Origin of the sequence: Salinisphaera sp. G21_0 (genome assembly GCF_017744115.1) — a bacterium.
Classification (GTDB): domain Bacteria; phylum Pseudomonadota; class Gammaproteobacteria; order Pseudomonadales; family Endozoicomonadaceae; genus Endozoicomonas.
This window is the reverse complement of sequence record NZ_JAGHQW010000007.1, coordinates 1-115,343: the sequence shown is the minus strand read 5'-3', so window position 1 is coordinate 115,343 and position 115,343 is coordinate 1. Positions and strand designations below refer to the sequence as shown.

Genomic DNA, 115,343 nt, shown 5'->3' with positions numbered 1-115,343 from the left:
CTGTGCCAGAACGTTCCAGCAGAATGGGAATTTTACTGAATACCGAAGGAGGAAATCCCCGTGAGGCAGGTGCTTCTCCCATGGCAAGTGCAACCTCACGATGCGCCTGGGCATACCGGGTTAATGAGTCCATCAGCAGTAAGACTGACTTGCCCTGATCCCTGAAATACTCTGCAATGCGATGACAATAGGAGGCTGCACGAATTCTTCTGACCGGAGATTCATCACCCGGTGCAGCGACGACAATGGTTCGGGCCATCCCCTCTGTTCCCAGAGTATTCTCAACAAACTCTTTCACTTCCCTGGAACGCTCACCAATAAGCCCAACCACCGTTACATCCGCCTGAGTATTCCTGGTCATCATGCCAAGTAATGTACTCTTACCGACACCGCTCCCCGCCAACAGGCCAACTCTCTGCCCCTGACCCAGGGTTAGCAGTCCATCAATAGCCCTGATCCCGACATACTGTGGAGTATCAACCGCTCTTCTGTGCATAGGGTTTATGGGATGAGGCAAAACCGGTATACGCTCGTTGACAACCAGTGGCTGGTTATCCAATGGTTGTCCCATAGCGTCTATTACACGGCCAATAAGTCCACTGTCTATCGGTACACTTTTATTGGTCGCTGCCGGAATAATCAGGTCGCCCGGAGCCAGGCCCTCCTGATGAGTAGACAGTGACATAAGAAAGGACTGTTTTTTATTAAACCCAACCACTTCTGCATCGAACTCCCCACCGGATCGTGAGCGAATGCGACACAACTGGCCAACTGGCAATTTGATACCCGTCGCCTCAAGCAGTAAGCCGTTAATCGATGCGACCCGGCCAGTCACTGTGGCCACGGGTACAGAACGTAAGCGATTGATCAGGGTATCACCCTCCATCGTCAGCCCCGTCATGAAGTGACCGCCTCCAGATTTGCCGGCAGGGATTCCCGAATTATATCCAGACATTGCATCAGCCTGCTCTCCAAACGGGCATCAGCCTCTCCATCACTGGCAACAATACGACAGTCTCCGGGAGTCAACTCCTGGCTTACTGATAGTTGCCATGGAATACCAAAATCAGGTTTCACTTCTCTGAGAAGCTCTGCATCCTGCTCACAAACATGAATCGAGTACTCATCACTTTCGGGTATAAGGTCCAGAGTCTGGCGAATAATCTCAACAATTTGGCCCTGTTGTGTACTGACTTCCGTACGAACCACCTGGCGGCATACCTCTTCCACAACCTGTCCAAGCCAGATCGACAGTTGTTCACGATTTTTCAGGTGTTCCGTCTGTAGTGATGCCAGTTCCTTATGAAGGCTCTCAAAAAAGGCTTTATGTTGTTCAGAAGCCTGCTGCACCTGACTGGCTACTTTGCCAGAGGCTTCCTCAAATCCCAGGCGCCTGCCTTCCTCATAGCCCCGTTGATAGCTTTGCTTCTCAATCTTTTGCATCTGCGCAGCATGGTTTTCTGCCCGCGCTTTTTCCACAGCATCAGAGCTTTGCCGGTTATTTGAATTCGGGACAGTGGGCTCTGGCTTGATGGAGTGAGTCTGGTAACTTTTTTCTTTAAATATGTCTGCTTCGTTTTCAGTGGATGCACCGCCAGTGCGCTCCTGAATAGACTCACGGTCATGCACGGGAAACTGAAACCGTTTATAGGCCGCTGTCTCAGGCTGCCAGATTCTGTTTCTGTTTTTCATGGTAGCCTCTTGGCAATTACTCGATCATCTCTTCATCATCATTGAAGCTCAGCTCAATCTCCCCACTGGCCGCCAGCTGCCGGGCGATGCGCAGAACATCATTCCTTGCACCCTGCACCTGGCTGGCACGGACAGAACCGAGGTTTTCAATATCTTCCAGAAGAAACTTTGCAGTACGTTTGGTCATGGTAGCCAGAATGGCATCCATCACCTCTTGAGCCACGCCTTTGAGCGCCAACGCCAGAATATCCTGACTGACTTCACTGATAATTCTGCGCAATACATCCTCATCCAGACGGACAATATGCTCAAAGACGAACATCTGTTGTTCAATTTTTTCCGCCAGCTTCTTATCCTGCTCTTTAAAGAAGCCCAGGACATTTTTAACGGTCGTTTCACCCATCCGATTCATAATATCGGCAACCTGCCTGAGACCACTGACCGTGGTGTTATGGCTGGTGCCCAGTCGGCCAATGTTGTCATCAAACATCCGGTTCAATTCTTGCAAAATGGAAGGATGGAGTTCTTCAAGTCTTGCAACCCTGGATAAGAGGTCTTGATGAGAGGCCACCGGCAATCGCTGCAATACTTCAGCGGCCTGCTCTGGTTCAAGGTAGGTCAGAACAACAGCCTGCAACTGAGGGTGTTCGCCCGCAATCAACTCGGTAATGGTTGCTGAGTCCATCAACTTCATGGTTTCCAGAGAGTTATCCTCATCACCAAAAATGGAGTCCATCACCCCCTTTGCTTCTTTATCTCCCAGGGCCAGCTTCAGTGTCTTATCCAGGTAACCCCGGGATGAACCGGTTAAACCGCTGTCATAACGATAGGTGTGAAAGAAAAGTTCCAGAACTTCCTGCACCTGGTCACGTTTCAGTGGTGCCATGGCGGCCATTGAGGCACTGATCTGGCGAACCTCTCTCTGGCTGAGATGCCCCATTACCTTGGCTGCACCTTTCTCACCCAGGCTCAGCAGTAAAATAGCAATATCCCTGGTCGTCGGCTGTCGTAAAGCCAGTGCGGTCGAATCAGTCATAGCTGCTCATCCATAATTTAATGACCTGGGCAACCCGTTCAGGCTGCTTGGTTGACAGTTTTCTCATATGAGTAATCTGAGTTTCAAAGTCTGCCAGTTCAGGAGGGAGCAAATTGAACGTTTCGTCAAACAGAATCCGACGCTCATTCTCTTCTCCTTCCTGACTGTCCAGTGCACCACCTTCAACCAGTGCCGGTAAAGACTCTTTGGGAGGCTCCAGATTAACGGTCACCTGTTTCATTAATGGACGGATAAGAAACATCAGCACCATGACCGCCAGTAATGTGCCGCTACCATATTTGACGTAGTACAACGCCTGAGGTTGCTGCCACCAGACAAGGGGCTCTGGAGCAACACTTGCTACAGGCACAAACGGTGCCGTGTGAATACTGATCTGATCGCCTCTTGCCTGATCCAGACCGGTGGCATCAATGATCAACTGACGGATACTGTCCAGTCTGGCCTGATCCCAACTCACCGTTCCCAGAGCCTGATCGGGCTTCTCATTAAAAACCACCGCTATACTGAGCTTTTCGATCCGTCCCTGCTGATTGGAAACCTGTCGTACCAACTTGTCGACCTCATAATTGCGCACAAACTCAGACTGGGTACTGGTTTCAGTATCATCCTCAGGGTCGGTCTCTTCCGGTGGCTGATTACTCAACGTACCGGGAATACCTCTTGCCTGACCACCAGTATTGATCCGCTCTTTACCCTGTTCACTGCGCAACACTGCGGTACCGGGGTCAAACTGTTCAACGGTCTGAATAACCTTTTCAAAGTCAACGCTAGCCGTTACCTGGGCCCGATAATTTCCCGGGCCTACCAGTGGTTCCAGCAAATGACTGATTCTTTCCTGGTAACGGGATTCCACCTGTTGCTTGAAATCAAACTGCCTTGAGACTTCTCCCAAAGCACTGTCATTAAGCAAAACCTCTGAAGAGAGCAACTTGCCACTCTGGTCAATGACCGACACATCCTCTCTATTCATATTGGCAACACTGGTAGCCACCAGGTTGATAATGCCTTCTACCTGTTCAGAGCTGAGCCGGTAGCCCGCATACAGGCTTACAAAAACAGATGCCGATGGTTTTTCCTGACGCCGGATAAAGCTGCTTCTCTTGGGAATGGCTAAGTGAATCCGTGCATTTTTGACCGGTTTCAGACTGATAATGGTTTGGGCAAGCTCGCCCTCCAGCCCCCTGAGGTATCGAACCCCCTCAACAAACTGGCTGGTGCCAAGTTCCTGTTGATTCAGCGAATCAAGCCCTTCAGGCGATCTTGCCTGAATGCCCGCGACAGAAAGCTTCATTCGGGCTTCACTGAGTCGGCCTGCATCAACCAATACCTGGCCAGACTCCGGGTGAAGCTTATATTCCATACCTTCACGGTCGAGGACTTCAACAATACTGGCAACATCGTATAATTCCTGATTACCGTATAGAGGCTGGTAATCCGCAGACTGAGACCAGAGCCAGAAAACCACCAGCAACGCTATACCTGCAGCCAGCATCACCATCATGATGGCCTGATAACCACGATTATCCTGAATAAATGATTGTGCTTTTTCCAGATATACCTGCCAGGATGCCTTGACCTGCTCTTCCTGACCAGAGGCCTCTGGAGAGCTATCAGCTACCGTCTCTGCCATGGCTTATTCTGCCTTTACCTAAAGATTAAATTTGCATACGCATGATTTCTTCATAGGCTGCTACTGCCTTGTTTCTGACTTGTAACAGTGCCTGAAAAGAGATACTGGCCTTTTGGGTAGAAATCATGGTGCCAAGAAGATCCTGAGACGCACCGGTATCCACCTCATGCATTTTCACAGAGGCGGACTGTTGCAGTTCATTGACTTTATCCATGGCGGTTTTCAATACCCGGGAGAAGTCCGGTAGCTCACTGCCAGAGGCATGCCCTGAAGGTAGCACTGACTGTGTGCGGTCAGTCAGCACAGGGCTGATAACATCAGAGGGTAATCCTTTGATATCCATGTGCATTCCCTTGCCCATTTTGCAATCACAGCTGGAACCAGGCTGAAAGAGCCCACATATAAACTACGATTCCAGAATATTTAGGATATCGACGGAGTATTGACAGAGTTTAGAAAGGTTGTAATCAGGATTTATCGCTTTAACCAAATCTCGACACGCCTGTTTTTACCACGACCAGCTTTTGTCCGGTTATCTGCCACAGGATATCGCTCGCCATGAAAGCGCATTAAGATCTTATCCCCGGGAACACCCATCTGTTTCAGGCTTGCGGCAACAGCCTCGCTTCTTTTTTTAGACAACGCCCGGTTAGCCAGTTCATGGCCATAAGAGTCAGTATGCGCATCAATGATTATTTGCTGAACAGACGGGTCGGCCATCACATATTCGGCAATATGACTGAGCAGTTCACGCTGTCCGGAATCCAGGCTCAGCTTCCCCGAGGAGTAGTAGAAGGTATTATGCTCAGCCTGGTCAAAGCTGAGCAAAAGTAAATCATCCATACAGCGATAAAACTGCTCAGCAACCTGCTGAACCTCCAGCGGAGTAACCTGAATAACAACATCTTTGCTGGCCTCTGTGGTAATCTGTAATTTCAGCTGTTTTCCCTGCTGGAAAGCTTTCATCAGGGCCAATGTATTGAGATGAATGCTAAGCGGGTCACCCTCATAAAGTCGGGTACGGGCAACTACCCGATCATCCGTTATCGCCTGCCAGGGTGACGATGCCAGTGAAACAGTGACTTGCCTGTCATTATCCGAGAATGGGTCAGGGACCATAGAAAGCGTTTCCCTGTCGCCTGCTTCAGCGGTCAAACTGACATCACCCAAACCGGGCACTTGGTTTTTCAGCAAACAGAAAAAGCGGTTACCGGAATGATGCCACCGGGCATCAGAAAGATCATGAGGGTACACATCATCCGCGAGAATAAAAAAAGCCTGAAAGAACAGGCTTAACACAATCCCATGTAAGATATGCTTCATTATTCAGCCATTGAATTCACAGTCAGGCCATTCTGATCATAAGTAGCGGCTGTCTGCCCGGAAAAAGTTAACTCAATGATTTTTCGCGTACTTGCCGACAACCTGGCCAGCAACCGCCCATTAGCACTGTTGATCTGCTGACAACGGTGCGCAGATCCCTCTAATTGGTACCAGTATTTATCCAGTGCCTGACCGTTGACGGTTAACGTATTGGATGATTGCCGATTCACCAGAGAGAAAAAGTGCGACATCCCCTGCTGATCGGGACTGAGTCCAAAAGGCTTGAGATAATGCTCCCGGAGAGCCCCGTTCATTTGGAGCATATTGAGGAGTTGAATCTGATTTTCCAGGGTGTGTTCAAGTGCCGCGATATTACGCTCCAGCATTTTCTGATGTACGGATTCCAGGACTCTTTCCAGCTTCCTGGACAGTGCCAGGGCATCCTGAATATTACCCAGCATTTTCTGACAAAGGTCTTCTAATCCACCATCAACACCTGATGGCTGGAGAGCTGAGGCACCACTCGCGTTTTTTGAATCAGTCGTCATTCTCTGAGTTGAGTTCATCAGAAAGTTCCAGAATTTTGTCAGCAAGCCGCTGATAATCAATGGGAAAGTTGCCCTTTTTAATCGACTCACGAACACTTTTGACTCTGGCTGCATTGACATCTTCCAGGTCAGCCAGTTGCTGAAAAAGTTCATCAATTTGCTGGGCCGAGGCGCTTACATTTAAATGGTCTTCGGCTACCCGGGGAGAACGGTCTACAGCGGCACTTTTTTCTACACGAACCTTTGAACTATTGACTGCTCCCGCCTTTTTTCCACCTGGGCCTTTTATGCTGGACATAACTACACTCTTCCGAAAACGTTCTGTACAAACATCGGCAAGAGTATTCAAAATCTTAAATTACCAGAGATTATGACCTCTGGATTAAATCCGGTTTACCGAAGGCTATCAGGTTAAGTAGTTGAATAGAGATAGCTGTCTGATACTGGCATAAACCTGCTGGCTGGCAGAAAGAATCAACTGCTGCTGATTTAACCGGGTCGTCGCTTCAACCATATCAATATCTTCAAGGTTTGATTTCAACTGTTCGGCAAAAAGGCGAATATCAGCGTGACTTTCTGAAATTCGATCCAACAGGTTCAGATCACTGCCGCTGCGGGTTTGTGCAGTGCCAATACGCTCCATGGTTGCATCAACCCGGGTAATGGTATCTGCAAGAACCGTTGATAGATTGACTGGATTATTCAGCTCAGACACTGCAGTCGTTAACGCATCAAAAATACTGTCCAGGGGAGGTGTAGCAGAGTTATCAAAGAATAGTTCGTTGCCGGGCTGGGTAATCTGAACCTGCGCAGAGCCACTGATGGCCACCTGACGGAACTGGTTGTTGCCGTTGTAGGCATAATCTCCAACGGATTGGACCACCGGTTGCTGGTTTGTGGTCGTACCAGAAAACAGATACTGACCATCTGCCGTCTGATAATTGGCAAGGCTAAGCAGCGATTCATTCAAAGAGCTTAACTCTGTTGCCAGTGACTTAAGGTCAGCACCGCTCTGTGTACCATTGGCAGCTTGTAACAGGAGATCCCTTGCTCTTAGCAGTAAATCATTCATGCTGCTGTAAAGCGCATCCTGCTGCTGCAGCCAGCCAGTAGCGGAGCTGATATTATTTTCAAACTGACCGATGGCTGTCAGTTCATTATTCAGTTGCAAGACCTTTACGGTATCAATGGCATCATCTGAAGGCTGAAGAATTCGTTTGCCTGTTGACAGCTGATCTGAAGTTTTTGCCAGGTCCGCCATAGTATGCTGCATGACCTGCAGCATCACTCTGTTATAGTTACCGGTACTTATCCTCATGGTTCCTTCTCCCTGGAACGGTTTTCTCCAGTCTGTGTTTTTAATAGTCAGAACATAGCCAGCAAAGCATCAAAGGTGGTGCGAGCCACCGAAATCACTCTGGCATTAGCGCTGTAAAGCTGCTGGAAGCGAAGAATACTGGCTGCTTCTTCATCCAGATTAACACCACTGTAGGTACTGACAGCCGCTTCCGCCTGACTTAACAGGGCCTGCCCACCATCAGCCTCTGTTTTCATTCGAGCGGTTTGCACAGCGATATCGCCCACAAATCCTGAATAGGCAGTCATCAATGTGCTCTGGCCATTATTGAGCACCCCTTTGGACTGAATGGCCACCAGTTCCAGCAGGTTACTGTTATCCCCCACGCCACTGCCAGGAGCAGAAAATGCCAGGGCAGCAGGGTCCGTCAGGGCAGTCTGGATCTCTCTGGCACCGAAGCGTACCGGTGATAAACGATAAAGCTGGTCTGTTGCGGTACCGTCCACACGGATTTCAACACCATCAAAAGCAATAATATCAGTGCCTGAGCCAGTCAAGACACCAGCAGCAACCTGAGCACCGTCAGACCTGCGCACCAGGTTGTAATTACCGGAATTATCTACCCGGAAATCATATTCACTGGCCTGTAACTGACTGGTATTAACAATCGTTAATGAAGAAACCGCGGTCGATGACATATCCAACGCCATCACAGCACCAACCGGTGTCGTCAGGTCATTGAATAATGCTGCTCCTGAATTGCCATTCAAGTCTTCTCCAACCTGTAACTGGTCATTAATTTCACTGGTAATCATGACTGCCAGACGTCCCAGCTCATTGCGGGCCTGAACAAGCTCTTCCGACTGGTAAGTCATCAGGCCTCCTATGACACCTCCGGGATCACCCGTAATCGGAATTTCAGAATTGCCGGTATTGAGCTGTAATTGAAATCCATTGGCTGCATCTACCTGACCATTGGCGCTAAGTGCATTGAATTGATTACCCAGAATAAGAGGCTGGCCAGATTTCATATACAGACTGTATGAGCCATCCGACTGCTCCAGTACATTAACCGATACCAACTCAGACAGGTCGCGAATGGCCTGGTCTCTCTGATCCAGTATTTCATTAGCAGGCTGGTTACCTGTGGACAAAGAACGCAGCTGATCATTAAATGCCGCAATGTTAGCCAGCAAACCATTGGCCTGATCCGCTGCCGCATTCAGTTGCTGGCCGACCATGGTCGCCTGCCCCTGTAACTGGGCATAAAGGGTGTTAAAGCGTTCAGCGAGCCCGACACTCTCGGCTATTACCACCTGTCGTGCACTTAAAGCATAAGGGTCAACAGAACTGCCATTCAGTGCTGAAAAAAATTGCTCAAAACCTTTCGATAACGACGTATTCTCATTGCCCAGCCATTGATCAAGATCGTTCAGGTACTGAGCATGGATATTACTTTCACTGGCAAGGGACTGACTCTCCCACATCTGGGCAGTCAGAAAACTGCTGGTGATACGATTAACGGCACTGGTACTCACTCCCGTACCCAGAGCGCCGGTTCCGGGGTATAACGTATAGGTAGGGCTGTATTGAACCGTCTGTCGGCTATATCCTTCAGTCTCGGCATTAGCGATATTATTACTGGCAACATTCAGTGCTTTCTGACTGGCCAGTAATCCTGAGGTCGCAATTTGAGTCAAACTCATGGTGGCTTCCGGAATTTTGTCTTCTGCTCTGGGAGGCTGTCGACCATTGAAAGCAGGGTCTTGAGTACCTTTACCTTCTCAAGGCTCTCAATCACCCAGCTGCCTGATCAAGGCCTGGGCAATACCAAGCCCGCCGCTTGCACTCAAATGTTCTGCTAACTGAGAATCAAACATGGAGTGGAAGAACTGAGTGTCTTTACTCATCATGGGCAGCTCACTGCCTGCCATCATGGCTTCATTCGCTTTACGCATACTTTTCAGCAATTCATTGACAAACAAGGATTCAAACGCCCTGGCTGCAGACTCGATATCCTCAACCTTTTCAGCTGGCGAATTGGCAGATACAGACATATCAAACGTTGGATTAATACCTGAGAGCATTTGAGTTCCTTCTCTAATATTGAAAACAGCCGGTAAGGCTTAAATCACCACCAACTCTGCTTCCAGAGCGCCCGCCGCCTTTAAAGCTTCCAGAATTGACATCAGATCTGTTGGTGTCGCGCCAACACCATTAATTGCCGATACCACTTCTGATAACGACACGCCTTCTGGTACGAGGTAGATTGCCGATGCTTCTTCCTCAAGAGAAACATCACTGTTTAGAATGACTTCGGTGGAACCACCATCAGCGAACGCTCCGGGCTGACTGGCGGTTGCCGTCTGCCTGACACGAACCACCAGATTGCCATGACTTACCGCAGCTGGTCGGACCCGAACGTTTTCACCCATCACCACGGTTCCTGTCCGTGAGTTAAACACGATCCGGGCGGCCGGGCTGGCAGACTCCACATTGATCTGTTCCAGCATGGACATAAAAGCAACTCGCTGGCTGCTGTCCACAGGGGCGGATACTTTTATCGATACGCCATTGGTGGCGGCAGCGACACCTGGCCCGAAAAAATTATTGATGGCTTTGACAATACGTCGTGCCGACGTGAATCCGGGCTCCTTCAGGTTAAGCACCAGATGCTTACCATAATTAAAGGGTGTCTGAACCGCTTTTTCGATTAATGCCCCTCCGGGGATACGTCCGGCATTGGTGCTGTTGATTTGAATTTTACTCCCTGCACCGGGATTATCTGCACGCCCTGACAAACCTTCGGCAGACACACCCCCGACAATCAGGCTGCCCTGGGCAATGGCATAAATCTGGTTATCAGCGCCTTTCAGCGGGGTAAATAGTAAGGTTCCCCCTCTGAGACTCTTGGCATCGCCAATGGATGAGACAGTCACATCCAGCTTCTGCCCCGGACGGGAAAAGGCTGGCAACGTTGCGTGCACCGTCACCGCAGCCACATTTTTTGAATTAACATCCACGGTAGAGATCGTCAGTCCAAACTCCCTGAGCATATTCACCAGGGATTGTTTGGTAAAAGCTGACTTATCCCCGGTGCCGTCAAGACCCACCACCAGGCCATAGCCGATCAGCTGATTACTCCGGACACCTTCAACATCAACCATATCCAGAAGCCGACGACCATGGGCTGATGGAGAAGTCCCCATAACCGTGATAGTCAGGCATAGAAAAAAGAAGACGCTGCTCAAATAGTAATGACGTTTGTTCCCTGTCATACCGCCTCCCTGAAATGGCAGCCCTTAAAACGGAAAGAAAGGACTGTTCAACATTTTTGTGAACCATCCTGGCTCATGGGCATTGGCATTATCGCCTAAAGCAATGTAGTCCACTCTGGCCTCCGCTATACGTTCAGAAGAGACTTTGTTGTCCGTGCTGATATCTTCCGGACGGACCAGTCCACTGATTCGTATCTGCTCCCGGCCTGAATTAATCGTCAGCCACTTATTTCCTTCGATACGCAAGGTGCCATTGTGCAGCACTTCAACCACTTTAACGGCCACACTGCCTTCCAGGCGGTTATTTCTACTGGAGCTCGTGGTACCACCATACTCTCTTGTTGGTTGAATATCCGAAGCCAATGACCAGCCACTGCCAAGAATGGAGGCACTGCTTCGTCCAAGCAATGTTGGGTCAGGAATGGAAATCGTCGTACTTTTATTGGTGCTGCTTCCGCCCCCCATACTGATATTGGTGGTTCCTTCCAGCTCAATAGTCAGAATATCACCAAGACGATAGGCTCTTCGGTCAGAAACCATAAGGCTGCTGTAACGGGCATTGAACAGGCTGCCAGTTGGAGGAATTTCAGGTTGAGGTACCGCTTCCCTGGTAGCCGTCGTGTTTTCCTTTGGAGTGTGCCTGCTTCCCGCCGTATTTTCCGGACTGATGGGTGGTTTTACAGGCTGAAGCTGGCAGCCAGCCAGAATCAGAGACAGTAACAGCAGCCACCCTTTCATATAAAGACTCCTTCCTCTATTTACAGCGCCTTGCAAGCCAGATCAGAGTGTCTGATTAACAAACTGCATCATTTCATCGGCCGCAGCGATGACTTTTGAGTTCATCTCATATGCCCGTTGCACTGAAATCATATTCACCAGCTCTTCTACGGTACTGACATTGGACGTTTCCAGGGTAAATTGCTTTAACAAACCCAGGCCTTCCTGGCCAGGCAGTGCCTCTATGGGGTCACCGCTGGCGGTAGTCTGCTGATAAAGGTTGCCACCCTGTGCCAGCAGCCCTGCCGGGTTAACAAAGTTAACCAACGTTATCTGGCCTACTTCCAGGGGATCTATCACGCCCTGTTGTTTCACCATCACAATGCCGTCATCACTGATGGTGATGCCAGTAGCATCGGCAGGAATGGTGATACCCGGCTCCAGGGGCAAGCCATTACCATTAACGATCTGACCATCGGCATCGATCTGAAACTGGCCATTCCTTGAGTAAACAGGAGTTCCATCCGGCTGCACAAATTGAAAGAAGCCATTGCCCACAATGGCCAGATCCAGCGCCTGGCTGGTTGTCTCATAATTGCCCGGGGTAAATACTTTCTGAGTTCCGGTCATTTTGACGCCAGTGCCAACCTGCAGACCGGAAGGTAACTCATTATCCTGATCATTCAGCGCTCCCGGCTGGCGCTGAATATGATAAAAAAGATCCTCAAAAGTCGCTCTGTCCCTTTTAAACCCGACAGTATTCACATTGGCCAGGTTATTGGAAATGATCGACATCTGCTTTTCCTGGGCTGCCAGCCCGGTTTTACTGACCCATAACGATGGATTCATTTCGGATCTCCCTATCCAGTCCTTTATGTATCAGACGACTATTGATCTCTAACCAAACGATCGCCTGAGGAGGCCATATCACCAGCAGCCTTCATGATTTTCATCTGCGCTTCAAACTGGCGGCTCAATGACAGAAACGACACCATTTCATTGAGCGCATTAACATTACTCGATTCCAGATAACCTGTTCTGAGGCGAACCTCGGGGTCGGCATCCAGTTCATCCCCCGCAGTGGCAACAAACAACCCATCGGCAGACTTTTGCAATTCGTCCGGCTCCGGGTTAACCAGCTTCAGCCGACCTACCTGAACCGGTTCATTGGCTTCTCCGGGCGGAATTATCGTTATTGTGCCGTCTATACCAATGTCGATAGATTGAAACTCCGGCAGCTGTATGGCACCCGCTTCACCCACCACCGGCAACCCTCCGGCAATGACCAGCTGTCCATCCGGAGTAACCTGAAGCTGCCCTGAACGGGTATAGGCCTCAGTACCTGCTGCGGTTTCGACACTTAGCCAGCCATCCCCGTTAATGGCGACATCCAGATTCCTGCCGGTGGTTTGCATAATGCCTGCATCAAAACTGCTGCCAAGACCACGGGCAACAGGCATTACCCGGCTACCAAGGCCATCGCCCTGAAGCTCAACAGCCAGACTGCTGACGAAGTCACGCCGGAAACCGGGTGTACTGCTATTGGCGAGATTATTGGCATGAACCTGCTGGGCCCGCATGGCCAGGTTTGCCCCGGCCGAGCTGATATAAAGCACCTTATCCATAGGTAATCAAGTGTCCGTCAGATGATATTCATCAAGGTCTGCGTCAGGTTATTGCTGGTTTCAATGGTTTTGGCATTGGCCTGATAATTACTCTGGGCTTCAATCAGTCTGACCAGCTGTGAAGATATATCCACATTGGACTGTTCCAATGCACCGGATTCCAGAGAGCCCATAATGCCTGAGCCCGGAGTTCCAACTAATGGATTACCGGATGCGAAGCTGGACTGCCATAAGCTGTCACCCATGGGAATAAGACCACTGTCGTTAGGAAAGTCAGCCAGTACAACCTGCCCCTGCGTCTGGGTCTGACCATTGGAGTACAACGCCTGTAAGATACCTTCCTGGGTAATCTGAATGCCGGTCAATGAACCGGGAGGAAAACCATTCTGTGCGACCTGGTTTACAGAAAAGTCCGCACCCAGCTGGGAAAATCTTGAAATATCAATATCCATGCTCATGGTACCAGCCCCGGCAAGACGAGAGTCTCCAGCGGCAATACCCAGCGTTATCGAGCCACCAGCAGGTGTTGCCAGACTGCCATCGCTGTTAAAGGAGATACTCTGACTGAGATCAGCCGTGGCAGCATTGTCAAAGTAGAGGTCTACCTGCCAGGTGTTATCTGCCGTTTTGGCAAAATAAAGACTGACGGTATGTGAAGCACCAAGACTGTCATTCACATCAAACGCCATGGTTGAGTTAAACGTACCGGGATCACTGGTATCAATCGTTCCGGTAAGCACTGATGCCCGGGCATCAAGGTTTGCTGAGCTACTCACCTGACTGGTTGCCTGGGCTGGCATGGTACTTTGGGCAATTCTTAAATCCGTCTGGGTTCCTGCCAGAATATTGCCTGAAGCATCAGCAGAATAACCTTGCAGGTTCATTCCCTGGTTATTGACCAGATAGTTATTGGCATCCAGTGAGAAATAACCCGCTCTCGAATAGGAAAGCTCCCCATTGTCGCTCACCATGAAAAAGCCCTGACCGTTAATAGCCATATCCAGGGCATTCTCGGTATAAGTAATACTTCCCTGGGCAAACTGTTGACTGATGTCTGCCACCTGAACACCCGCAACCTGACTGTTACCACCGGCTACCGAAGAAGCATAAACATCAGCGAACTCTGCCCTGGAGCTTTTAAATCCAACAGTATTGGTATTGGCAATATTATTGCTGACAACCTGAAGATCCTGCTGGGCAGCATTGAGTCCACTGAGCCCTATTTTAAAAGACATGTTTATCCTCCCTGATCGTTGTTTCCTGAAATGGTTTCAACATCTCCATTATTGCGCAGAGCTATTTATTCTGAGATGGCCTGAACCGATGACAGTGGATAGGTACCAAGGTTAGCCAGTTTCAAACTGGTTCCTGCGCCCGTGGTTTCAACACCGGATACGCGCCCACCCAGGGTAACTGCTGCTGCATAAGCCTCGCCACCACTGACCGCCGTGGCCGTTATGGTGTATTGTCCCGGGCTGATATCATCAAGAGTAAAATTAACTTTCCCACTGCCATGGGCTCCCAGAGACTGTGAGGCAACCTGCACACCATTGATATCATAGGCCCGGATCAATACATCATTGGCCGCTACCGGTATTTGCGCTTCACCCGTTACACTACCTGATTCGTCAAGCTCAACTCGATTGGTATTAACTTTTATATCTCTACCCACCAGCTGCGAGGCCCCTAACATTTGTGACTGCTGGAGTGAGCTGATAAGCCCATCAATACGATCATCAATGGAGTTGAGGCTCTCTACCGACGATATCTGGGAAAGCTGTGTCAGCATCTGGTTGGTGTCCAGGGGCGCTAAGGGATCCTGATTATTCAGCTGGGCTACAAAGAGCTCGATGAACTGATTCTGGTCCACCTGAAGGGAGCTTGAAGACGGTTGAACTGACGAACTGGAAGCATTATTTACCGGACTGATCCCTGTCACATATCACCTTTAGCGCTTATCCATGGGTTATCTGAATCATTCATTACTCAGCCAGTGACAGCAGCTTTTGCTGTAACTTTCTGGCACTGACCATCACTTCCATACTGCTCTGATAACTGCGTGTAGCTGATAACATATCTGCCATTTCCTGAATGACATTAATGTCCGGGTAATAGACATAGCCAGACTCATCCGCCAAAGGACTGCCCGGCTCATAACGGCGATTCTTATCACTGGGGGGCATTCTGAACACGTCGTCTATGGTAACCTGAGCAGACTCCCCACCACCCTGAAGCTGGTCATACACCGTAGAAAAAACAGGTCGCAATGGGCGGTATGCGGCTTCTGGAGAGCTGCCGGCACTGGACATATTGGCCAGATTACTGGCAATACTATTCAGCCTTACCGTTTGGGCATTAAGCGCTGAACCGGAAATTGCATAGAGATTATTCAATGACATATTACATACCTCCCCTGATCGCCAGCTCAAGCCCACTCAGTTTTTTTCTGACAAATGTCAGGCTGGTTTGAAAATCCAGGGAGTTACGGGCAAACGATGACTGCTCAACCCCAAGCTCAACGGTATTGCCATCACTGCTTTGCTGGTGAGGAATTCTATACATCAACGACTGGGTATCCGCCGTCAGTTTTAAGGCCCGTTGAGCGGCTTCCGCACCTTCTGGCTGATTCAATTGATGATTCAACACAGCAGAAAATTCGATATCCCGAGCCTTGAACCCCGGCGTATCGACATTGGCCAGATTACCGGCCAGTACCTCAGCCCTTAGTCCTCTGAATGCCAACGCCTGTGGATGAATACCCAACACTTTGTCAAAACTGATGGCCATATCAAGCCTGCCCTGTAAATTGTCCTGTAAATTGTTTCCTTGAGTACTGCACCAGTGCAAAATGAAATAATGATACCGAAGCACCAAACATATCAGGTTATCTGTAAAGCGCTGCGATACTTTATCAATTCCGCTTTTACTGTCGTGACAAGGCGACCTCTTTGCCATTTACATGTGCAGTAAATTCAGTCGGGGAAACCAGTATTTTTTCTTTCGGGCAGCCCTTTTATATAAATAACTGGTGATGCTTACACAATAGGAAACCGGGCGATGATACAGGGAGTATGCTAAAAATTCAGACAGGCATATAACGTGACAGAAAGGTATTACAATGATTGAACGACACAGAGCCTATGAATCAGTTATTGGCGCATTGGTCGCTGACGCCGCTGCCATGGGGTTTCACTGGTTGTACGATCAGGCCCTGATTGCAAAGTACGGAGGTGAAAGTCCCGAGTTTCATACGCCTGTCCGGGCAGAATACCAGGACAAGGGTTACTTTGCCCATGAAGGAAAACAGGCCGGTGAGTTTTCCCATTACGGCGCTCAGTTGCTGTCGATGCAGGATGCCATCATCGCCAATGGTCAATACTCGGAACAGAGCTACATAGAATCTTTCCAGAAATGGTTTGACTTTGGTGGTCAGTGGCAAGGTTATACGGATCATCCAACCAGGCAAACCCTGCTCAATCTCCATCAAAGAAAGAGCAATGATGAACCTCTTGCTGCCTGCGGTGCTGACGATACCCAGAATCCGGCATTATCAAAGCTACCACCTCTGATTGCTGTCCATGGCCAGGACCAGGACTTGATGGAAAAGGTAGAATCAGCAGTGCGTGTCACCAATAATAACGACAGTGCCGTTACCTTCGCCAAAGCTGTTACCATCATGATAAAAAGTGCTCATGAGGGCCTTTCACCTGAGCAGTGTGTGGAACAGGCAAAAGAAGTAAGCGAAGACATTACCAAGGCAATCAAAATCGCTGAATCAATGCTCAACCGCAGACCGAAAGAGGTTGCACAGGAAGTGGGAATGCACTGCAGTCTTGACGCCTCATTTATAGTGATTACCCATCTTCTGCTACAGGCCGAGAACTATGAAAAAACAGTGAGAGAAAATATTTACTGCGGAGGTGACAGTTGTGGCAGGGCTATTCCATTAGGTGCAATTTTGTCTGCATGTTTCTTCGGTTCTGATAAAGCCATGCCAACCTCCTGGATTGCACGAACCTCATTACCCGGTTCTGTGTTGCCCCCTGAATGGGAAGCCTTATAAGACAAACACTCAGAGTTATCCCATTATTTACCCCAAACAACTAAACTCAACTCGGGCAGCCTCCTATAAGCTGGCTCATCATTGACCTGGCTCAGAACCACTGCAAACTGCGGTCTTCTGGCTTTATAAGCCTCTTCTGCCGAAGCTGCCGGGGTGTCTGCATTGGCGAGGTTACTGGCGACGGTATTCAGCTTCAGGGTCTGGGCAGTCATTACCCGGAAATATCAAAGATGCGGTTTAGTGACACAGAAAAACCTGATAAGTAAATAATTGATGATACGCTGGCAGCAGTGGGTTCCACCACAACATCGGTTGGCGCACGGATGAATACTCTGGAAATGACACAAACGGCCAACGAAGAAACGGTTGCCATGACCACGGCGCTGAAAGGCTCACTGGAAGACCTGGACTTTGCCCGGGCAATCACCCAGCTGCCTCTGGCGCAGACGGCTTTGCAGGCCAGCCAGAAAAGTTATGGCAAGGTGAGTCAGCTGTCGTTGTTTAATTATATTTAATGGCTTCGGGCATGATGACATGGACGGTTGGAAAATAGCGGGTAAAGCGCCCTTTGTCGCGACTGATAAGGGGCCAGCTGCATACTGCGGCCTGGGCACCAATGTAGAAGTCCGGCAATACACCTTTTGTACCACCCCGTTTCTTGTATTGCACAAAAGCTTTGGCGGCCAGAAACAAGGTCTCATGGTTCAGTGATTGTTCGCTGATACTCAGGCTGCTCAATAGCTGCAGAACGACAGCGGGAGATTCCATTCCTGCACAGAGTTCAGAAAAAACAATGGGGTTTATCACTGGGCTATGAGTCTTCGAAAGGCGGCGGAACTGATCTTTAGACCAGTTATGCCAGCGACTTTCCCGATCCAGAATATCCAATATGACACAGGTGTCTATAAGCAGATTGGGCATCAGTGATCATCCCTCAGCAGTTTCATCAGCTCGTCAGCGCCCATGGTCAGACTGAAATCGTCGGCGGCTTTTTCTACCGGGTCGGAATACTCAACGTCAACTTTCTGAACCACGATTTCACCACGGTCATTCTCCAGAAAGCTGACCCGGTCACCGGGCTTAAGACCAAGGCTTTTGCGGATATTGGCGGGTATAGTGACCTGCCCCTGCGTGGTCAGTTTCATCATGGTATTTGATCGCTCTGAAATAACTTAATAAGTATTAAATTAATAGTTAATAATATATCGCTAAGTAAATTTTCACTTTCAGACATCAGCACTGGCACACCATTTCAATGAGCTTGATGTGAACAATCTCCGTTCACCCTGAGCATCCATCGGCTGCGCTCAGGACAAACGAAATTTGGGTACCATTGATAGAGGGAAACCATCAATTACATTGAAACCGTGTAATTGCAGGGTATTTGAATAATTCTTGCCCATCAGCTTAATGCCGTAATCACTCTCCGGCATTAAGCAGCCTGACCTGATAACCGGGAAATACCGAATCAGCCGACAACAGCTCCAACCCCTCGATTATTGCCTGGGCAATCAGCTGACGGGCCTGTTGGCCAAGCCGCACGTTATCATCCAGCCACCAGAGGAAAACATGGGTATCCAGTAACAGATGCCTGATGCTCATTCATCACCTTCAAACAGGTCGATAATATCGTCATCCGGTTGGTCAAAATCATCCGCTATCTCGATTTCTCCCTTGAATCGACCGGGTTGACGAGCTTTCTGCTCGCGATAGGGAATCAGCTCCAGATAAGGTTTGCCGGAACGGGAAATCACCACACGTTCACCGCGCCAGGCCAACTCACCCAGCTGCGACAGTCGGCTCTTGGCCTCATGCATATTGATAATGCGATCAGGGTTATGTTCCTTAGGAAAGGATTCAGGCATGTTGTTGTTCTCCGAGCCGTTTAGCTAAACTTGGCTAACCATTCCGAATCAGGCAAGTTCAGCAGCGGCCTTGTTCCCAGGCTCCTCGGCAGAACAAAGATAATAAAAAAATTTCAAAAAATAATGTAAGTAAATTTTATAAAAAACGACTTCTGTTGTGCAGGCAAGTGTTGATATCCATACCGTTCGCACTGAGCGGAGTCGAGGTGCGGTGCTCCCATCCTTCGACTCCGCTCAGGATGAACGGAGTTTGGGTGCCATTGATAGAGGAAACCCATCAATTGCATTGAAAGCGTGTACTGGTTATCAGTGCAAACAACACTTCTTGAATTTTTTGCCGCTACCACAGGGGCAGGGATCATTTCTGCCAACACCGGCAGGTGATGAAGTAAACGTCGATACTCGCTGAGACTGTTCACCCTGCTTTGGAGCCGTCTGATTGATCACCATATTCTCCAGGTTGGTTAACAGCTCGTTACCCTCTCCGGAATAGCAGCTCAACTGCCTTAATGCCGCCACAGCGTCCTCCAGATAGCAGTAGAATTCACCTTCCTGCTTCATCACCGACGTATTAATCACTTCCGGCGCAACACCGCAGCGTAATTTCAGTTCGTCCAGGGTGATGTAATAGGTATCCGCCCACTCTTTTTCGTAGAGGTCTTTTAGGGCCGCCATAAAAGACTCGGGCTGAGTGTTATAACAGGCCTGGACCCAGGCATTCCATACCTGATTCTTTTCCTGCTCAAGACCGTACTCATACAGCTGATGCAGATAGGTCGTCAACACCTGAAGCTCCAGGTCTCCCTGTTGATAACGAACCACCAGGGCTCCCAGTGCGGCATCCCGGACGTATTCATCAATGCTGCTGTTTTCAATAATGGACTGCAGGGGGCGAATATCGCCGGGACATACGGTGGCAAAAATCTGGCTCAGACGATCACAAACCACTTCGTCAAAGTCATCCCCAATCGCCACATTCTGTTCAGAACTCATGGAGCTGAACAGATCAACGACAATGGGCCACGCCGCTGGCTCACGAAACTGCGTTAACAGATAAAGGGCATGAAGTGCCAGACGGCTTTTTGCCGATGAGCTGCTGCGCTGGCCACGTATTTTCACCGCTTCCAGCGCCTGCAGGAGCATGGGAGTGATCTCCTGCCGATGTTCTGTGGCTTCTCTCAAGGCTGGAAGAGGCAACTCACTGGAAACCCGGGAGAGGCTTTGTTTCAGTCTGGAGAGATCCTCGGTAGAAAGGGGCATAACCAGTTAATCCAACGTATTAAAGAAATTGACCGCTAGGATAGACCTTCACGACATCAATATACAGCCTTTGAAAGCTTCACCCGGATATTCCTGACGGCTTCTTCCCATAAGCCTTATTTCTGATGGACTCTCCAGGTTTTTTAATGCTCCCAACATCATCCCAGCTGTCCGATAATTTCCACCTGAAGGTCATCAGGGATCTCCTGAAACGACAATATGGTTAATGACCTGTATTGCGCGATGCGGCTATACCGGGAAAGCAGAGGCCAGAGCTGGGGTGAGACCAGCAGTACGGGTTCCACCTGTTGTTTATGGGCCTGACTGACCAACTCTGGAATATTATTCTGCAATTGCATCGACAGGCCGGGCTCGATAACGAAAGACTCTTCTGAAAACTGCGGATCTCGTCTGGCCTGCTCTCTGGCCATCAACAACATTTTTTCCAGTTCATGCGACAGGGTAAATACCAAAAGCTGCTCCGGCAGTGACTGATGATTGATCAGTGGGTCGATAATCTGCCGTCGCAAGGTGATACGAACCAGACTCAGTAGCACCAGAATATCCTGCTGTGGCCCTGAAGAAGCAAGTAATGTGGCGGCAATGCGTGGGCTGTCAGCAATCGAAATATTATCAGCCAGCAGTCGCTTGAGAACTTGCATCAATGTGCCCGGAGGCAGTTTATCCGGAACCAGTTCGTCGCATAGCTTCGGTGAGATTTGTCGGAGATGGGTCAGCCAACCCTGAGTCTCTTCGAACCCGAAGAGATCGTCGATATGATTTTCGATCATCCTGCCGACATGGGTGGTAATCACGGTAGCACAATCAACCACGGTATAGCCGGCCTGCAATGATGCCTCCCGTTCAGTCTCTGGAATCCAGTAAGACGTCAACCCATAACAGGGGTCTTTGACCGGAGGTGCAAAAGACAGAGGCCGGGCATTCTCCAGGGCAATGGCCAGTAATTGATCCAGATGCAGTTTAAAATGGTCAACGGTAACGTTATGCAGCTGAATAGAATAACTGTCCGGGTCCAGATTCAGGTTATCGCGTATATGAATCATTGGTATCAGAAAGCCGTATTTTTCCGACAATTCCCTTCTCAGGTGCCTGATCTGACTCGCCAGCTCACCATTCGTTACGTGACTGGTTACATGGCTGATTCCATGATTCGCAGGGTTCTTACTCAGCAGTGATATCACACGATAGCCAATATTCAGGCCAATGGGGTCAACAACCGATATATCCTGCCATGTGAGTCGCTCCCTGGTTGCTACGCTGCTTTCATCGCCTTTGCCAGCCAGTGCATGCTTTCGTTCAGTCGTTCTTTCCATGGATATACGTCGATAGATAAACGACATCATCAGTAGGCCCGGGATCACAAAAGCCACATGGGGCATGCCCGGTACCAGACCAATCACAACCAGTACCGCAGCAGCGACCATCAACGCCCTGGGTTGTCCGATAATTTCCTGTCGAACCTGCTGGTTCATGTCCACAGCCCCGGATATACGGGTCACCATAATGGCGGCCGCGGTGGATAACAGCAGAGAAGGGATCTGGGCCACCAGCCCGTCACCAATAGTCATCAGCCCGTAAAGCTGAACGGCTTCGGTACCGCTCATGTCATATTGCCAGACGCCAATGCTCACACCGCCCAGAATATTGATGAGCAAAATCATCAACCCGGCAATGGCATCACCACGGACAAATTTGCTGGCACCATCCATAGCGCCGTAAAAATCCGCTTCACGGGTAATATCTTCCCGTTTCACCCTGGCCTCATTGTGGTCAATCACGCCGGAGTTCAGATCAGCATCAATGGCCATTTGTTTGCCTGGCATCGAATCGAGCACAAAACGGGCAGTCACTTCCGATATACGACTGCCACCTTTGGTAATAACCACAAAGTTGACGATCACCAGAATCAGGAAAACCAGTAAACCAACAAAATAATTACCGGCAATCACCACGCTGCCAAATGCCTCAATCACCTTACCTGCCGCATAGGGTCCGTTATGACCATTGATCAGCACCACCCTTGTTGAGGCAATATTCAGGGCCAGCCGCAGCAAAGTGGCGACCAGCAACAGTGTCGGGAACAGGGAAAAATCCAGGGGGCGGTTAATGTAAATGGTAAGAATCAGCAGAATCAACGACAGGGTAATATTAAAACTGAACAGGAAGTCCAGTAGAAATGGCGGAATAGGCAACATTAGCATGGCCAGAACCACCAGCAATAGCAGCGGTGTCGCCAATAAGGAAGCCTTTGAAGGGGTCGGCAGGAGCAAGCCGGTACTGCTCATTACGGATTTCCTGTGCCTGATGAATGCTGGTATTTTTCAGGTATCTGTATATTCGGTGAGCTGGGACAGAAGGTACTTTGGTGAGTGCGATAACGATCAAGTTGATAAAGGTAGACCATGATTTTTGCCACCGCCTGATACAAATCCGGGGCAATTTCCTGATCAATGTCAGTATGATAATACAGGGCCCTGGTCAGCATGGGCTGAATCAGTACCGGCTTGCCCGCCGAGCGCCCGATGCTGATAATCAGTTCTGCCATATGGTCAACCCCCCGGGCCACCAGTACCGGAGCCCGATAACTGTCCGGATGATATTTCAATACCACCGCAAAATGGCCCGGATTGGTCAGCACAAGATCTGCACCGGGGATAGCATCCAGCATTTTCCTGCGCGTCACTGCCGCCAGTTTTTGCCGTGCCTGTCGAATCCTCTGCCGGGTTTGTGGCGAGCCATCTTCGTTCTTCAGATTGTCTTTGACTTGTTGTCGTGTAAGAAGCTGTTGTTTCCGAAGGCGGTGTTTTTGCCACACAACATCACCAGCGGCAATGACCATAAGTACACAGGATAATCCCAGTCCGGTGGACAATAACAGCGTTAATGCCCGGGTTGCTGCCATCGGCACAGGGTAGGTGCGCAGTGCCATGATTTCTGGCAGTCGGTAGCGGATAATCAAAAAAAGCGCCACGGCCAATAACAGGGTTTTTAATGATGCCCGCACCACCTCAGCCAGCCCCTGAACAGAACAGATCCGCTTCAACCCTGCCACCGGATTTATCCGCCGGGCTTTTGCTGCCACGATGGTCAGACTGAAGATAAAGGGGCCGGAAATCAGGGCACCAGCGGTGACACTGAATACAATCACCAGAGACATGGTGATCATGACCGCCGGAAATACGGAAAATGCCGTCTGCAGACTGTCCATAATCGATGCCTGGGAGGCATCATTCAATGGTGCGTCAACCTGTGCCAGCATGGTTATAACGGTGTCAATCTGATCAAAATAACGGGAATTGCCAAGCAGTAAAAAAATGGCCAGAGACTGCATGGCAATCATCAGATCTCTTGACCGGGAGACCTGTCCCTCTTGCAGGGCTTTCTTTTTCTGCCGCTCGCTGGGTTGCTCCGTGGGCTCACTGCCCTGCTCTTGCTGTTCGGAATTCATCACTTAGCCGGACAGGAGCAACCCAAGAATCTTCAATGCATAGTGGCTGTGCTGTTCGACCACATAAGGCACCTGAAGTATATTAAGGCTCAACAATACGATTCCGGCCAGAACAATCATGGGGAAGCCAAGGGTTAACAGATTCATCTGTGGTGCTGATCGCGTGATGAAACCAAAGGTGAGATTGACAATCAGCAGACAGACAATAGCGGGCAGGGCTATAAGCAGCCCGGCCCCGAACATCCAGCCAGTCATGGTGATCAGGGCTGGTACTCTGTCGCTAATCATCAGAAAATGCCCGATGGGTAATGCATGAAAGCTGTTAATAACCACCATAAAGAACAGCAGGTGGCCATTGATCAGAACAAAAAGAAGCTGAGCCATAACCTGATAGATACGGGCAATCACGGTAACACTGATACCATTGGCAGGGTCGCTCAGTTCTGCAAATCCCAACGCCATCTGCAGGCCGGTTAAATGCCCTGCGAGGGTAAACACGCTGAAATAGATCAGTAATACCGCGCCAAATAACAGTCCGGTAATAAACTCAGAACAGGCTGCAAGGACAAGGCTCAGTGACAGGTCGGTAGTCATTGCAGATGACAGTTGCAACATGACGGCCACAGACAGTGCTAAAGCCAGCAGTAAGCGTGCTGAGAGAGGTAACCACTCCCGGGTCAGCGGACAGGTCATGACAAATCCGGAAATACGACAAAACACCAGTAAGTAAAGCACAATCTGATGTGACAGTTCAGAAAGTGCCATACCGCTCACTGACTATTCACGATGGCAACAAAAAACTCAGTAAAGATGGCACTTAACTCCTGAACCAGCCAATGCATTGACAGTGACAGCGTTAACAATGTGATAAGCAACCGGGGCAGAAAGCTCAGGGTTTGTTCAGTTACCTGAGTTGCCGCCTGGATAATGCTGATCAGCAGGCCCACCACAAGACCGGGAGCAATCAGCACCAGGGCCATCCAGGAAACACTCCGCAACGCATTGGCAAACATGTAGACCGCATCGTCAGGTGACATTTACTGTACCCCACGTCGTAAATAACGTTCTGACACTCCCCGCTACCCGAAATGCCGGAACCGTCCGTGCTATTGTGGGAAGCGAGCGGCAACCTTTTCCCAAACAGCCTCTCAGGTAGAAAAGCTCCTGATGGTGCCTGCCATAATAAGACCCCAGCCATCCACCAGAACGAACAGCAACAGTTTAAAGGGGAGAGAGATCAACATCGGCGAGAGCATAATCATGCCCAGTGCCATAAGAATACTGGCAACCAGCAGGTCAATAACCAGAAATGGCAGCAGGATCATCAGCCCCATCTGCAGGCTGGTTTTAATTTCACTGCTTAAAAAAGCCGGCATCAGTAAGGAAAACGGAATATTCTCGGGCACCACATCCGGTTTATCGCCACCGTCGTCGACAGGAGAAATTTCACCGGATAACACCAAAAATTGTTCCATATCCACCTTTCGGGTTTGCTTCAGCATAAACTGGTGCAGTGGCCGTCCTGCGACTTCTATCGCTTCTCTGAATGGCATTCGCTCTTCCAGGTAAGGTTCGACCGCCTGTTCCCGGATCTCGTTAAATACCGGTTTCATAATGAATACTGTCAGGATCAGTGCCGAGGCAATCAGCACCCGGGTAGGTGGTGTTTGCTGCAACCCAAGTGCCTGGCGAAGTATCGCCAGTACGATCAATACCCGGGTAAAGCTGGTGGTTACCATCAGCAGGCCGGGGAGAAAAGCCAGTACCGTCAATATTATAAAAATCTGCAGGTTAACCGTGTAATCCTGCTGATTATCACCGGAGGTGACGGATAACAACGGCAACTGAGGGGATGCCTCAGAAACTGTGGGTAAAATCAGCAGCAAGGCCGTAACGGGTATCCGCAAACCACGGACATAGACGGCAATACGCGAGACACCTGACAAGACATCAATATCAGAGGATTTCCAGAATGCGCAGGCCATAATAATCCCCTGTCCGAACCACTTCGCCACGGGCAAACAATACCCCATTTATCATGACATCCAGTGGGTCATGTTCCCGACGGTTCAGACAGACGACAGAACCTGTGTGCAGGTTAAGAACATCGGTAATGGCCATACGTTTGCTACCGACATTCAGGGTCATAGTAACTTCTAAAGCTCCGACAAGACCCAGGTTTGACGAAGTAAGCCCGGCCAGGGGCTCTTCATCAGGTTCCTTATACGAATCAGGCTCTGCATCGTCCGTTATCGCTGGTTCCAAACTATCATGTTCTACTGACCCTGACGTATTATGGTCTGCTTCATTATTATCAGGCTCTTCAGGAACGCCTGCTGATTTATCGTCCGTCATCCCATTTACGGGCTGTACATCAGAGCCCTTCAACACTGGTTGATCAGAAGAGTCATGCTGAACGTATTCCTTCGCAATATCCGATGCTTCCGGATTAATTAACGTTGCATGCTCTTCATCAGCTGAAGGCTCTTCATCAGCTGAAGGCTCTTCATCAGCTGAAGGCTCTTCATCAGCTGAAGGCTCATCATCAGCTGAAAGCTCATCATCAACTGTAAGCTCATCATCAACTGAAAGCTCATCATCAACTGATGGTCGTGAGTCGTTCACTGACTGTCCTCTCCTCTTAAACACTCATTGATTACCACAGTAAGAAGCCCTCCATGTTGCCCTGTCGTTCCTCGAAACAGGAGAGCATTCTCCACTCTCATATGTGATTTTCCGGGATGGGGTATCGATAGAACGTCACCAACGTTCAGATCACATAATTTGCTCATCGGCAAAGACAGTGGCTCAAGATCAACGGTAACATCGACCTCGATTTTGCCAAGAAACCTCAGGATGCGATCCCGGCATGGCTGCTTTGAACCTGTTTCGTCAACCATTACCTGCTCTACCATGGCACTGGTAAAAGCATTGACCGGGGTATAGAAGCAAACAGGGACTAACCATGGTGAGTCAGCGTATGCCGGGTCATGAAACTCAAGATCAAACTGATTCAGCAGACAGTCATCTGCGAATGAAGCAGGGGTTATCAGTGATCCCCCCATCCATTGGGCCAAAGAAGAGAAGCCAGTGTCTGATACTGGGCAATAGGGCGAACAAACCGCTGTCCTCCAAACCTCTGCCAGAGCACTGGCAACCTGATCCATCAGTTGTTTACCAATCCTTGTGAGCTTTCTTGTAACAGCAGGGGGAGAGCTGTCTGACGAAGAGTCATCTGGTGCTGAATCCTCAGCCCCGGCAACCAGGGAAGCCAGGCTGCCACCGAAACAGAGGACCGTGAGAAAGTCAGGTAGTCGCTGATCTAACAGTAAAAATCCAAAGCTGGGTTCACGGCAGATTTCCGAAGAAAAATGCTGATCGTCAAACGGGAGTTGAAAACGATAAAGAGTTTGTCTTGGCAGCTGCTGTAATTGGCTAATCGTCGTATAAATATCATCATTTAAATGACAACGGGCACCAATCATCGGGCTTTCAATAATCTTCTTCAAAGCCTTCAGTAACTTATCAGAAAATGACAGTGAAAGCGTCTCCAGCTTCTTTGTCATACGCAATACCGATGGGGACATCTGATGCAGATAACCACGCTGTATATGCCCTGAATCACTGCTGCCATCAGTCCTGCTATGTACCAAATTGTGATCCACAACACGACCCGGGGAACTAAACTCTGTAGAAGGCATTCGATACTTCCCATCAATAGCCTCCTGAAAAAGTAGTTCATACTGTTTTTTTTTCCATCCTGCCGGACAGAACCCTGTGCTAAGAATGTGCTATGAATGTGGTATGAAACAGATGAGTTTTTTACTGTCAGTTAGACTTACTAACTCTTTTATCTTCATGGCATTATTATCAATCCTGTGCCATTCGCCAGTCTCTGCCAGCCTCTATGATGTGGTTATGGATGATATTGACTGGCAACTGCATGAAAAAAAACACTTTGAATGTCGTTTATATCAGAAAGTACCATTATTTGGTGGCGTTTCTATTATCGCTGAAGCAGGACACCAACAGTCTATTGAATTAGAAACCTCGCTCTACCCGGCACGGCCGGAATCAGTACAGGTATGGATCATGCCCCAACCATGGGGGCACTATTCAAAAGATTCATTCGAAAGCGCATCAGAAATTTATCGACCGGGCCGACACGGCCAACAACTGCTGATCACTGATTATTTTTTGTCCGATAATTTTCAGGCGAAAGGTCTTCAGGTGGCACTGAAAATGCCGGTCAGCCAATTGCTTGACCGGCTTGATAGCCGCAGTTATTTGTCAGTTTATATTGTTAAAAAAATGTCACAAAACAGCAGTCCTGCCAGTAACACCATTGAAGTCAGAATTCCCACGGTGGGTATGTTGCCAGCGATGAAAAAAATGTCAGAGTGTATTGCCCGCTTACTGCCAAGAAACTTCCGACAGCTGCATCAATACAACCTTCATTATGCCCTGGGACAGTTTTTGTTAAATAACCATCAACGACAGTGGTTATTAGATACTGTGCGCTATGTAGCGGTGGATAAAAACATCAGCGAAATTACCATTGATGGTAATACTGATAATACGCCCTTCAGTGACAGCTATGAAACCATTGACCGGTTACAAAATCTGGAACTGTCAAAAAAGCGGGCTGATGCTGTGCGCAACCAGTTGGAACAATACCTGAAGGAAGCCAAAATTGGCCGACCTGTCAACGTCACTGCCCGTTATCATGGCGAACGTTACCCCGTGGCCAGTAATTCGACCGCTGCCGGACGATATAAAAACAGACGAGTTGAGGTTACATTGTTGCAGGATGCCAACAAGAGCCCAATGGAAGAGTCTGAAGACCCACATTAACTCACTGTCTCATAAATCATGGCAACTACCGGTAAACAATCTATCTTTAAAAGGATTCAAACACTATGTAAACCTTGAGTGTATTGAAGTAATAAGCGACTGCTTAAGTATGCGAGTAAATTACCAATGCCCATTCCAGCAATGATATTGCCTCCAGACAGTACATTCCAGGTGCAGTCACCATCGGAGTTCTTGCCAACCCCCATCAGTGGTAACGCTCATCAACCTGAGCCTTTTTCCCATGTTTTTACCACCCTGTTGAATCATACCAACAATACCCAGCTTCAGGCAGAACAGCACATGGCTGAACTGGAAGCGGGGCAGGATAATTTGATTGAAACGGTGATGTCGATTCAGAAAGCGAGTCAGACCATGAGTATGCTGATACAGGTCAGAAACCACATTGTTGAAGGGTATCATGAAACGTTTAACCAGCAGGTTTAGTTAAATCGTCGTCTGTTAATAGTAAATCAAGTCATCAGAACTGTTCGATTCCGTTTGATTTCACCTCCTCCCCTGAACCGGATAAGTAGCTGGCCATATGGAATCGAATATTTCTGGCTACTTGGGCTGGTACTATGCGAGGCACAACGGAGGGAGCATAGCCGTGGCTATGTGACCGGAGTTGTAACGAAGCAAAGTGCCAGCACAAGGAGTCAGAAATATACGATTTCATATGGTTAGCTACTTAGGTTGTCGTAAAAAACCAGGCCCGGGTCTGAATTGAATCACTGATGGACAAAAGGTGGGCAAAACGGTGGATAAAAGCACCTCCCTGCAATCGTCAGAGGTTATCAGTGCGACATCTAAAAAATACTGGCACCAGTTGCATGGCTGGTTTGCGGCAATATTGAAAGGAACGCCTGAAGGCTCCGGCACTAACCAGAGACTGCTGATACTGCTGGTGGTCAGTGCCTTGCTGATTGCCGTGCTGATTAATACGGCCCTCTGGTGGCATGACCGTGACTTCCGCTCGTTGTATGGTTATGGCGAAAACTACAATATGGCAGCAATCATCGACATTCTGGATAAACAGGGAATTGGCTACCGAATCAACCCGGACGATGGGCAGCTACTGGTTCACGCTAACCAGCTGTCAGAGGCGCGCATGGCTATGGCCGCCGGAGGAATTATCGCTCCTGGCGCAAAACCATGGATGCCAGAGGCATCAGCTATGGGCAGTAGTCGTTTTGTCGAGCAAATGCAGTTTCTGGGTTCGCTGGAAATGTCGTTATCCGAAACGATCAGTGGTATCAATGCGGTTCGCTATGCCCGCGTGCACTTATCAGTCCCTGAGCAGAGCGTCTTTTTCAGGAGCAGCCCGGCGGCCAAGGCGTCGGTGTATCTGGGACTCTACAGTGGCATGCGGCTTCAACCGGATCAGGTTGAAGGTATTATGCGCCTGGTGAGCGGCAGTATTGCCACACTTAATGAACAGGATGTCACGGTCGTTGATCAATATGGCAATCTGCTCAGCCAGGCGATTGCTACTGCGCTGATCACTGGCAGTGATGGCACAGGTCATGCCTATCTTAAGGCCAGAACCCGTATTGAAAGCCATCTGGAGCTGCAGTTATCGAAAATCCTTGATGCTGTGGTCGGCCCGGGTTACTACCGGGTCGATGTCGCCGCTGATCTGACATACGACAAAATAGAACAAAACTCTGAGCAGTTTGACCCAAACACCATGGTGTTACGCAGTGAATCGATCGAGTCTGGCAGGCCATTTTTGCTGGACAAACCAGCCACCATCGGGCAAGCACCTGCGGTTCCTGCTCTCGGGACACAAGCACCGGGATCCGGACAGGAAGAAGTCGGTAAACAGAAGGTGATTCGTAATTATGAGGTCAGCCGCCAGATCAGCAACGAAACCCGATATCCCGGCCAACTGAAGCGATTAACCATTGCCGTGGTCATTGACGATGGCAGGTTAAAACCCGAAACAACGGTTCCTGACAGTGAAGCAAGGCTAACGACACTGATCAAGCAAGCTTCAGGATTTGATGCATCCAGGGGAGATACCATGAGCCTCGCCATTCTCCCTTTTGCCAACGTCCCGCCGCCTCTGCCCACTACCGACCAGAAGAGCTTCCATCGCTGGCTTGACCTCGGTAACAAAGTTCTGCAATTGATATTATTGGTCGCACTCCTGCTGTTTATAGTCTTGGGCTGTCGAAGGCTCTTACGTGCTCACCGGTTGTCATCGCCCGGGTCGACAGACAGTGTCAGGGCCACCGTCTCCGGTATGGCGGATCAGCCCGGGTCATCAGTGGCCAATAACGAAATACCCGCTGACCGGCCTCCGGTCACTCTGGAGGAGCAGGTTGCCCGATACCGGGAGCTGGCTCAGGATGAGCCGGAAAAAGTCGCTGCCGTATTAAAAGAGTGGATCAAGAGGAATCACGTTAATGGCTGAGTCAAAAACAGAGCAGCCTGAGCGCTCACAGAACCTGACCGGTAGTTATGGCTCTGGGGAAGAGGCCGCCGTCTTTCTGTTATTACTGGGTGAACAGGCTGCTGCTAACGTGATAAAACATTTCACTCCAGGTGAAATAAGAGTTATCAGCCAGTATTCTGAAAAAATGCGGGTAAAGAATCGTGACCAGCTGATTACGATGTTGAATCAGTTTGAGCAGTCTTATGCCAATGTCAGCCTATTGTTAGGTGATTATCAGATCCAGATGCGGCAGGTCCTGCAAAAGGCATTGGGTAAAGAACAGGCTATCTGTCTGGTAAATCCTCCTGACAGCCACCGGGAGCCGCTGACCGGGCTGCAGTTAATGAAGCCGGAGCTTCTGGCTGCCATGATCAAAGATGAGCCGGAGCAGTTTCAGGCAGCCGTGCTGGCCTGCCTGCAGTCGGATCAGGCCTCGGATGTCATTAACCTGCTTCCCCCGGAACGAGTGCAGGGTATTCTGGAAAGGATTGCCCATATTAGCAGCTTGTCCCAGGCGTCTGTGCAGGCCATTGTCACCTTTCTGCAATCCTTTCTTAATGAACAGGCGATTGATCGCTTACTGTCCGTTAACGGTGAGCAGCAGGTCGCTAACATTCTGAATCTTTTTGACACTGAGTCAAGGGAACAGGTGCTTTTCAACCTGAAGCAATCTGACAGCGCCATGGCGTTGCGAATAGAAGAACAAATGCTGGTATTTGCCCAGGTCACTGATCTTTCAATGGAGAACATTGCCAGGCTGATTGCCAGGGTTGATCCAGCGGATTTAGCCATGGCGCTTAAAGGGGAAGCGGAGGAGGTTCGTCATCATATTTATCAGTCCATGAGTAAAAGAGCGGCTAACTACCTGCGGGAAGAAGTAGCGGTATTGGGTGCCGTTCCACAGAGTAAAGTCATAGAGGCGAGGCGTAGAGTGGTACAGGTGATGGATGATCTGTTGAAAAGCGGAGAGATTGAAATGCTCCGTGGCAATGAAGTAATGCTGGAGTAACCCGATGATAAAGACCACAGCATGCAGACAAAGCACTGAAATACAGAGTGCTGGCTGGAATAAAACCCGTGATGATGAGCCCACTCCATCGGACTCCGGGTGGACAGGAAAGGAACTCTCAGAACCTGAACAGCATTGCGTCCAACGCTATCAGTTCCCACCGTCAGGTTATCAACAGGACCAATGCACCGGGCAACAGACGCCTGCGCAACCACCGACCGGTATTAACTTTCAAATGCTGCGGGAGATTGTTCGAAGGGCCCGGCAACGGAACATTGACCATCGTCGTAAAGCAGAAGACATCGGGTATGCTGAAGGTCAGCAACGTGGCTTACAGGACGGCTATCAGGAAGGCTATCAGAATGGTTTTGAGGCTGGACACCAGGCTGGAATGCATGAATCACAGATGGAGCAGAAAGCCAGCGCGGAACAATGGCTGACTCTGATGAATAGCCTCTGGAATGAGTTGTACAACCTGCATCAATCAACCCTGCTGCATTTAGGCCAACCGCTGATCGGACTGATCAGCAAAGTGGTCAGGCAGGTAGTAAACCATGAACTGGCGACCTCGCGAGCGTCAATTCATCAACTGATTACCGACTCTATGTCCATGCTTCCGGACATTAAAGGAGGGCAACTGGTGATCAATCCTGTGGATCGCCCTCTGATAGACCCGATTATCAAACAGTTACCCGAGGGCTGGTCTATTCAGGAGGATGACGGTCTAACAGCAGGTGGCTGTCGTCTGGTTACCGATCTTGGCGATGTTGATGCCACGGTGGAAAGTCGTGTTATGGCTTGCATTGATACTGTGCATGAACAGTTATTAGTGGAAAGTTGATGCGATCGTGTCCCTGTTATCACTTCCCTCCCCTCCGGTTGACATAACCGACCATACCAGAACCAAACTCTGGGACCGGTTAATCCGACAATTGATGTCTGCCGGAGAACAGGTCACCATGCTGACGCCTCAGCGCTCGTCCGGTCAGCTGATCAAGGTATCCGGGCTTATCATGGAGGTAGCGGGCTGCAGAATGCAGACCGGTCAGCGGTGTCTCGTTCAGGGAAGTGGTGGTCTTACTGTAGAAGCAGAGGTTGTTGGCTTTGACAGAAATACGCTGCTGCTGATGCCGATTGAGTACCATGACGGGTTATCCCCCGGCGCGAGAGTAACCTCGATGGGGGATAACTCATCCATTCTGGTGGGTGATGCCTTGCTGGGACGGGTTATTGACGGTGCCGGCCGACCACTGGACAGCAAGCCAAAGCCTGCAGGTAGCGCTAATATCCGCCTTCACAGTCATCCTATTAATCCACTGCAACGATGCCCGGTTGCCACCCCATTAGACGTCGGTGTACGTTCTGTTAATGGATTACTGACCATTGGCAGAGGGCAACGTATTGGTCTGTTTGCCGGCAGCGGTTCAGGCAAAAGTACGCTGTTGGGTATGATTGCCAGAAATACCAGCGCTGATATTGTGGTACTGGCCATGATTGGTGAAAGGGGGCGGGAAGTTGGCGATTTTATCCGACAGAATATCAATAACCATTGTCTTCAGCGCTCAATTGTTGTTGCCGCCCCTGCCGATCATTCACCGGTCATGCGGCTGCGAGCTGCGCTGGTGGCACACCGTATTGCGGAGTACTATCGGGATACCGGACATCACACCCTGTTATTAATGGACTCCCTGACCCGCTATGCCCAGGCTCGCCGGGAAGTTGGTCTGGCTACCGGTGAACCACCCGCAGCCAGAGGATACCCGCCATCAGCATTTAATATGATTGCCCGGTTAGTTGAGAGGGCGGGTAATGGCTATGAATCCAGTGGTTCATTAACGGCCTTTTACACCGTTCTGACTGAAGGGGAACAGGATACGGACCCCATCAGTGAATCCGCCAGGGCAATTCTGGACGGCCATCTGGTACTCAGCCATGCATTGGCAATCTCCGGGCACTATCCAGCCATTGACGTGGTGACCTCCATTAGCCGGACGATGCCGCAATCCGTATCCGATGAACACCTCAAGATGTCGTTAACCTTCCGACGACTATTAGAAAAAGCCCGTGAAGGGAGTGAATTAAAATTACTGGGGGTCTATCAACCGGGTAATGACCCTGATATGGATATGGCCATGGCTGCTGAGCCGGGTATGCTGGGGTATTTGCAGCAAGGTATCGAACAGCGAGAGACGTTGGAAGACAGTGTTCAGCAGTTAAAAGCGTTAATTTCCGGACTTCGTCATGGCCATCAGCAAAAAACTGATTAACCGCCTGCTCCGTCTTGAAGAGCTGCAACATCAACAGCGACTGAGTGATCTCCGTCGCCAGCTCGAAGTACTGGAAAAGCATAATCGATTGATCGAAACGCTGGATACGGCAGGCAGTGAGACTGTGGCCGAAAATATTCAAACCGGGTCACACTTTACGGGCATACAAGTCATCAATCGGGCAATGTTTCACTGGCAACTGCTGAATAGCTGGCAGCTTTGCATTGAGGCACGTTCACAAAAGATCGACTTAATCAGGACTCAATCGAAAGAGATCACTGTGAAAATGCAGCGACTTGAACGATTGCGCCAGCGTTGCAAGTAATGATGCTCTCTTAGCTGACAGGCAGCTTCCGAAGCAGGCTTGAGTTGTTACTTTTTACCAAACTTCCCGTAGTGCCTCACCCAGCCGGGCGGGAAGTGTCAGAGTTTGCACAAAGCGTTACCACGGGACAGGTAGGTGACAGTCCCATTCTTACCGTAGGATAAGGGCGGTTCACGAAGCAACGCTATAAACGCATCGCAATAACTGGCGAGTCTTACCAGTGCCTGGCTATTGTTCTGTTGCAGCGCCTGGCAAGACTGGATCAACCGATCTATTGCAACCGCCTGAATATGATTATCACTGGTTATTTCATCCTGACGAGATGCCATCAGGATTGGTTTCAACTGCTGGCAAATCTCAGCACATTCGCCTGATAATTGCACCACTGACTCAATATTTTTTCTGGCTATTTCCTGCGCCTGAAGGCTCAATAACCTCTCCAGATTCTGCAATAACCGGTGCAGTTGCGAACTCTCTTTTTGTGCCTCGACACGCTCATCATCGGACATCATGACCGTCTCTCCCCTTCAACCGGGTGTACCTCACCTTCATTTATCACCCGGCATTTGACCAGTCTGCCATTTTCTTTCTGAACCAGAATAACATCGCCGACATGTCCACTTTCCATTGCGACACCGGTGGTACTTAATTCGATATTTTTTGATTGAACAACGATGGTTAAATGCTGCCCCCGACGGATAGCATTGGCCCTTTTTACCATATCGGTGGTAATCACAGTGCCGGCGCTAATCTTTCGGGTAGCGATGTATCCGGAAGGATTATCCTGAAATACATTCGGTTTCAGGGAACTCAAACGGACTTTTGATGTTTTCAGCCCCGGCTGTCCTGCCCCCGACAACACCCCGCCCCGGTTTATATCCCTGTCGGCAAGCAATACCGATACGTCAAAATCCACTCTGACCGCCAGCCGTTGTTTCCAGCGGTGATCCGGGAAGGTGCCGAGATGATCAGGACAGCTGATCAATAATGGCAGTTTACCGTTCTGAGCCATGGCAGAGAAGCGGATATGCGGTGTTACCGGACAGTCTGGCAATTGTTGCCAGCGTTCTTTATGCAGCAAAACCACCTGGGGATTACGGCCGTTAAAACGTTTAGCCAATAAGCGCGAATGCTCACAGAGTTGACTGATGACCTCCCCCTGAACCCTTTGATCAGTGCTCTTATCTGATTGATCTGACTGCGGGCTGGTATCCGTACATGACACTGTATGGGCGTTTACAATATCGGGAATATTGAGTAAGCACAGACACAGGGAAAACACAAAACGACGACTGATTGATAGTTTCCTGTCGAGAATAAAATATGTGACAAATAAATACATTTTTTACGACAACGTACTACTCTTTACACACGACTTAATATAGACGAATAGATAGCCTGTATGTTGATTTCATTTGAGTCGGCCATGGGTATACACCCAAGAGTTGCACAGCTCAGAAGCTCTCAGATTGCCATCCAGTCAGGCAATATTTTTAATATTGAAACACCACAATACCGGGCACTTGAGGCTAACCTGAACTTTTACCATTCGGCTTATGGTTTATCTCAGGATTTGTCGGTCTCAGACAAGCGGCATATCACCCCAAATCAACTGGCGGAAGTTGAGTTATCCATTGCCTTTAAAAATTCAGGCGGTATTGCCTCGGAAAACGGTAACGATGTATCTCTGGCACTGGAGCAGGCAAAACTTGCACAGTCGATGGCCGGGTACAATATCAGCATATCGTTAATCCGGGAGCGTCTGAGCATGCTTGATAAGGTGATCAGTGGCCGCTAGGAGGCTGACTGAGAATAGACTGCCCTACTGCGGTGGCAGCAAATTGGTCTAAAAAGTCGGAAATTTTTAGCAAATAGAACCACTATTCACTAAAAATTTCCGACTTTTTATCCTCAATTTTCTGCCATCCTCGCTACGGGCGCTATTCTCGGTCAGCCTCCTAGGAGGCTGACCGCATAGGTTGGACATTAAGCTTATCCCTCCATTTTCATTGGGGTTTCGGATGGAACCACGAAGGACACGAAGAGCACAAAGAAGAGCTATTCTTTTCCTTCGTGCTCTTCGTGTCCTTCGTGGTTCCATCTTTAACTTGCCGAAGAGTAGGCGCTTAATGTCTACCCTAAGAGGCTGCCCGGAAATAGACGTCATAAATTGTTAATTCGATGAAGTGAGTACCCCATGAGTCTGCAATTAGTTCAGGCCATGTCTGGCTACGCCATGGTCGCCCAGGCAACCCGTTTGACACTGGTGGCCGAGGCGCTCTCTTACAATGAGGTTGCAGCAGCTTCTGCTGCTGAGGTGCTGCGGCCGGGGCGGGCGTTACTTCAGGCCAGAACCGTAGATGCTGGCTCCGCTGCCAGAGAGAATATTCCGGCGTTTACCGTTGAAGTAGCGAGTATTATCAAAGATAACACACCTCCCCAGGTGCGCTATCAGCCGGGCCATCCTCTGGCTAATGCCAACGGTGAAGTGTTTTACCCGAATATCAGCACGATTGAAGAAATGGCGACCATGATTTCGGCAGCCCGGTCTTTTGATGCGGCTGTCTCGGTGTTCACCAGCGCCCGTCAAATGCAGGGCCAGGCACTGGAGCTGATCGGTGCCAGGTAAATCGATATGACAGGTGGGTATCACTATGATTTCATCCATTCAACACGAAGTGCCCTTCATCGGTGGTAGCGCTTCGTCGTTGGCTTCCCCCGACAGTTCCAGTGCCTTGAGTAAAAACTTTATGACGTTGTTGATTACTCAACTTAAGCACCAGAACCCCCTGGAACCGATGGAAAGCGGTGATCTGCTGAATCAGCTGGCGGCCATGACTTCCGTATCAGAGTTAAGAGATATCCACGCCGGTATCAGCCGGTTGAGCGATCAGTTTGCAACGGCCCAACTGTCCAGCGCTACAGCACTGCTGGGTCAGGAGGTCGCCATTGATGCCCGCCAGTTTTCATTCAATGGCGATGGGAATAAATTAACCCTGGCCTTTCCTTCGCCCGGTACAGGGCACTTGTTGCATTTTTTGCTAACCGATCAAAATGGCACCCTGGTAAAAGAAGCCCATTATCAGGGGCGTCATAATGAGTCACCGGGTACCTCCATAAAGAAAAGCCTGGACCAACTGTTTGGCTCGCTGCCTCATGGTCAGTACTGGCTGAAAAGCACCCTGGATGGTGATAGTGAAGTGGTTCCTGTGCAGCTGGTCAGTAAAGCAAACAGTATTGTTTTCAACAGCTCTGATCAGGCACCACAGATCAGGCTTGAGGCCATGGAGCCAGTGGCACTGTCCAGCATTCGCTCCGTGACCCGACCATAAGTTGACTGTTGTTGTCTAATCGGTGAGGTAAGCGTCTATGTCAATCAGTACCTCGGGCATGAATGCCGCCCAAAGTCAGCTGGAAATAGCCAGCCAGAACCTGACCAATGCGGAAACGAATGGTTATAAGTCGTTCCGGGCGATTCTTGGTGATGCCTATGCCCAGGCGGGAACTGCATCGGTGGATATGGCCGGGGTCACTCTGCTGGCAACCCGGCAGGAGTTTGCCCAGGGACAGTTGACGCAATCGGGCAACGCCTTTGACCTGGGCATTGATGGCAAGGGCTTTTTTGTCCTTGGCAATAATGGAGAGCAGCTCTTCAGCCGGGCAGGCCTGTTTACACAGGATAAGGAGAATTATCTGGTGAACCCCAGTGGTTACCGCCTCCGGGGCTTTGGTGTCAATAATCAGGGTGCGGTTGATACCTCAAAACTGGTTGACTTGCAGGTCAGTCAGGCTAACCGGCCTGGAAAAGCAACCACCAAAGCATCAGCTACCATTAACCTCAATGCCAGTGAACCGGTGATTAATCGTACGACGGTTGCCCTTAACCCGTCAGACCCAAGGACATTCAGCTGGTACGGAGCGTTGAATATTTTCGATAGCCTTGGCGAACAACATACGCTGGGTAGCTATTTCACCAAAACCGGGACCAGTCAGTGGCTGCTTGAATTTCAGGTGGATGGGCAGTCCCTCAAACAGACAGAAAACCTGACATTCAACAGCTCAGGCCTGTTGACGACACCCGCCGATGCGCAGTTTTCACTGACACCACCGGAGCTGCCCTCAGGTGCCGTTCTCCAGCCCCTGGCCATGGACTTTTCCGGCATCACCCAGTTTGCAATCGATTCGTCATTTCGCCCCAAGGTGGTTGACGGACAAATGGCGGGCAGCCTTAACCAGGTCAGTTTTGGCGACAACGGTTTTCTGCAGGGTAGCTACAGCAATGGTGAACAATACCTGCTCGGGCAGGTGGCACTGGCTACCTTTCCAAATGATAACGGGTTAGTGGTTAATGGGAATAATACCTGGATGTCGTCTATGGTATCCGGCACTCCGCTCTTTAGTCCATCGGGCCTTAATGGCGCGGGCCTTATCAGGGCTGGGTTTGTTGAACAGTCCAATGTGGATCTGGCCAGCGGGTTGTCGGATGTCATTCTCGCCCAGCGCAACTTTCAGGTAAGCGCCAAGGCTTTCCAGGCAGAAGATGTCCTGTCACAAACACTGATCAATCTAACCTGACGGGTACCTGGCCATGTTTTCCGGAATGCAGATGACCACCGCCAGTGCCGAACGGATCTGGCAAAGCCTGTCGGTATTCGCGGGTAATTTATCCGGTCAGTCGGTGCCCGGTTACCGGGGTGACTCGGTATTCACCCGGCAACTGGCCCGGACATACACGACTATAGACGAACAACAGGTTCCCGCATTTTCCCTTCAGGCAGCCACTGATTTTACCAGCGGCCTGGTGAAACCCACTGGACGCCAGTTGGATATAGCCATCGACGGTGCCGGATGGATAGTGGTGCAAGATGCCAGCGGACAGCCAGGGCTGACCCGAAACGGTTTGCTCAGTCTGGCCGCAACGGGTGAGGTGTTGACCGCCAATGGTGCCCGGGTCATGGGACAGGCGGGCCCGTTGACGATTCCTGCGTTCACTCAGCTGACCATTGGCCACGAGGGATCTGTCAGTATCATTCCGGCCGGTGCCTGGGAAGTTGAAGAGGTGGGGCTTATCCGCTTTGCCAACCCCCCGGTGACCAGCCTGATTCGCAGCCCTGACGGCCTGTTCAGGCTGGCAGATGGCAGTGTACCAGTTTCTGATCCGCAGGTTCGGATCATCAGCGGGGCGCTTGAAGAGAGTAATGTTGACCTGATGGCGGAGTACCTGAATGTGGTGGAAGCCGGAAAAACCATGGATCTCCATGTCCGTATGTTATCGGCCTTTGATCAGATGGCCGGACGAGGCAATGAATTGCTGAACCTGACCCGTCGCTAATGAGAGAATCCCTATGAACAGTCTGTGGATCAACCAGGGAGGCCTGACCCTGCAGGATGCGAGAATGATGGCCGCTTCCCAGAACCTCAGTAATATCAGCACCTATGGCTATAAAAAAGAACGGGTGGTGGCCGCGGATCAGTTTTATACCACCCTGAAACAGGCCGGAGCGATGGCCAACGGTGCGGATGAGCTGCCCAGTGGCCTGCAGGTCGGTACAGGTGCCAGAATCACCGCCACCCAGAAGATATTTACCAATGGCAATATCCAGAATACCGGTAATGCGCTGGATCTGGCCATTGTCGGTGATGGTTTTCTGCCAGTGCAATTACCTTCCGGAGAGATGGCCTATACCCGTAACGGGCAGCTGCAGCTCAATGCAGAAGGTGACATCGTGATGGCCACCGGTCAGCCTATAGAACCGGTGATCTCCATCCCGGTGGAAGCCCGGAACATCACGATTGGCCAGGATGGTACGGTATCCGTCGCCATGCCCGGCAGCCCGGAAGCCCAGATCCTGGGGCAGATTTCCCTGGTGAACTTCATGAATCCCATGGGGCTGCAGGCCATCGGCGATAACCTATATCTGGAAACCGCTGCCAGCGGTGCGCCTGTGGAGAGCGTTCCCGGCACTAATGGTCTGGGGGAAATCCGGCAGTTTTCCCTTGAAGCCTCCAACGTGGATGTGGTGGAAGAACTGGTCAACCTGATCATGATTCAGCGGGCTTATGAAATGCAGGCCAGGGCCATCGACGTTGCCAGTAATTCCCAGGAATATCTGGTGAAAAGCAGTTAACCGGAATTGCCCATGGGTAAAGCAGTCACATCAACGTTTTATTGGCCGGTCGCAGTGCTGGTCATCGGACTGCAGGGCTGTCAGGTGATATTGCCGCAGAACCAGCCCCTGAATGATGCCGCCGATGAAGACACTGAACCCGTGCTTAACCGTGCCCCGGAGGCTCCCCCGGCACCGGCACCGGGCAGTCTTTACACTTATGCCACCAGTATGCGCCTTTTTGATGATCTGAAAGCCTATCGTCCGGGCGATATTCTGACCGTCATCCTGAAGGAGATGACCATCTCCAGTAAAAAGGCCAATACCAGTCTGGGCAAAGAGGCCACTGCCAGCATAGCGCCCCCCACGGTGTTCGGGAAAAATTACCCGAAACTGGACATGCAACTCAACGGCAACCGTAATTTTGGCGGCAAAGCATCCACCTCCCAGCAAAACCATTTAACCGGCTCGGTGACCGTGGTCGTGCAAAAAGTGCTGCCCAGTGGTGCCCTTCTGGTCAAGGGCAGCAAAATGGTCCGGATTAATCAGGGTGATGAAATCATCTTTGTCAGTGGCGTGGTCCGTCCTGAAGACGTTTCCCAGGATAACCAGGTCTCCTCGCTGCGTCTGGCCCAGGCAAAAATCAGTTATACCGGCCGGGGCGACCTGACACAGGCCAACACCCAGGGTTGGTTCTCCCGTCTTCTGAACAGCAGCTGGTTTCCATTTTGAACAGGTTGGTCTGGCTGTTATTGATGACGCTTGTTTTTTCGCCGATCAGTCAGGCAGTGCGTCTGGTGGACCTGGTTGATATAGAAGGTGTGCGCAAAAACCAGCTGATCGGCTATGGTCTGGTGGTTGGTTTGCAGGGTACCGGCGACCAGACCCGTCAAACCATTTTCACCAGCCAGTCCATGGTCAACATGCTGCGCCAGTTTGGTATTCAGTTACCCCCGGGAAGTGATCCGCGGATGAAAAATGTCGCCGCCGTCAGTATCAGTGCCAACCTGCCCACCTTTGCCCGCCCGGGCACCACACTCGATGTGGTGGTTTCCTCGATTGGTGACGCCAAAAGTCTCCGTGGCGGTGTGCTTCTGGCGTCACCATTACGGGGTATTGATGGCCAGGTCTATGCCCTGGCCCAGGGTTCAGTGATTGTTGGCGGAGTGTCTGCCCAGGGCGCTACCGGCACCCAGGTCAGTATCAATACAACGACGGTCGGACGCATTCCGGGAGGTGCCACCATTGAACAGTCGATCATTCCTCCGGAGGTGACGTCAGATGTCGTACGATTGAATCTCAGGGAGCAGAATTACAGCCAGAGTCGTTTACTGGTCAAGGCTATCAATGATCACTTTGGCAGTCATATTGCCCGGGGAGTGGACGGCAGCCAGATTGAAGTCACGGTACCTGCGGGACAGAATAATCGGGTGACGTTTCTGTCCATGCTGGAAACTCTGGATATCCCACAGGGCGTTATGCCGGCTCGCGTCGTGATTAATGCCCGTACCGGCACTATCGTTATTGGTGCCGATGTTCGCATTCGCCCGGTTGCCGTGAGCAATGGTTCCACCACCGTAAAAGTCATGGAGCGTCCCAGCGTCATCCAGCCAAACCCGTTTACCCTTGGGACCCCGCAGGTTGAGGAACAAAGCACTGTCGACATTATACAAAAGACCGGTGGCATGTTTATTGTCCCGGCCTCCACCAGCCTGTCTGACATTGTTAATGTGGTGAACAGTGCCGGACTGACGCCCAGTGAACTGATCTCGATTCTCCAGGCTATCCATGAAGCTGGGGCGATGGAGGGTGAGCTGGTTATTATGTGAGGAACTGTCCTGAAATAACTTCCTCATTTCCGATCTTATCCAGTGAAGAAAAAATCTTGCCACGGAGACACGGAGGCACGGAGAAAAGAAAATTTTTTTCCCTCTGTGACTCCGTGCCTCCGTGGCGAAAAAGAGGAAGTTATTCAGGGACAATTCCCAATCGGAGATTTGCCATGGTTATCACGCCACTATCCCACCCCATCCCCCTTGAAGCGGGGGCCAGCAGGCAGGTCAACGGCAGCAACCGTGATTGCGAAGCATCATCCAATGACTTTATGCGGGTGTTGCTGGGGGAAGTGACCCGTCATCTGCAGAAAACCTCAGGAGTGTTCTCCGGCAAAGAGCACAACGGTACGGCATCGCTGTTTCAGAACGAACTTGCCGGAGCATTGCTGGCACAGTGTCTGGCGGACCGGCTGACGGAAAAACTGTCCGGTGACCAGCCATGACTGTCAACCATATCGGGCTTAGTGGGGTGAATGCGGCCGATATTCTGTTAAATAATACCGCCCATAACATTGCCAATGCAGAAACCCCCTGGTTTAGCCGACGGCTGCCCGTATTGATTGCCCAGCAGAGCCACTGGAGCGGTTTGCTGAACCAACTGGGTGGCGTCAGAGTGCTTTATCTGATGCAGGTATCGAACGACTATCTTAACGACCAGGTGTTTCGCGCCAGTGCCAGCCAGTCCATGGCAGACAGCTTTGCCATTCCCATGGTTCAGCTTGATCAATTACTCGGAGGGGAAGATACCGGGTTAACCAATGTGCTCAATGGCTTTATTGGCAACCTGCAGCGGCTGGAAACACGCCCGGAATCTATCCCCCTCAGGCAACAATGGCTGGGCAGTGCCAGACAGCTGGTGGACCGGTTTAATACTCTGGGTCAGCAGCTGCAGGTCATCTCGCAACAACAAATCAGCCAGATCAGCCATGTGATTACCGAAGCCAATCGGCTGGGTGCCGCCATTGCTGAGCTCAATAAACAGATTATCGAAATGTCCGGCCTGCACGGCAATAACGCCAATAATTCAAGCAGCGGTGGCAACTGTTCGGACCTTCTGGATCAGCGGGACAACCTGATTAACCAGCTATCGGCCCGGGTATCGGTGGAGGTTTATCGCAACAGCAATAACATCGTTAACCTGGTGATTCCATCCAGCCAGGGGGCTATTCCTCTGATCATTGGCCAACAGTATTTTGACCTCAGTATCAACCCGAAGGCTACTGACCCGATAGTACCTGATGTGATGGCCAACATCCCCGGAGTTGCTGTGCCGATAACACCGCAACAGGGCCAGTTGGCGGGGCTGCAAAAGCTCCAGCGGGATGGGCTGATGCCGGTCATCAATCAGCTGGGGCTGATGGCGGTGGTGCTGGCCTCGGAAGTGAACTCACAGCTGGAGCTGGGTGTTGATCTGGCCGGTGATAAAGGGACGCCGCTGTTTCAGGATGTCAATTCGACATCGGCAATGCAGCAGCGGGTCCTGGCGGAAACGGTTTCAGGAACGGAAGCATTGACCGTTGAAATCAGCAATCTGTCACAACTGACCCCATCGGAATACCAGCTGGTATTTACGGCCTATGACCAATGTCGTGTAATCAGACTGTCAGACGGGCAATCATTCAGTGGTAACCTGACGGCAGAGACTCCGTTTACCATTGACGGCCTTACTATTCATCTGACAGGCACACCCGCTATCAATGACCAGTTCCTGCTGACCCCCTGGCGCAATGAAGCCACAAAACTGAGCATTGCCCTTGATGCCCCTGAACAGCTGGCACTTTCGGCACAGGACTCAGGCCCCGGCGACAACCGGAATCTGCTGGCACTGCTTGACTGCTTAAAGGGTGGCTGTTTAAAGGGTGGATCTGCAAATTGCCCCGACGTGCTGCAATCGAATATTTTGCTTCAGTCGTCTGTTGCCAACCAGACAGCTTCTGCTACACGACAGCAGAAAACCTGTCAGAGTTTATATGAGGCTGCTGTTGCAGAAAGGGAGAATCTCAGTGGTGTAAATCTGGATGAAGAAGCGGCTAATCTGCTGCGCTTCCAGCAGTTCTACCAGGCCAATGCCCGGCTGTTACGGGCCAGTCAGATGATTATCGATGAATTGCTGGCAGCTTATCGGTGAGTCCAATGCGTGTAAGTACAGCACAACAGCAGGCCATGATTTTGCAGGATGTGCAGAACATCAGCCAGAACCAGCTGGAAGGCTGGAATCAGGTGGCCGCGGGCAAACAGATTACGCAACCAGCAGAGGCACCGGGCAACTGGACGCAACTGCAAGGTGTTAACAGAGAGATCAGCCAGACTGACCAATACCTGAATTCCATTGCTGCCCTGACGTCCCAGTTTCAAATGGAAGATACCCTGTTACAGAGGTACACAGGCTACCTGCAGGATATCCGTGCACTGGTGCTGCAGGCCAACAACCCCGGGCTGGCAGTGGTGGATCTGGCCACTCTCGGGCAGGAGGTGATGCAGTGGCGAAACGCCATCATCGGGCTGCTGAACAGTCGTGATGCCGAAGGTTACTACCTGTTTGCCGGTTCCCGGACCAGCACACCGCCGGTGACGGTTTCAACGGCCAGTGACGGCAATGAATCGTTTGTCTTTAATAACAATAACGACATACGGCAAATAACAGTCGCCTCCGATATAACAATGTCGTCTACGGACAGTGCTGAGTCTTTGTGCTTTACTGTGGACGACGGCGGATCAGGTTTTAATGTCATCCTGATGCTCAGTCAGATAGGGCAGACACTCCAGTCTCCGCCCGCCACTCTGTCAACGCTGCTCGCCGGTTACCTGACACAGCTTGACCAGGCACAAAGCCAGGCTGGCAGCGTCCATGCCGCCCTGGGCACCCGGATGAAAGCGCTGGAGGGTATCCGCAGTGATCACCAGGAGGCCAGGCTGTTCCTGCAGGAACAGGCGAGCCAGCTGGGTGACTTGGATTATGTCAGTGCAATCAGTCATCTGAATCGGCAGAAACTACAGTATGAGGCTGCTCTCAAAGGTCTCTCTAAAGTAGAAAATCTGTCGTTATTTCGTTATCTCTAGGAGGCTGTTATGGCCATCAGTATCAACACCAACATTCCTGCACAGCAAGCGCAGTTAAGCCTGGAGCGGGCCCAGAACGGTCTTGATACGTCGATGCAAAGGCTCTCAACCGGTTATCGTATCAACAGTGCTGCTGACGATGCCGCCGGTTTGCAGATCAGTAACCGGATGAGTTCACAGATTAATGGTTTGGGCGTGGCGGTGCGTAACGCCAATGACGGCATCTCCATCGCCCAGACGGCGGAAGGGGCCATGAGTGAAACCACGGCCCTGCTGCAGCGGATGCGGGATCTGGCAGTCCAGTCAGCCAGTGACAGCAACAATAGCGAGGACCGGGTTGCCCTGAACGAAGAGCTGGTGCAGCTGGTGGCGGAACTGAACCGGATCGCCGAGTCCACCACCTTCGCCGGGCAGAAGTTGCTGGATGGCTCGTTTATCAACAAGAACATTCAGGTGGGTGCCTACGCCAATGAGACTATTACCGTCTCCGTCAGTAGTGTCAGCGGCAACGACCTTGGTATCAAAGGGACGGAGCTGACCTTTACGGGCCTGGCCCTGCCCGGTGCAGCCGCCATTGATGAACAGAAACTGACGGTCGGGGTTAATGACAATGACATCATTATTCCCATAGTCAGCTCGGATTCAGCCAGCTCCATTGTCAGTAAGGTCGCGGGTGCGGTATCGGATTTGAACGGGGTGGCCAAGACATCAGCACAATTGACTATAGGAGGCAACGCCCCGGTGGTAGACGACACTATTACCCTGACTGTGAATGGCAAAACAGTCAGTCATAAATGTTCAACAGTTACACCGAGTGACGCCGCCACAGCCCTGGCAGCGGCGCTGAATTCGCCAACGCTCAAGGCAACAGCAAAGGGTCCTGTAATAACACTGGAAGATACCAGTGGCCAGAATATGATCTTGTCTGGGACTTCTACAACAAGTGGCCTAAGTGTCAACGTTCTGCCAGTGAATTATGCTGGTACCGCGGGCAGCGGAACTGCAAAGGACGTCGTGGCAAAGTCCGAGACCATCGTGGGTGATATCAAGTGGATTGGCATGGATGAAAGCGCCACCTATACCATGAACAGCGACGGCAATTTATTGGCCAAGCCCAACGAAGCCATCACAGGCACACCGGGAAATTCGATCAATATGCCGGTAAACTCCATCAACATCACCACTTATGATGGTGCCCAGCAAGCCATCGGTATTATTGACCAGGCAATAGCCGGAGTGGATGCCGACCGGGGAATGCTGGGTGCCATCCAGAATCGCTTTCAGCACACCATATATAACCTGCAGAACGTTCGGGAGAATATGATGGGCTCCCGCAGCCGGATTAAAGATACTGACTATGCCAGCGAAATGTCCCAACTGACCCGGGACCAGGTGCTGAAACAGGCCAGTATCTCCAGCCTGAACCGGGCCAACGTCATGCAGCAGGATGTCCTGGCTCTGTTGAACAGCTGATAGGGCATTGATTGCATGAACCCCCTATCGCCGCTGCCGGGCAGTGTGGATATGGCCACGGTGGTGGATGCCGTGGTCAACGCCGAAATGGCTCCCTCGGAAAATGCCCTGAAACGGCGGGAAGAGCAGCTGTCCCGGGAGCAGGATTTGATGGTATCGGTCTATCAGGCGGTCCACGGCCTGCAGCACGCTGCCCGGGCACTGGTGCAGGAGGCCAGCATCAACACCAGCCACAGTAATGGCAACGGTAATGGCAATGGCCACGGCCTGGGCCGCTGGGTCGCGGTTTCCAGCGAGCCCGACCGGGTCGGCGTCAGCGTCCGGGGGCGGCCCGATCCCGGCAGTTATCAGCTGTCGGTGCATCAGCTGGCCTCCCCGCAAATTATGGTCAGTCCGCCGTTTGCCAAAGAGACCGTCTTTAACGATGCCGGTACCCTGAACCTTGCCCTGAATGGCGGGCAATGGAAGGTCAATATTGCCGCCAACAGTACCCTGACGACCATTGCCCGATCCATTCAACTGGCCACCCGGGGGAAAGTCCGGGCAACGGCCATCAACGGCAAGGAGGGGCAACAACTGCTGCTCACCGGCGCAGAAAAAGGCGCGGACCTGCGGATGACCCTCAGTGGCACCGGGGCCGGGGCCTGGCTGGCGGGGATCATGACGGAACAGGTGGCCCCGGCAGATGCTCTGGTCAGTATCAACGGCGTCACCCTTTATCTGCCCGGCAACGTCAACCAGCCGGTCATTAACGGGCTGAACCTGACCCTGAAACAGGCCGATCCTGACCGGCAGTTATACATTGAGGTCAGTCAGGATGTCGAGGCACTGGTCAGCGCCATGTCGGATTTTGTCAATCACTGCAACAGCCTGCTGAAAACCAGTGACCCCAGGGACAGCCGGGGCCAGCAGATCGATGCGGGGGCTCCCGCCTCCCTGAGGAGTATCAGCAGTCAGTTGCGTAAACTGGTCAACGCCACACCTGCCGAGACCGAGTTAAATAGTTCAGAGCAGATCACCAGCTTACTGGATCTTGGAGTCAGCACTGAGCGCAGCGGTTTATGGTCTCTGGATGAATCCTGGTTCCGTCACCAGCTCAATGCCATGCCCTACCAGGTCCTGCAGTTTCTGTCTGACCGGGAAAAGCCGGTGCTGGCCCTGGCCCGGAAAATGGACACGCTGCTATCGGGCAATGGCCCTTTACTATCGAGGATCAGTTATTTGTCCCACGATTTGCAACGACTGGCGTCAGATCAGTATGCAATGGATACAAGACGGCAGTTACTTCATCAGCGCACCAATCAGCAGTTCCTGAATATGGAACAGACGGTACAGCGTATGAACCGGAACCGGGATTATGTTGACAATATGTAACCTGCGTTCACCACCGGCAACAAGGGGCGTTTATGAAGTCTCCAGCCACTGAGTACACCCGGCATCAGTACGGGCATTTAGCCCGGAAGAAGAATATTTTCCAGCAGACCGCCCTGCTGTACCAGTTATTCCTGAATGATCTGGACCTCTGCCACGGCCATATCAACAGTGGTGACAGTGCCGCACGGGGAGAGCGGATTCATCACGCCCTCTCGATTTTGATGGTATTAAGAAACCAGGCCCTTGCCATGGTCGACAATCAGCAGGATCAAACCCCGTCGGCCAATGCGCTTCCGGCCCGGCTACTTGAATTATATGACCACTGCCTTGCATGTCTGACAGCCGTGATCGCTGACAATGATATTGCTCCACTGAATACTGCCTGGTCTATGATCGACACCGTCAAAGGTGCCTGGGATGAGCTGGCTATACAGCAGGAGCAGACAAATGGCAGTGAAGGGTAATCATTACCCGAACAGCCATAAGACAATTCAGTGCCCAAAACCATGAATATTGCATGAAAGAGCCCGCATTTTCATCGTAAACAGTGAGCTACCTCTTATGAATATCGAGACAGTTGGCACAGAGACTGGCAGTGATCCAGTCTCGTCTATCCGGAAAGATATAACCGGGCGGCCATCGATACAGAACGAGACGGTACAAAACGGAGTTCCCTGGGAAGGTGGGTTTCAGGCAATCCTGCAGCAGATAATCGCACCGATAAATTCTGTCAGCACTTCGGGTCCGCCTTTAGATGCTGGTTTATCATCGTCCATCAATACAACGACTTTCGTTGATTTTGCGGAACATCAGGACATATATGCAATGGAGTGGGCCATGTCCACAGATGCAGGAGTCCCGGTGGTTCACCCGCACCCCGGATTAAATGTCAGTTTGCCAATCGCTCCACCTGATCAGGAGGTTGTCCAGAACCCTCCACACAGTCGTGTTGCCGTGACCACCCCGCCTGAACCTTTCCTTCTGCTGCAGGCGACGGCTGATCAACTGACGTCAGTCCCGGCGGAGATGCAACCGGTTAAGCCTGACCATCGTGGGGAAGAGGTTCCCCCTCCCGGTCAGGCTACGTTATCAGACCTTGAGCAAACCATTGAGACCGGGTCACTTCGGCAGTCCGCACCGTTTTCAATGCACTCCATGCCAAAGCGGATATTGTCGAATCAGGAGACTTTAGCCCCGGAGCCGCCCGTCAATCAGGAAAGTCAGATAATGGCACAACCAGCAACAGACGACGTATCGGGTACACCACTCAAAGGATTGGAATCTGTCACCGTTCACAAATCATCGTCCGGAACTCAACCCAATGAGTTGACGGTAACAGCACCAATGAAAAGCTGTCTGATACTTGGTGGGGACCGTCATGCCCGGGCCGTTGCCGAGTTGCCCGGACTGGGTGCGGTACAGGTGGTGATGACCCGAAATAACAGCGAGGTCACAGTCAGTCTGCAAGCCAGCAAACAGTCACTGCCAACCCTTGATGGCTGTTCCTCTACGTTGCGCCAGCTGGTCAGCGACAGCATTCAGCAGATACCCTCGCCCGGTAATCCAGTGAGTAAAGACGAGTCTGGTTCTTCAGTAACGGGTGACGGACTGAAAATAGCACTCTCATTAACCACAACACCTGACCCTTCCGGGTCAGGCAGGGGAAGGCAGCATATGCTGGCAGGAACGTCAGATTTTTCCGGTACAGGCGTAGATAATGTGGTGTTAGCGCCCGAGACCGAATACCGGTCACCCATGGCGCTTTCACGGTACTGCGGTATGGCTCTTATTGATCTGCATATTTAGCCATTGTTTAACCGTTCTTACCTATGAATATGAAAACTGACGACGATAACCGTACCAACATTGCCTGTGCTCAGTGGCCAGAAGTGCTGCGTGGCCAAGTTAATCTCATCGCTCTTGCCCTGACGGGAGTGGTCACGCTTGCTATTGTCGGTGGTGCCGCGTTCTGGTTTTTTTTCAGCGAGGATGACAACTTACCACCGCCAGTACCCACCGCTGATTTGCCGGTATCCGCACAATATCTGTCGTTTAAAGATATGGTTGTCAACCTGGTTAATGATGAGACCTATGATCTCCATTACATGCAGTTGTCCGTTTCTGTCATGACCCGAAAAAGGAAATGCTTTGAACAAATGAAAAATAATCAGCCAGTCATTCTCAATGCCCTGCAAGAACAGCTGTCATCCTGGACATTCCAGGATGTAATGATCCCGGAACAACGCGAGTTATTACGGAAAAAGCTTCTGAACGCGGTTCATCTCAGGACAGGGCTATCGCTTATTAAGGGGGTTGAGGACGTTTTCATCACGAATATGGTGATTCAGTAATCACACAAACCAGCTCTATTGGAGGCTTTTCGAGAATAGACTACCATCCTCGCCCGGACGGGCTCTATTCTCAGGCTGCCTGTTACCGCTTAATGTCAATGTGCCGGGTTTTGCATGCTATTTAGAATCGCTGGCTTTGCCATCTTAATTCTGAGTGTTTTTGGCGGGTTTGTTCTGGCCGGAGGCAAGTTGCTGGCACTGTGGCAACCACCTGAGATCCTTATTATCCTCGGTGCTGCTATCGGGGCTTTTGTGATTGCCAACCCGGTCAATGTTCAGAGAATGACCCTCACTCACCTGAAATACGTGCTGTTCAAAAATAAAGAGTTCGACAAAACCTTCTTTATGGATTTGCTGGCCCTGATGTTCCGCTTGATTGAAACCCGACAGCGAAAGGGCGTGAAGGCCATTGAAGACGATATTGAAACGCCGGAAAGCAGTGAGCTGTTTCAGAGTTATCAGCGCATCATATCCCATCCACGACTGCTCTATTTTATCACCGATAATTTACGGATTACCGGTATGGGCAGTATGCCCGGACACGCCTTTGAAGGTTTGATGGAAAGCGAGATAGAAACCCTTGAAGAGGATCTGAAACGCCCGGCAAAAGCACTGAACAGTATTGCTGATGCCTGCCCCGGCTTTGGTATTGTGGCCGCGGTGATGGGCATCGTGGTGACTATGGGGGCAATGGATGGGCCGATAGAGCTGATCGGGGTCAAGGTAGCAGCGGCACTGGTGGGTACCTTTCTGGGGATATTGCTGTGCTACGGTATTTTTGGCCCCCTGGCGGCAGCGCTGGAAAGTACCGAGCAGAGTGAAATGCTGGCGTTTGAATGTGTCAAAATGACGCTGCTTGCCAGCCACTCAGGGCTGGCACCGATTACCGCCGTGGATTCAGGGCGGCGGCTGCTTTATAAAGAGTTACGCCCTACATTCCCGGAGTTGGAGGATATGCTGCAATCCCTGAGGGCTACCCATTAATGGCCAGGGCTCCAGATAGCGATCAGCCGATTGTTGTCCGTCGGGGGCGCGGTTCCAACGGCCATGAGCACCATGGCGGCAGCTGGAAAGTGGCTTTTGCCGATTTTGCCATGGCCATGATGGCCCTGTTCCTGGTGCTCTGGCTGGTAGCCGCCACTACACCCGTGCAAAAGGAAGCCATTGCCACCTATTTTTCCAATCCGGGGATTTTCAATCGTGTGAGCAGTAACACGCCGGTTGAGATGAAGGGAGATAACTCAATATTACGGGGATTGCCAGTACAGATACGGCCTACGCCCTCCGGTATGACGGGTATGGAGATTGCCGGTCAGAACTCCGCCAATACCGACAGGCTTGCGGCCATTGTGCTCGGATTATCCAAACTGCCGACAGAACAGGCCAATACAGCAAAAGACATTCAGCTGCGGGTCTGGCCCAGGATGATTCTTATGACACTGGCTCAGGCCAGAATCGGTCCCATGTTCCCACAGGGAAGCAGGTACATGGTGCCATTTTATGAAGATTTTCTTATTGCCCTGGCACCGGTTCTGGCAAAACTGCCCTTTAAAATCATTATTACCGGACACTCCGATGGTGTCATTGGTTCTGACCTTGACAATACCCCGGAACCCAACCGGAAAAACTGGGAGCTTTCCGGACAACGGGCCGAAACGGTCAGGAAAGTCATTGTTTTCAGCGGAGTGCCGGAAGATCAGATACTGTTAGTAGCAGCCATGGGGGCTAACCAGCCTATTCCTGGGCTGGATCCGGAGTCAGGATTAAACCGCCGGGTCGACTTTATGCTGGTTCCCCAACAAGATGCCAGATCGTTGAGTCAGCAGTTCCAGCACAAACGGCATACAGAAAAAGCCCCCCCACCGGTGCCTTCATCGGACATGGATAAAGCCATTCAGCAGGCCCGGGATAATCGCTATCCGCAACCTTCAAAGTGAACGACTTTCAACGTTTCCAGCGCCTGCAGGAGCATAAGCGTTCAGAGCGCCATCCGCATTATCCCCAGATGACTTAACAGGACTTTATCCTGATAATCGGCCCATGAATGATACTTTTATTGTCCCCTGCTGCAACGAGCCATTGTCGGAGCTTTACCGCGATGAGTGCATTGTTGTGGTGAATAAACCGGCAGGCCTGCTCAGTGTTCCCGGCAAGCCACCCAATCATAACGACAGTGCACTGTCACGGCTGCAGACCATCAACCCTCAAACCCGTGTCGTCCATCGGCTGGATATGTCCACCTCCGGCCTGATGGTCTTCGGACTGGATGCCGACAGCCATCGTGCCTTAAGCCGTCAGTTTCAGGACCGTACCGTTGCCAAGGAATATATTGCCGAAGTGTGGGGAAAACTTGCCCAGCCGGAAGGAAAAATAGAACTGCCTCTGCGCTGTGACTGGCCAAACCGGCCAAGACAGATGGTTGACCATGAACTGGGCAAACCATCACTGACCCACTTTCAAGTGATTGACAATCAGAGACCGGCATTTGACCGGGTACTGCTCAAGCCAGTGACCGGTCGCTCCCATCAGTTAAGAGTTCACCTGGCGGAACTTGGACACCCCATTCTGGGCTGTGAATTCTATGCCCACCCGGATGCACAACAGGCCAGCCAACGCCTGAACCTGCATGCAACAAGGCTGGGCTTTACTCACCCGGTAACAGGGGAGCCAATGGTGTTTGAGTCGGAAGCGCCTTTCTCGGTTTAAGCCAGCTGTTCAGGGTTTTTTCCATTGAGGGTGTTTCTTTACTCGCTGGCCCATGACGTATCGGCCATACGCGGGTCGTCGATCCGCTGGCCGAAGCAGTTGTAACGTTGCTCCTGTACCTGACGGAACATGAATGGCTCGAACAACATGCGGTATATTTTGCTGGCGGTGCCACCATTGATGGTTTTTCTCGGGCGACTTTCGATCAGTTTTTCCGCTTCCAGTTTTTTCAGGCCGAGATTGACTGTGGCAGGATTGATTCCCAATGTTTTAGCCAGCTTCAATTGACTAGGCCAACACTCCCCTTCACTGTTGGCGTAGCTGGCCAGCACGATCAATAAGAGTTTTTGTGTCGTGCTCAGATTTTCCATGCCGTTAAAATTCAGTTCCACCTTAATCAATTTTACCGCTCCAATTGTGTAGGCGAACGAAATCATTGCTATACTGCTCCACGAGCGTCAGCTCATTGTTTGAAGTGAAACCCGGTTAGGAGTGCCACCTCCGTTCGAGCCGGGTTTTTTCTTGCCTGAAAAACATAGTCGAGGGTTTTGGGATAGCAAGAAAAACAGGTATTTTTTTGAGCAACACCCTGTATTGTGTCAGCAGTGTTAGCCCTATTGTCTGAGCCAAGACAAACAAGATCAGTTAACAATATAAATAAACAAGTGTGTCATGCTGCGGGGCGGCCATCCGCTTGCAAGCGTTTTTTTTTAAACTACCCTGTGTGCCAGACCCGACATCCCGGAGGCTTGTCATGTTGAACAAAAAAAGCTACGAACTGTTGGTGGATATCGGCGCTGACATAGATCGCAGCAAGCCCCCTCCGACTCCGCTCAGGGTGAGCGGAGAGTGCGCATCAAATGTCGGAATTATTTAATTACTCAATTCCCTGACTGCGCAGGTAATCATCATAAGTACCGTGGAAGTCGACAATACCGGTATCCTTGATTTCGATGATCCGGGTGGCCAGGGATGAGACGAACTGACGGTCATGGGAGACAAAAATCAGGGTGCCTTTGTAGTTTTCCAGCGCCAGGTTCAGTGACTCGATGGATTCCATATCCATGTGGTTGGTTGGCTCATCCATCAGCAGAATATTGGGGCGTTGCTGGATCAGCTTGCCAAACAGCATACGACCCTGCTCACCACCGGAAATAACCCGTACGGATTTTTTCAGGTCGCTCTGAGAGAACAGCATCCGGCCCAGCACGCCACGAATCACCTGTTCATCGTCGCCTTCATTCATCCACTGGCTCATCCAGTCGAACAGGTTCATATCCATATCAAAGTCAGCACTGTGATTCTGGGCGTAGTAACCGATATTGGCATTTTCGGACCACTGGATAACACCGGTACGCGGTGCCATCTTACCTGCCAGGGTATGCAGCAGTGTGGTTTTACCAACACCGTTCTGGCCAATGATGGCGATACGCTCACCCACTTCAACCATCAGGTTGACTTTGCTGAACAGATCTTCGTCATAGCCCTGGCTGAGCTTTTCCACCACCAGCGCATTACGGAACAGCTTCTTCTCCTGCTCAAAGCGGATAAACGGATTCTGGCGGCTGGAAGGTTTGATTTCTGTCAGTTGAATCTTATCGATCTGTTTGGCCCTGGAAGTCGCCTGTCGTGCTTTGGACGCGTTGGCAGAGAAGCGGCTGACAAAGGACTGTAACTCGGCAATCTGGGCTTTTTTGCGGGCATTATCGGCCTGCAGGCGCTCCCGGGCAGCGGTAGCTGCGGTCATATACTCATCGTAATTACCGGGCATCAATTGCAGCTTGCCGTAATCCAGGTCCGCCATGTGGGTACAGACACTGTTCAGGAAGTGACGGTCGTGGGAAATGATGATCATGGTGCAGTCACGCTGCTTGAGGATCTCTTCCAGCCAGCGGATCGCATTAATATCCAGGTTGTTGGTAGGTTCGTCCAACAGCATGATTTCCGGGTCGGCAAACAGTACCTGGGCCAGCAGCACACGCAGCTTCCAGCCTGGGGCAACGGCACTCATCAGCCCATAATGCTGTTCAATGGGAATACCCAGCCCCAGCAGCAGTTCTCCCGCACGGGCTTCTGCGGAGTAGCCATCCATCTCACCAAACTGAACTTCAAGATCGGCAACCCGCATACCTTCTTCTTCCGTCATTTCAGCTTTGGCATAAATAGCATCCCGTTCGGCTTTTACTTTCCAGAGCTCGGCATGCCCCATAATCACCGTATCGATCACCGTGTAGTTTTCATAGGCAAATTGATCCTGACTCAGTTTAGCCATACGTTCATGGGGGTCTTTGCTGACAGTGCCGGACGTTGGCTCCAACTCTCCGCCCAGGATCTTCATGAACGTCGATTTACCACAACCGTTGGCACCAATGAGTCCATAACGGTTACCTTCGCCAAACTTGACGGATATATCCTCAAACAGGGGCTTGTCACCGAACTGCATGGTGATGTTGGCTGTTGAAATCAAATTTATTGTCCTGCTCTATTTAATTAATGATAAAAAGCGTCGCAGACTACAGTGACTATTCCCTTGAGCCAATAGGTAGTTTACAAATTCTGCGGTTGTCATTTTCAGTAATACTCCGGGCCACAAACGAAAATAAATTCAAGCCTCCGGTATTTCCACAGGGAAATATCGGCCAGACCTTCGCGAATATCAAGCCAGTGATGCCACGGCCCTGTATTTTTTCTGTTCTTGATAACTGCCGTGTCAAATAAGCTTGTGTTGAATATCCGCCAGAGACCATTAAACTCTCTGGCTTTTAGCCATACTGCCCATGCCCATCTTACTTCGTTGCCCAGTCTGTTATGAAGCGCTCTGGTCAGAACCCAAAAGCGCTGTGTGCCAAAATAACCATCGGTTTGACCGGGCTCGTCAGGGCTATCTGAACCTGCTGCCCAGCAGTAAGAAACGCAGTAAAAACCCCGGCGATGATCAGATGATGGTCGAAGCACGGACACGGTTTCTGAATCACGGTTACTATCAACCCGTCGTTGATACCTTGATTGATAAACTCCAGTCGTTCGGTAATGAAGCCCCGCAACGTATTCTTGATGCCGGTTGTGGTGAGGGCTACTACACATCGGGTATCAAAGAGCAGCTTGAAGACAGCGCAGTCTGTGGATTTGATATTGCCAAACCCGCCATCCTGGCCGCCAGCAAGCGAAACAAAGCGATAGAATGGCTGGTTGCCAGTGTCAGTGAACTGCCACTGATGGACGAACAGTTTGATGCTGTGATCAGCATATTCTCCCGCAGTGACTGGCCTGAGTTTTCCAGAGTTCTGAAACCTGGCGGGCATATTGTTCTATTGACCCCCGGCCAGAACCACCTGATGGCTCTTCGCCGTGCCATTTATGATGAGGTACGTCCTTATCCGGAAGATAAACGCCTGCAGGATCTGCCGGAAGGTCTTGCCCTGCTGGAAAGCCAGACCATCCATCACCTGATGATGCTGGAAAACACTCAGGCCATTATGGACCTGCTGGCCATGACCCCGCACTACTGGCATGTCAATGCCGGACAAAAACAGCAACTTGAGCAACTGGGTCAGCTGGAATGTGAACTGGAAATGCGCCTGTCGGTGGTACAAAAGCGTTATCCATCAACATAGGTAAAAATACTGTCTTACATCAATTTTACCAAACGTGACTGGTGGTATAATTGAGCCATGGCCACAGGAGGCTGTCTGGGGGGTTCACCATGTTTCAGTTAGCTCAGATTATCACCGGCAAAAGTGAAAAAGACCTGTTCACTGTTCTGGCCCTCAAAGCCGATATTATCCTGGCGGTAACATTGACCATGGCCGTTTTACAGCTGGCCATAACAGGCATGGAAACCAGCTGGATGCTGTTACTGGTTGGTTCATTGTTCTCCATTATTGTCCTTACAGGTCTTGATAAAGGAGCACGCAAGGCTTTGGCGGGCATTCCCAGCTATATTCCTTATGCATTTGGTATTTACCTGTTCTTTGTAGAGGGATTTGGTCGTTTAACTCAGCTGGTGACAAGCTTCAGTATCGTTAATGCGGCGCTGGTTATCCTGTTCTTTGTGGCTGGTAATGTTGTCGCGACGGTCGGTTATAATGCCGTCGTCTATGCCAGGCGGCTGGAGCAGTCTCATTGATTCTATCGCCGGTTCCCGTCAATCGGGAACCGGTTTATGTCAGCTTCTGGCAACACGGTGATTGCCCAATCTATAAATATTGCCCGATTGCAGAAACCTGCCCGGATGCAGGTAAGCCGATTATGTATTTATACTATACTTGCCGCTCAAATGTTTGAGGGCTTGTTATGCATACCCAACGTTTGATTTATTCACAATGTAAATTGCTTCCACGGTATCTTGCCAAAGTAAAGAAACCAATCGTCAATTTCAGGGATAACAAATCCTAGACAAATGAACACCTCTAACCTTAATTCCCCCTCCTGTTCTGACCACAAAACCAGGTATAAAAATCCAACAGGAACGCTGAACAACAGCTCTGACGCGTTAACGGCACGTCAGAATGCTGAAAAAACAGAGCCATCTTATGGTCCTTATCGTGTAGATAAGCCCCCAACTATGACTCCCATTCAATTATCTCAGGCAGAAGGTGAGACAACGGGGCGTGTTTCGGATATGTTCACCGCCACAATGTCCACTATCACTGCCGGGATTCAAAAAATGGAGCCTGCGCTGAAACTAAAGTCGGCCCCTATCGGCGAAAATGCCGGTGCTTTTTCGTCTGATAATGATAACTTCAAAAAAGATGAAAAATTTCCTGTTGAGTTCATTCGTGAAATTACCGAATCATTAAAAACCGTTTCTGCTTTAACAGGATCATCTGATTCGAAAATAGACAAGAATTCACTGAAACGATTACTGACACCCGAGGAAGTAAAAGATGAAAACGACAGTAACTTCAATGAATCCGTAATTATCAATCAGGATACTGTTATTCGGGGTATTCCGTTGCCAAATATGAAGGCGCATTCACTGAAGCCAGGCACTGAACCAGAAGTAAAAACAATATATTCATATTCTAAGGACGAATTGGACTGGGATGAAATACGCATTGCATTTGGATTACTGAAAAGTGGTGACCCGTTCCATTTCAGATATCGTTTTGATAATAGCTGCATGGAATTAATCCACTCTTACCTCTTTATTGCACCTGACTGGAACAGCTTAATTGATCATCTGATAGATTATGACCTGAATACATTGGTTATAAATATGAGCAAATCAAACTCTGATTTGTTAGCCGACTGGCTCGAATTTCGTCCATTGATCAATATTGACACTATACGTGACAAGTTAAAAATTGTTTTAAATTCTGATTTATTGGATAAGTTCTGCCAGCAAGTAATCAATAATTAACTTAATAGATGAGTGTGGTAAGTAGCTGGCCATATGGAATCGAATATCTCTGGCTACTTGGGCTGGTACTATGCGAGGCACAACGGAGGGAGCATAGCCGTAGCTATGTGACCGGAGTTGTAACGAAGCAGAGTGTCGGCACAAGGCGTCAGAAATATATAATTTCATATGGTTAGCTACTTATCCTCGGCCATGAAAAACACCATCGTTTGCAGAAACTGAAGAGACCGGAGATACACTTTCTCCAGTACCATGCAAGATCAACAACCCGGATGCAGTAATATGGAAAAAGAAACAGTAACCACCTGGTTTCTGGAAATGACCTCGCAGGATGAATTGATCCACAAACCCGTCACCCATCCAGATTTTGTCATTCAGGAGTGTCAGGTAAAGCAGTTTCAATTCAACCGATTTCTCTACAGCTACATTGGTCAGCCATGGGAATGGACTGACAAGCTGGTCTGGTCTGATGAACAATGGCATGACTACGCTGAAAACGACAATCTTCGCCTATGGGTCGGCTACTTTAAAGGCAGCCCTGCAGGTTACTTTGAACTGCAAAAAGTGGCCGGTGATGTCCAGATTGCCTACTTTGGCCTGGCGCAGCCCTTCATTGGCAAAGGTCTGGGTGGAGCCCTGTTAAGTACCGCCATTCAGGAAGCCTGGAACTGGGGGGCACAGCGGGTCTGGGTGCATACCTGTACACTGGATCACCCTTTTGCCCTGAACAACTATCAGGCCAGAGGGCTAAAAGTTTATAAAGAAGAGACTAAATAATTAATTTCACCAGCCAGTGGCTCAACAACGTGATAATCACAATGCCCGCAAGGTTCAACACCATACCACTGCGCACCATATGTCGAATAGGCAACATGCCTGACCCATAGACTATGGCATTGGGCGGTGTTGCCACAGGCAACATAAAGGCACAGCTGGCAGCAATAGCGGCGGGGATGGCAAGAATAGCCGGGTCCATTCCCTGTGACATGGCCAGGGCTCCCAAGGGAGGAAGGAAGGCGGCGGTTGTTGCTGTATTACTGGTGACTTCGGTCAGAAAAATAATAATGGTGACAACCAAAGCGATGGCCATCAAAGGAGGCATATCCCCAAGGATGTTTAATGATCCGGCAATCCACTGTGCCAGCCCTGTTGTTCGAATCATTGATGCCAGGCTCAGGCCACCACCAAACAATAACAACACATCCCAGGGAAGACGGTGCATCTCCTTCCAGCTCATCAGAAACTCAGGCTTGTTCCAGCGGACGGGCAGGATAAACAATAGAACGGTGGCCACCAGGGCAATCATGGTGTCGGAAAGCGCCAGTGACGGCATCATTGCCCCCAGCCAGGGCCGCAGGACCCAGGCAAAAGCCGTTAGAAGAAAGATCGCGGTGACTGCTTTTTCTGCACCGCTCATTGCACCGTTCTTTTTTTGCTGTGCCTTAATGGTTTCTCTTACCCCATGATTTTCTTCCCCGCCCAGACGGTAGCCAAAATAGCCCAGCCAGATGCCGGTAATTGCCAGCAAAATGATCGATGCAGGCAAGCCAATGATCAGCCAGTGAACAAAACCAATCTGTATACCGTACTGCTCCTGAAGAAAAGCAACCAGTAATGCATTAGGCGGCGAACCGATCAGGGTCCCAAAACCACCGATTGAAGCCCCGTAAGCAATAGCCAGCAATATCGCAACAGGAAAGCCGTGACTCATCTTCCCCTGGTGACGAATCATGGAGATAACTGATAAACCGATAGGCATCATCATAATCGTGGTTGCCGTATTGGAAACCCACATACTGATCAGGGCTGTGGCAATGATAAAACCAAGCACCAGTCGCTTCTCCCCGGTGCCTGTAATCAACATGATTCTCAGGGCAATGCGGCTGTGCAGGTTCCAGCGCTCCATGGCAAGGCCAAGAACAAAACCGCCCATAAACAGGAATATTACCGGATGTGCATAGGGAGCAGCCGCCTTATCAATGGTGGCCAAACCAAGCATTGGTGACAACACCAGGGGGAGCAGTGCGGTAATCGCCGTCGGGAGAATTTCGACCGACCAGAACACCGCCATCATCATGGCAAGGCCAGCACAGCGCCAGGCCATCTCATTCATCCCGGACGGAGGGTCAACCAGTAATGTGAATAGCTGCAATGCAATGCCAATCAGAAGTCCTGTGAGCCAGAAGAGCGGCTTCCCTTCCTGAGTACTTTCCTGCTGCGCAGACTCTGGAAGCAATTCCGGAGAACCTGATTTCATGATTCGCTCCATTGCATTTGATAAAATTTATAGTCAAACAGCAAGGTTTCTGATGAGCTGCTGTAATGATTCACCGTCATTAAGGGTAGACTCTGTTATAATCGTTTACCTATTCTGTACCATGGCACACGCCAAGAGCCTGATTTGACTGCACCTATTTTTACCGCATCCACCCGCTTTACCAATTTGTCCCTGCCCGATGCCCTGCTGCAAAACCTCGACACTCTGGGATACCGGGAAATGACCCCCATTCAGCAGAACAGCCTGCCAGAAATTCTGGAAGGCAACGATGTCATTGCCAAAGCCAAAACCGGCAGTGGCAAAACGGCGGCCTTTGCCATTGGCCTGATTGTCAAATTGAAACAGCGGAATTTTGGCTGCCAGGCACTGGTTCTCTGCCCGACCCGGGAACTGGCAACCCAGGTTGCCCAGGAAATCCGGCGACTGGCGCGATATCAGCAAAATATCAAGGTTGTTACCCTTTGTGGTGGCCAGCCTATTGGTCCACAGATCGGTTCACTGGAGCATGGGGCCCATGTGGTTGTCGGAACCCCCGGGAGAATCCAGGATCACTTGCGGAAAAAGACCTTATTGATTGACCGGGTCAATACGCTGGTGCTTGATGAAGCCGATCGCATGCTGGATATGGGCTTTATTGATGCCATTGAAAACATCATTGGCCATTTACCAGAACAGCGACAGACTCTCCTCTTTTCAGCCACTTACCCGAGCGGTATCCGGGCATTAAGCGAACGTTTCCAGCATCAGCCGGTTACCGTTACCGTTGAGAGCACCCATAGCCATGAGCACATTGAGCAGCGCTTCTATCATGCTGAAAACGCCGACAAACCCGCCATGCTGATCAAGCTGTTGAAACACTACCAGCCTGAGTCCAGCGTGATTTTCTGCAACACCCGGCAAATCTGCAAAGAGGTCGGCACTGAACTCTACGAAGCTGGCTACAAACCGGTAGTGCTGCATGGCGATATGGATCAGAAAGAGCGTGACCAGATGCTGGTACGATTCGCCAATCAGAGCGCCAACCTGTTGATTGCTACCGATGTCGCAGCCCGGGGGCTGGATATAGAAAACCTGGCAGCGGTGATCAATTACGATCTGAGCCGGGACCCGGGAGTTCACGTCCACCGGGTTGGCCGCACCGGGCGGGCGGGTAAAAAAGGTCTGGCACTCAGCCTGCATACCCGGCAGGAGCAGTACAAGCTGGATAATATCAGCGATGACCTCAAGGCTCCCCTGGTCTTTGGTGACCCGAAAACACTCACCGGAAACCAACAGCCAGCACCGGCCCCTATGGTTACCCTGGCCATTGATGGTGGCCGAAAGCATAAAGTCCGCCCTGGCGACATCCTCGGAGCGCTGACCGGCGATGCCGGGATTCCCGCAGACCAGGTCGGCAAGATCAATATTTTTGACTTTACCGCCTATGTTGCGGTCAAACGGAAAAATGCCCGATCTGCACTGAAAAAGCTGGAAGCAGGAAAGATTAAGGGCAGAAAATTCAAGGTTCGGCGTTTGTAGTCTTCATTAGCCAATCGTCTCTGGCCCCCCTCTGAAAGCCTGATCGGAACTAAATCAGGCTTCTCTTGTCCAAAAGAGGTATGACACTGACTATTTAATCCAGCACAAGGAGGTAATTGAAATGACTACTCAGATTACACCACCACCCTTTCCTGCACAGAGCTTCGGCGCTGGTTCGCAGCCAACCCCATTCGATACACCCCATGAGTTTAATGGACGTGGTGCCAAATTAGCACCACCACCCCAGTCATATTTTGCTCAGCCGAAACGCACACCTGTACCACCTTCAGCTCAACCACAGGGCTTACCAGATAACGTTAAGAGTGTGAATCCTGACATTTCCGTCAATGGATCCCCTGCCGTAACTCAACCTCCCAAGACTGAAGATCCCGGAAAAATGGCTGAAGCGTTGCAGGCGCTGGACAATGATGAACTGCTCAATCGGGGTAAAAACCAACTGGAACAAGCTGAAAAGGCCTATACCGCCTTTGGCGAAATGAACATTGCCCTAAAGTCTCGGGATGCCCTTGAAATCTTTGCCGAATGCGCCAAGGGCCTCCAGGGTCCTGGTAGTGTAGGCTGGTATAAAAGTTCGAAAGAGATGATTACTGCCTTAAAGAATATTGAGCTGCCCCCCGGCGCACCAAAGGATCTGACCGTTACCATCACCTTCCCACCGCCCAACCATCAAGCCATCTCCCTGATTCCGGTAGGTGCTGGTCTCGAACAAAAAGCGCCCATAGAGATCTACCGTTGTTACGTCCACGCGCTTGGTGCCATGAAAAATCAGGCCCGGGAACTTAATGCAGACCAGGGGCTTGCACAAGCTGAAGCAAGGCTGAATGATCTGCTTGAAACGCTGAAGGCTATCCAGAAAGAAATTAATAAAAGAAAGAAGGAGGGCAACCTTCCTGTCAGAGCTGCCGATGTTCAGTTTGAAGCCCGATATTATTCCCATGTGGATAAGGGGATCACTATCAATCGGCTGGCAAATGGCGAGGAATTCGCGTTTCATGATGCTGCCATCCAGGGCAAAGGCAAGGTTCCCACCCCAGCGCCACAACCCGAAGAAGCTCCGGCTCCAACTTCAACGCCAGCCCCTGAAGAAGACTGAGCACATCATTTCGATAATCTCCGTCGATCCTCGTTCCCCCGCCCTGCCCGGGAACGAGGCATGAAGGCAGCCCCATCAATAACTGCTATTTCATACGCCATCATTTGCTAAACAGCGCCTTATGGTGTTTGCTCAGTGTTTTCATAGTACTGTCATGCTTCCTGCTGTTGCCTGATTCAGCCGATTCACTAGCCTTGTTCAACAGGGTCAGACGAATCGATCTCTCTGAGGCACCGTCTTTCAAACCAAGAAAAGCGAGCGCTTTTTTCTGCTCTGCAGTGGGTTTGGCCAGAAAACGTCCACTATCCTGAGCCTCGGTGGCAATGTATTTTCTGGCCGTCTTGGCAATATCTTGTGAAACTTTCAGATTACCTGCATTTTTTTGCAACTTGTCAAAGGCATTTTCAATAACACTGGCTTCGTTATAGGTACTCGAAACACCCAGCTTTTTCTTGTCCCTGGCCCTCTCCTCTTTTGGTATGGCGTCTGTTGATTTGGCATTCCTGGTGGCGTTTATCTGACCGGCAACGACAGACTTCACACCACTCACATCAACAGGCTTGTTTACTATGCCCGATGCTGGCCTCGGGGCAGGTGAAGAGGGAGCTGGAGAAGGTGTTGTACTTGCCGGGGCCGAAGCAGCCCGCAGGCTTTCTTTCCGACGCTTTGCGATCTCTCTGATATTAGCCGTTGATTGACGGACTACGTCAGCCCTCTCCATCGCGGCTGACTCTTTCGCTACATCCGTGGAAAGGTCTGGCTCGGGACTGGAAGTCTGTGTTGTAACCTGATCATCTTCATCGTCAGAGAAGTAATCAGAATCGCTTGATACCGAGTCCTGAGGTTCTGGACTCTCAGCGGTAAATTCAGTTTCATCTGGAATACTAGCCTCAGCCACGTCACTATCATCTGATCGCTGCATCACGCTTTCTGACCGTTCAGAGTCATCAATATCAGTGACTTCATCAGGCTCACTGAAACCCTCATCGACCAGTGTTTCCTCAGTCAACTCCGCTTCGGTCTGGGGCGACTCAGTATCAACATCTGCTTGGTCATCGCCAACCGTGGTTGTATCACTGTCGATTGGTGCATTTTCTCCAGACCTTTCACTTGCACTGACATCTATCTGCTGATTGTCTTCTAATTCGGTACTATCATCGCCGGAGACTTCTGGCTCCGGATTTTCGTTTAATACAGTACTATCGCCGGAACCCTCTGGCTGCGGATTTTCGTCTAGTGCGGTACTGTCACCGGGGACCGTTGGCTCAGCAAACAACTCTTCGATGCCATCAAGCTCACTGTAATCCTTCTCGGCTGATGTTTCCTCAGTCAATTTCGCTTCGGTCTGGGGCGACTCAGTATCAACATCTGCTTGGTCATCGCCAACCGTGGTTGTATCACTGTCGATTGGTGCATTTTCTCCAGACCTTTCACTTGCGCTGACATCTAGCTGCTGATTGTCTTCTAATGCGGTGCTACCACCGGAGACTTCTGGCTGCGGATTTTCGTCTGGTGAGGTGCCATCATCAGGGACCTCTGGCTCAGGATTTTCGTTTAATACGGTACTATCGCCGGAGACCTCTGGCTGCGGATTTTCGTCTAGTGCGGTACTATCACCGGGGACCGTTGGCTCAGCAAACAACTCTTCGATGCCATCAAGCTCACTGTAATCCTCCTCGGCTGATGCTTGCCCTGTCGATTTTGCTTTGGTCTCGATCGTTTGAGTATCATCTTCGTTCTCAATTGACTGAGAATTATCTTCATTCTCGATCGGCTGAGGATCAGCTTCATTCCTGATCGACCCAGTATCAACATCACTTTCAGCGACTCCACCATCAAGCCCACTGTCAACATCCCCGGCTGATGTTGCCTCTGTCAATTCCTCTTCTGTCTTGAGCGACTCGGCATCACTTTGATTGACTTCACCGGCGGATGAACCGCTGTCTAATGCTGCTTTGTTGGCGGAGTTCTCTGGCCCAGCAAACAACTTTTCGATGCCATCAAGCTCACTGTAATCTTCCTCCTGATTGTCGTCTAATGCGGTACTATCACCGGAGAACTCTTGCTCAGCAAACAACTCTTTGACGCCATCAAGCTCGCTGTAATCCTCCTCGACTGATGTTTGCTCAGTCGATTTTGCTTTGGTCTCGATCGTTTGAGTATCATCTTCATTCTCGATCGACTGAGTATCAGCTTCAGTGTCAATCGGCTGAGGATCAACTTCGTTACTGATCGACTCAGCAGCAACATCACTTTCAGCTACTTCTCCATCAAGCCCACTGTCACCATCCCCGGCCGATGTTGCCTCTGTCAATTCCTCTTCTGTCTTGAGCGACTTGGCATCACTTTGACCGACTTCACCCTCCTGATTTTCATCTAGTGCGGTTCCATCACCGGAGACATCTATCTCTTGATTTTCGTCCAGTGCGGTTCCATCACCGGAGACATCTATCTCCTGGTTTTCGTCCAGTGCGGTTCCATCACCGGAGACATCTATCTCCTGGTTTTCGTCCAGTGCGGTTCCATCACCGGAGACATCTATCTCCTGGTTTTCGTCCAGTGCGGTTCTATCGCCGGAGACCTTTGGCTCAGCAAACAACTCTTCGATGCCATCAAGCTCATTGTAATCCTCACCGGTACCGCCGGTTTGCTGAGTACCATCGGGCTGTGAAATTGTGTCTGTTGTAGAGTCTGTTTGCCCGGAAGGCCCCTGCATGATGCCGGGGATCAGCGAAGTGTCCCCTATAATAGGATTATCAATCGTCACTGCTACTTCGATATCATCCCAAGGGGCTGTATCACCTCCGGCATCCACAGAGTTGATGGAAATATCCTGATCAGCCGGGCTTGCATCTGTCAAACCCTGCGCTGTTGTTTCAGGCATTACAGAGCTGCCATTGCCCGGCCCCACCTCAGGCTCGGTTTGAGAAGGCTGGTCAGTTGTGGCTGTATGCACTGGCCCTGCCAGAGAACTTCCCATTGTCTGTTGTTGAGCTATCGGACCACCATCAATGTGCGTGGCACTGACAGAACCGTCCTCAACTCTGGCCCGCACATTGATGGTAAGCAGACATTGTCGGTTCTCCAGCCTGGCCAAGTCATTAATACCCGAGGGCTCCTCCCCGATTTGTTGATCGATGTCAGAGACTTGCTGTTTCAGATTAGCGATTTCCCGGTCAGTGCTGGCCTGATCAAATGATGCGAAGTTTTCATCGTTATGCTTTTCAAGAATCTTTACGGCTTTCTCCATCAGCTCGCCCAGGTTGGTCTGATTTTCCAACTCTTCCCCGGGGGGGATCAGGCTCAACTTTTCGCCACTTCCAAGCGTAATTTTGACCTTCAGGGCGGGCGGGAAATTTGTCTTTTGAAGTGCCTCAAGAGCTCCCTTCGGGCTATCGTTCTGAGCCTTTTTCAATTCAGCTACTGACTTTTTCAAGCCAGTCAGAGAGGCCGTTACCGCCTTTTTTTCACTACTTTTCTTAAGCAGTCCGTCGGCCTGTTTGAGCAGCTGGCCTTGCGTTTCCTTCAGTTCTGCCTGGCCAGGTTTATCCAGCTGATCACCCTTAACAGAGGGCAGCGATTGATCAGTAGCCTGTTGAATACTCCTGTCACTGAGCGCTTTATCACCGATGGCGTTCCCCGTATGGTCAAAACTGTCTACCCCCGATTGGCTCACTTGTGGTTGCACATCCTGCATGACTTCAGCCTGGCGAGTCGCAAATTTGCCAACAGTCGTTTGAGAGGATGGCAGTGGCACCGAAGCATGTTGGACCGAGCTGGGGTCAATAGCACCAGAAGGGATGCTGCAAAGTGGGTATCTCAGGAAATTGTGCATGATTCATAACTGGTCAGTAGTATTGCCATTGCTATCGGCAGCAGTCGGGAATTAGCAACATCTTCGTAAAGCCATTCGTTCGGGCACAATCACATGGTGATCTAAAACAGGAGTGTGTTCTGTGGGGCGGCCATCCGTGGGGCGGCCATCCGTGGGGCGGCCATCCGTGGGGCGGCCATCCGCAGGGTAGCCATCCACTTGTTTGTGTGTGTTTGCTTTATCCCCCTATGTAATAGTAACCAGTGTAACCATATTGGCTAAAGATAACTCTCTGATAAAAAAGCGAATGTTGCCCATAAATGGTATGCCCCAGACCACTAACTCAGGAAAAGGACTGCAGCCAAAGAGAAACAATCAACAGTTAACTATTTACCGCAACAAACCCAGAAAACGCTTGGTATACCACTTGTAACTCCGATGTGGAATTAACCTTGGTGGTAGCTATTCAAAATACCTAACATAAATCTGGAATTTTCTGATTTATATACCATTCTCTTAAACATTATTGTTTATCAGAACTTATCAAAATTAAACGACTGCAGACCAAAGAGTGCTCTAAACGTCATTCTTCATTTTTGGATATTGAAGGACAGATGTTTGATACAGAAAAACCGGATAAATTTTCAGTGCCTGCCTGCAGGTCTGAAGTCAAAACTGTACGTGTGGAGACCTGAGTAAGGCTATGGACGTCTATCTTAACCATGACGATTTTCTGCCATCCAATGTACGTTTACCAGTCACTGTTTAGTAATAGCTGTTCAAAACTACAACAATATACCTTTGTCGTGTGCTGAATTATTACAAAAAAAATAGCACCTGATTTATCCGTTTATCTGCCAGAAAAAATCATAACAAAAATGGCCAACACATTGTTTCATGCCAATTGACCAAAACACAGGTATCAGGTAATGAATAACCAGATAGCGCCAACGACACTCACTTATCAGAATGCATACACTGCTGAGACTGTTCACAGTGACTTAGCAGAACAATCAACCCAAAAGAAATTCCTATCTTATCGAACAAGTGCCGAGTCAGATGTCCAGAAACTGATTAATAAAAACCAGGCAGAAACAAAGGTTCTGGAAGGCAAGATACAAAATATGCAAAAAAAATTAACTGAATGCCTTCAGTATCACGCTCATGATAAACTTTTCATTAAGCCTGAACCTGGAAAGAACCACAGCAATAACACTGAGACAAATTACCTTGCTAACAAACCGCTAAACCCATTATCCGACAACACCACGACCACCGACATTAGCCCGGAAATCACACGACTACCGCCGGGTTCTGCCATTGACAGCACTGTCTCATCACCCGGCGTACCAGCTACTGACAATACCCTCACGCCATCAATACCCGCACACACAACCCTTAACGACGGTTCAGCAACGGCTTTAACCACTCAATCGGTAAACACAACCCAGGCAACCAATGGAACAAGTGCAATTATCCCGACTACTGCCCTCCCACTACTGGGAGAGCTGGTTTCCGATAGTGTGAAAATCACGTTACTGACGTCACTGAGAGACAAGGTGGCAAACTATCAACAACAAAACAGGCCCATGGCAACTGCCGATAATCACGGGGGGAGTATCACCGGGATAGCCCGGGAGCCGGAGACCATGATCGGGATAGGTCAGCAGCCCGACTCCCTCATCGGTGTACGTCCGGATGATCAAACTCTTCGGCTAATCCATCAGTTCCTTCAGCAGCATTCAGACCCAACTTCACACCCAACGTCACAATCAGCGGTTGACTTGTCCCCGTTAATATCAAGTATTGAAAAAAGGGTGGTAATGTATAAATTATTCAATCTGGTATTAATGGTTTCTTCCTTCACTGAGTCTATTAAAAAATCCTTCCCAGCCGTAGCCACGATTTATGACAATGAACTGAAACAGCTCACCAATGAAATAAATAATTACGCCCTGCAGAACGAACAGGATGACACGAAAATCAAAAGAACCAGAAGAACCATTACGAAAGAATTAACTGATATTCTGCTCAGAGCGCTGAGAAATTTTGAACTGACGCCAATGACTCACGAAATGAAGGTATTCTTCAAAGGCTTCGAAGAAAGGCGCAATGCCTTCAACAAAGCTCTGTATAAAGACGACAGCCTTATTGATGACCATGAATTTAAAGATATGTTTGAATGCATGAAAAACAAAAGAACACTTATTCTGGGACTGAAAAATTACAACCAGGAAATTGAACAGGCCATTGCTGACGGCAATTATTACCGGGTTGGCCAAATCACCTTCAGTGTTAATACACTTCATAACAAAGTACAGAGCACACCGGATAACTTCATATCAGGAAATCCTTATCTTGATCTGTTAATCAAGATCAGTAATTTAGAAGCCAAACAGATTAAACCCTTACTATCACTGGCCAATGAGGCAGCTGCCTCGGTCCCTATTAATGCACTCATTTTAGAAGCATGTGCGCAGGATGCCCTGGACCTGGCATTCAATGAAGGTTACTCACCCGGATTTTGTGCCGGGGATTTAATGGCCACAGCCATTGCCGGTCGTTATGGAATGTTCACCAATTCATTGGTGAGTCTGGCAAATTCAATATTATATGGTTTCGATTACAGTCGACTACCACTCCAGGTCAGAGTGACCTTGCAGGATGCATTATTTTACAAGACCCACTCTCATCCCTGGAACCATGCCGAATCAGCGGGCCTGGGTGACCAAAGCCTATATGTCTTGAAGGTGCTGCAAAAATCTGTTCCTGTGGGGACAGGTATAATGTCTCAGATTCGCGCGCACACTTTCAATTCAATGAATAGTCTGATCAATATAATGTTAAACAGTATTCCTGTTCGCAACCTTGGCACTGAGTGGGTCCAGTTTGCGGTTGGTCCTAATGAGAAACATGTCTGCTACTTTGCTTTCAGCAAAAGCAACAATCTCTTCAGGCTCACTGTTCAAGATCATATTACCGGTGTGACCACGGTTACCGGTACTACTCTGGAGCAGCTAAAAACTGCCATACCAAATGCGTTAAGGCAATTTGCTCATACCTATAAAATACCGCTGACCCCCGGGCCTCAGGCGGTCCCCGTTCCCGGTAGAGGTCTCTTTCTCCTTGGCAACTCGATACTGGACCCGCTGGAAGACCTGGAACTTATCAAGGATTCAGCACTCACCGTTAAAGATATCCTGACCCACGCCCCCTCCCAACTCCAGGAACTGGACAAGGAAAGAATCGGAGCCCTGACGACAAAATACCTTGAAACCGTCAAAAATGCTGCCACCCGGAAACTTCTGAACATCAACCTGAAATCCCTGTCACAATCAGAGTCAGAAGCACTGGCAGAAATTGCGCAAATGCCCATGGTTTATCTGATGCGGGAAGTCCTGACAATGCTCGAACTGCATCAGAATCTTGCTGCATACCTCCCTAACAAACTTATCGACGTAAAGTTGATGAATGCCCACGTTGTTACAACGTTGCATAAGATTGACCAGGCCGCCTCCGGGAAAAACACCGCTGATGCCGATGCCCAATCAGAGCCACAGGGTGCAGCATCGGCACCAGCAACCACTGACCTGACCGCCAGCACTGCCGGAGAGCTGATCAAGCTGGCTATTGAAAGGGACTTAAGCCTGCTTGACCCAGAGCCGGTCACTGATTCCGTTACAGTGCAACCCGGCGGAGCCGGAGCCCATGCCGCGCCCGAAAATACAGCGCCAAAAAATGCTGCGCCCAAAAGCCATGGCAGCAGTGTTAAAGGCATAAGTACGGGAGGGAAAATCGGTGGCGGGCTCGCCAGCTTTGCTACAGCGGTTATCGGACCTTTGGGATTATTCAAGCTTTCCTGCCCCGGCTGCCTGACAGAAATGGCCAACGAATTCACCGAGAGTGTTGGCGACAGCCTGACAAACGTCATTGGACGAGTGTCACAACACGCAGGAGAAGAAGTCGGGGAGAAAGCCGGGGAGAAAGCCGGGGAGAAAGCCGGGGAGAAAGCCGGGGAAGAAGCCGGGGAAGAAGTCGGTGAAAAAACCGCGAAAAAAGCCCTCAAAGAGGCTGGAAAGAAAGCAGCAAAAAAAGCCCTTACATGCAGACGGTCGGTTGGCGGCTGTAACCGGGAAAACGGCGAAAATGATGCTGGTGAAACTGGAGGTGAAACTGGAGGTGAAACTGGCGGTGGAGCCGGTGGTGAAACTGGAGCAGGCCTTGGAGCTGGTGGTGCAGTTGGTGGTGAAGCTGGTGGTGAAACCGGTGGTGAAGTTGGAGGAGGCATTGGAGCAGGTGGTGTCGCGGCACATAAAGCAGGCAAAACACTTAAAAAGTTGTACGAGGCCATAAAAAAAGCTATCGAAAAACATCATCATAAAGAACACTCTGAAAAGCAAACCTCCCAAGGCTCAGCAGCAAAACCAAACCAACCGCCAATAGTGCCGGTGATCATTGCAGAAAATGCAGCAAAAAAGTTAATCGCTGCAGAGCACACTACGATACAGCCAACAACCAAACCAGCGACGGCATCAAGCACCGGAAACAGCAACCATATAAATGCAGGTATTGCCACTGTTCCAGACGATGCAACCAGTGCTGACCAACCAACAGAAACATTAACAACTGATAAAAAAGCAATACATAAATTGACAACCGGACAAACAGCATTTTCATCTGAAACCACTACAAAAGAAGGCAACCTTGGTATATCTGACAGCACAACAGCGCCTCCATCCTCAAAAGCAATCCGAACAGATGCACAAACCAGGCAATCAAGCCAGACGGCAACAACAATCCAAGACACCACCTCTCAGGCAGTCACTTTTGGTTCGACGGATAGCTCAGCTGCTTCTTCATCAATGACACCTGCATCAACAGGCACGACAGCCCAACAGACAACAACGCAACAATCAATAATTCCGGAAAAAGCACGATCAACGTCTGATACCACCAGCCAAACAAGGACTTCTGGCATTTCGGATAGCACAACGGCTGCTTCACCGCTGACAGAAACTTCAACGGCCACAGGAACAGCTCCATCTACAAAATCACCAATAGCCGCTACAACTCAGACAACAACTGATAAAACAGCAATATATCAATCAACAACCGTGCAAACAGCACTATCATCTGAAACCACCGCAACAGAAGGCAACCTTGGTATATCTGACAGCACAACAGCACCTACAGCCTCAAAAGCAATCTCAACCGATGCACAAACCAGGCAATCAAGTCAGGCGGCAACAACAATCCACGACACCACCACTCAGACAGTTACTTCTGGTTCCACAGAAAGCTCAGCTGCTTCTTCATCAATGACACCTGCATCAACAGGCAAGAGAGCCGAACAGCCAACAACGCAACAATCAATAACTCAGGAAAAAGCACGACCAACGTCTGATACAACCAGCCAAAAAATGACTTCTGCCAATTCGGATAGCACAACGGCTGCTTCACCGCTGACAGAAACTTCAGCGGCCACAGGAACAGCTCCATCAACAAAATCACCAACAGCCACTACAACTCAGACAAAAACTGATAAAACAGCAATACATCAATCAACAACCGGGCAAACAGCATTATCATCTGAAACCACAGCAACAAAAGGCGACCCAGGTATATCTGAGAGCACAACAGCGCCTCCATCCTCAAAAGCAATCCCAACAGATGCACAAACCAGGCAATCAAGCCAGACGGCAGCAACAATCCACGACACCACCTCTCAGGCAGTCACTTTTGGTTCGACGGATAGCTCAGCTGCTTCTTCATCAATGACACCTGCATCAACAGGCACGACAGCCCAACAGACAACAACAAAAATCCAAGACACCAACACTCAGCCAGTCACTTCTGGCTCCACAGATAGCTCAGCTGCCTCTTCATCAATAACGCCTGCATCAACAGGCACGACAACCGAACAGACAACAGCAACAACTGACAGCACCCCGCAAGAAAAGTCTGCCAGTATTTCCGATCGTACAAACCCAAAAGAAACCCCAACAGACACTGCAACAACAAATGCTTCACCTGCGCCACAGACAGAATCTGATAACAACCAACAACTGCAGGGAGTCATCAAATCATTTAAAGACAAAAGCAAAAAGATCCATTCACGCTTCAATAAAAAGATGGCCAAAGCCTATATCCGCACACGCAACCAGGTCCGCCGGGCACCAACAACCATGGGGCAGCCGTTAAGCAGTTTTCAAAAAGGGGTTCTTCTGGGGGATTCACTGAACAAACTGAATCAACAATTCAGTAACGATTTCCTGAGTATTTATAAATCTGCTCACCGGTTTATGAAGTCTCTACGCTTGGTTTCGGTCAGTGAAAATAGCCGCCGTACCGCCCAATCCATTATCAGCAGCAAGGTCATTTCCGAGTTCCGGGCAATGTATGCCACATTCAGCAATATACGTCTACAGATGCTGTCTGACCTGGGCTATACCAACCAGCAATCACTGGACCATGCCACCATCATACGACTTTCGTCTGGTGTTTATACCCCTCCTGCAACGGCCTCCGTGAATACAGCTCATTTGCTCAAGGCTATAGAGCAGCAACCACAGTCAACCAACCCTGACGGCTTTGATCGTTTTATGAACGATCTGGGCCAATTTCTGCATGGAAAAACCGGCCAGAAACAACAGACGACAACAGAAACCGCAAACTCCCGACCACAGTTGAACCCTGAGCCAACGGAAAAAGTGGAAAAGCTGAACAGTGATATCATTGCCCGGCAAAACAGGCCCCACAACCATGAGTTATTAACCCGTATCTTGCAACAGGAGCAAACCCTGTTGCTTGAGAGTATCCAGCAGCAACCCAATATAAATCCTGTCAGGAAACTGGAAAGTAACACCACTCCAACTCTTCAAACCCAAGGCATAACCAGTGTCCAGCCTGACCCGGGAAAATCCGGCGACCATCCGGGACCCATTTCCGGCAAAACCAGCACACCACCGGCCATAGCCAGTACACCCAGCACCAATGGCCAAACCGCCACAAGTGCCATAACACCGGCAAACTATCCGCTCACCGACAACCTGACGCTGGCCAACATGCTGGCTGCAAAAATCAGCGATCATCCCATACACCTGAACCACACCGTGGCACCAGGAACCACAGGAAAGAACTCCTCCCCGCTTGACCAGTCACCGGGCATGAAGCTGCTGACTGACAGCCTGGCCCTGGCCGGTCAGCTGCACAAAGAGCTTTCGGCCCTGGCCAATGATCTGACCACCCCCGATAAAAATATCAGTACACAGTGGGACCAGGACGATCTGATTAACCTTGCCATTGTCCAGACCCTGCCTGAAGCATCCGCTGGCAAGGCAACGGAAAACTTTCTGTCAAGCGTCCTCACCTCAACGACAGTGGGCATACAACACCGGCAACCTGGCCATCTTTTCCGGGCCGATGGCTCCCTGCGTGGCACCAGCCAGGACCCTGGCACACCACTTTTCCATGACCCGTCAACGGGCCAGACCATCGACCACAGTGCAACCCGGCAACTGGCGAGCATCATGTTACAGGCCATGGCCAGAAGCCGACTGGCTGAACAGACAGAGAACGACGGTATACCACAACATCTGTCCAGCAAAATTATTGACCAGGCGGCAAAACTGCAGAGTCACCAGTCCCAGAGGTTTGTCGATCGAGTAAGTCAATGGCTTGGGCTGGAGCAGGGTTCGCAGGCACGCACCAGGGCCTCACTGGCCTCACGATTTGAGCAACGACTGTCGTCCAAGCAGAGTATCGACATCACACCACCAACCGGCCTGCCACTGGTCAACGGTCTGGTCTCCGGTCGTTACCATCAAACCCAGTCCCGCTTTATGAATCTGGCTCCGGCCAGGCAACTGGAGCTATTGAAGTCCCTGGCCGACAGCCCTGACTACCTGGGGCTTGACCATTTTGCTGAACCCCTGGCCCGGTTGGAAGCCGACTTCACGACAGCTACATATACACCATCGCCTATCCCGGAAGACTCGAATCAGATTTCGGACAGCCAGCCCCCCGATTGGCGGACCTTCCAGCTCGACCAGAAAGCCTGGCAACTGTTTACCCATCTGTATAACGCCCGGTTTGAGGCACCGGCAGAGGCCATCAACCGGATAAAAACCGCGGCACTGATCCAGCGCCAGGGCATTGAGTCCCATCCGGATGAGGCCCAGCGGCTTAATCAGCTGGTGATAACACTGCTGCCGATGCGAACCAGTGCCAGTGACCGGGCCCAACTGATCAACACCAGGGACAAGGCGCTGCCGAAGCCAGTCAGACTGCACCAGTTCAACCAGCAACGCATCACCGAAATTCTCAGCAGCTATGCAACCATCAAGTCGCTGGCCAGCAGGCAATTCCCGCAGGTATTCGGCGACCAGGTCAGTGATGCCCGGTTAAAGGATGAACTGGTCTCCCAGATAGCAAGGGCGAGTTTGCAGAAGCTTAAGGGCAAAACGACAACCGGTCAGTGGCAACAGGCAGTGACAGGACAAATGATCAGGGAGTTTGCCGACTTCCGTAGCAACTGGGCTGAAGCCAGCTGAAAAATCAGTTATTCAATCCATTCCATGGTTAACCACTTTAATTAACCAAGACACAGGTTACCGGTAATGAATAATCAGATAGCACCAACAACCGCTACTTATCAGAATACATATACTGCTGAAACCGTTCAAAGCGACTTACCCGAACCATCAACCAAAAAGAAATTTCGGTCTTATCGAGCAAATGCCGAGCCAGATGTCCAGAAACTGATTAATAAAAACCAGGCAGAAACCAAGGTTCTGGAAGGCAAGATACAAGATATGCAAAAGAAATTAACTGAGTGCCTCCGACATCGTACCGATGATACACTTTTCATTAAGCAGTCCCCTGTGCCTGGTCAGAATACTCATCAGAATAACAGCAATAGCCCTGGCACAAATTCCACTGCTCACAAACCGCTCACACCATTATCCGAAGACTCCACTACCACCGACGTCAGCACGGAAACCACAGAACTACCACCAGTCTCTATAACTGACAGCACTGCCTCGTCACCCACCTTATCGGCTGCTGACCATGCAGCCCATAACAGTACTTTCACACCCTCAATACCGACACACACAACTGTTAACGACAGTTCAGCAACGGCTATAACAACCCAAGTGGTAAACACAACCCAGGCGACCAACGGAACAAGCACAATTATCCCGACGACTGCTCTCCCTGCACTGAAGGAGCAGGTTTCCGACAGTGTAAAAATCACGTTAATGGCGTCACTGAAAAACAAGCTGACGGAATATCTACAGCAGCGAAAAAAGCACACAGTAAATACGCCAAATTACTTGGGCAATGTCACTGGGCTAGTTCAGCAGCCTGAAACAATCATCGGTAAACGTCCGGATGATCCATTGCCGCACATTCGTTACAGTCAGCAACCACACCCAATGATTGACTTGTTCGAGTTAATATCAAGTATTGAAAAAAGGGTGACAATGTATGAACTATTCAATCTGGTACTAATCGTTTCAACCTTCACCCAGGCCATTAAAACATCCTTCCCAGCCGTTGCCAGGGTTTATGATAACGAACTGAAACAGCTGACTGATGAAATAAAAAATCTCCTCCCAAACCTCGAGCAAGGTGACACGAAACGCAAAAGAACCAGAAGAACCATTACAAAAGCATTCACTGATCTTCTGCTCAAGGCACTGGTTAAATTTGAGAAAGCGCCTATGACTAAAGAAATGCAGGTATTCTTCAAAGGCTTCGCAGACAGGCGTAATACCTTCAACAAATCTGTGTATACAGACAAAAGCCTTATTGATGACAACGAATTTAAAGAAATGTTTGAATGGATGAAAAACAAAACAACAATTATCAAAGGACTGGAGAAGTATAACCAAGAAATTGCACAGGCCATCACTAACGGGAATTATTACCGGGTTGGTGAAATTGCCTTCACTGCTAATATACTGCACCAAAAAGCATACTTTAGCCCAGATGACTTCGTATCAAACGACCCTTATCTTGACTTTTTAATCAAGGTCAATCATTTACTGGCCAACAACATTAACCCCTTAGTAACACTGGCCAATAAGGCAGCTGCCTCGGTCTCTCTGCAACCACTCATTCTTGAAACAGCTGCCCAGGATGCCCTGAACCTGGCATTCGATTCAGAATTTGCAAGAGGATTTTGTGCCGGGGATTTCATGGCCACAGCCATTGCCGGTCGTTATGGGATGATCACCAATTCATTGGTGAGTCTGGCCAATTCAATAGTATTTGGTTTCGATTACAGTCGACTCCCGCTCCAGGTCAGAATTGCCTTGCAAGATCTAATGGATTACAAGACCCCCATAAAACCATTCTACCATCCCGAATCGATTGGTCTGGATGCTGAAAGCCTGTATGTTGCCCAGATTATTAACAAATCTATTGCTGTGCGCAAAGATCTATTGTCTCAGGTTGACTCGGGCAGTTTCAATTCAATGAGCAATCTGATCGATAAACTGATAGACCAGATTCCTGTTGACAGCCTTGGCACTGAGACAATCCAATTTGCAGTCCGTCCTGTTGCGCAACACGTCTGTTACTTTGCTTTCAGCAAAAGCAACAATCTCTTCAGGCTCACTGTTCAAGATCATCTAACCGGTGTGACCACGGTTACTGGCGCAACTCTGGAGCAACTAAAAGCAGCCATACCCAATGCGCTGCAGCACTTTGTTCATGAATATCAATTACCGATGCACGCCGGGCGTCAGACTGCCCCTCTTCCCGGTAGTGGTTTCTGTCGCCTTACCAGCGCTTTGCTGGATCCGATGGAAGACATGGAAGTGATCAGGGATTCAGCGCTCACAGTTAAAGATATCGTGACCCACCTCCCCTCCGAACTCAAAGCACTTGACAAGGAAAGAATCAACGCCCTGACGACAAAATACCTTGATACCGTCAAAACTGATGCCACTCGAAAACTTCTGAACATTAACCTGAAATCCCTGTCACCATCAGAGACAAAAGAGCTGGCAAAGATTGCGCAAATGCCCATGGTTTATCTGATGCGGGAAATCCTTGCAGCCATTGAATACATTAAAACCAATCCTGAACTCACCGATCACCCAATATTTACTAACTTCAAGCTGATGAATGCCCACGCAGTCACCACACTGCATAACATCGGCGAGCACCTGTCCACTGCCCCGAAAAAAACCGCTGATGCCGATGCTCAATCAGTGCCACAGGGTGCGGCATCGGCAACCACTGACCTGGCCACCAGCACTGCCGGAGAGCTGGTCAAGCTGGCTATTGACAGGGACTTAAGCCTGCTTGTCCCAGAGCCGGGCGCTGGTGCCTTTGGAGCGCAAGCCAGTGGAGCCCAACCCGACGGTGCCCATGCCGCACCCGACAGCAAGGGCAGCAGCGATGTATCCAGTAGTACTATTGGTGGGATAATCGGTGGCGGGATCGGCGGCGCTGCCGCAGAAATTGGCTTGGCAGTGTTATCATTCATCGCCCGCTGCCCCGAATGCCTGTCACGAATGGCCACTGAGGTCACCGAGGATGCTGCCGACAGAGTCCTTAGCCGGATATCTCAAAACACCGGCGAGAGCGTCGGGGAGAAAGTTGGAGAAGAAGCTGGGAAGAAAGCTGCCGAAGAGGCCGAAGAAAAAGCCGGGAAAAAAGCCCTTGAAGAGACTGGAGAAAAAGCTGTAAAAAAAGCTGGAAGAAAAGCTCTTAAATGCAGGCGGTCAACTGGTAGCTGTGGCCAGGGAGACGACGGTGAAGGCGGTGAAGGCGGTGAAGGAGTCGGTGAAGGAGTCGGTGAAGGAGCAGGCACTGGTGGTGCTGGCGCTGGCGCTGGAGCTGCTGCTGGCGCTGGAGCTGGTGCTGGTGCTGGCGCTGGAGCAGCTGCTGCTGGAGCCGGTGCAGGGGGAGCAGCCGGCGGGGCAAGTGCCGGTGGCGGGGTAGCCGCTGGCGGTGGTGTTGTCGTGTTAAAGAAAGTAGGCAAAACATTAGAAAAGCTTGTCAAGGCGATAAAAAAAGGTATTGATAAACACAAAAAACACGAAAAAGAGCAACACGCAAAACAGGTGGTTATTGCAGAAGATGCAGTAAAGCAGGCGATTATCGCAGCACATGCCATGCAACAGTCAACAACAAAACCAGTGGCGTCTACAACCTACGGGATCAGCAAAAAAACTAATGCAGCTAATGCCATCGTTCCAGACGATACAACTAGCCCTGACCAACCAACAGAAGCAGCTACTGCTTTAGTAACCAGGGAGTCTTCAAATGGCAGGGAGTCTTCAACGGGCAGGGAGTCTTCAACGGGCAGGGAGTCTTCAACTGGCAGGGAGTCTTCAACGGGCAGGGAGTATTCAACTGGCCAAACCGAAACTCTTGATGCCATTACAATATCTGCTCCAGTGACAACACAGGCTGCACAAAGAGAAATAACAACAGATGAAGATGAATCAACAAATCAACCAATAGCCTCAACAACGCCTGAGACTATCACCAAGGAAAGCACCTCCAACATTCCAGCTGGCACAATAGCAGCTTCAACACCAACGGAAGACTCGACGGCCACAGAAACTGATCAATCTACGACAGCCACTACAACTCAGGCAGCAATTGAGAAAACAGTAAGACATCAATCGACAACCGGTCAAATAACATCATCAACACCGGAAACCACCGAAACAGAAGGCGACCCTGGCATACCTGGCAGCACAACAGCGCCTCCAACCCCAAAAGCCATCTCAACCGATGCACAAACCAGACAATCAAGCCAGGCGGCAACAACTATCTACGACACCACTACTCATACAGTGACTTCTGGTTCAAGAGATAGCTCAGCTGCTTCTTCGTCACTGCCTCCTGCATCAACAGACACGTCAGCCGAACAGACAACAACGCAACAATCAATCACTCAAGAAAAAGCACGATCAACGTCTGATGCCACCAGTCAAAAAATGACTACTGATATTTCAGATAGCACAACTGCCGTTTCACCGCTGACAGAAACTTCAACAGCCACAGGAAAAGTTCTATCAACAAAATCACCAAGAACCACTGAAACTCAGGCGACAACTGATAAAAAAGCAATACACCAATCGACAACCGGACAAACAATAATATCAACTGAAACCACTGCTACAGAAGGGAACCCTGGTATACCTGACAGCACAACGGCGTCTTCAACCTCAGAAGCCATCTCAGCCGATGCACAAACCAGACAATCAAGCCAGGCGGCAACAACTATCCACGACACCACTACTCATACAGTGACTTCTGGTTCAAGAGATAGCTCAGCTGCTTCTTCGTCATTGGCACCTGCATCAACAGACACGCTAGCCGAACAGACAACAACGCAACAATCAATCACTCAAGAAAAAGCACGATCAACGTCTGATGCCACCAACCAAAAAATAACTTCTGGCATTTTGGATAGCACAACTGTCGCTTCACTGCTGACAGAAACTTCAACAGCCACAGGTACCGCTCCATCAACAAAATCACCAATAGCCGCTACAACTCAGACAACAACTGATAAAAAAGCAATACATCAATCAACAACCGGTCAAACAGCATTCTCGTCTGAAACCACCGCAAAAGAAGGCAACCTTGGTATATCTGAGAGCACAACAGCGCCTCCAGCCTCAAAATCAAACTCAACCGCTGCACAAACCAGGCAATCAAGCCAGTCGGCAACAACAATCCACGACACTAACACTCATACAGTGACTTCTGGTTCAAGAGATAGCTCAGCTGCTTCTTCGTCATTGGCACCTGGATCAACAGGCACGGCAGCCGAACAGACAACGCAACAATCTGTTTCTAAAGCAGTATCTCAAGAAACAGCACAATCAACGTCGGATAGCCGCGGACTCCCGGTAACTTCCGGCACTTCAGATAGCACAACGACCGCTTCACCGCTGACAGAAACTTCAACAGCCACAGGAACCGCTCCATCAACAAAATCACCAATAGCCGCTACAACTCGGACAACAACTGATAAAAAAGCAATACATCAATCAACAACCGGGCAAACAGCATTTTCATCCGAAACCACCGCAACAGAAGGCAACCTTGGTCTATCTGACAGCACAACGGCGTTTTCAACCTCAGAAGCCATCTCAGCCGATGCACAAACCAGACAATCAAGCCAGGCGGCAACAACTATCCACGACACCACTACTCATACAGTGACTTCTGGTTCAAGAGATAGCTCAGCTGCTTCTTCGTCATTGGCACCTGCATCAACAGACACGGTAGCCGAACAGACAACAACGCAACAATCAATCACTCAAGAAAAAGCACGATCAACGTCTGATGCCACCAGTCAAAAAATGACTACTGATATTTCAGATAGCACAACTGCCGTTTCACCGCTGACAGAAACTTCAACAGCCACAGGAAAAGTTCTATCAACAAAATCACCAAGAACCACTGAAACTCAGGCGACAACTGATAAAAAAGCAATACACCAATCGACAACCGGACAAACAATAATATCAACTGAAACCACTGCTACAGAAGGGAACCCTGGTATACCTGACAGCACAACGGCGTCTTCAACCTCAGAAGCCATCTCAGCCGATGCACAAACCAGACAATCAAGCCAGGCGGCAACAACTATCCACGACACCTCCACTCAGACAGTGACTTCTGGTTCCAGAAATAGCTCAGCTGCTTCTCCATCAATGACGTCTGCATCAACAGGCAAGACAACCGCACAGACAACAACGCAACAATCTGCACCTCAAGCAGTATCTCAAGAAACAGCACAATCAACGTCGGATAGCCAGGGACTACAAGGAACTTCCGGCACTTCAGATAGCACAACGACCGCTTCACCGCTGTCAGAAACTTCAACAGCCACAGGAACAGCTCCATCAACAAAATCACCAACAGCCGCTACAATTCAGACAACAACGGATAAAAAAGCAATACATCAATCGACAACCGGACAAACAGCATTCTCGTCTGAAACCACCGCAAAAGAAGGCAACCTTGGTATATCTGAGAGCACAACAGCGCCTCCAGCCTCAAAATCAATCTCAGCCGATGCACAAACCAGGCAATCAAGCCAGGCGGCAACAACAATCCACGACACCTCCACTCAGACAGTGACTTCTGGTTCAAGAGATAGCTCAGCTGCTTCTCCATCAATGACGTCTGCATCTTCTACAGGCACGGCCGCTGAACAGACCACAACACAACAGCCAACCACAGCAGCGCCAGCATCCGACCACACCACGCAAGAAAAGACCGCCAGTATTTCCGATCCTGCAAACCACACCGAAACCACAACAGACACTGCAACAACAAATGCTACATCTCAGACGGCATCTGATAACAACCAACAACTGCCGGGAGTTATCAAATCATTCACAGACAAAAGCAAAACAATCCATTCACGATTCAATAGAAAGATGGCCAGAGCCTATGTCGAAACACGCAACCAGGTCCGCCAGGCAACAACAACGCAAGGGCAACCGTTAAACAGTTTTCAAAAAGGGGTTCTTCTGGGGGATTCACTGAACGAACTGAACCAACAATTCAGCAACGAGTTCCTGGATATTTATAAATCTGCTCACCGGTTTATGAAGTCTCTGGACTCCGTTGCAACCACTGAAAATAACCGTCGCACCGCCCAATCCATCATTAGCGGCAAGGTCATTTCCGAGTTCCGGGCAATGTATGCCACGTTCAGTGATATACGACTGCAGATGCTGTCAGTCCTGGGCTATACCAACCAACAGCCGCTGGACCGTGCCACCATCAAAAAACTGGCGTCTGGTGTCTATGCCCCGCCCGCCACCCCCTCCTTGAATACAGCCCACCTGCTCAAGGCCATCGAGCAGCAAACACAGCCGACCAACCCTGGTGGCTTTGATCGTTTTATGGCGGAACTGAGCGAGTTTCTGCTGAACACCGGGCCAGTGGAAAAAGCAGAAGAGCTGAACAGTGATATCATGGCCCGGCAAAACAGGCTCCACAACCATCAGTTATTAACCAGTATTTTGCAACAGGAGCAGGCGCTGTTGTTTGAGAATATCTGGCAACAGCCCGATATAAATCCTGCCAGGGAACTGGAGAGTGGCTCCGTTCCAACTCCCCCATCCCATGGCATGCCCCGTGTCCAGCCTGACCCGGGCAAGACCAGCACACCATTGGCCATAGCCAGCACACCCGGTGGTACCGCCAAAAACGCCATAACACCGGCAAACTATCCGGTCACCGACAACCTGACACTGGCCAACCTGGTGGCTGCAAAAATCAGCGATCGTCCCATATATCACACCACAACTCCACAAACCATGGATAAGACCGCCTCCCCGCTTGACCAGTCACCGGGCATGAAGCTGCTGACGGACAGCCAGGCCCTGGCCGGACAGTTGCGGGAAGAGCTTTCGGCCCTGGCCAGCGATCTGGCCAATGATTTGGCCACCACGGACAAAAAAATCAGTTCACAGTGGGACCAGGACGATCTGATTAATCTGGCCATTGTCCAGACCCTGCCAGAAGCATCTGGCATCAAGGTAACGGAAAACTTTCTGTTAAACGTTCTCACCTCAACGTCGGTGGGCATACAACACCAGCAGCCTGACCATATTTTCCGGGCCGATGGCTCCCTGCGCGGTACCAGCCAGGCCTCCGGCACACCACTTTTCCGTGATCCATCAACGGGCCAGACCGTCGACCATGGAGCAACCCGGCAACTGGCAAAAATCATGTTACAGGCCATGGCCAGAAGTCGGCTGGCTGAGCAGGCAGAGAACAACGATATACCACAGCTTCTGTCCAACAAAATAATTGACCAGGCAGAACAACTACATAGTCGCCAGCCCCAGAAGTTTGTCGAACGAGTAAGTCAATGGCTTGGGCTGGAGCAGGGTTCGCAGGCCCGCGCCAGGGTCTCACTGGCCATACGTCTTAAACTACGTTTGTCGTCCAGTCAACGGGTTGACCTCACACCACCAGCTGACCTGCCACTGATCAACGGCCTGGTTTCCGGTCGTTACCATAAAACCCGGTCCCGCTTTATGAGTCTGGCACCGGCCAGGCAACTGGAGCTATTGAGGAATCTGGCCAGCAAACCTGACTATCTGGGTCTTGACCATTTTGCTGAACCCCTGGCCCGGCTGGAGGCCGATTTCGCCGGAGCGACACAGACACCATCGGCTATCCCGGCAGGCGCAGATCAGCCTTCGGAAAGGCAGCCCCCTGATTGGCAAACGTTCCAGCTGAGCCAGCAAGCCTGGAAACTGTTTACCCATCTGCATAACGCCCGATTTGAGGCACCGGCAGAGGCGATCAACCGGATGAAGACAGCGGCACTGATCCAGCGCAAGGGCCTTGAGCCCCATCCGGATGATGCCCAGCGCCTCAATCAGCTGGTGATAACACTGCTGCCGGTGCGCACCAGTGCCAGTGACCGGGCCCAACTGATCAACACCGGGAGCAAAGCGCTGCCGAAGCCAGTCAAACTGCACCAGTTCGGTCGACAACGCATCACCGAAATTCTCAACAGCTACGCAAACATCAAGTCGCTGGTCAGCAGGCAATTCCAGGAATTATTCGGCGATCAGATCAACGATGCCCAGTTGCAGGAGGAAGTGATCGCCCAGATAGCAAGGAGCAGTTTGCAGGAACTCAAGGGCAAAACAACCGGTCAGTGGCAACAGGCAGTCACACAGCAAATGTTCAGGGAATTTGCCGACTTCCATAACGACCCGGCTGAAGCCAGCTGAACAATCAGTCATTCAATCAAGTTCAGGGTTAATCTCTATGAATCATCCAGTCCCATCAACGACATCTGCCTATCAACCTGCGGCGACTTTCACCCGTGTTGACAGTGCTTCCGGCCAATCAGCAAAGGGCAAATTCAAGTCCCGGCAGATAGCGGCCAACTCACAGGCGCAGCAATTGATCAGGAGTGAAGAAAAGTTGTTCCAGTTGCGCAAGCAACTCAGTCTGCTGGAGCACAAATTGTCCGCCTGTCTAAACCAGCAGCCATCTGCATCCGTTGGGCAAAACAGTCAGTGGCCGGAAACCCACACGACCACAACCCCTGGAAAAGCGTCGTCTACCTTGCAGGTACCACAGACCTCTACCATCAGCCCCGGTACCACCATCACGCCATCAGCTACTCAACTGTCAGACAGCTCAATGGCAGTTACCACGACCACTGACAACGTCACCATTGCGCCGTTATCACAGTCCGTTACTGATAAACCGCTATCGAACATCACCCAGTCGTTCACCGACAGCACCAAAGCCATCACCCGGCTGTTCAATGAGGGGATTGAGGCAACTCGCAACCAGACACTGACACACATCCAGCAATTACCCACTGCTGATCAACAACAACACAGCATTCAGAAACGGATCGCGCTGGGTGACGGACTCAACAGCTTCAAGGGGCAGTTCAGCGACCACTTTCTGGATATTTTTCAATTAGCCCATAATGCCAGCCAGTCAATACGCTCAATAGCAACGGATGATGACCAGTCAATGCTGTCAGCCAGTAGCGGAATCACCAGCACACTGATCTCCAGCTTTCAGAACATGTATACGGCCATGGAGAATCTTCGCCTGCAGCTGTTTGTTGACGCCAACTATATTGATAGCCAATGGCTTAGCGGGGGAGACAGCAGGCAACCGGAGGCAGCTGACAACCAGGGCAGGAATGCTTTGGCTGGAGACAACCTGGTCAAAGCCATCAAACAACAACCGTCGTCTCAATCCCCGGACAGCTTCGACCGTTTTATGGTGGATATGGGCCTGTTACTGGAAAGTCAGGACAAAATCCGGCAGTTGCACCAGGCAGAGACTGAGTCGACAACCAGCAACCCAGTGGCTCGCCAACAGGAACAGCTGTGGGCAGCAGCCATGAAGTTTACCCGGGCCGAGATCAGCCGGACACTGGTTGCCGATCCGGACAGAGCCCATAATCAACAGGTGTTAACCGATATTCTGCAGCGGGAAAAAGGGCTGTTTATTGATGACGTCCAGCAAATCCACCTGAACCACGGAGGCCGATTTGACGGCGAAATCACCCGGGCAGAGGCGGGCCCGGATGTACTCTTCCTGCCATCGACCTTCCTGGATGTTATTCGCGACCCGGATGGTTACCGCTCAGGCCGCCCCAACAAGCCAGCAAAAGACCTGGCAACTTCAGCCGGACAAAGCCACGGGCCCATGGGACATCAGCCGGGCAACACGACGGCCAGTCTTGAGCAGCCAGACACCGGCCGTCAAACCTCCGGCGATACTGCCGCAAACACCCACACCGGGAATTATCGATTGTCAGCGACCACCATCAAACAGTTTGTGGACAAGGCCCTCCACAATCAGTCACGATTCAACCAGGGCATTGCCGGGACCTACCACCAGGCACTGGCACAGATACGCCAATTGGCAGGCCCGGACACAAACCCCGGCAGTATTAAGAAACGCATCATTCTGGGTGATACGCTGAACCGGCTTAACAACCAGTTCAGCGACAGTTTTCGCCGTATTTTCCAATCTGGCGACCAGTCTATGAACACCCTGTCCTCACTTTCAGATGATGACACTCAGCCAATTGTTACCGGTAAAGCCCTTATCCGTGCCCAGTTGACCGATAAATTTATCGACATGTACGCCACTCTTAACGATGTTCGTCGACAGCTGTTTTTTGCTGCTGGCTATAGCGACAAGCAGACAATGAGCGCAGAGGACATACGACAGCTGGCAAGTGGTACCGATGATCGCACGGGCAGAAATCCATCGGCTTCAACCCACCTGATCAAGGTGCTGTTGCAACAGCCGACGGCATCCGATCCTGATGACTTTGACCTGTTTATGACCGACCTCACGCTGGCGCTGGAAGGTCGGGATGAGCGCAGCCAACTGCAACAGGCTGAAACAGAGTCAGGAACCGACAGTCCGGTGTTACAGGCGCGTGAAAGCCTCTGGTCAGCGGCCATGAATACTAACTCCAGCCGACAGGTCGATAGCGATCTGCTGGCCAAACCGCAGAGCTCAGACAATCAACCGTTACTGGACACTGTCTTGCGGCAGGAGAAAGAGCTGTTCATTGATGACCTGCAAAAAACCTATCTGCGCAACCATGGTCATGGTGCCGATGAAGTCGCCCCTGGTGAAGCCGGTCAGGATGTACTTTACCTGCCGTCTACCTTTATGGATGTAATCAAAGATCCGGATGGCTATCGTGCTGAGCTGCCAAAACCGGTAAATCTGCAGCCAGCAAGCAGCAGGAACCAGAGTCACCCCAGAAAGCGCCGGGATCTCTCCGGGCAGCCCACCATCTCAGGGGCAAGCCAGCATAAAGGTATGCTGGCAGGCGCTGTGCAAACTCTGGGTCAGCTGGCTGGCTATCTGAATCCGCTGTCACTCCGGGGCAGTGCACCACCGGCAATTAACGGCAATCTCCAACAAAGCAGCAACGCCATCCTGACCCCGGCAAACTACCCGGTTGCCGGTACACTGATGCTGGCCAATCTGCTGGCCGCCAAAGTCAGTGGCCGCCCGCTATTGCCTCAGCACCAAGGGGTTGCAGCAGATAACAGCCAGAGCGCCAGGCTGATTGGACAACGACTGAACGCCACAAACCCGATTGACCATCTGCCAGCAAAAACCGTTCCCCTGACCAGAGAGCTGGCCAGCGGCAACTATGATAAAGCTCAATCCGGCTTTATGAAGCTGCCACTGTCTGAACAGCTGGAGCTGCTGGTATTGCTGGACAAACAGCCGGATCACCTGGGCCAGGATTCTTGTTCCGGACCGCTGCGGCAATTACAGGCCGATGCTCGCAGCCTGGCGGCAGCCAACACTGGTGAAATTGGCACCCGGACACCTGACTGGCAAAGCTTCAGGCTGAGCCAGAGAGCCTGGCAACTGTTTACCAACTTGCACGACACCAGGGTGGAAGCCTTGGGTGAAGCGATCAACCAACAGAAAATTACCAAACGAATTATCCGCGAAGGGATTGAGCAAAACCAGGACAATGCCCACTATCTTGGTCAACTGGTGGTGCAGTTGCTGCCGCACCGGACCAGCGCCAGCGAACAGGCCAACCTGATGGCAACCGGCACCGAGTCCATGCCGACCGTGGCCGGGCTGCACCGGTTTACGACTAAGGGTATTACCGACATACTCAGCAGCTACCGCACCATCAAGTCGCTGGTCAGCGAACACTTCCCACAGCTGTTTGGCAACACGGTAAATGATCCCCAACTGCAAAATGAATTAATCGCCCAGATAGCACGAACCAGTCTGCAGGAATTACGGGGCAAAACCACAGCTGATGGCTGGCAACAGGTGGTCAGGGACAATATGCTGGCAGAGTTCGAGGAGTGGCTTTGAGCCAGGTACCCATGACCGACATAGTGATCGTGAGACCTGGTATTTACTGGACAACACAATACTTTCTGTTGCTCCCTTCCTTGCCAGGCATTGATCAGGAACTGCTGGCAGTAGGTATTGCCCTTCTCGGCAGCGATGTGCAGCGAGGGCATCATCTGCTGCCCGGGTGGCGTTCAGATCCGCCCCCTGCCTGATCAGAAGCTCGACGATCTCCTTGTATCCGTTCTTTCATGCCAACATCAAAGCAATGTAACCATCATTCTTTTTTGTGTCTTGTCTGCTGGCTAAAACTCACGCTTCATCAGCTCTGCCTCTACCAGCTCCTTAATTTCACCATGACACGCTTCAGGGGCTAACGCTATTAAAGACTGTTCAATATCAGCACCGTGTTCAATAAGACGTTTAACAACGTCAATATGCCCGGCTTTGATCGCCATCTGTATCGGGGTTTCGCCCTCGTCCGTTTTATGATTGATTTGGACATCAGCCCGGGTGAGTAATTTTTCCACTATTTCAGCGTGACCATAATAACAGGCACTGTGTAATGGTATTGCACCATCTTGTCTGGGTAGATTGGTGCAAATGCCCGGTTGATCTAACAGCTTATCCACGACATTTTTATAATTCCTGGAGATAGCCAGTGCCAGGGCTGTCTGACCAAGGGCATCTTGCTGATTGACGACGTCTGGTTCCCTGTCTGCGGTTTCCATGGCTTTAGCCAGGGCTGTTTCAGTCACTTTGTCGGATTGAAATGTAAGAGCCAGTAGCAACGGATTGTATTTATGATCACGATGATTTATGGACAAAAGATTAGACTCCGGAATTTCCGCTAACAGGTTTTCAAGACTCCTGTGAACTGAGTTGCTCTTGACTGATGAAGCGTTTGTGAATTCCTTAATGGCAAATAGTGTATCCATTGACTCGTCGGGATCGGCCAAGTCGGAGAACAAGCGTTGTCTGGTGTTTAAAGTATCGACCAGGACTCTAGCGGCGATAAAGTCCCGTTCCTTTCTAACAAACTTCTTAAAGTTAAGCGTGTTTTGATCCCTGATTTCAAATCCTTCAGGAGTCACCTTCAGAGATAGGAGATGCCTGCCGGTATTGAGATGAAAAAGGCGGCTGCCCTGTGCCGGAGTCGTTTTTGCAATCTTGTTTAATAATAGGCACAAACCGGGTTCGGTAAGCCCAATCGGGTATGCGGGAGTTGAGTGTAATATCGGAGTATTGCTATCAGCAGCTGAGGCAATCCATTGCGCCGCCTGCTCTGTATTTTGATCAGGCACTACTGTGTGCAACGTGGTGTTTTGCGGCGCATGAAAAGCCAGCAGTGATTCACAAAAAGGCCGCAGTTTTAATAAAAAAAGTGTCTGATGATCTTGCGTAGCAGGATCGTCTTTAAACATCTGCTGCGCAACTACAATGGCATCAGCCAGATGAGCGTAGTACTTATTCCAGCATACCCAGCCCAATGCCGGATCCTGGCTTAAGGTGCCCAATAGTTCATCATATTCCTCCGGACACCCCATCTGCTCGTATAGCACGTAGCTTGATGCAAGACCAAAGCAACAGCCTTTACTGAAATTATAAAGTCTTGCCTTATCCGTACCATCAAACCGGGTTGATAGTGACATCAGGTTCTTAAGCAAAAACGGATATCTTCTCTGCGGCTCTGATTTTGATTGCTCAATTTTCTGCTTTCTGGTTGACAGAAACTCTCCATAAGTAATCAGGTGGGTCAACGGCCTGAATATAATTCGCTCAGCCAGACTGCGTAAAAAAGTTGTTGATTGAGCGATTGCTGCAGACTGCCTGTGTAGAACGGTTTGACCACCGGTATTATTGACCTGCCGGTGTTTAAATCGCCCTGAATGCAGGTCGGGAGTATCTGATCACACGGGACCCGATCAGTCGGCGGGAGTGGCTCTGTTTTCATAGACCTTCCTGAGTCACAACATGACCGGTCGCAAAATTTCGCTTCATTCCTCCGAGTGGTCACTGGTTGCTGGCCGCAATGCTTCCATCAGGAAGCGATCACGAACTGACTTGTCCAGGCCTTGCAGCGCAGCGATAGAGGATGCCCAGAGTTTATTGGCAACCCCGCCCAGTACCCAGGCATAAAGCACCTGGGCCGCCAATACCGAAGGGGTCTGTTTGACCATGATTTTCTGGAAAATATCTTTATGGGACAAGCCCAGTGCCCGTGCGTTAGCGTGGGTTTTCAGAAAATTATTCAGCACCCCGACAACTCCGCCCAGACTTGTCTGGATCACCGTCATTTGTGCCTGGGATATCTCTCCGGCCTGATGGCGGGCAATCAGATGGCGATCATTGCGGTCCAGACTAAACATCAGGAAAGTACTGAGAAAATTGCTGGCACTGCCACGCACAGGGTGTGCCAGCAACCCTTGCAGGAAGTGCTGAGGACCCACCGCTGATGTATTCTGCCGGACCTGACGGTAGACCTGCATGGAGGTCATGGGCTGACTGGCGCAGGTCATCATGGCCGACGAGGCCGCATCCACCAGCAGGTTTAACTTTTCCTGTGGCTGTTTTGTTGAAGGAATATCAGTCTCATTGATGTTTGCCAGCCTCTTGATGGCCTGCTCACTGGCCAAACGGGCTGTGTCAGCGATGAGATAACGAATGCCGGTACGACCCAGGGCAGGCAGCCACCCCCGTGACGAAAACATAAGGCGCAGCTCAGGCCGTTTTCCATCGTATTGTGACTGCATCAATGGCCTGGCCAGAGAGGTGGTGATTGGCGTATTCATCAAGGCAGGTAATAACATGCTGTTGCCTGCCCAGGCCGTCAGTGTGGTCAGCCGGTATCCCCAGGACAAGACCTGAACCTGCTTTTCTGCCGGTTGAATGTCCGCTTTTTTTGGGTGCTCTGCAAGGGTTGACGATGAAGAGGTCGCAGACGGTGATACAGGCATATTTTGACCTCCGGACAGGATATTTACGTTATAGTTGGATTTTCGGCTGGTGTCATGAAATTAAAATACTATTCTGATTACTCATTTATTGTTTCACCAGAACAACAACGCAATAAAAAACCATGCTTGCATCTGCACAATACTTTCAACCCCCGGGCACAAAACCTTCCTCATTGCCGGCACCTGATCATTGTAACCAGGCTGACAATTCAACAATTAAACGGATAGAAAAACACACTCAATATGACTGGGCAAAAACACTCACAAAGTCTATATTCCAAAGATTTATCAAACATGCACAGGCAGCACGATTTATTTCCATGGACTTATTACAATGGGAGTCATTAAAAGAAATCAGTACAATTTTAACCATCTGGGATACCCTGAAAAAACACATTCCCCACAGCCCTGATGATAAATTGATCGCTTTAGATGTGGGTGCGGGTCCAAAACCAAAACTGGGGGCATGGATAGCTTTAAATACTGACTGGCCAGTACTGTCCATTGACCCGGTATTACAAACACCTAAATCAGTACTGCCTGACAATCTGACGCTGATTGCCAAGCCTGTCGAAGAGGTCAATCTACCGGAAAAATATGATCTGTCAGAATATCATGTGATTGTTTTAATGATGAATGCCCATGTTTCAACGGATCAGGCATGCCTGCCAGTCAAGACTTGTAAACAGCTCTCATTGATCACTATTCCATGCTGCGAGTTTACTTCCAGACAGAACGACATTCATAACGTCCCCTTTGATTTTGAACTTGAAGCCAGAGATATGTTATCCGCCCGTGGCACTGTACGGGTATGGTGTTCCAAATCCTTTCCTCTCATTCCGACTCGACCATTGCAGAAAGATAAATGTATTGGCATTGAAGATGTGAATGAAGTCCATCCGCTATACGCAGAAAAAAACGTTCAGCATATTAAAGTGGATACTGCCAATATATATTCTGAGTATGACGACACTATTGAACATATTGATCATTTTATAAATCACTGGCAAAAATCACTACGCTATTCCCGACATCTAATGTCTGAAGATGTATATAGCAGACCCTGGTTATTCAAGAAAAATAATATGATTAGCTGGTTATCCCGAGCCATTCATATTGAGGGAATTGCAAAAAAAATATTGCCTGATAAATACGCTGACAGAAAGACTCAGGAGAGTGTATCAGTCGTTATTGTCGAAGCAGGAAGACCCCCCCGTTTTGGCGCATGGCTGTCCGGCAAACTGAAGAAAAAAATCATATCTATATGCAAACCCTCTGATAACAAGCAACTTTCACCTCACTGGAAGGTGGGTGTTAATCTTGAAATATGCAGCCTTGAAGATCTGGATATTCAGAAAAAAAACTATGTAGTTATCGTTGTCAGTGACGAGTTTACGCCGGATGGGATTGTGCCTTTATTTCATCAGGCAAATCGACTGTCAATGATTTTTAATACCAGCTACCCATGTCATCGTCGTGGACAGATCAAACCAGATGAAAGCCGACTGATCTGGGACGTCATATCACCACTCAGAAGGTTTCATATCTGGCACTCAGTGCTTTTACCAGGCGAAACCTGAAGCTCCCGGTATTGGAACTATTCCCTTTTCGAGTGGTCTTAAGTAGTTGGCCAAATGGAATCGTATATTTCTGGCTAAGTGGACAGTTACTATGCAAGGCACAACGCAGGGAGCATAGCCGTAGCTATGTGACCGGAGTTGTAACGCCGCAGAGTGACTGTCCACTTAGTCAGAAAATATGATTTCATTTGGTTAACTACTTATATTGCACAATAATTCAAACTGTTGCTGAGTATCGATATGATCCATTCAAAATTGGCCCCATTTCCTCCCCTTGTTCATTTCAAAGATGTACTGAAAGCGAACAGTGAAACAGAAAAAAAGGTTAGCGCCGGTCTGTCTGTCCCCCCCCCCGATATTGAGTACCAGCCTGCAAATTACCCAAAAAAAATCAGAGAATACAAGAACATTGAAAGCATCACCGACCCCTTGCCAACCAATAATTCTGACAAGTTATTTGCTTGCATTGTGGAAAAAATGAATGAATTGATTAACAAGGATGCTACTGAATTGATTGATTATCTGAACAATGCCGACACGGTCGAAAAAATCAAATCACTGAATGCCGAAGAAACATCAAAGCTCACCTGGATACTGTTTAATGGCCTTAACCGCCCTGACCTCCAATCAGCTTTAGCCAGTCAAACCGGCCAATACCTGGCTTCCCGGCCAACGTCAGACCAGTTTATGGTGGGCTTCACAGGCAGCCTTATTGAAGATAGCGGGCTATTGAAGCAAGCAGAGCGTGCAGGTGAAAACGACTGGCTGGATGTCTTTCGCGCTCAGAATGCATCACATCTGCCAGAAAGCTCTACCAGAAACTTATCGTTTCCTGTGGCCAGTGAAAATGAGGAGTACTTTGGGCTTGTTGATGGCAATGCAACAAAAAATATTGCCGAATCCTGCCCAATCTGCCGGATTCCACAGACGGATCCCGGTGAGCACAATAAAATTTTCCACCCGAACAATCTGATGGCATTTGGGCCCGATCACCAACTCACCACACTGATTTATGCACAGGACTTTTTAGCGTTCATGGCTGGCGACCAGTTAACTGCCGGGGAAAAAGATCGCCTGTTTCCACCGGTTCTGTGTCGCCTGTTTAATGAAAATGGCATCAATTACTCTGCCTTCAGTGAGAGTGCCCTGATTTTACCGGAAGCATTTCTCAGCCCTGCGCTATGCCAGGATATCGATAATTTACGAAACTCTGTCGTCCAATATATTGCTGAACACATATTCAATGATGTTGACACTCCTGAGAAACTTATAGCGCTTACCAGGTGTTGCCGTTCGATGATAGAGTTCAGTACTCAAATACCGGTACTTGCCAGGGTTGGTGCTGAGATAGAAGCATTACTTCAAGAGCAAAATATCCCAAAACCCAATGGCACCGTAGCGGATCGTTACTATGTCCAGAAATTTCCTGCTGCTATTCGATGGGAATCTATCCGTAGCGATGAACTCGACACTCCCAAACGTCTGCTCGCCCTGAATATGTCGCAACATCTCAATACCTACTCTTTCCTTGCTGGCAATAATGGCACGAACCATGAACAGCGCTTTTTCCAACGGGAACAAATGCAGGGCATCGTTCGCAAAGCCATGAACAAAGTCTGTGCAGACAGTGGTAGTGATTTACGCCCGGGCTCAGCGCCCATTTTTATTGGTTTTATTCCGCCGGACATTGCCAACGCTATTGCCAGACAGCACGGTTTTCTTGACAGCAACTGGGCCGGTAATTTTTTACACGGCAAATATTCTCACCCATTGGCCCTCACCTGCCTGGCCAATCTCGCTAACCTGGATCAGACCCTGTTGAAAACCATCGTAGATAAGAATTTTTGGTCCATCATTCTCGATCAAAACCCATACAATCTCATTGATATAGAACCTGCATTCCCGGACTTACCATTTTTACGTGTTAACCACAGGGCAGCAGTCGCTAACTTTGCTACTTCACCTTTTAAGCATCAACAATTACTCACCACCGGGCAGCTCTCGGTCAACCTGGAAGACATAGCCAAAGTGATTTCAATTCACCCTGTCGAAGCACAGGGTGAATTACTGCAAGCACTTACCCGGCGTATGGGGATGGAAGACACGTTAACATTGGATAAGCTGCAACAGATAACCGAAAATATCCGGGTTCTTGAAATGGTGTTGTCAACCAAACACTTGAATTCAATTGAGGCGATGTACAAGGTAGATACAGATTCCAAAGATTTACCAGGGCACTGGAGGATCGAAAGTCCTGAAGGATACCAAATTGGTAATATAACGTCCTCTGGTACTCAATTTGCAAGAATAAAAGCAACAAAATATTTCCATAAAGATGGCTATCAGATTAAAGGAATCATCAAAACTGATAAGAACAACATGTGTGATAAGAAGCTCAAATTGTTGGATATAACGAATGAGGAGAAGATTGAAAAATGTCACGCCTTTATCGTCTTTCCACCGGACTGTAAATACCAACAAAGTGAATTGAATAAAATGTAACTACATTTGATAACAAGACGATCAGGGCAGGCACTTTTCTAAGGTCCTGCCAATTTGAACATATTTGCGGTGGTTTAAAGGGCCAACACGCCAACGCCAATAAATATCACCACCAGCCAGAAAACAGAAATCTTCAATACACGAAGCAGGAAACAGCCAATCAGAACCAGAGCCATCGCCATTGCCGAATGAACTGCAGAGGTAAATACCGGCGAGTAAAGCGCAGACAGCAGCAGCCCGACAACAGCAGCGTTAATACCGGCAATCGCCCCGGCAATCCGGGCCCGTGCGGCCAGAGCCTGCCAGGCAGGAAGGACACCAATCACCAGCAGAAAACCGGGCAGGAAAATAGCCAGCGTCGCGGCAATAGCTCCCAGAACCGGAGTCGACCCGGAAGCAAAATATCCGAGATACGTAGCCAGGGTAAACATCGGGCCAGGTACCGCCTGGGCTGCGGCATAGCCGGTCAGGAAGGTATCGGTGCTGATCATGCCTTCCGTTGTGCTCTGCAGCAATGGCAGAACCACATGGCCACCGCCAAACACCATACTGCCCGCCTGATAGAAGTCACTGATCACGGCTGCCAGGGGGGAATAATCAGCCATCAAAGGCAGGCCAAACAGCAAAATGGCAAACAGAATAAGTGGCCAGAAAACAAAGCGACACCTGATCTGGCTGTCGTCATTACCCGGTAACCAGCGATAACCAATCAGAGCGGCTGCAATCAGACTAGCCATCTGAACCAGTATGCCAGGAAACACCAGCAACAGGGCGGCACTGAAAATACACAAACTAATAGTCAACTGACTTTTACAGAAAGACCGGAACATCTGCACAGTGGCATCCGCCACCACAACAACGGCCAGCAATTTCAAACCGGCAATCATCCCCTGATACCAGTCAGCAGACAGGAACAGCTGACTGCTCATGGCTACCGCCAGCAGAATCGCAAAAGACGGTAAGGTAAAACCGGCAAACGCTGCAATGCCGCCGGGCAATCCTGCCTTCCGGTAGCCCAGGGCAAAGCCGATCTGGCTGGAACCGGGGCCTGGCAGGAACTGACTGAGAGCAGTCAGTTGAGCATATTCAACATCGGTTAACCACTGGCGTTTTTCAACGAAGGTATTACGAAAATATCCGATATGGGCAGCCGGGCCGCCAAAGCTGGTCCAGCCCAGCAAGAAAAACCGCCAGAAAATAGTGAATAACTTAGCCACAGGCAACTTACCAGAATATTAATAATGTTATTAGCCGATGATAAACAGCTGTTGTTTATTATGTATATTGATTCTTTTGCCTGATCAAAAGCAATACCATTAATCATTCTGGCCCTGATTTTCGGCTATGCCTGTGCCTGGGTCGGGCATTTCTTTTTTGAGCACAACAAACCCGCCACCTTTAAATACCCTGTTTACAGTTTTCTGGGCGACTGGGTCATGCTTAAAGACTTTCTGATCGGGTGCTTTCGCAAAGGTTAACCCGGATATTGAATTTTCGGGCGAATATTGTGTCTGACCCAACACTCTTGTCAGCGTCAAGCGACCAATTATGCAGCCCAATACCTTATCATCTCAAGGGATGGCCAGTTTTGTGGAAGGCCAGTCATCCAACACTGGCAAACCAGAGGATAGCCCGCACCAGGGTGTGGCCTACGCCCGTAACGTCGTTGCTGCTCACAGTCGTTTACCCGGTCTCGCCCACCCGGGGCATGGCAGCGAACATGCCGTTACCGGAGAGCGACCCGCAGATGATGAAGACACACCGCCAGACACCGGCTTAATCGCCCGGGTAATAACAGAAACCGAGGCGTTATCAGTCCGGAATGAGTCGCTCCCTAATTGCGGCATCAGGGTTGTCACCGCTGGCAGTTATCCATCCGCTATGGCCAGTAAACCAATTGGCAAGCCGGTGATCTGTGACGATTCTGACCTCCCTTGTGGACACACCTACCAGCCATATTTCTGGATATCCCGTTGGGTCCATCGTCTGCTGGCTCCCACTATTGGGCAGCATGCAGGTATTCAGCGTTGGGTCATTGAACAGCTGCAGATGTCAGAGGCCGAGGCCCGGCAAGACTTTCTGGCGCGGTTTGAACACCGGCTGGTTGATTATGGTTTTACCTGTCCTGACAGCTCTGGCAGGCCAGAAAAAAATTACGGTGTATTTGCCAGCACGCCCTTAGAAGAAGGGGAGTTGCTTGGGATCTATTCCGGTTCTGGCAATTTCACGGTCCCCGTCTGTATTGCCACCAGGAGAGTTGCTGCCGGGCAGGAGCTATTGCTGGATTACTGTGTCGATCCTGATGCCGAACAACAAGCGATACTGACGTTGACCGCAGCTGAGGAAAGGGCAATTCATAACAGTAATCTGCAGAACCAGCTTGGCATGGCCTGTCTGGTCAATAGCGCTGTGCCGGGCGAAACGCCTATATCACCGTTTGTTGCCGCACCGGCTTATTATGTGTCGGAAGAAATTCGGAAAAACGGTCGGCGGGCAAGTCGCAAAAAACATCAGTCCCGGGGCATTGAATTTTCGGGCGAATATTGTGTCTGATTCAACACTCTTGTCAGCTTCAGGTGACCAATTATGCAGCCCAATACCTTATCATCTCAAGGGATGTCCAGTTTTGTGGAAGGACAGTCATCCAACACCGCTAAACCAGAAGATAGCCAGCACCAGGGTGTGGCCTACGCCCGTAACGTCGTTGCTGCTCACAGTCATTTACCCGGTCTCGCCCACCCGGGGCATGGCAGCGAACATAGCGTTACCGGGGAGCGACCCGCAGATGATGCAGATACACCGCCAGACACCGGCTTAATCGCCCGGGTAATAACAGAAACAGAAGTTTTGTCAGCCCCGAATGAGCCGTTACCCCATGGCGGTATTAAGGTTATCACCGCTGGCCGTTATCGACCCGATGCGCTCAGCAAACCGATTGGCAAGACTATGGTCTGTGACGATTCTGATCTTCCTTGCGGGCACACCTACCAGCCATATGTCTGGCTATCCCCTTTTGCCCACCGTCTGCTAACTCCCACTATTGGGCAGTATGCAGTTATTCAGCATTGGGTCATTGATCAGCTGCGAATGTCAGAGGCTGAGGCCCGGCAAGACTTTCTGGCGCGGTTTGAACACCGTCTGGTTGATTATGGTTTTACCGGCCCTGACGCCTCTGGCGGGGCAGAAAAAAATTACGGCGTATTTTCCAAAACTAAAGTACTAGAAGGGGAGTTGCTCGGGATCTATTCGGGTATCGGGTATGTACTCAACAAACCATCGTGGGCTAAGAAAAATCACAATTGGAAACTTGAATATTTGCATCAGAAGTTTACTGACGATATGCCAGATTTCATGAGTTACTGCCGAACCATGATGGCCGGTCTCAGGGGTAAAGAGCAAACGCAGCGCACGCTTTCGAAATACACTCAGGAAGGGGCGGTTAACGACCCCTTGAGTATGGTCGCCATTTTGCCGGACAACGAGCGTTATACGCCTTTTCACTTTGTGAATTCCGCCAACAGGACCGAAGATGTCAATACGTCTGTGGAGTTTATCGCTATCACAACCGATTTTGGCAATTTTACGATCCCCGTCTCTATTGCCGTCAAGGGAATTGCTGCCGGACAGGAGTTATTGATGGATTACTACGTCGATCCTGATGCCCACAAACAATCGTGCCTGGCGGGGACTGCAGCTGAAGAAAAAACACGTTATAACAAGATTTTGCAAAGCCGTCTTGGCATAGTCAGAAAACTCAGTGATGATGTGCCCGGCAAAACGCCAATATCACCGTTTGTTGCCGCACCGGCTTATTATGTGTCGGAAGAAGTCCGGAAACATGATCGGCGGTCAAGTCACAAAAGAACATCACTCCCGCGACATTGACGTATTTCGCGGTTGAGGTCGTGTGGGTGTGCTGACCCAATGGCACTGACTTAAGGGTGAAAGCCTTGTCATACGTGGGCTTTTAGGCACCCGGCGATTGGAACCACAAAGCACACAAAGAGCACAAAGGAAAAGAAAAGCTCTTCTTAGTGCTCTTTGTGTGCTTTGTGGTTCCAATTCAAATCTCTAAACCCGTATCAATCCCCATGTTTGCAGGGCTTTTAAGCTTAAGTCAGTGCCATTGGTGTGCTGACCTTGTTTTTTCGATAGCCCTGGACGAGACTTTTCCGGCAGGTGCAGTACCCGCAACCACCTGCCGCTCACTTACGTCAGTCGTTGTATTTCAAGCGGTAACTATCAGCAACTATTCTCCTATCCACGTCCCCTGGCCACATCACTGCCTCACCTCGAACACCGAATTCGGTAATCACCTCGTTGACGATAAGAATCATTTTCAGTTCAATGGTCGGTTATAAATTAGCACAATAGAACCAAATTAAATTCATCGCGCTTTCTTCCTCAGCATGCCAATATCTTCCTTAACAAGAAGTCGCAGCAGGCAACGCAGAAAGCGATATGAAAAGTGTTAAGCGCCCAGATTTCACCCAAAAGGCCGTTCATTGAAACTACTCTGGAAACTCCGGTTTATTCTGAAGGACTACTGGCAGCAATACCTGCTGGCCTTTATCTGTCTGCAAATTGTCTCTGCCCTGAACCTGTTGCCACCCTGGCTGATTGGCCATGTGATTGACAGTATAAAGGACAACAGCCTTACCAACCGGGAACTGGCCGGTTATGTTGCCGGGATACTGATTACGGGCATCGTCGTCTATGGCTTCCGATATATCTGGAGAGCCAAACTGTACGGTGCTTCCATTGAGCTGATCCGTCAGCAGCGCAGCCGGTTGTTTGCCCATTTCACCCGGCTCTCTCCGGAGTTTTATCAGCACCATACCACCGGTGACCTGATGGCCCATGCCACCAATGACCTCAATGCGGTTGAGGAGAGCGTTGGGGTCGGGATCATGACCCTGGTGGACTCCCTGATCGCCGGCTTTACCGTTCTGTTCGCCATGATATTCCTCGTCAGTGGTCAACTGACCCTGCTGGCGATGCTGCCTTTCCCGGTACTGGTCTGGGCGACCAAGCGCTACGGTGTGGCATTGTACTCACGCTTTGGTCGCTCTCAGGCTGCTTTTTCCAATCTGAACGAAGAAACCCGTGAATCCATCACCGGTATTCGTGCGGTCAAAGCACACCAGTTGACCGAACGACAAACCCGGCGCTTTGAACAGCTGTCCATGGAGGCAGTGGCAGCGAACAGCAGCGTTGCCAGGGTCGATGCCCTGTTTGGCCCAAGCATCAGCCTGTTTTTCGGTCTTTCTTTTGTGCTGGCCCTGGTGGGTGGTGCATGGCTGATCAGCCATGGACAGATGACGGTAGGCCTGTTAACCAGTTTCACCCTCTACCTTAGCCAGATGCTCGGCCCCATGCTGCAATTTGGCTGGCAGTTCAATGTCTTCCAGCGCGGCAGTGCTTCCTGGGGGCGTCTGGAAAAACTGCTGTCCCGCCAGCCCAAAGTGAGTAATGCACCGGATGCACGACAGGCTCCGGACGACACCAGTCTTTCGATAAACATACGGTCATTTGCTTACGACTCCGTTGCTGACCAGAGGGCGGTACTCCAGGGTATCTCTGCCGAGATACCCGCAGGCGCATTTATCGGGATTACCGGTCGTACCGGCAGCGGTAAAAGCACCCTGCTCCGGCTGATCCTGCGTGAATTTGATCTGCCCGAAGGCTCCTCCATCCAAATGGGCAATATTCCACTGCCACAGCTGAGTGTGGAATCCCTGCGGAAAAAACTGGCCTGGGTCCCCCAGGAGCCCATGCTGTTCTCCGGCACCATCACCGACAACATTCGCTTCTCCACACCGGATGCCAGCCAGCAAGCCGTCGAACAAGCCGCCAGACTGGCGGCTATCGATGACGAAATCATGGGCTTTAAGGATGGCTACAACACCTTGCTGGGTGAGAACGGCATCAACCTGTCCGGAGGCCAGAAACAACGTCTGGCACTGGCCAGGGCCCTGCTGGCTGACAGTGAAATATTGCTGCTGGACGATGCCTTCAGTGCCCTGGATATGAGAACTGAAGCCCGTATTCTGAAAAACCTGATGGCCATGAAAGGTAAGAAAACCATTATTCTGGTCACTCAGCGGCTACCCGAGCTGATTAAGGCAGACCATATTCTGGTACTGGATCGTGGTCGCATTATCGAGCAGGGCAACCATGAACAACTGCTCTCTAACGGTAAAGAAGCCACCGACCAGCCTGAACAGAATACGACCGAACACTGGTATGCAAAAATCTTCCGACAGCAGGCAAGAACCCTGCTGCAACCCCTGGAAGTGAAGCCCGATGCCGTGAACACACGGTCCGATGTTGCCTGAGGAATAATGCAGTGATCGCCAACGACGAGAAAAAAACATCAGGCTACCGGGGACTGGCCAGGCTGGTTCGCTATGCCAAACCTTATCAATGGCCGTTTCTGGGTGCCTTTCTGATCCTGCTGCTGGCCACCAGCCTGGAAATGCTGGCACCGTGGCTGATGAAGATCATTCTGGATGAACATATTGCCCCCGGAGTGAGTGATGCCCTACATGAATATATGGGCCTTGCCATCATGGGTGCAGCCCTGTTTGGTACTTATCTGGGTTCAGCCATTCTACAATACATACAAAATGTGATGTTTCAGGAAAATGCCCTGAAGGTAGTGCACGACATTCGACGAATGCTATTCGCCCATGTGCTGAAGCTGCCCATGCACTATTTTGACAGCGAACCAACCGGCCGTCTGGTGTCCCGTATTACCAATGATTCGGAAGTACTGCGCCAGATGTTTGTAGGCGTTATTCCGGCGATTCTGCAGGCCTTTTTCCGGGTGGTGGGTATCTTTATTGCCATGGCTCTGCTGGATATCCGACTGATGTTGATGACGGCGCTGCTGATTCCCGTCATGCTGCTGGCGATTCACCTCTACCAGAAAATCAGCCACCCCGTCATTCACGGAGTTCGCAGCCAGCTGGCCAACATCAATACCCGTGTCAACGAATCCCTTAATGGCATGCGTATTATCCAGGCCATGGGACAGGAAGCGCATCTGCAACAGCAGTTTGACCGGGACAATGAACAGTGGAGCCAGCTCAAGCAAAAGAACATCAATATCGACAGCCTACTGCTGATGCCTTTCACGCACCTGCTCAATGGTATTGCCCTGGCAGTTGTGGTGGGCTGGTTTGGCTACCGGTCCGGATTTTCTCTGGTCGAAGTGGGTACGCTCTACGCCTTTATCAATTACCTTGGGCGATTCTTTGAACCTTTCCGACAGATCACCATGCAAATGAGCAGCCTGCAGCAATCTCTGGTGGCCTCGGAAAGACTGTTCCAGGTATTGAACGAAAAGACAGAAGACACTCACTATGGTCAGGGCGATAGTCAGAGCCCGGAGATTCATAGCGGTAAACTGGCATTCAATAACGTAACACTGTCTTATGACTCGAAAAACCTGGCGCTGGATAATGTCAGCTTCACCGTCGAGCCGGGGCAGTTTGTCGCCATTGTGGGTCACAGTGGCAGTGGTAAAAGCTCGGTAATCAACCTGTTGATGCGCTTCTATCAACACCAGGAAGGCCAGATTCTGATCGATAACCAGCCTTTGTCCACCCTGCCGGAAGACACATTGCGCCAGGGTTTGGGTCTGGTATTCCAGGAGCCTTATATTTTCAGTGGCACGATGGCCGAAAATATCAGCCTGAACCATCGCCAGATCACCGATGAACACATTCAGGCAGCTGCCAGAAAAGTGCATGCGGACCCGTTTATCCGGGGGCTGGAAGAAGGCTATGAACATAAGCCCGGACCCGGAGGCAAAGCACTGTCCACTGGTGAAAGGCAGCTATTGTCGTTTGCCAGAACCATTGCCCAGAATCCGAAAATACTGCTGCTGGATGAAGCCACCGCCAATATCGATGGTGAGACAGAGCACCATATTAAAGAGGCGCTGATTACTCTGCGGGAAAACCGGACCACCATTGCCGTGGCTCACCGCCTGTCAACCATTCAGGATGCCGACCAGATTCTGGTGATGGATAAAGGCAAGATTGTTCAGCGTGGCACCCATGAACAGCTGCTGCAACAGGAAGGACACTATCGCGATCTTTACCTGGCACAGCAGACTGAAGAGCAGCTGGGCAGCACTGCGCAGTCAGGCCTGATGGTGACCGCAGCCAGCGCCTGATAACCCGGCCAAAAACAGGCAGTCATCACTCCCCCAGCTTCCCGGAAACAGAAAGTCCCTTAATGGCTGCTTGAGGGTATTCTCAACCAGGAGGCTGACCGAGAATAGCGCCCTTCCAGGCACCCCCGTAGCGAGGATGGCAGTTTTTCTATTTCTACACGAAAGTTTGAACTTTTCCGGTTTTTTGTAACCTAATTGCAAATGCACTATAAGGAGTAGACTGACCTATGAATTCTTCAGCAGCCCAATCCGAACTGTGCCAGTATTTAGGGGATATGATCTCGGAAGAAAGAGCATATGAAGATGAATGTCCCATCTGCGCCGAACCCTACTATGGGCGTCAAGTATCTCCCGTCATCGTGACTGAATGTAAGCATCGCTATCATTTGGACTGTTTCGCTAAAGCTATGCGTGCAATACCTATAACCTCTCGCTCGTCGTGTCCGAATTGTCGGCAATTTCCGTTACCGGTGGTACGAGAATCGGGTGCCTTGCTTCATGAAGACTCCCCCTATTGCGCAGATCTGCCATTTGAAGCCTGCAGAACTGGAGACGTGGAGACGTTACAAGAATTGTTGACGCAGGATAAAACCATTGCCCAAAAGAAGTACAGTTCTGAAATTTTAGGAATGACTTATTATTTACTGCACATCGCCGCCAAAAAGGGGCATCTCGCCTGCGTGCAAACCCTGATTAATGCTGGGGCAGATGTCAACGCCGCCCTGCCTAATGGCGCTACCCCTTTGTACCTTGCTGCCCAAGAGAACAAGAACAACATCCTGCAAGCCCTGCTCAATGAAGGGGCGGATCCCAACTTCTCTCCGATTTCGGATGGTTCCACCCCTTTGCACGCCGCTGTCTGGAAGAACAACATAGCCTGCTTGCAAACCCTGCTCAATAGCGGAGCTAATATCAACGCTGCCAAGACTTCAGGAGCCACCTCTTTGCACATGGCCGCCTACAATAACAGCGTAGACAGCTTGGAAACCCTGCTCAATGGCGGGGCTAATATCAAGGCTACCATGACTCCAGGATTGACCCCATTGAAACTCGCTGTCCTGCTGAACAATGAGCCCTGCCAGCAAGCCCTGATCACTGCCAAGGAGAAACTAAAGGCCGCTCAAAAAAAAGATGGGGAATATTTTAACATTACTAAAAAACTACGATAATCAGAATTATCCGGGTTTAACTACATCGTCAACGTCACTGCTTACCGGAGTAAGTCATACGCAACTCTTCTGTAGGGATTAACCAATTTGTCACAAACCTGTTTTTTGTCAGTGGCAGAGCCAGCCTCCTGACAGCCCCTTGCGTAACAACACGACAGAAGTTTAACAGCCACTGTTTTGCGGGCAAAAAAAAGCCCATCATCAAGATGGGCTTTTCTGATATGGCGCGCTCGGGAGGATTCGAACCTCCGACCGCCTGGTTCGTAGCCAGGTACTCTATCCAGCTGAGCTACGAGCGCGCTGCGTCAACGAGGGCGAATCATACTGAAATTCCTGCCGGAGTCAACAACAATCGTTCAACTCACTGGCAGAAAAGCTGACCTCGGCAAAGCAATTTAGAGAAAAACTCAGCAGCCCTGAGCAGACTGTCAAGGCTGTTTGTCACCATAGAGGAAATCATGCAACTCTCTAAACTGATGGCGAAGATCGCTCAACATAGTTTTGGAATGATCTTCAGCACATGAATGCCCATCTCGTTTTATTTCATCGTAGGCAAATCCAGTGGTTACCAGGCCGTAAATTCCAAAATTAATACCCTCAGCAATCAGCATGGTTGGGTTTACAAGCACCGGCAAAGAGGCCACGACCCCAGCCGCACCAACGATTTGACCAGGAAGCCAGCCAAGATTAGCACCCCGGTGGAAATCTTTGATGACGTATTCCTTCAGGGGCTTTGTTGACTTCTCGCACAGGCCCAGCTTTGCTCCTGCCGCTCTGGCCAGCTTGACAGAGCCACCTCTTACGGCACCGACAGCAGCACCACCGACACCAAATATGACCTCAGTACTTATGCTTAAGGACTCAAATAAAACGTAGGGAACAGCTATAAACAACTTGCATACAACTCGACCAAAGCATTTTGCCGCTCTTACCGATGCCTCTCCAGTTGAAGGGATGGGTGTTGTTGTTGCATTAGGACTGACAGGAACGGTTACAGAATCCATTTTATACTACCTCCATTAATTTTATTATTGTCCCTGCTGCAGGAATTAACTGCATTCGCGCAGGGAATCAATCGCACTCATTAAACGACTATTTTTTAGGGAATAAATTGCTCGGTTTGTAAGTAGTGTCCTCCTTTTTATCACCATAAAGGAAATCATGAAAATCTCTGTTCTGCTGGCGGATAGTTTTCAAGAAATTTTTGGTATTATCTTCCGTTTCTGAGTGTCCAGAGGATTTGATTTCCTTGTAGGCAATGACACCTTCTGCAATGGCGTATGTGCCAAAAACAGCGGCACAAACACCAAGTGTGATGGGGTGCGCAAGCAGCAGTAAATTGGACGCCACCACAGCTGCTCCAATGATTTGACCGGGAAGCCAGCCAACATTAGCACCCCGATGGAAGTCTTTGATGATGTATTCCTTTAGAGGCTTTGTTGACCTCTCGCACAGGCCAAGCTTTGCTCCTGCCGCTCTGGCCAGCTTGACAGTGCCACCTCTTACGGCACCGACAACAGCGCCACCGGCACCAAATATGTGTTCAGTGCCTAAGCTAAAAGCGTGATACAAAACATAAGGAACGACGATGGCCATCTTGCATACAATTCGACCAAAGCATTTTACAGCTCTGACCGTTGCCTCACGAGTGGAAGGGATAGGGTTTATTGTTTGATCAAGACTGTCAGGAACACTTACAGCATCCATAATACGCTACCTCCATGAGCTTTATTAGGAATTGGATTACCAGTTAACAATTTGTCTTGCCATAAATCACTAACAGGTTAGTCAGATACGATAACAGTCAACAATGACGGCCCAGTGAGGTAAACCGCGTCATCATCGGCAATTCTTTACCCACATCAATAATGTTGTTTTCCTGCTCCGAATAGCATCAATCAAGGTCAACTGCTGCGATACACTCCAATTGTTTAACAACGGATGTCACGGCTTTTGGCTTCGCAAGGCTTGTGGTGGCAGTCCAAAGGTGCGTAAAAAAGCTCTTCTCATATGATTACGATCACTAAAGCCGGTTTGTCTTGCCACCTCTTCTACGGAATGCTGGCTTTGTTCGAGTATTGAGCGTGCAGTTTCAACACGGATACTTTGTACGGCTTTGGCCGGTGTTTGGCCAGTTTCCTGGTAAAAACTGCGACTGAACTGCCGTGGGCTCAGGTGAGCAATATCGGCTAACACTTCTACAGTCAGATCTTTGGGCAAATTTTCACGGATATAGGAGATCACTTTCTGCATGCGATCCGATTCGGGGGACATTTCCAGCAAGGTAGAATATTGCGATTGGCCACCTGTGCGACGATGGTAAACCACGAGTTTGCGAGCGACATTTTTTGCCAGCTCAACGCCATGATCATCTTCCAGCAGTTGTAACGACAAATCGATACCTGCCGTCATTCCGGCCGACGTCCAAAACGCCCCGTCTTTAACGAATATTTTGTCTGCATCAACCTTGATCCGGGGATATTGTCGGTGCAGCTCAGCGGCACTGCGCCAGTGCGTGGTAGCCTGACGACCATTAAGTAGCCCGGCTTCTGCCAATAAAAAAGCCCCGGTACAAATCGCTACGATACGGTGATAGCGTTCAGGTGCATCCCGGATAAATTCTATTAATTGGCTGGGTGTGGGATGCGGATGCTCACCGCCTCCCACGATGAGAGTGTCGCCCCCGTGTTGGTGCAGGCTGCCACTATGCACGCTCATACCAGATGATGTGTTTACCGGGCCGCCATTGAGAGAAATAAACTCGACGTCGTATAGCATCGCTCCTTTGGTCTGATTGGCAGTCTCAAACACCGACGTAGCGGCCAGGGCCATGACAGAGTAGCCCGGATAAAGTAAAAAACTGATACGTCGCATACCACTCCCTAATACGTCTCTAATTGACGCATATATGACATTTAAGACACTTCGGATCAGAATATACTTACATTGTCTAACAAATCAAATAAACACAGGTGATAAGTTATGAGTACATTGGGAACAGCGTTAGTAACCGGTGCATCAACAGGTATTGGTGCTATTTATGCCGACCGCCTTGCCAAGCGCGGTTATGACTTGATTCTTGTGGCGCGCAATGAGCAGCGGTTGCAGGGGGTAGCAGAAACTATCCGTGGAGAAACTGGCAGAAAGGTTACCGTGTTGCCTGCAGATCTGAACAATGCCAGTGACCTTGCCAGGGTAGAAGCGGTACTTCGTGACGATAGCAGCATCACAATGTTGATCAACAATGCTGGCGTAGGCTCAGTAGCCTCTGCCCTGAATGCCGATATCGACAAGATGGAGGCGATGATCGGACTGAACATTACCGCTTTAACACGCCTGAGTTACACGGCGGCTCCAGCTTTTGCTGAGCGCGGCGCTGGCACCATTATCAATATTGCCTCGGTTGTTGGTATCGCAGCAGAGATCCTGAACGGCGTTTATAGCGCTTCCAAAGCCTACGTGATTGCCTTTGGTCATTCGCTGCAAAATGATCTGGCGGCTAAAGGCGTACGAATCCAGTCAGTACTTCCCGGTGCAACCGCCACCGAGTTCTGGGATGTGGCAGGTTATTCAGCACAAAAAGAGTCAGCCATTACCATGTCAGCAGAAGATGCAGTAGACGCTGCTCTGGCTGGCCTGGACAGCGGCGAGTTAGTCACCATCCCCGGTTTGCACGAAGGTGAAGCCTGGGATCGCTGGGAAGCCGACCGCCGAAATCTGTCGCTTAAGTTGGCCAATGCCAAACCGGCCCTACGTTACAATATTGCCTGAAAGCGGCCTAACAAACGAACGACAGACTCTGAACAGAAGGCACATCCATGACCAACCAGATTTCCAAGGGTAGCGCACTGATCCTGGGTGTTGGTGCTTACAAAGGGCTCGGAGCAGCCATCGCCCGCCGTTTTGCCAAAGAAGGCCACCCGGTTCTCATTGCTGGTAGAACAGAAGCAAAGCTGCAAACAACCATAGAGCAACTTAGCCAGGAAGGTTTGCAGGTTGCCTGCGCCGTAGGCGACGCTACCAAACCGGAAGATGTAGCACGTTTTATTTCCGAGGCCGAAAAGCTGGCTCCACTGCAAATCGCCGTGCAAAACGCGGGAGAGAACACACCATCTCCGTTTCTTGAGACACCGGCTGAGCGTTTTATCGAGCACTGGCAAGTGCATACGCTCTCTGCCTTTTATCTGGCACAGGCCGCCTTGCCCAGGATGCTGGAACATGGTAGAGGAAGCTTATTTTTTACCGGAGCCAGCGGCTCACTGAGAGGAAAGGCAAACTTTGCTCCTTTCGCGTCGGCGAAAGCGGGCCTGCGAATGCTGGCACAAAGCCTTGCCCGTGAATTTGGTCCCAAGGGCATTCATGTCGCATCAATCATCGTGGATGGCATTATTGATGGCGATCGAACAGTCGAATTACTACCGATGCTCAAAGGTAACAGAGGCACTGACCGTATGTTGCAGGTTGATGAAATTGCCCGGGCCTATTGGCATCTTCATCAGCAGCACCGTAGTACCTGGACAATGGAAATGGATCTGCGCCCCTATACTGAACATTTCTGAGATAACCATTTATCCAGTGCTGTTAAGCCCTGATATACCTGAACAAGCACCTTGGCCATATAAAACCCGACGATTCCTGGCAGGCAAATGTCCTGTCAGGTTTCCCCAAAGATCAATATGTTGATCTTGAAGATGAGGATTGCAACGCAATCCGGGAAACGTCAGTTGACTACCACCTCTACTTCCGAAGGTACAGTTCCAGAGAAGTACCAATAAAAGGAGATTCCTCCTTAATCGCTCCAGGCGCTCTTTTCGGTTTAATTCTCAGCAGACTCTACTATCCTGAACCTTCCTGTTGTCGCCGGAAGGTCTGTCTATGTATTGCATCGTCAAACACCTCAAAACCAGCGATGTCCATCAGGATGTACAAAGTCCCATTGAGTTTTCGGCCAGTGGCTTTGGCCGGTTTATTGGTGCATTGTCGGGTGATTCACTGGCTAACCTGTTAAGTTATCTATCGATTCAAGATCTGGCCAACCTGGAGTTGTTGTCCCGCAGGGTACGTACCATTTTGCATGATAAATGTGGCATGTCGGTAAGCCAGCTCCACAAGTACTACCAGTATTTTTTATCCCTGCCAAAGGCAGAACAGCATTTTTATCAGGGGATGGCCACCGGTAATCAGCAACTGCTGCATCACCTCAGGACGGTACCCACCGTTTTCAGTCCCTGCTACCCTGTCCAGTGCAGACCAGAAGCCCTTTGTGCCTATTACACCAACCATTTCTGTCAGCAGGTGATTCATGCACCATCAGTCACTCTGAAAGCTTCAGGGCGTATGGAGTTCCTGCCGATTGTGTCGGCTTTTTTCCTGAATACCAACCACAACTGTCTGATCAATGAAGACAGCCGGGCCAAAACCATGCATATATGGGCTCCGGACAACAGTGGCAGCTGGCATCGGGAGTGTTCGATGGATTACACGACAGGGATAAACATGCACAACCAGCCCGTGGGAAATATTCTATTTCTCCCCTCTCGCCGGTTGTCCGGTGAGCCATCTATGCCCGACCCCGAGGGTAGCGCTCATGAACACTTACTGTCCGTTGTCAGGCGCAGTGATTCCGGTATCTGGACCGAGGCTCAGCAAATGACAGCGGCCGATATCTATCACAGCCTGGTACACCGGCGTATAAATGAAATGATAGTATCCGACGATGGCAAGTCGCTGGTGTGCATTGACCGTGAATCGGGAGGGGCCATCCTCTGTTGCGGGACCGATGGCAGGTGGCGGCATAATAATCCTTTAAGCTGGGGTGATAACCATGAAATTCGTTTTAGTCCTGATAGCCAATATCTTGCCCTGTTCGACGGTGCTGAGGTTTCTTTCATAACCCGGGGTGATGATGAGTTATGGTCGTGTAGCAGCAAAATTGACTTTGGGCTGAGCAGCGATGCTGCTGCAGCCGGTTGGGCAGCATCGGACAATGAACGACTGTTTGACAATATGGAGTTTGATATGGCATTCAGCCCGGATAGCCGCCATTTTGCTGCATGGTCCGATGACCTCGGGATATACGATGAGGCGATTCCGGGTACAGAAAAAGAGTTTTATGTCAAAGTTGCCGGGCTTGATCATAACCAACGCTGGTCACACAAGGTGACCATTACCAAAACACACAGTGACCCACGCCACTGCTTTTTGCTCAGCGTTGATTTTAGCCCTGATGGCAGACTGCTGGTTGTTGCCACTATCAATGGCTTCGATATCTGGAGCCTGGATGACGACAGCTGTTCGCCGGTTATGGAGGATCAGGCTTATATTGAGGGAGCCGGGCAAGTGCTGCGGGACCTGCCAGACATGAAGTTTTCCATGAACTCACGGCTGCTGTTTTTTATGATGGCAGCATCGTCGCTGAGCATAGACGACAATGAACTAAGGGCCAGTATCTGGCACCACCGGGACTCAGGACAGTGGGAGTGGGCACACACACTGAATTCCAGCACCCTCCTGAAGGCCAGCCCCCGGGGCAATGCGCTGGTGTGCGGAGGTGAGTCAGAGAGTACGGATATATATCAGTACACTGATAGCGGCCAATGGTGGAGGCAACGTATTAAACTGTCTATTCTGGAGGCGCGCTTTAACCGGCAAGGCTGCCTGCTCGCCGCACGAACCGACGACGGCAGCCTGTTGCTTCTTGGGTTGAGCAGCGACGGAACCTGGCAGGAAAAAAACCGATGGCGGCCAGAAGGACAGATCAGAGATTTTGAGTTCAGCTCCTGCAGCCGCTCTTTACAAACCAGGATATATCACAACGGGAAAGAGGTTCTCACTTTCTGGCAGATCACGCCTGATTTGGGGGTTATTCGATGAATGTCCAATACTATCGTTTTTACTCTTGACTCCGGAGATGCTCGTTTGTGTTATCTTTTTGTTTGCCGAGGTTTTCAGCATATTGTTTCCCTGATATCACCGTGAATATCCCACCAAGTATAATAATTGAGGATAGAACCAATCGCATGGATACAGCCTCATCAATGAGTAATGTGCCGCCTGCTGCTGCCATTACAGGCACCAGAAGTTGCACAACAGCAGCCTGTACTGCTGAAAGTCTGCCTAATGCTATGTACCACAGGGTATAACCAATGCCTGAAGTCAGAGCGCCTGCCAAAACCGCAAGAAAAATTCCTTTCAGGGAAAGGTGTGAGGATTCAATAGTAAGAACTGTCAGTGTGATAAGGAAAGGCAAGGTTCTAATAAAGTTACACATTGTATCACTCAACGGATTGGTGGATTCTTTACCCGCTAACGTGTACATCCCCCATGCAATGCCAGAGACTGCCATCAGAATAAAACCACTCAGGGAAGGCGTGGATAAGGTTGGTGCTACCAAATACATGAAGCCTGAAAAAGCGGTAGTGATGCCAATCCATTCAATGAAACGAACTGTTACTCCTGAAATAAAATTGGCCAGAATCATGGTGATTTGCACCGAGGTAAACAGGATTAGTGCTCCAATTCCGGTATCTAAAATAATGTATGCATAGGAGAAGGTAACGGCATAAATAAACAACATGACGGAAGCATACCAGCTACCTTTTGCAATTTTTTTGTCGCCAGGGTTTAGTAATTTATAGAGTAAAACCAGAGAAATAATACCGGACAAGAGACGAATAGAAGTAAAACTTGCAGCATCTATTTCTTGTTCACCCAAAGCCATTCTGCAAAGAATGGAATTTCCGGCAAAAGCCAAGAGGGATATTGTAGTGAGTATGACTGCTTTCATTATTGAATTAAGATATTTAATGAGTTGGGTAAAAACATAACACTTGGGTTGCGGGACGCCGAAGGCATCCCGGTCAAATACCCAACAGGTGTTATGCACTTTTCCTCATGGTTTGCATGACCAGGAAACTGTCGGCCTAAAGACTGTTGAAACATTTCTTCGGATTTTTACTGCCCGACTTCTGAACCAAACCTTAAGTCTTTGTAATAAAATTCTTTATCTTTTTGACCGATTTCTCGCAATACCCGGCAAGGATTTCCCACCGCAACAACATTTGCAGGAATTTGCTCTCTCTTTTTGCTTTCAGAAGGTCGGGTATGATTATAATCATAAAGAATTTCCAGACATTGTGTTTGCTCATCAACAAGGGCTTGATCATCTGAAAAATATATTTCACTATTGTGCATTTTGCTCTTAATTTCATCGAGAGACATGTGAATACTTCTCCAACTCACTACTTATAGACAGCCCGAAGAAGATGAGAGCAATGGCAAGTAAAATTGTGGAAAAACTGTTTTTTCCCATCGAGAGCTTTCATATCATTTAACAATCAAAAGTCAAACATCTAAAAATTAATGCTCACGATCAATATTCCAGGACAGCACTTGACGCTACTGTACCAGACGTTGGCATGGTTGAATAGACTCTGATGATACAACTATACGCGGCAAACAAGGTGAGAAGTGACTGTGAGAAGCAGATAGAAAATGTAATAGAAAAGTAAACTTTTCACAACTACCTCACCAGTCAAGTAGAACAGACTTACGAATATATTGTGAAGTATGGTAGAGGACAGGATTTGAAACTCTTTCTCTATCTTCAATAAAATGTCCTTCGTCATTGAGGAACATATCTGATTCATATAAATCATGCCATATATTATTCCCGCGCGGACATCCATCATACAATGATTGAAAATGAGTAGCTTCATCCATTGTAAGACCTTGAGCTGTTGCCACCATGATGGGAAGCAGACGGTTGAATCTTGCTAAATGAGCCAGTTCAAGAGCATTGCTATTTGCCCATGTTATACGCTGACGCAGTAACTCATTGGTATAAAAAGGCAATAAATCCAAAGCCAGATTTTCATTGTTTGTTTTAATAGCTAATACCAGGGGTGTATTTTTTCCAAACTGTCCTGACATTTTTTTTTGATTTGGCGTAATCAATAATTCATGGTGTGTTTCTTTCAGATAATTGAATATAGCTCTCGATAAACTTTTATCTCTGGCTGCAATTGCCGCAGTAAATGGCGTATTTACAAAAGGTGTTGCATCTAATTCCAGCAATGTAGATTCAATTCCTTCTCTTTTCAGAAGCAATGCAATGAACCCTTCCCGCTCTTTTGAATTTAAATTCTTTTTTGCTTCAATTTTTGGAGTATTGGTAATATCAACAATAACCTTAAATAACACATTGGGCCTGAAAGCACTCCCTCTATAGGCAAAAGGATCACCTCCTCTTCGCAATAATTTTAATGCTCTACCCCAGTCAACCTGATCGGCCGAAAGTACTTTAACAAGCGCCTGCGTTGCTGAACTTTTGCCAATTTCCAGACTTAAGGTGAGTGGTCTTCGCACTTTAGCAGAAATAGGTATGTATGTAAGTTTCAGTGGATAAGGAGATACTCTTTTCATCACCCGAAAAGAGCGTTTACTTAATTTTCCAATATCTCCCTTGTGTATAGGGTTACTTTTATCAAAATACCAACTCTTATATGATAGATCGTTCACAGAAGATGGAATCATACCATTACCTCATAGAGAACAAGATCACTTAACTTGAGTTTACTAACATCCCGTTTTACTATTTTCTTAATTTCTTAATTTCTTAATTTCTTAATGATGATATCTGTGCAAAACCTCGAAGATCACACTGTTTATCCAAGGATTGTCAGGATGACTGAATCAATATTACCATTATACGTCGGCTTCATAGTACAAACCTCACACTCTGTGGATTTTATCGGCAGTACGGTTAGACCACTTCAATTCGAAAAGGTTCAACATTTCTTATTTGACCATGATCTTTCTGGCTTTACTTCATCATCATTTTTAAAGACAGTTTTTCCTGTTTTGGATGGTTAAGTAGCTAACCATCTGGAACTA

94 protein-coding genes, 1 tRNA gene and 2 pseudogenes (1 of these 97 running past the window's edge) are annotated in these 115,343 nt (G+C 49.9%); 49 read left to right on the top strand and 48 right to left on the bottom strand.

Features of this window, described 5'->3' with window-relative positions:
* The 19 genes from J7439_RS05360 to flgB all read right to left on the bottom strand — a co-directional run.
* Nucleotides 1-901: the 5' portion of a FliI/YscN family ATPase gene (locus J7439_RS05360; RefSeq protein ID WP_209200801.1), read on the bottom strand. The gene continues 443 nt to the left of window position 1, outside the view; the window shows 901 of its 1,344 coding nt (coding positions 1-901); the start codon lies at nucleotides 899-901; its stop codon lies off the left edge, out of view.
* Nucleotides 898-1,692, bottom strand: coding sequence for a FliH/SctL family protein (locus J7439_RS05355; protein WP_209200800.1), 795 nt, complete (start codon nucleotides 1,690-1,692; stop codon nucleotides 898-900). The genes J7439_RS05360 and J7439_RS05355 overlap by 4 nt, the downstream gene beginning before the upstream one ends.
* A gap of 16 nt (nucleotides 1,693-1,708) precedes the next feature.
* Nucleotides 1,709-2,728, bottom strand: coding sequence for a flagellar motor switch protein FliG (gene fliG / locus J7439_RS05350; protein WP_209200799.1), 1,020 nt, complete (start codon nucleotides 2,726-2,728; stop codon nucleotides 1,709-1,711).
* Nucleotides 2,721-4,379, bottom strand: coding sequence for a flagellar basal-body MS-ring/collar protein FliF (fliF, locus tag J7439_RS05345; RefSeq protein ID WP_209200798.1), 1,659 nt, complete (start codon nucleotides 4,377-4,379; stop codon nucleotides 2,721-2,723). Before fliF (J7439_RS05345) ends, fliG begins: the two co-directional genes overlap by 8 nt.
* Before the next feature lie 25 nt (nucleotides 4,380-4,404).
* A complete protein-coding gene (fliE, locus tag J7439_RS05340) occupies nucleotides 4,405-4,722 on the bottom strand; it encodes a flagellar hook-basal body complex protein FliE (RefSeq protein WP_209200797.1) in 318 nt (105 codons plus the stop codon).
* A 131-nt stretch (nucleotides 4,723-4,853) separates the two neighbouring features.
* Nucleotides 4,854-5,702 (bottom strand): MotY family protein, encoded by an 849-nt coding sequence (locus J7439_RS05335; RefSeq protein ID WP_209200796.1) that lies wholly within the window; start codon nucleotides 5,700-5,702, stop codon nucleotides 4,854-4,856.
* Nucleotides 5,702-6,250: a flagellar protein FlgN gene (gene flgN, locus J7439_RS05330; RefSeq protein ID WP_209200795.1), complete on the bottom strand. Its 549-nt coding sequence runs from the start codon at nucleotides 6,248-6,250 to the stop codon at nucleotides 5,702-5,704. The genes J7439_RS05335 and flgN overlap by 1 nt, the downstream gene beginning before the upstream one ends.
* Entirely contained in the window at nucleotides 6,240-6,548 is a 309-nt protein-coding gene (flgM, locus tag J7439_RS05325; RefSeq protein WP_209200794.1) for a flagellar biosynthesis anti-sigma factor FlgM, read from the bottom strand. Before flgM ends, flgN begins: the two co-directional genes overlap by 11 nt.
* 108 nt (nucleotides 6,549-6,656) lie before the next feature.
* A complete protein-coding gene (flgL, locus tag J7439_RS05320) occupies nucleotides 6,657-7,568 on the bottom strand; it encodes a flagellar hook-associated protein FlgL (RefSeq protein WP_209200793.1) in 912 nt (303 codons plus the stop codon).
* A 47-nt stretch (nucleotides 7,569-7,615) separates the two neighbouring features.
* The gene (gene flgK, locus J7439_RS05315) at nucleotides 7,616-9,253 is read right to left on the bottom strand and encodes a flagellar hook-associated protein FlgK (protein ID WP_209200792.1); all 1,638 of its coding nucleotides are present in this window, start codon (nucleotides 9,251-9,253) and stop codon (nucleotides 7,616-7,618) included.
* Between the two features lie 87 nt (nucleotides 9,254-9,340).
* Nucleotides 9,341-9,634, bottom strand: coding sequence for a rod-binding protein (locus J7439_RS05310; RefSeq protein ID WP_101746807.1), 294 nt, complete (start codon nucleotides 9,632-9,634; stop codon nucleotides 9,341-9,343).
* A 39-nt stretch (nucleotides 9,635-9,673) separates the two neighbouring features.
* Nucleotides 9,674-10,756, bottom strand: coding sequence for a flagellar basal body P-ring protein FlgI (locus J7439_RS05305; RefSeq protein WP_502950404.1), 1,083 nt, complete (start codon nucleotides 10,754-10,756; stop codon nucleotides 9,674-9,676).
* 93 nt (nucleotides 10,757-10,849) lie between these two features.
* The gene (locus J7439_RS05300; RefSeq protein WP_209200790.1) at nucleotides 10,850-11,563 is read right to left on the bottom strand and encodes a flagellar basal body L-ring protein FlgH; all 714 of its coding nucleotides are present in this window, start codon (nucleotides 11,561-11,563) and stop codon (nucleotides 10,850-10,852) included.
* A 42-nt stretch (nucleotides 11,564-11,605) separates the two neighbouring features.
* The gene (flgG, locus tag J7439_RS05295; protein ID WP_101746810.1) at nucleotides 11,606-12,391 is read right to left on the bottom strand and encodes a flagellar basal-body rod protein FlgG; all 786 of its coding nucleotides are present in this window, start codon (nucleotides 12,389-12,391) and stop codon (nucleotides 11,606-11,608) included.
* Nucleotides 12,392-12,429: 38 nt separating this feature from the next.
* Entirely contained in the window at nucleotides 12,430-13,167 is a 738-nt protein-coding gene (locus J7439_RS05290; protein WP_209200789.1) for a flagellar basal body rod protein FlgF, read from the bottom strand.
* A 17-nt stretch (nucleotides 13,168-13,184) separates the two neighbouring features.
* Entirely contained in the window at nucleotides 13,185-14,402 is a 1,218-nt protein-coding gene (gene flgE, locus J7439_RS05285) for a flagellar hook protein FlgE (protein WP_209200788.1), read from the bottom strand.
* Nucleotides 14,403-14,467: 65 nt separating this feature from the next.
* Entirely contained in the window at nucleotides 14,468-15,106 is a 639-nt protein-coding gene (locus tag J7439_RS26925) for a flagellar hook assembly protein FlgD (RefSeq protein ID WP_209200787.1), read from the bottom strand.
* Nucleotides 15,107-15,149: 43 nt separating this feature from the next.
* Complete coding sequence (flgC, locus tag J7439_RS05275; protein WP_209200786.1) at nucleotides 15,150-15,566, bottom strand: flagellar basal body rod protein FlgC; 417 nt, start codon at nucleotides 15,564-15,566, stop codon at nucleotides 15,150-15,152.
* A gap of 1 nt (nucleotide 15,567) precedes the next feature.
* On the bottom strand, nucleotides 15,568-15,954 hold the full coding sequence (gene flgB / locus J7439_RS05270; RefSeq protein WP_101746835.1) for a flagellar basal body rod protein FlgB: 387 nt from the start codon (nucleotides 15,952-15,954) through the stop codon (nucleotides 15,568-15,570).
* A gap of 331 nt (nucleotides 15,955-16,285) precedes the next feature.
* On the opposite strand from flgB, the gene J7439_RS05265 reads away from it, so the two are divergent.
* Entirely contained in the window at nucleotides 16,286-17,230 is a 945-nt protein-coding gene (locus tag J7439_RS05265; RefSeq protein ID WP_209200785.1) for an ADP-ribosylglycohydrolase family protein, read from the top strand.
* A gap of 89 nt (nucleotides 17,231-17,319) precedes the next feature.
* Here the strand turns inward: J7439_RS05265 and J7439_RS05260 are convergent.
* A pseudogene (locus J7439_RS05260) lies at nucleotides 17,320-17,442 on the bottom strand (flagellar basal body protein); the annotation flags it as partial.
* A gap of 111 nt (nucleotides 17,443-17,553) precedes the next feature.
* Between J7439_RS05260 and J7439_RS05255 the strand changes: the two are divergent.
* Nucleotides 17,554-17,745: a flagellin gene (locus J7439_RS05255; protein ID WP_286196596.1), complete on the top strand. Its 192-nt coding sequence runs from the start codon at nucleotides 17,554-17,556 to the stop codon at nucleotides 17,743-17,745.
* Here the strand turns inward: J7439_RS05255 and J7439_RS05250 are convergent.
* From J7439_RS05250 to J7439_RS26915, 12 genes are all read right to left on the bottom strand, one after another.
* Nucleotides 17,732-18,151 (bottom strand): type II toxin-antitoxin system VapC family toxin, encoded by a 420-nt coding sequence (locus J7439_RS05250; protein WP_209200782.1) that lies wholly within the window; start codon nucleotides 18,149-18,151, stop codon nucleotides 17,732-17,734. The genes J7439_RS05255 and J7439_RS05250 overlap by 14 nt on opposite strands.
* Nucleotides 18,151-18,378: an AbrB/MazE/SpoVT family DNA-binding domain-containing protein gene (locus J7439_RS05245; RefSeq protein WP_209200781.1), complete on the bottom strand. Its 228-nt coding sequence runs from the start codon at nucleotides 18,376-18,378 to the stop codon at nucleotides 18,151-18,153. Before J7439_RS05245 ends, J7439_RS05250 begins: the two co-directional genes overlap by 1 nt.
* Before the next feature lie 271 nt (nucleotides 18,379-18,649).
* Complete coding sequence (locus tag J7439_RS05240; protein ID WP_209200841.1) at nucleotides 18,650-18,832, bottom strand: PIN domain-containing protein; 183 nt, start codon at nucleotides 18,830-18,832, stop codon at nucleotides 18,650-18,652.
* A complete protein-coding gene (locus J7439_RS05235) occupies nucleotides 18,829-19,095 on the bottom strand; it encodes a type II toxin-antitoxin system Phd/YefM family antitoxin (protein ID WP_209200780.1) in 267 nt (88 codons plus the stop codon). Before J7439_RS05235 ends, J7439_RS05240 begins: the two co-directional genes overlap by 4 nt.
* A gap of 306 nt (nucleotides 19,096-19,401) precedes the next feature.
* Nucleotides 19,402-20,355, bottom strand: coding sequence for a DUF1186 domain-containing protein (locus tag J7439_RS26320; RefSeq protein WP_286198210.1), 954 nt, complete (start codon nucleotides 20,353-20,355; stop codon nucleotides 19,402-19,404).
* Nucleotides 20,356-20,513: 158 nt separating this feature from the next.
* Complete coding sequence (locus J7439_RS05225; protein WP_209200779.1) at nucleotides 20,514-22,661, bottom strand: flagellar biosynthesis protein FlhA; 2,148 nt, start codon at nucleotides 22,659-22,661, stop codon at nucleotides 20,514-20,516.
* The gene (locus J7439_RS05220; protein WP_286198216.1) at nucleotides 22,661-23,824 is read right to left on the bottom strand and encodes an EscU/YscU/HrcU family type III secretion system export apparatus switch protein; all 1,164 of its coding nucleotides are present in this window, start codon (nucleotides 23,822-23,824) and stop codon (nucleotides 22,661-22,663) included. The genes J7439_RS05225 and J7439_RS05220 overlap by 1 nt, the downstream gene beginning before the upstream one ends.
* A gap of 3 nt (nucleotides 23,825-23,827) precedes the next feature.
* On the bottom strand, nucleotides 23,828-24,589 hold the full coding sequence (gene fliR / locus J7439_RS05215; protein ID WP_209200777.1) for a flagellar biosynthetic protein FliR: 762 nt from the start codon (nucleotides 24,587-24,589) through the stop codon (nucleotides 23,828-23,830).
* A gap of 5 nt (nucleotides 24,590-24,594) precedes the next feature.
* Entirely contained in the window at nucleotides 24,595-24,861 is a 267-nt protein-coding gene (locus J7439_RS05210; RefSeq protein WP_209200776.1) for a flagellar biosynthetic protein FliQ, read from the bottom strand.
* Nucleotides 24,862-24,972: 111 nt separating this feature from the next.
* On the bottom strand, nucleotides 24,973-25,809 hold the full coding sequence (gene fliP / locus J7439_RS05205; protein WP_209200775.1) for a flagellar type III secretion system pore protein FliP: 837 nt from the start codon (nucleotides 25,807-25,809) through the stop codon (nucleotides 24,973-24,975).
* Nucleotides 25,781-26,449 carry a FliM/FliN family flagellar motor switch protein gene (locus J7439_RS26920; RefSeq protein WP_209200774.1) on the bottom strand — a complete coding sequence of 223 codons (669 nt, stop codon included), beginning with the start codon at nucleotides 26,447-26,449 and terminating at the stop codon, nucleotides 25,781-25,783. The genes fliP and J7439_RS26920 overlap by 29 nt, the downstream gene beginning before the upstream one ends.
* Nucleotides 26,446-27,489 carry a FliM/FliN family flagellar motor switch protein gene (locus tag J7439_RS26915; protein ID WP_209200773.1) on the bottom strand — a complete coding sequence of 348 codons (1,044 nt, stop codon included), beginning with the start codon at nucleotides 27,487-27,489 and terminating at the stop codon, nucleotides 26,446-26,448. Before J7439_RS26915 ends, J7439_RS26920 begins: the two co-directional genes overlap by 4 nt.
* Before the next feature lie 193 nt (nucleotides 27,490-27,682).
* On the opposite strand from J7439_RS26915, the gene J7439_RS05190 reads away from it, so the two are divergent.
* The 7 genes from J7439_RS05190 (at nucleotide 27,683) to J7439_RS05160 (ending at nucleotide 34,716) form a co-directional block, all read left to right on the top strand.
* Nucleotides 27,683-28,678, top strand: coding sequence for a MotY family protein (locus J7439_RS05190; RefSeq protein ID WP_209200772.1), 996 nt, complete (start codon nucleotides 27,683-27,685; stop codon nucleotides 28,676-28,678).
* 171 nt (nucleotides 28,679-28,849) lie between these two features.
* A complete protein-coding gene (fliE, locus tag J7439_RS05185; protein WP_209200771.1) occupies nucleotides 28,850-29,122 on the top strand; it encodes a flagellar hook-basal body complex protein FliE in 273 nt (90 codons plus the stop codon).
* 313 nt (nucleotides 29,123-29,435) lie between these two features.
* Nucleotides 29,436-31,094, top strand: coding sequence for a flagellar basal-body MS-ring/collar protein FliF (gene fliF, locus J7439_RS05180; protein WP_209200770.1), 1,659 nt, complete (start codon nucleotides 29,436-29,438; stop codon nucleotides 31,092-31,094).
* The gene (locus J7439_RS05175; RefSeq protein ID WP_209200769.1) at nucleotides 31,087-32,124 is read left to right on the top strand and encodes a flagellar motor switch protein FliG; all 1,038 of its coding nucleotides are present in this window, start codon (nucleotides 31,087-31,089) and stop codon (nucleotides 32,122-32,124) included. The genes fliF (J7439_RS05180) and J7439_RS05175 overlap by 8 nt, the downstream gene beginning before the upstream one ends.
* A 4-nt stretch (nucleotides 32,125-32,128) precedes the next feature.
* Nucleotides 32,129-32,965 carry a FliH/SctL family protein gene (locus J7439_RS05170; protein WP_209200768.1) on the top strand — a complete coding sequence of 279 codons (837 nt, stop codon included), beginning with the start codon at nucleotides 32,129-32,131 and terminating at the stop codon, nucleotides 32,963-32,965.
* A gap of 94 nt (nucleotides 32,966-33,059) precedes the next feature.
* The gene (locus tag J7439_RS05165) at nucleotides 33,060-34,391 is read left to right on the top strand and encodes a FliI/YscN family ATPase (protein ID WP_209200838.1); all 1,332 of its coding nucleotides are present in this window, start codon (nucleotides 33,060-33,062) and stop codon (nucleotides 34,389-34,391) included.
* On the top strand, nucleotides 34,366-34,716 hold the full coding sequence (locus J7439_RS05160; RefSeq protein ID WP_209200767.1) for a hypothetical protein: 351 nt from the start codon (nucleotides 34,366-34,368) through the stop codon (nucleotides 34,714-34,716). The genes J7439_RS05165 and J7439_RS05160 overlap by 26 nt, the downstream gene beginning before the upstream one ends.
* Nucleotides 34,717-34,814: 98 nt before the next feature.
* On the opposite strand, the gene J7439_RS05155 is transcribed toward J7439_RS05160, so the two are convergent.
* Both J7439_RS05155 and flgA read right to left on the bottom strand, forming a co-directional pair.
* Nucleotides 34,815-35,228: a hypothetical protein gene (locus J7439_RS05155; RefSeq protein WP_209200766.1), complete on the bottom strand. Its 414-nt coding sequence runs from the start codon at nucleotides 35,226-35,228 to the stop codon at nucleotides 34,815-34,817.
* Nucleotides 35,225-35,941 (bottom strand): flagellar basal body P-ring formation chaperone FlgA, encoded by a 717-nt coding sequence (flgA, locus tag J7439_RS05150; protein ID WP_209200765.1) that lies wholly within the window; start codon nucleotides 35,939-35,941, stop codon nucleotides 35,225-35,227. The genes J7439_RS05155 and flgA overlap by 4 nt, the downstream gene beginning before the upstream one ends.
* A gap of 177 nt (nucleotides 35,942-36,118) precedes the next feature.
* Here flgA and J7439_RS05145 point away from each other — a divergent pair, with 177 nt between their 5' ends.
* The 19 genes from J7439_RS05145 (at nucleotide 36,119) to J7439_RS05055 (ending at nucleotide 53,622) form a co-directional block, all read left to right on the top strand.
* Nucleotides 36,119-36,514, top strand: a complete 396-nt coding sequence (locus J7439_RS05145) for a flagellar basal body rod protein FlgB (protein WP_209200764.1) — start codon at nucleotides 36,119-36,121, stop codon at nucleotides 36,512-36,514.
* A 399-nt stretch (nucleotides 36,515-36,913) separates the two neighbouring features.
* Entirely contained in the window at nucleotides 36,914-37,345 is a 432-nt protein-coding gene (gene flgC / locus J7439_RS05140; protein ID WP_209200763.1) for a flagellar basal body rod protein FlgC, read from the top strand.
* A gap of 25 nt (nucleotides 37,346-37,370) precedes the next feature.
* Entirely contained in the window at nucleotides 37,371-38,048 is a 678-nt protein-coding gene (locus J7439_RS05135) for a flagellar hook assembly protein FlgD (RefSeq protein ID WP_209200762.1), read from the top strand.
* 37 nt (nucleotides 38,049-38,085) lie between these two features.
* Nucleotides 38,086-39,291 (top strand): flagellar hook protein FlgE, encoded by a 1,206-nt coding sequence (locus J7439_RS05130; RefSeq protein WP_209200761.1) that lies wholly within the window; start codon nucleotides 38,086-38,088, stop codon nucleotides 39,289-39,291.
* Nucleotides 39,292-39,322: 31 nt separating this feature from the next.
* Complete coding sequence (locus tag J7439_RS05125; protein ID WP_209200760.1) at nucleotides 39,323-40,048, top strand: flagellar hook-basal body complex protein; 726 nt, start codon at nucleotides 39,323-39,325, stop codon at nucleotides 40,046-40,048.
* A gap of 13 nt (nucleotides 40,049-40,061) precedes the next feature.
* Nucleotides 40,062-40,844: a flagellar basal-body rod protein FlgG gene (flgG, locus tag J7439_RS05120; protein WP_209200759.1), complete on the top strand. Its 783-nt coding sequence runs from the start codon at nucleotides 40,062-40,064 to the stop codon at nucleotides 40,842-40,844.
* Nucleotides 40,845-40,856: 12 nt separating this feature from the next.
* Entirely contained in the window at nucleotides 40,857-41,555 is a 699-nt protein-coding gene (locus J7439_RS05115) for a flagellar basal body L-ring protein FlgH (protein ID WP_209200758.1), read from the top strand.
* A gap of 23 nt (nucleotides 41,556-41,578) precedes the next feature.
* Complete coding sequence (locus J7439_RS05110) at nucleotides 41,579-42,652, top strand: flagellar basal body P-ring protein FlgI (RefSeq protein WP_209200757.1); 1,074 nt, start codon at nucleotides 41,579-41,581, stop codon at nucleotides 42,650-42,652.
* A 173-nt stretch (nucleotides 42,653-42,825) separates the two neighbouring features.
* On the top strand, nucleotides 42,826-43,101 hold the full coding sequence (locus J7439_RS05105; protein ID WP_209200756.1) for a hypothetical protein: 276 nt from the start codon (nucleotides 42,826-42,828) through the stop codon (nucleotides 43,099-43,101).
* Nucleotides 43,098-44,786, top strand: coding sequence for a flagellar hook-associated protein FlgK (gene flgK, locus J7439_RS05100; protein WP_209200755.1), 1,689 nt, complete (start codon nucleotides 43,098-43,100; stop codon nucleotides 44,784-44,786). The genes J7439_RS05105 and flgK (J7439_RS05100) overlap by 4 nt, the downstream gene beginning before the upstream one ends.
* Before the next feature lie 5 nt (nucleotides 44,787-44,791).
* Nucleotides 44,792-45,718 (top strand): flagellin N-terminal helical domain-containing protein, encoded by a 927-nt coding sequence (locus J7439_RS05095; RefSeq protein ID WP_209200754.1) that lies wholly within the window; start codon nucleotides 44,792-44,794, stop codon nucleotides 45,716-45,718.
* Nucleotides 45,719-45,727: 9 nt separating this feature from the next.
* A complete protein-coding gene (locus tag J7439_RS05090) occupies nucleotides 45,728-47,191 on the top strand; it encodes a flagellin N-terminal helical domain-containing protein (RefSeq protein ID WP_209200753.1) in 1,464 nt (487 codons plus the stop codon).
* 15 nt (nucleotides 47,192-47,206) lie between these two features.
* The gene (gene fliD / locus J7439_RS05085; protein WP_209200752.1) at nucleotides 47,207-48,565 is read left to right on the top strand and encodes a flagellar filament capping protein FliD; all 1,359 of its coding nucleotides are present in this window, start codon (nucleotides 47,207-47,209) and stop codon (nucleotides 48,563-48,565) included.
* Nucleotides 48,566-48,597: 32 nt separating this feature from the next.
* Entirely contained in the window at nucleotides 48,598-49,029 is a 432-nt protein-coding gene (locus J7439_RS05080) for a flagellar export chaperone FliS (protein ID WP_209200751.1), read from the top strand.
* A 97-nt stretch (nucleotides 49,030-49,126) separates the two neighbouring features.
* A complete protein-coding gene (locus tag J7439_RS05075; RefSeq protein WP_209200750.1) occupies nucleotides 49,127-50,371 on the top strand; it encodes a hypothetical protein in 1,245 nt (414 codons plus the stop codon).
* Nucleotides 50,372-50,394: 23 nt separating this feature from the next.
* Nucleotides 50,395-50,916: a flagellar basal body-associated FliL family protein gene (locus J7439_RS05070; protein ID WP_209200749.1), complete on the top strand. Its 522-nt coding sequence runs from the start codon at nucleotides 50,395-50,397 to the stop codon at nucleotides 50,914-50,916.
* Nucleotides 50,917-51,030: 114 nt separating this feature from the next.
* Complete coding sequence (motA, locus tag J7439_RS05065) at nucleotides 51,031-51,900, top strand: flagellar motor stator protein MotA (protein ID WP_209200748.1); 870 nt, start codon at nucleotides 51,031-51,033, stop codon at nucleotides 51,898-51,900.
* A complete protein-coding gene (locus J7439_RS05060) occupies nucleotides 51,900-52,853 on the top strand; it encodes a flagellar motor protein MotB (RefSeq protein ID WP_209200747.1) in 954 nt (317 codons plus the stop codon). Before motA ends, J7439_RS05060 begins: the two co-directional genes overlap by 1 nt.
* Before the next feature lie 103 nt (nucleotides 52,854-52,956).
* Entirely contained in the window at nucleotides 52,957-53,622 is a 666-nt protein-coding gene (locus J7439_RS05055) for a pseudouridine synthase (protein WP_209200746.1), read from the top strand.
* 38 nt (nucleotides 53,623-53,660) lie between these two features.
* Here the strand turns inward: J7439_RS05055 and J7439_RS05050 are convergent, their stop codons facing one another.
* Complete coding sequence (locus tag J7439_RS05050; RefSeq protein ID WP_209200745.1) at nucleotides 53,661-54,059, bottom strand: helix-turn-helix domain-containing protein; 399 nt, start codon at nucleotides 54,057-54,059, stop codon at nucleotides 53,661-53,663.
* A gap of 440 nt (nucleotides 54,060-54,499) precedes the next feature.
* Nucleotides 54,500-56,089 (bottom strand): ABC-F family ATPase, encoded by a 1,590-nt coding sequence (locus J7439_RS05045; RefSeq protein ID WP_209200744.1) that lies wholly within the window; start codon nucleotides 56,087-56,089, stop codon nucleotides 54,500-54,502.
* Nucleotides 56,090-56,399: 310 nt separating this feature from the next.
* On the opposite strand from J7439_RS05045, the gene J7439_RS05040 reads away from it, so the two are divergent.
* From J7439_RS05040 to J7439_RS05025, 4 genes are all read left to right on the top strand, one after another.
* The gene (locus J7439_RS05040) at nucleotides 56,400-57,236 is read left to right on the top strand and encodes a putative RNA methyltransferase (protein ID WP_209200743.1); all 837 of its coding nucleotides are present in this window, start codon (nucleotides 56,400-56,402) and stop codon (nucleotides 57,234-57,236) included.
* An 89-nt stretch (nucleotides 57,237-57,325) separates the two neighbouring features.
* A complete protein-coding gene (locus J7439_RS05035) occupies nucleotides 57,326-57,748 on the top strand; it encodes a hypothetical protein (RefSeq protein WP_209200742.1) in 423 nt (140 codons plus the stop codon).
* 273 nt (nucleotides 57,749-58,021) lie between these two features.
* Nucleotides 58,022-58,984, top strand: coding sequence for a hypothetical protein (locus J7439_RS05030; protein WP_209200741.1), 963 nt, complete (start codon nucleotides 58,022-58,024; stop codon nucleotides 58,982-58,984).
* Nucleotides 58,985-59,266: 282 nt separating this feature from the next.
* A complete protein-coding gene (locus tag J7439_RS05025; RefSeq protein ID WP_209200740.1) occupies nucleotides 59,267-59,761 on the top strand; it encodes a GNAT family N-acetyltransferase in 495 nt (164 codons plus the stop codon).
* Here J7439_RS05025 and J7439_RS05020 read toward each other — a convergent pair.
* Complete coding sequence (locus J7439_RS05020) at nucleotides 59,754-61,241, bottom strand: SLC13 family permease (protein ID WP_209200739.1); 1,488 nt, start codon at nucleotides 61,239-61,241, stop codon at nucleotides 59,754-59,756. The two genes, J7439_RS05025 and J7439_RS05020, sit on opposite strands and share 8 nt — an antisense overlap.
* 144 nt (nucleotides 61,242-61,385) lie before the next feature.
* Between J7439_RS05020 and dbpA the strand changes: the two genes are divergently transcribed.
* Both dbpA and J7439_RS05010 read left to right on the top strand, forming a co-directional pair.
* A complete protein-coding gene (gene dbpA / locus J7439_RS05015; RefSeq protein WP_286198208.1) occupies nucleotides 61,386-62,780 on the top strand; it encodes an ATP-dependent RNA helicase DbpA in 1,395 nt (464 codons plus the stop codon).
* 121 nt (nucleotides 62,781-62,901) lie between these two features.
* Nucleotides 62,902-63,894, top strand: coding sequence for a hypothetical protein (locus J7439_RS05010; protein WP_209200738.1), 993 nt, complete (start codon nucleotides 62,902-62,904; stop codon nucleotides 63,892-63,894).
* Nucleotides 63,895-63,994: 100 nt separating this feature from the next.
* Here the strand turns inward: J7439_RS05010 and J7439_RS05005 are convergent, their stop codons facing one another.
* Nucleotides 63,995-67,729, bottom strand: a complete 3,735-nt coding sequence (locus J7439_RS05005) for a midas domain-containing protein (protein WP_209200737.1) — start codon at nucleotides 67,727-67,729, stop codon at nucleotides 63,995-63,997.
* 908 nt (nucleotides 67,730-68,637) lie between these two features.
* Between J7439_RS05005 and J7439_RS05000 the strand changes: the two genes are divergently transcribed.
* From J7439_RS05000 to J7439_RS04985, 4 genes are all read left to right on the top strand, one after another.
* Entirely contained in the window at nucleotides 68,638-76,260 is a 7,623-nt protein-coding gene (locus J7439_RS05000; protein WP_209200736.1) for a hypothetical protein, read from the top strand.
* 66 nt (nucleotides 76,261-76,326) lie between these two features.
* On the top strand, nucleotides 76,327-85,458 hold the full coding sequence (locus tag J7439_RS04995; protein WP_209200735.1) for a hypothetical protein: 9,132 nt from the start codon (nucleotides 76,327-76,329) through the stop codon (nucleotides 85,456-85,458).
* A 37-nt stretch (nucleotides 85,459-85,495) separates the two neighbouring features.
* A complete protein-coding gene (locus J7439_RS04990) occupies nucleotides 85,496-89,077 on the top strand; it encodes a hypothetical protein (RefSeq protein WP_209200734.1) in 3,582 nt (1,193 codons plus the stop codon).
* Nucleotides 89,074-89,271, top strand: a complete 198-nt coding sequence (locus tag J7439_RS04985; RefSeq protein WP_209200733.1) for a hypothetical protein — start codon at nucleotides 89,074-89,076, stop codon at nucleotides 89,269-89,271. Before J7439_RS04990 ends, J7439_RS04985 begins: the two co-directional genes overlap by 4 nt.
* Before the next feature lie 90 nt (nucleotides 89,272-89,361).
* On the opposite strand, the gene J7439_RS04980 is transcribed toward J7439_RS04985, so the two are convergent.
* Together J7439_RS04980 and J7439_RS04975 are read right to left on the bottom strand one after the other, a co-directional pair.
* Nucleotides 89,362-90,708 (bottom strand): ankyrin repeat domain-containing protein, encoded by a 1,347-nt coding sequence (locus J7439_RS04980; protein ID WP_209200732.1) that lies wholly within the window; start codon nucleotides 90,706-90,708, stop codon nucleotides 89,362-89,364.
* 345 nt (nucleotides 90,709-91,053) lie between these two features.
* Nucleotides 91,054-92,013 carry a hypothetical protein gene (locus tag J7439_RS04975; protein WP_209200731.1) on the bottom strand — a complete coding sequence of 320 codons (960 nt, stop codon included), beginning with the start codon at nucleotides 92,011-92,013 and terminating at the stop codon, nucleotides 91,054-91,056.
* Between the two features lie 320 nt (nucleotides 92,014-92,333).
* On the opposite strand from J7439_RS04975, the gene J7439_RS04970 reads away from it, so the two are divergent.
* Both J7439_RS04970 and J7439_RS04965 read left to right on the top strand, forming a co-directional pair.
* Complete coding sequence (locus J7439_RS04970; protein ID WP_209200730.1) at nucleotides 92,334-93,593, top strand: hypothetical protein; 1,260 nt, start codon at nucleotides 92,334-92,336, stop codon at nucleotides 93,591-93,593.
* 255 nt (nucleotides 93,594-93,848) lie between these two features.
* Nucleotides 93,849-96,095 (top strand): hypothetical protein, encoded by a 2,247-nt coding sequence (locus J7439_RS04965; RefSeq protein WP_209200729.1) that lies wholly within the window; start codon nucleotides 93,849-93,851, stop codon nucleotides 96,093-96,095.
* A 74-nt stretch (nucleotides 96,096-96,169) separates the two neighbouring features.
* On the opposite strand, the gene chrA is transcribed toward J7439_RS04965, so the two are convergent.
* The gene (gene chrA / locus J7439_RS04960) at nucleotides 96,170-97,312 is read right to left on the bottom strand and encodes a chromate efflux transporter (protein WP_209200728.1); all 1,143 of its coding nucleotides are present in this window, start codon (nucleotides 97,310-97,312) and stop codon (nucleotides 96,170-96,172) included.
* Nucleotides 97,313-97,429: 117 nt separating this feature from the next.
* Here chrA and J7439_RS26910 point away from each other — a divergent pair.
* From J7439_RS26910 to J7439_RS04930, 6 genes and pseudogenes are all read left to right on the top strand, one after another.
* A pseudogene (locus tag J7439_RS26910) lies at nucleotides 97,430-97,573 on the top strand (Mpo1-like protein); the annotation flags it as partial.
* A gap of 70 nt (nucleotides 97,574-97,643) precedes the next feature.
* On the top strand, nucleotides 97,644-98,648 hold the full coding sequence (locus J7439_RS04950; protein WP_209200727.1) for an SET domain-containing protein: 1,005 nt from the start codon (nucleotides 97,644-97,646) through the stop codon (nucleotides 98,646-98,648).
* Between the two features lie 33 nt (nucleotides 98,649-98,681).
* Entirely contained in the window at nucleotides 98,682-99,980 is a 1,299-nt protein-coding gene (locus J7439_RS04945; protein ID WP_209200726.1) for a hypothetical protein, read from the top strand.
* Nucleotides 99,981-100,600: 620 nt separating this feature from the next.
* The gene (locus J7439_RS04940; protein WP_209200725.1) at nucleotides 100,601-102,433 is read left to right on the top strand and encodes an ABC transporter ATP-binding protein; all 1,833 of its coding nucleotides are present in this window, start codon (nucleotides 100,601-100,603) and stop codon (nucleotides 102,431-102,433) included.
* Between the two features lie 11 nt (nucleotides 102,434-102,444).
* Nucleotides 102,445-104,280, top strand: a complete 1,836-nt coding sequence (locus tag J7439_RS04935) for an ABC transporter ATP-binding protein (RefSeq protein WP_209200724.1) — start codon at nucleotides 102,445-102,447, stop codon at nucleotides 104,278-104,280.
* A 227-nt stretch (nucleotides 104,281-104,507) separates the two neighbouring features.
* Complete coding sequence (locus J7439_RS04930) at nucleotides 104,508-105,449, top strand: ankyrin repeat domain-containing protein (protein WP_209200723.1); 942 nt, start codon at nucleotides 104,508-104,510, stop codon at nucleotides 105,447-105,449.
* A 222-nt stretch (nucleotides 105,450-105,671) separates the two neighbouring features.
* Here J7439_RS04930 and J7439_RS04925 read toward each other — a convergent pair.
* The 4 genes from J7439_RS04925 to J7439_RS04910 all read right to left on the bottom strand — a co-directional run bounded on the left by J7439_RS04925 (nucleotide 105,672) and on the right by J7439_RS04910 (nucleotide 108,323).
* Nucleotides 105,672-105,748 (bottom strand) — tRNA-Arg (locus J7439_RS04925).
* A gap of 129 nt (nucleotides 105,749-105,877) precedes the next feature.
* Nucleotides 105,878-106,453, bottom strand: a complete 576-nt coding sequence (locus J7439_RS04920; RefSeq protein WP_209200722.1) for a hypothetical protein — start codon at nucleotides 106,451-106,453, stop codon at nucleotides 105,878-105,880.
* Nucleotides 106,454-106,541: 88 nt separating this feature from the next.
* A complete protein-coding gene (locus J7439_RS04915; protein WP_209200721.1) occupies nucleotides 106,542-107,156 on the bottom strand; it encodes a hypothetical protein in 615 nt (204 codons plus the stop codon).
* Nucleotides 107,157-107,393: 237 nt separating this feature from the next.
* The gene (locus J7439_RS04910) at nucleotides 107,394-108,323 is read right to left on the bottom strand and encodes a GlxA family transcriptional regulator (protein WP_209200720.1); all 930 of its coding nucleotides are present in this window, start codon (nucleotides 108,321-108,323) and stop codon (nucleotides 107,394-107,396) included.
* Nucleotides 108,324-108,431: 108 nt separating this feature from the next.
* Here J7439_RS04910 and J7439_RS04905 point away from each other — a divergent pair, with 108 nt between their 5' ends.
* From J7439_RS04905 to J7439_RS04895, 3 genes are all read left to right on the top strand, one after another.
* Nucleotides 108,432-109,220 (top strand): SDR family NAD(P)-dependent oxidoreductase, encoded by a 789-nt coding sequence (locus J7439_RS04905; protein WP_209200719.1) that lies wholly within the window; start codon nucleotides 108,432-108,434, stop codon nucleotides 109,218-109,220.
* Nucleotides 109,221-109,267: 47 nt separating this feature from the next.
* On the top strand, nucleotides 109,268-110,008 hold the full coding sequence (locus tag J7439_RS04900; RefSeq protein ID WP_209200718.1) for an SDR family NAD(P)-dependent oxidoreductase: 741 nt from the start codon (nucleotides 109,268-109,270) through the stop codon (nucleotides 110,006-110,008).
* Between the two features lie 295 nt (nucleotides 110,009-110,303).
* Complete coding sequence (locus J7439_RS04895; RefSeq protein WP_209200717.1) at nucleotides 110,304-112,322, top strand: F-box protein; 2,019 nt, start codon at nucleotides 110,304-110,306, stop codon at nucleotides 112,320-112,322.
* 19 nt (nucleotides 112,323-112,341) lie between these two features.
* On the opposite strand, the gene J7439_RS26905 is transcribed toward J7439_RS04895, so the two are convergent.
* The 3 genes from J7439_RS26905 to J7439_RS04880 all read right to left on the bottom strand — a co-directional run bounded on the left by J7439_RS26905 (nucleotide 112,342) and on the right by J7439_RS04880 (nucleotide 114,983).
* Nucleotides 112,342-113,334: a DMT family transporter gene (locus tag J7439_RS26905; RefSeq protein ID WP_209200716.1), complete on the bottom strand. Its 993-nt coding sequence runs from the start codon at nucleotides 113,332-113,334 to the stop codon at nucleotides 112,342-112,344.
* Between the two features lie 68 nt (nucleotides 113,335-113,402).
* Nucleotides 113,403-113,669 (bottom strand): maltose acetyltransferase domain-containing protein, encoded by a 267-nt coding sequence (locus tag J7439_RS04885; protein WP_209200715.1) that lies wholly within the window; start codon nucleotides 113,667-113,669, stop codon nucleotides 113,403-113,405.
* Between the two features lie 306 nt (nucleotides 113,670-113,975).
* Nucleotides 113,976-114,983: a hypothetical protein gene (locus J7439_RS04880; RefSeq protein WP_209200714.1), complete on the bottom strand. Its 1,008-nt coding sequence runs from the start codon at nucleotides 114,981-114,983 to the stop codon at nucleotides 113,976-113,978.
* Nucleotides 114,984-115,343 lie beyond the last annotated feature (360 nt).

Excerpts from the sequence above, each read along its gene's own strand:
- J7439_RS05290 (WP_209200789.1), bottom strand. The coding sequence starts at position 13,167 with ATGGATAAGGTGCTTTATATCAGCTCGGCCGGGGCAAACCTGGCCATG.
- fliE (WP_209200797.1), bottom strand. The coding sequence starts at position 4,722 with ATGGATATCAAAGGATTACCCTCTGATGTTATCAGCCCTGTGCTGACT.
- flgN (WP_209200795.1), bottom strand. The coding sequence starts at position 6,250 with ATGACGACTGATTCAAAAAACGCGAGTGGTGCCTCAGCTCTCCAGCCA.
- J7439_RS05310 (WP_101746807.1), bottom strand. The coding sequence starts at position 9,634 with ATGCTCTCAGGTATTAATCCAACGTTTGATATGTCTGTATCTGCCAAT.
- J7439_RS05265 (WP_209200785.1), top strand. The coding sequence starts at position 16,286 with ATGATTGAACGACACAGAGCCTATGAATCAGTTATTGGCGCATTGGTC.
- J7439_RS05040 (WP_209200743.1), top strand. The coding sequence starts at position 56,400 with ATGCCCATCTTACTTCGTTGCCCAGTCTGTTATGAAGCGCTCTGGTCA.
- J7439_RS05240 (WP_209200841.1), bottom strand. The coding sequence starts at position 18,832 with ATGAGCATCAGGCATCTGTTACTGGATACCCATGTTTTCCTCTGGTGG.
- fliG (WP_209200799.1), bottom strand. The coding sequence starts at position 2,728 with ATGACTGATTCGACCGCACTGGCTTTACGACAGCCGACGACCAGGGAT.
- J7439_RS05110 (WP_209200757.1), top strand. The coding sequence starts at position 41,579 with ATGACGCTTGTTTTTTCGCCGATCAGTCAGGCAGTGCGTCTGGTGGAC.
- flgK (WP_209200755.1), top strand. The coding sequence starts at position 43,098 with ATGACTGTCAACCATATCGGGCTTAGTGGGGTGAATGCGGCCGATATT.
- motA (WP_209200748.1), top strand. The coding sequence starts at position 51,031 with ATGCTATTTAGAATCGCTGGCTTTGCCATCTTAATTCTGAGTGTTTTT.
- J7439_RS04885 (WP_209200715.1), bottom strand. The coding sequence starts at position 113,669 with ATGTCTCTCGATGAAATTAAGAGCAAAATGCACAATAGTGAAATATAT.
- J7439_RS04910 (WP_209200720.1), bottom strand. The coding sequence starts at position 108,323 with ATGCGACGTATCAGTTTTTTACTTTATCCGGGCTACTCTGTCATGGCC.
- J7439_RS05245 (WP_209200781.1), bottom strand. The coding sequence starts at position 18,378 with ATGATGAAACTGACCACGCAGGGGCAGGTCACTATACCCGCCAATATC.
- J7439_RS05095 (WP_209200754.1), top strand. The coding sequence starts at position 44,792 with ATGCGTGTAAGTACAGCACAACAGCAGGCCATGATTTTGCAGGATGTG.
- J7439_RS05305 (WP_502950404.1), bottom strand. The coding sequence starts at position 10,756 with ATGGGGACTTCTCCATCAGCCCATGGTCGTCGGCTTCTGGATATGGTT.
- J7439_RS05155 (WP_209200766.1), bottom strand. The coding sequence starts at position 35,228 with ATGATGTCCGATGATGAGCGTGTCGAGGCACAAAAAGAGAGTTCGCAA.
- J7439_RS04880 (WP_209200714.1), bottom strand. The coding sequence starts at position 114,983 with ATGATTCCATCTTCTGTGAACGATCTATCATATAAGAGTTGGTATTTT.
- J7439_RS04950 (WP_209200727.1), top strand. The coding sequence starts at position 97,644 with ATGCAGCCCAATACCTTATCATCTCAAGGGATGGCCAGTTTTGTGGAA.
- J7439_RS05020 (WP_209200739.1), bottom strand. The coding sequence starts at position 61,241 with ATGAAATCAGGTTCTCCGGAATTGCTTCCAGAGTCTGCGCAGCAGGAA.
- flgE (WP_209200788.1), bottom strand. The coding sequence starts at position 14,402 with ATGTCTTTTAAAATAGGGCTCAGTGGACTCAATGCTGCCCAGCAGGAT.
- J7439_RS05050 (WP_209200745.1), bottom strand. The coding sequence starts at position 54,059 with ATGATTTCGTTCGCCTACACAATTGGAGCGGTAAAATTGATTAAGGTG.
- J7439_RS05335 (WP_209200796.1), bottom strand. The coding sequence starts at position 5,702 with ATGAAGCATATCTTACATGGGATTGTGTTAAGCCTGTTCTTTCAGGCT.
- J7439_RS05135 (WP_209200762.1), top strand. The coding sequence starts at position 37,371 with ATGATTTCATCCATTCAACACGAAGTGCCCTTCATCGGTGGTAGCGCT.
- J7439_RS05300 (WP_209200790.1), bottom strand. The coding sequence starts at position 11,563 with ATGAAAGGGTGGCTGCTGTTACTGTCTCTGATTCTGGCTGGCTGCCAG.
- J7439_RS05060 (WP_209200747.1), top strand. The coding sequence starts at position 51,900 with ATGGCCAGGGCTCCAGATAGCGATCAGCCGATTGTTGTCCGTCGGGGG.
- flgC (WP_209200786.1), bottom strand. The coding sequence starts at position 15,566 with ATGTCATTGAATAATCTCTATGCAATTTCCGGTTCAGCGCTTAATGCC.
- J7439_RS05115 (WP_209200758.1), top strand. The coding sequence starts at position 40,857 with ATGGGTAAAGCAGTCACATCAACGTTTTATTGGCCGGTCGCAGTGCTG.
- J7439_RS05005 (WP_209200737.1), bottom strand. The coding sequence starts at position 67,729 with ATGCACAATTTCCTGAGATACCCACTTTGCAGCATCCCTTCTGGTGCT.
- fliF (WP_209200798.1), bottom strand. The coding sequence starts at position 4,379 with ATGGCAGAGACGGTAGCTGATAGCTCTCCAGAGGCCTCTGGTCAGGAA.
- fliD (WP_209200752.1), top strand. The coding sequence starts at position 47,207 with ATGAACCCCCTATCGCCGCTGCCGGGCAGTGTGGATATGGCCACGGTG.
- flgL (WP_209200793.1), bottom strand. The coding sequence starts at position 7,568 with ATGAGGATAAGTACCGGTAACTATAACAGAGTGATGCTGCAGGTCATG.
- J7439_RS05210 (WP_209200776.1), bottom strand. The coding sequence starts at position 24,861 with ATGTCACCTGACGATGCGGTCTACATGTTTGCCAATGCGTTGCGGAGT.
- J7439_RS04975 (WP_209200731.1), bottom strand. The coding sequence starts at position 92,013 with ATGCCTGTATCACCGTCTGCGACCTCTTCATCGTCAACCCTTGCAGAG.
- J7439_RS05090 (WP_209200753.1), top strand. The coding sequence starts at position 45,728 with ATGGCCATCAGTATCAACACCAACATTCCTGCACAGCAAGCGCAGTTA.
- J7439_RS05000 (WP_209200736.1), top strand. The coding sequence starts at position 68,638 with ATGAATAACCAGATAGCGCCAACGACACTCACTTATCAGAATGCATAC.
- J7439_RS05130 (WP_209200761.1), top strand. The coding sequence starts at position 38,086 with ATGTCAATCAGTACCTCGGGCATGAATGCCGCCCAAAGTCAGCTGGAA.
- J7439_RS04995 (WP_209200735.1), top strand. The coding sequence starts at position 76,327 with ATGAATAATCAGATAGCACCAACAACCGCTACTTATCAGAATACATAT.
- J7439_RS04990 (WP_209200734.1), top strand. The coding sequence starts at position 85,496 with ATGAATCATCCAGTCCCATCAACGACATCTGCCTATCAACCTGCGGCG.
- J7439_RS05105 (WP_209200756.1), top strand. The coding sequence starts at position 42,826 with ATGGTTATCACGCCACTATCCCACCCCATCCCCCTTGAAGCGGGGGCC.
- flgC (WP_209200763.1), top strand. The coding sequence starts at position 36,914 with ATGAGTCTGCAATTAGTTCAGGCCATGTCTGGCTACGCCATGGTCGCC.
- fliP (WP_209200775.1), bottom strand. The coding sequence starts at position 25,809 with ATGGCCTGCGCATTCTGGAAATCCTCTGATATTGATGTCTTGTCAGGT.
- J7439_RS04970 (WP_209200730.1), top strand. The coding sequence starts at position 92,334 with ATGGACTTATTACAATGGGAGTCATTAAAAGAAATCAGTACAATTTTA.
- J7439_RS04980 (WP_209200732.1), bottom strand. The coding sequence starts at position 90,708 with ATGTCACTATCAACCCGGTTTGATGGTACGGATAAGGCAAGACTTTAT.
- J7439_RS05175 (WP_209200769.1), top strand. The coding sequence starts at position 31,087 with ATGGCTGAGTCAAAAACAGAGCAGCCTGAGCGCTCACAGAACCTGACC.
- J7439_RS05055 (WP_209200746.1), top strand. The coding sequence starts at position 52,957 with ATGAATGATACTTTTATTGTCCCCTGCTGCAACGAGCCATTGTCGGAG.
- flgM (WP_209200794.1), bottom strand. The coding sequence starts at position 6,548 with ATGTCCAGCATAAAAGGCCCAGGTGGAAAAAAGGCGGGAGCAGTCAAT.
- J7439_RS04945 (WP_209200726.1), top strand. The coding sequence starts at position 98,682 with ATGCAGCCCAATACCTTATCATCTCAAGGGATGTCCAGTTTTGTGGAA.
- J7439_RS05125 (WP_209200760.1), top strand. The coding sequence starts at position 39,323 with ATGACCACCGCCAGTGCCGAACGGATCTGGCAAAGCCTGTCGGTATTC.
- J7439_RS04900 (WP_209200718.1), top strand. The coding sequence starts at position 109,268 with ATGACCAACCAGATTTCCAAGGGTAGCGCACTGATCCTGGGTGTTGGT.
- flgK (WP_209200792.1), bottom strand. The coding sequence starts at position 9,253 with ATGAGTTTGACTCAAATTGCGACCTCAGGATTACTGGCCAGTCAGAAA.
- J7439_RS05220 (WP_286198216.1), bottom strand. The coding sequence starts at position 23,824 with ATGAATTCCGAACAGCAAGAGCAGGGCAGTGAGCCCACGGAGCAACCC.
- J7439_RS05035 (WP_209200742.1), top strand. The coding sequence starts at position 57,326 with ATGTTTCAGTTAGCTCAGATTATCACCGGCAAAAGTGAAAAAGACCTG.
- J7439_RS05355 (WP_209200800.1), bottom strand. The coding sequence starts at position 1,692 with ATGAAAAACAGAAACAGAATCTGGCAGCCTGAGACAGCGGCCTATAAA.
- J7439_RS05255 (WP_286196596.1), top strand. The coding sequence starts at position 17,554 with ATGAATACTCTGGAAATGACACAAACGGCCAACGAAGAAACGGTTGCC.
- J7439_RS05225 (WP_209200779.1), bottom strand. The coding sequence starts at position 22,661 with ATGAGCAGTACCGGCTTGCTCCTGCCGACCCCTTCAAAGGCTTCCTTA.
- J7439_RS26320 (WP_286198210.1), bottom strand. The coding sequence starts at position 20,355 with ATGCCCCTTTCTACCGAGGATCTCTCCAGACTGAAACAAAGCCTCTCC.
- J7439_RS05075 (WP_209200750.1), top strand. The coding sequence starts at position 49,127 with ATGAATATCGAGACAGTTGGCACAGAGACTGGCAGTGATCCAGTCTCG.
- J7439_RS05250 (WP_209200782.1), bottom strand. The coding sequence starts at position 18,151 with ATGCCCAATCTGCTTATAGACACCTGTGTCATATTGGATATTCTGGAT.
- J7439_RS05190 (WP_209200772.1), top strand. The coding sequence starts at position 27,683 with ATGGCATTATTATCAATCCTGTGCCATTCGCCAGTCTCTGCCAGCCTC.
- J7439_RS04930 (WP_209200723.1), top strand. The coding sequence starts at position 104,508 with ATGAATTCTTCAGCAGCCCAATCCGAACTGTGCCAGTATTTAGGGGAT.
- J7439_RS05145 (WP_209200764.1), top strand. The coding sequence starts at position 36,119 with ATGTTGATTTCATTTGAGTCGGCCATGGGTATACACCCAAGAGTTGCA.
- J7439_RS04920 (WP_209200722.1), bottom strand. The coding sequence starts at position 106,453 with ATGGATTCTGTAACCGTTCCTGTCAGTCCTAATGCAACAACAACACCC.
- J7439_RS05165 (WP_209200838.1), top strand. The coding sequence starts at position 33,060 with ATGTCTGCCGGAGAACAGGTCACCATGCTGACGCCTCAGCGCTCGTCC.
- J7439_RS05160 (WP_209200767.1), top strand. The coding sequence starts at position 34,366 with ATGGCCATCAGCAAAAAACTGATTAACCGCCTGCTCCGTCTTGAAGAG.
- J7439_RS05070 (WP_209200749.1), top strand. The coding sequence starts at position 50,395 with ATGAATATGAAAACTGACGACGATAACCGTACCAACATTGCCTGTGCT.
- J7439_RS04905 (WP_209200719.1), top strand. The coding sequence starts at position 108,432 with ATGAGTACATTGGGAACAGCGTTAGTAACCGGTGCATCAACAGGTATT.
- flgG (WP_101746810.1), bottom strand. The coding sequence starts at position 12,391 with ATGAATCCATCGTTATGGGTCAGTAAAACCGGGCTGGCAGCCCAGGAA.
- J7439_RS04915 (WP_209200721.1), bottom strand. The coding sequence starts at position 107,156 with ATGGATGCTGTAAGTGTTCCTGACAGTCTTGATCAAACAATAAACCCT.
- flgG (WP_209200759.1), top strand. The coding sequence starts at position 40,062 with ATGAACAGTCTGTGGATCAACCAGGGAGGCCTGACCCTGCAGGATGCG.
- J7439_RS05030 (WP_209200741.1), top strand. The coding sequence starts at position 58,022 with ATGAACACCTCTAACCTTAATTCCCCCTCCTGTTCTGACCACAAAACC.
- J7439_RS05025 (WP_209200740.1), top strand. The coding sequence starts at position 59,267 with ATGGAAAAAGAAACAGTAACCACCTGGTTTCTGGAAATGACCTCGCAG.
- J7439_RS05170 (WP_209200768.1), top strand. The coding sequence starts at position 32,129 with ATGATAAAGACCACAGCATGCAGACAAAGCACTGAAATACAGAGTGCT.
- J7439_RS05010 (WP_209200738.1), top strand. The coding sequence starts at position 62,902 with ATGACTACTCAGATTACACCACCACCCTTTCCTGCACAGAGCTTCGGC.
- flgB (WP_101746835.1), bottom strand. The coding sequence starts at position 15,954 with ATGGCCATCAGTTTTGACAAAGTGTTGGGTATTCATCCACAGGCGTTG.
- fliR (WP_209200777.1), bottom strand. The coding sequence starts at position 24,589 with ATGGCACTTTCTGAACTGTCACATCAGATTGTGCTTTACTTACTGGTG.
- J7439_RS05080 (WP_209200751.1), top strand. The coding sequence starts at position 48,598 with ATGAAGTCTCCAGCCACTGAGTACACCCGGCATCAGTACGGGCATTTA.
- J7439_RS05235 (WP_209200780.1), bottom strand. The coding sequence starts at position 19,095 with ATGCCTGAATCCTTTCCTAAGGAACATAACCCTGATCGCATTATCAAT.